General features: G+C 63.4%; 80 protein-coding genes, 2 tRNA genes, 2 pseudogenes and 1 other annotated feature. Of the genes and pseudogenes, 44 read left to right on the top strand and 40 right to left on the bottom strand.

Annotation, left to right across the window (positions count from 1 at the left end; translation table 11 throughout):
• Window positions 1-547: 547 nt before the first annotated feature.
• From E4O92_RS03735 to E4O92_RS03725, 3 genes are all read left to right on the top strand, one after another.
• On the top strand, window positions 548-874 hold the full coding sequence (locus E4O92_RS03735; RefSeq protein WP_135188408.1) for a hypothetical protein: 327 nt from the start codon (window positions 548-550) through the stop codon (window positions 872-874).
• Between the two features lie 127 nt (window positions 875-1,001).
• On the top strand, window positions 1,002-1,397 hold the full coding sequence (locus tag E4O92_RS03730; protein WP_135188407.1) for a VanZ family protein: 396 nt from the start codon (window positions 1,002-1,004) through the stop codon (window positions 1,395-1,397).
• A 159-nt stretch (window positions 1,398-1,556) separates the two neighbouring features.
• Entirely contained in the window at window positions 1,557-2,273 is a 717-nt protein-coding gene (locus tag E4O92_RS03725) for a hypothetical protein (protein ID WP_135188406.1), read from the top strand.
• An 85-nt stretch (window positions 2,274-2,358) separates the two neighbouring features.
• On the opposite strand, the gene galE is transcribed toward E4O92_RS03725, so the two are convergent.
• The 6 genes from galE to galT all read right to left on the bottom strand — a co-directional run bounded on the left by galE (window position 2,359) and on the right by galT (window position 11,199).
• Window positions 2,359-3,354 carry a UDP-glucose 4-epimerase GalE gene (gene galE / locus E4O92_RS03720; RefSeq protein WP_135188405.1) on the bottom strand — a complete coding sequence of 332 codons (996 nt, stop codon included), beginning with the start codon at window positions 3,352-3,354 and terminating at the stop codon, window positions 2,359-2,361.
• Window positions 3,355-3,357: 3 nt separating this feature from the next.
• Window positions 3,358-5,976: an FAD-dependent oxidoreductase gene (locus tag E4O92_RS03715; protein WP_135188404.1), complete on the bottom strand. Its 2,619-nt coding sequence runs from the start codon at window positions 5,974-5,976 to the stop codon at window positions 3,358-3,360.
• 97 nt (window positions 5,977-6,073) lie between these two features.
• Window positions 6,074-7,879 (bottom strand): glycoside hydrolase family 2 protein, encoded by a 1,806-nt coding sequence (locus tag E4O92_RS03710; protein WP_135188403.1) that lies wholly within the window; start codon window positions 7,877-7,879, stop codon window positions 6,074-6,076.
• Window positions 7,866-8,966 (bottom strand): galactokinase, encoded by a 1,101-nt coding sequence (gene galK / locus E4O92_RS03705; RefSeq protein ID WP_135188402.1) that lies wholly within the window; start codon window positions 8,964-8,966, stop codon window positions 7,866-7,868. Before galK ends, E4O92_RS03710 begins: the two co-directional genes overlap by 14 nt.
• Window positions 8,963-10,081: a M24 family metallopeptidase gene (locus E4O92_RS03700; protein WP_135188401.1), complete on the bottom strand. Its 1,119-nt coding sequence runs from the start codon at window positions 10,079-10,081 to the stop codon at window positions 8,963-8,965. Before E4O92_RS03700 ends, galK begins: the two co-directional genes overlap by 4 nt.
• Entirely contained in the window at window positions 10,078-11,199 is a 1,122-nt protein-coding gene (gene galT, locus E4O92_RS03695; protein ID WP_229483002.1) for a galactose-1-phosphate uridylyltransferase, read from the bottom strand. Before galT ends, E4O92_RS03700 begins: the two co-directional genes overlap by 4 nt.
• A 429-nt stretch (window positions 11,200-11,628) precedes the next feature.
• Here galT and E4O92_RS03690 point away from each other — a divergent pair, with 429 nt between their 5' ends.
• Window positions 11,629-12,486, top strand: a complete 858-nt coding sequence (locus E4O92_RS03690) for a pirin family protein (RefSeq protein WP_135188400.1) — start codon at window positions 11,629-11,631, stop codon at window positions 12,484-12,486.
• Between the two features lie 3 nt (window positions 12,487-12,489).
• Here E4O92_RS03690 and E4O92_RS03685 read toward each other — a convergent pair whose 3' ends face one another.
• A complete protein-coding gene (locus tag E4O92_RS03685; protein ID WP_135188399.1) occupies window positions 12,490-12,861 on the bottom strand; it encodes a hypothetical protein in 372 nt (123 codons plus the stop codon).
• A 264-nt stretch (window positions 12,862-13,125) separates the two neighbouring features.
• On the opposite strand from E4O92_RS03685, the gene E4O92_RS03680 reads away from it, so the two are divergent.
• From E4O92_RS03680 to E4O92_RS03635, 10 genes are all read left to right on the top strand, one after another.
• Entirely contained in the window at window positions 13,126-14,148 is a 1,023-nt protein-coding gene (locus E4O92_RS03680) for an asparaginase (protein WP_135188398.1), read from the top strand.
• A gap of 302 nt (window positions 14,149-14,450) precedes the next feature.
• Window positions 14,451-14,900 carry a MarR family winged helix-turn-helix transcriptional regulator gene (locus tag E4O92_RS03675; protein WP_135188397.1) on the top strand — a complete coding sequence of 150 codons (450 nt, stop codon included), beginning with the start codon at window positions 14,451-14,453 and terminating at the stop codon, window positions 14,898-14,900.
• A 44-nt stretch (window positions 14,901-14,944) separates the two neighbouring features.
• Window positions 14,945-16,447: an MDR family MFS transporter gene (locus E4O92_RS03670; protein ID WP_135188412.1), complete on the top strand. Its 1,503-nt coding sequence runs from the start codon at window positions 14,945-14,947 to the stop codon at window positions 16,445-16,447.
• A 20-nt stretch (window positions 16,448-16,467) separates the two neighbouring features.
• Window positions 16,468-17,916, top strand: a complete 1,449-nt coding sequence (locus E4O92_RS03665) for an efflux transporter outer membrane subunit (protein WP_135188396.1) — start codon at window positions 16,468-16,470, stop codon at window positions 17,914-17,916.
• Between the two features lie 15 nt (window positions 17,917-17,931).
• On the top strand, window positions 17,932-19,086 hold the full coding sequence (locus E4O92_RS03660) for an HlyD family secretion protein (protein WP_135188395.1): 1,155 nt from the start codon (window positions 17,932-17,934) through the stop codon (window positions 19,084-19,086).
• 14 nt (window positions 19,087-19,100) lie between these two features.
• Window positions 19,101-19,472, top strand: a complete 372-nt coding sequence (locus tag E4O92_RS03655) for a hypothetical protein (RefSeq protein WP_135188394.1) — start codon at window positions 19,101-19,103, stop codon at window positions 19,470-19,472.
• Window positions 19,473-19,935: 463 nt separating this feature from the next.
• Window positions 19,936-22,458 (top strand): bifunctional diguanylate cyclase/phosphodiesterase, encoded by a 2,523-nt coding sequence (locus tag E4O92_RS03650; RefSeq protein ID WP_135188393.1) that lies wholly within the window; start codon window positions 19,936-19,938, stop codon window positions 22,456-22,458.
• A gap of 24 nt (window positions 22,459-22,482) precedes the next feature.
• Complete coding sequence (locus tag E4O92_RS03645) at window positions 22,483-23,895, top strand: aminotransferase class I/II-fold pyridoxal phosphate-dependent enzyme (protein ID WP_135188392.1); 1,413 nt, start codon at window positions 22,483-22,485, stop codon at window positions 23,893-23,895.
• Complete coding sequence (locus E4O92_RS03640; RefSeq protein ID WP_135188391.1) at window positions 23,882-27,712, top strand: AMP-binding protein; 3,831 nt, start codon at window positions 23,882-23,884, stop codon at window positions 27,710-27,712. The genes E4O92_RS03645 and E4O92_RS03640 overlap by 14 nt, the downstream gene beginning before the upstream one ends.
• Complete coding sequence (locus E4O92_RS03635) at window positions 27,709-28,284, top strand: hypothetical protein (protein ID WP_135188390.1); 576 nt, start codon at window positions 27,709-27,711, stop codon at window positions 28,282-28,284. Before E4O92_RS03640 ends, E4O92_RS03635 begins: the two co-directional genes overlap by 4 nt.
• 67 nt (window positions 28,285-28,351) lie before the next feature.
• On the opposite strand, the gene E4O92_RS03630 is transcribed toward E4O92_RS03635, so the two are convergent.
• The 3 genes from E4O92_RS03630 to E4O92_RS03620 all read right to left on the bottom strand — a co-directional run bounded on the left by E4O92_RS03630 (window position 28,352) and on the right by E4O92_RS03620 (window position 30,763).
• Entirely contained in the window at window positions 28,352-29,281 is a 930-nt protein-coding gene (locus E4O92_RS03630) for a 2-hydroxyacid dehydrogenase (RefSeq protein WP_206076804.1), read from the bottom strand.
• Entirely contained in the window at window positions 29,271-29,981 is a 711-nt protein-coding gene (locus E4O92_RS03625) for a fumarylacetoacetate hydrolase family protein (protein ID WP_135188388.1), read from the bottom strand. Before E4O92_RS03625 ends, E4O92_RS03630 begins: the two co-directional genes overlap by 11 nt.
• 65 nt (window positions 29,982-30,046) lie before the next feature.
• Entirely contained in the window at window positions 30,047-30,763 is a 717-nt protein-coding gene (locus tag E4O92_RS03620; RefSeq protein WP_135188387.1) for a hypothetical protein, read from the bottom strand.
• An 85-nt stretch (window positions 30,764-30,848) separates the two neighbouring features.
• Between E4O92_RS03620 and E4O92_RS03615 the strand changes: the two genes are divergently transcribed.
• Both E4O92_RS03615 and E4O92_RS03610 read left to right on the top strand, forming a co-directional pair.
• Window positions 30,849-31,451, top strand: coding sequence for a DUF4337 domain-containing protein (locus E4O92_RS03615; protein ID WP_135188386.1), 603 nt, complete (start codon window positions 30,849-30,851; stop codon window positions 31,449-31,451).
• Window positions 31,452-31,457: 6 nt separating this feature from the next.
• Complete coding sequence (locus E4O92_RS03610) at window positions 31,458-32,222, top strand: transporter (protein ID WP_135188385.1); 765 nt, start codon at window positions 31,458-31,460, stop codon at window positions 32,220-32,222.
• A gap of 208 nt (window positions 32,223-32,430) precedes the next feature.
• Here E4O92_RS03610 and E4O92_RS03605 read toward each other — a convergent pair whose 3' ends face one another.
• Entirely contained in the window at window positions 32,431-34,152 is a 1,722-nt protein-coding gene (locus E4O92_RS03605) for a sensor domain-containing diguanylate cyclase (RefSeq protein ID WP_135188384.1), read from the bottom strand.
• A gap of 107 nt (window positions 34,153-34,259) precedes the next feature.
• Entirely contained in the window at window positions 34,260-34,691 is a 432-nt protein-coding gene (locus tag E4O92_RS03600) for an EamA family transporter (protein ID WP_135188383.1), read from the bottom strand.
• A gap of 110 nt (window positions 34,692-34,801) precedes the next feature.
• Here E4O92_RS03600 and E4O92_RS03595 point away from each other — a divergent pair, with 110 nt between their 5' ends.
• Window positions 34,802-35,506, top strand: coding sequence for a glutathione S-transferase N-terminal domain-containing protein (locus E4O92_RS03595; RefSeq protein WP_135188382.1), 705 nt, complete (start codon window positions 34,802-34,804; stop codon window positions 35,504-35,506).
• Window positions 35,507-35,658: 152 nt separating this feature from the next.
• Here E4O92_RS03595 and yjfF read toward each other — a convergent pair whose 3' ends face one another.
• The 4 genes from yjfF to E4O92_RS03575 are packed head-to-tail and all read right to left on the bottom strand — an operon-like array spanning window position 35,659 to window position 40,205.
• Window positions 35,659-36,639 carry a galactofuranose ABC transporter, permease protein YjfF gene (gene yjfF, locus E4O92_RS03590; protein ID WP_135188381.1) on the bottom strand — a complete coding sequence of 327 codons (981 nt, stop codon included), beginning with the start codon at window positions 36,637-36,639 and terminating at the stop codon, window positions 35,659-35,661.
• Window positions 36,636-37,709, bottom strand: a complete 1,074-nt coding sequence (locus E4O92_RS03585) for an ABC transporter permease (protein WP_135188380.1) — start codon at window positions 37,707-37,709, stop codon at window positions 36,636-36,638. The genes yjfF and E4O92_RS03585 overlap by 4 nt, the downstream gene beginning before the upstream one ends.
• Window positions 37,706-39,235 carry a sugar ABC transporter ATP-binding protein gene (locus E4O92_RS03580; RefSeq protein WP_135188379.1) on the bottom strand — a complete coding sequence of 510 codons (1,530 nt, stop codon included), beginning with the start codon at window positions 39,233-39,235 and terminating at the stop codon, window positions 37,706-37,708. The genes E4O92_RS03585 and E4O92_RS03580 overlap by 4 nt, the downstream gene beginning before the upstream one ends.
• Before the next feature lie 7 nt (window positions 39,236-39,242).
• Complete coding sequence (locus tag E4O92_RS03575) at window positions 39,243-40,205, bottom strand: ABC transporter substrate-binding protein (protein WP_135188378.1); 963 nt, start codon at window positions 40,203-40,205, stop codon at window positions 39,243-39,245.
• Window positions 40,206-40,502: 297 nt separating this feature from the next.
• On the opposite strand from E4O92_RS03575, the gene E4O92_RS03570 reads away from it, so the two are divergent.
• Entirely contained in the window at window positions 40,503-41,996 is a 1,494-nt protein-coding gene (locus E4O92_RS03570) for a tetratricopeptide repeat protein (protein WP_135188377.1), read from the top strand.
• Window positions 41,997-42,450: 454 nt separating this feature from the next.
• On the opposite strand, the gene E4O92_RS03565 is transcribed toward E4O92_RS03570, so the two are convergent.
• From E4O92_RS03565 to E4O92_RS03535, 7 genes are all read right to left on the bottom strand, one after another.
• Window positions 42,451-43,995 carry an alpha-N-arabinofuranosidase gene (locus E4O92_RS03565; RefSeq protein WP_135188376.1) on the bottom strand — a complete coding sequence of 515 codons (1,545 nt, stop codon included), beginning with the start codon at window positions 43,993-43,995 and terminating at the stop codon, window positions 42,451-42,453.
• Window positions 43,996-44,015: 20 nt separating this feature from the next.
• Window positions 44,016-45,938, bottom strand: coding sequence for a glycoside hydrolase family 97 protein (locus tag E4O92_RS03560; protein WP_135188375.1), 1,923 nt, complete (start codon window positions 45,936-45,938; stop codon window positions 44,016-44,018).
• Between the two features lie 101 nt (window positions 45,939-46,039).
• Window positions 46,040-46,807, bottom strand: a complete 768-nt coding sequence (locus tag E4O92_RS03555; RefSeq protein ID WP_135188374.1) for an SDR family NAD(P)-dependent oxidoreductase — start codon at window positions 46,805-46,807, stop codon at window positions 46,040-46,042.
• 39 nt (window positions 46,808-46,846) lie between these two features.
• Complete coding sequence (gene araD1 / locus E4O92_RS03550) at window positions 46,847-47,839, bottom strand: AraD1 family protein (RefSeq protein WP_135188373.1); 993 nt, start codon at window positions 47,837-47,839, stop codon at window positions 46,847-46,849.
• Window positions 47,840-47,960: 121 nt separating this feature from the next.
• A complete protein-coding gene (locus E4O92_RS03545; protein WP_135188372.1) occupies window positions 47,961-49,703 on the bottom strand; it encodes an IlvD/Edd family dehydratase in 1,743 nt (580 codons plus the stop codon).
• Window positions 49,704-50,002: 299 nt separating this feature from the next.
• Window positions 50,003-50,881 carry an SMP-30/gluconolactonase/LRE family protein gene (locus tag E4O92_RS03540; protein WP_135188371.1) on the bottom strand — a complete coding sequence of 293 codons (879 nt, stop codon included), beginning with the start codon at window positions 50,879-50,881 and terminating at the stop codon, window positions 50,003-50,005.
• A gap of 4 nt (window positions 50,882-50,885) precedes the next feature.
• The gene (locus tag E4O92_RS03535; RefSeq protein WP_135188370.1) at window positions 50,886-51,935 is read right to left on the bottom strand and encodes an aldose epimerase family protein; all 1,050 of its coding nucleotides are present in this window, start codon (window positions 51,933-51,935) and stop codon (window positions 50,886-50,888) included.
• 369 nt (window positions 51,936-52,304) lie between these two features.
• On the opposite strand from E4O92_RS03535, the gene E4O92_RS03530 reads away from it, so the two are divergent.
• From E4O92_RS03530 to E4O92_RS03520, 3 genes are all read left to right on the top strand, one after another.
• Entirely contained in the window at window positions 52,305-53,960 is a 1,656-nt protein-coding gene (locus E4O92_RS03530) for a methyl-accepting chemotaxis protein (protein ID WP_135188369.1), read from the top strand.
• A 187-nt stretch (window positions 53,961-54,147) separates the two neighbouring features.
• A complete protein-coding gene (locus E4O92_RS03525; protein WP_135188368.1) occupies window positions 54,148-57,123 on the top strand; it encodes a glycoside hydrolase family 2 protein in 2,976 nt (991 codons plus the stop codon).
• 171 nt (window positions 57,124-57,294) lie between these two features.
• Window positions 57,295-58,194: a polysaccharide deacetylase family protein gene (locus E4O92_RS03520; RefSeq protein WP_135188367.1), complete on the top strand. Its 900-nt coding sequence runs from the start codon at window positions 57,295-57,297 to the stop codon at window positions 58,192-58,194.
• 160 nt (window positions 58,195-58,354) lie between these two features.
• On the opposite strand, the gene E4O92_RS03515 is transcribed toward E4O92_RS03520, so the two are convergent.
• Window positions 58,355-59,911, bottom strand: coding sequence for a glycoside hydrolase family 28 protein (locus E4O92_RS03515; protein ID WP_229483000.1), 1,557 nt, complete (start codon window positions 59,909-59,911; stop codon window positions 58,355-58,357).
• A 174-nt stretch (window positions 59,912-60,085) separates the two neighbouring features.
• Here E4O92_RS03515 and E4O92_RS03510 point away from each other — a divergent pair.
• The 3 genes from E4O92_RS03510 (at window position 60,086) to E4O92_RS24705 (ending at window position 62,177) form a co-directional block, all read left to right on the top strand.
• Window positions 60,086-60,176 (top strand) — tRNA-Ser (locus E4O92_RS03510).
• Window positions 60,177-60,278: 102 nt separating this feature from the next.
• Window positions 60,279-61,937 carry a site-specific integrase gene (locus tag E4O92_RS03505; RefSeq protein ID WP_135188366.1) on the top strand — a complete coding sequence of 553 codons (1,659 nt, stop codon included), beginning with the start codon at window positions 60,279-60,281 and terminating at the stop codon, window positions 61,935-61,937.
• A gap of 90 nt (window positions 61,938-62,027) precedes the next feature.
• Window positions 62,028-62,177 (top strand): hypothetical protein, encoded by a 150-nt coding sequence (locus E4O92_RS24705; RefSeq protein ID WP_167759682.1) that lies wholly within the window; start codon window positions 62,028-62,030, stop codon window positions 62,175-62,177.
• A gap of 75 nt (window positions 62,178-62,252) precedes the next feature.
• Here the strand turns inward: E4O92_RS24705 and E4O92_RS03500 are convergent, their stop codons facing one another.
• From E4O92_RS03500 to E4O92_RS03480, 5 genes are all read right to left on the bottom strand, one after another.
• The gene (locus E4O92_RS03500; protein WP_135188365.1) at window positions 62,253-62,780 is read right to left on the bottom strand and encodes an RIP homotypic interaction motif-containing protein; all 528 of its coding nucleotides are present in this window, start codon (window positions 62,778-62,780) and stop codon (window positions 62,253-62,255) included.
• 1,169 nt (window positions 62,781-63,949) lie between these two features.
• Window positions 63,950-64,768 (bottom strand): winged helix-turn-helix transcriptional regulator, encoded by an 819-nt coding sequence (locus E4O92_RS03495; RefSeq protein WP_135188364.1) that lies wholly within the window; start codon window positions 64,766-64,768, stop codon window positions 63,950-63,952.
• Between the two features lie 244 nt (window positions 64,769-65,012).
• Window positions 65,013-65,357 (bottom strand): hypothetical protein, encoded by a 345-nt coding sequence (locus tag E4O92_RS03490; protein ID WP_135188363.1) that lies wholly within the window; start codon window positions 65,355-65,357, stop codon window positions 65,013-65,015.
• Window positions 65,358-65,377: 20 nt separating this feature from the next.
• On the bottom strand, window positions 65,378-65,689 hold the full coding sequence (locus E4O92_RS03485) for a helix-turn-helix domain-containing protein (RefSeq protein ID WP_135188362.1): 312 nt from the start codon (window positions 65,687-65,689) through the stop codon (window positions 65,378-65,380).
• Window positions 65,690-66,016: 327 nt separating this feature from the next.
• Window positions 66,017-66,634 (bottom strand): recombinase family protein, encoded by a 618-nt coding sequence (locus tag E4O92_RS03480; protein ID WP_135188361.1) that lies wholly within the window; start codon window positions 66,632-66,634, stop codon window positions 66,017-66,019.
• 263 nt (window positions 66,635-66,897) lie between these two features.
• On the opposite strand from E4O92_RS03480, the gene E4O92_RS03475 reads away from it, so the two are divergent.
• Window positions 66,898-67,140, top strand: a complete 243-nt coding sequence (locus E4O92_RS03475) for a hypothetical protein (protein WP_135188360.1) — start codon at window positions 66,898-66,900, stop codon at window positions 67,138-67,140.
• A 265-nt stretch (window positions 67,141-67,405) separates the two neighbouring features.
• On the opposite strand, the gene E4O92_RS03470 is transcribed toward E4O92_RS03475, so the two are convergent.
• From E4O92_RS03470 to E4O92_RS03460, 3 genes are read right to left on the bottom strand one after another with little or no spacing between them, the layout of a single operon-like run.
• Window positions 67,406-67,861, bottom strand: a complete 456-nt coding sequence (locus E4O92_RS03470) for a hypothetical protein (protein ID WP_135188359.1) — start codon at window positions 67,859-67,861, stop codon at window positions 67,406-67,408.
• Window positions 67,858-68,358, bottom strand: a complete 501-nt coding sequence (locus E4O92_RS03465) for a BPSL0067 family protein (RefSeq protein ID WP_135188358.1) — start codon at window positions 68,356-68,358, stop codon at window positions 67,858-67,860. Before E4O92_RS03465 ends, E4O92_RS03470 begins: the two co-directional genes overlap by 4 nt.
• Before the next feature lie 12 nt (window positions 68,359-68,370).
• Window positions 68,371-68,868 (bottom strand): Hcp family type VI secretion system effector, encoded by a 498-nt coding sequence (locus tag E4O92_RS03460; protein ID WP_135188357.1) that lies wholly within the window; start codon window positions 68,866-68,868, stop codon window positions 68,371-68,373.
• Window positions 68,869-69,084: 216 nt separating this feature from the next.
• Between E4O92_RS03460 and E4O92_RS03455 the strand changes: the two genes are divergently transcribed.
• The 4 genes from E4O92_RS03455 (at window position 69,085) to E4O92_RS03440 (ending at window position 72,370) form a co-directional block, all read left to right on the top strand.
• On the top strand, window positions 69,085-69,855 hold the full coding sequence (locus E4O92_RS03455) for a hypothetical protein (protein ID WP_135188356.1): 771 nt from the start codon (window positions 69,085-69,087) through the stop codon (window positions 69,853-69,855).
• A gap of 138 nt (window positions 69,856-69,993) precedes the next feature.
• Window positions 69,994-70,563, top strand: coding sequence for a PAAR domain-containing protein (locus tag E4O92_RS03450; RefSeq protein ID WP_135188355.1), 570 nt, complete (start codon window positions 69,994-69,996; stop codon window positions 70,561-70,563).
• A gap of 68 nt (window positions 70,564-70,631) precedes the next feature.
• Window positions 70,632-71,702 carry a DUF2515 family protein gene (locus tag E4O92_RS03445; RefSeq protein WP_135188354.1) on the top strand — a complete coding sequence of 357 codons (1,071 nt, stop codon included), beginning with the start codon at window positions 70,632-70,634 and terminating at the stop codon, window positions 71,700-71,702.
• Complete coding sequence (locus tag E4O92_RS03440) at window positions 71,699-72,370, top strand: hypothetical protein (RefSeq protein ID WP_135188353.1); 672 nt, start codon at window positions 71,699-71,701, stop codon at window positions 72,368-72,370. The genes E4O92_RS03445 and E4O92_RS03440 overlap by 4 nt, the downstream gene beginning before the upstream one ends.
• 459 nt (window positions 72,371-72,829) lie before the next feature.
• Here the strand turns inward: E4O92_RS03440 and tssK are convergent, their stop codons facing one another.
• On the bottom strand, window positions 72,830-74,164 hold the full coding sequence (tssK, locus tag E4O92_RS03435; protein WP_135188352.1) for a type VI secretion system baseplate subunit TssK: 1,335 nt from the start codon (window positions 74,162-74,164) through the stop codon (window positions 72,830-72,832).
• Window positions 74,165-74,361: 197 nt separating this feature from the next.
• On the opposite strand from tssK, the gene tssE reads away from it, so the two are divergent.
• Genes tssE through tssG form a run of 3 tightly spaced genes read left to right on the top strand, consistent with a single transcriptional unit; the run spans window position 74,362 to window position 77,782 of the window.
• The gene (tssE, locus tag E4O92_RS03430; RefSeq protein WP_135188351.1) at window positions 74,362-74,835 is read left to right on the top strand and encodes a type VI secretion system baseplate subunit TssE; all 474 of its coding nucleotides are present in this window, start codon (window positions 74,362-74,364) and stop codon (window positions 74,833-74,835) included.
• 11 nt (window positions 74,836-74,846) lie between these two features.
• Complete coding sequence (gene tssF / locus E4O92_RS03425; RefSeq protein WP_135188350.1) at window positions 74,847-76,685, top strand: type VI secretion system baseplate subunit TssF; 1,839 nt, start codon at window positions 74,847-74,849, stop codon at window positions 76,683-76,685.
• Window positions 76,649-77,782 (top strand): type VI secretion system baseplate subunit TssG, encoded by a 1,134-nt coding sequence (gene tssG / locus E4O92_RS03420; RefSeq protein ID WP_135188349.1) that lies wholly within the window; start codon window positions 76,649-76,651, stop codon window positions 77,780-77,782. Before tssF ends, tssG begins: the two co-directional genes overlap by 37 nt.
• On the opposite strand, the gene E4O92_RS03415 is transcribed toward tssG, so the two are convergent.
• Entirely contained in the window at window positions 77,772-78,725 is a 954-nt protein-coding gene (locus E4O92_RS03415; protein WP_135188348.1) for an AcrVA2 family anti-CRISPR protein, read from the bottom strand. The two genes, tssG and E4O92_RS03415, sit on opposite strands and share 11 nt — an antisense overlap.
• A gap of 312 nt (window positions 78,726-79,037) precedes the next feature.
• Between E4O92_RS03415 and E4O92_RS03410 the strand changes: the two genes are divergently transcribed.
• The 5 genes and pseudogenes from E4O92_RS03410 (at window position 79,038) to E4O92_RS03390 (ending at window position 86,236) form a co-directional block, all read left to right on the top strand.
• Window positions 79,038-81,662 carry a type VI secretion system Vgr family protein gene (locus E4O92_RS03410; RefSeq protein WP_135188347.1) on the top strand — a complete coding sequence of 875 codons (2,625 nt, stop codon included), beginning with the start codon at window positions 79,038-79,040 and terminating at the stop codon, window positions 81,660-81,662.
• Entirely contained in the window at window positions 81,659-83,476 is a 1,818-nt protein-coding gene (locus E4O92_RS03405) for an esterase/lipase family protein (RefSeq protein WP_135188346.1), read from the top strand. The genes E4O92_RS03410 and E4O92_RS03405 overlap by 4 nt, the downstream gene beginning before the upstream one ends.
• A gap of 102 nt (window positions 83,477-83,578) precedes the next feature.
• A complete protein-coding gene (locus E4O92_RS24700) occupies window positions 83,579-84,616 on the top strand; it encodes a T6SS immunity protein Tli4 family protein (protein ID WP_167759681.1) in 1,038 nt (345 codons plus the stop codon).
• The gene (locus tag E4O92_RS03395) at window positions 84,613-84,870 is read left to right on the top strand and encodes a PAAR domain-containing protein (protein ID WP_135188345.1); all 258 of its coding nucleotides are present in this window, start codon (window positions 84,613-84,615) and stop codon (window positions 84,868-84,870) included. Before E4O92_RS24700 ends, E4O92_RS03395 begins: the two co-directional genes overlap by 4 nt.
• Before the next feature lie 143 nt (window positions 84,871-85,013).
• Window positions 85,014-86,236 (top strand): annotated as a pseudogene (locus tag E4O92_RS03390) (IS3 family transposase).
• Window positions 85,292-85,408 (top strand) — a sequence feature (AL1L pseudoknot). Its footprint overlaps the pseudogene before it by 117 nt.
• A gap of 594 nt (window positions 86,237-86,830) precedes the next feature.
• On the opposite strand, the gene acs reads toward E4O92_RS03390, so the two are convergent.
• Window positions 86,831-88,831, bottom strand: coding sequence for an acetate--CoA ligase (gene acs, locus E4O92_RS03385; RefSeq protein ID WP_135188344.1), 2,001 nt, complete (start codon window positions 88,829-88,831; stop codon window positions 86,831-86,833).
• A gap of 198 nt (window positions 88,832-89,029) precedes the next feature.
• Between acs and E4O92_RS03380 the strand changes: the two genes are divergently transcribed.
• From E4O92_RS03380 to E4O92_RS03360, 5 genes are all read left to right on the top strand, one after another.
• Entirely contained in the window at window positions 89,030-89,641 is a 612-nt protein-coding gene (locus tag E4O92_RS03380) for a TIGR00645 family protein (RefSeq protein ID WP_135188343.1), read from the top strand.
• Between the two features lie 21 nt (window positions 89,642-89,662).
• A complete protein-coding gene (locus tag E4O92_RS03375; RefSeq protein WP_135188342.1) occupies window positions 89,663-91,195 on the top strand; it encodes a fumarate hydratase in 1,533 nt (510 codons plus the stop codon).
• Window positions 91,196-91,279: 84 nt separating this feature from the next.
• A complete protein-coding gene (murI, locus tag E4O92_RS03370; RefSeq protein WP_135188341.1) occupies window positions 91,280-92,113 on the top strand; it encodes a glutamate racemase in 834 nt (277 codons plus the stop codon).
• Between the two features lie 111 nt (window positions 92,114-92,224).
• Window positions 92,225-92,300, top strand: a tRNA-His gene (locus tag E4O92_RS03365).
• A 309-nt stretch (window positions 92,301-92,609) separates the two neighbouring features.
• A complete protein-coding gene (locus E4O92_RS03360; protein WP_135188340.1) occupies window positions 92,610-92,933 on the top strand; it encodes a Rap1a/Tai family immunity protein in 324 nt (107 codons plus the stop codon).
• Window positions 92,934-93,149: 216 nt separating this feature from the next.
• On the opposite strand, the gene E4O92_RS03355 is transcribed toward E4O92_RS03360, so the two are convergent.
• Window positions 93,150-93,533 (bottom strand): CCDC90 family protein, encoded by a 384-nt coding sequence (locus tag E4O92_RS03355; RefSeq protein WP_135188339.1) that lies wholly within the window; start codon window positions 93,531-93,533, stop codon window positions 93,150-93,152.
• A 276-nt stretch (window positions 93,534-93,809) separates the two neighbouring features.
• On the opposite strand from E4O92_RS03355, the gene E4O92_RS03350 reads away from it, so the two are divergent.
• Both E4O92_RS03350 and E4O92_RS03345 read left to right on the top strand, forming a co-directional pair.
• On the top strand, window positions 93,810-94,214 hold the full coding sequence (locus E4O92_RS03350) for a YXWGXW repeat-containing protein (protein WP_135188338.1): 405 nt from the start codon (window positions 93,810-93,812) through the stop codon (window positions 94,212-94,214).
• A 120-nt stretch (window positions 94,215-94,334) separates the two neighbouring features.
• Window positions 94,335-94,709, top strand: a complete 375-nt coding sequence (locus E4O92_RS03345) for a YXWGXW repeat-containing protein (RefSeq protein WP_135188337.1) — start codon at window positions 94,335-94,337, stop codon at window positions 94,707-94,709.
• Window positions 94,710-94,762: 53 nt separating this feature from the next.
• Here the strand turns inward: E4O92_RS03345 and E4O92_RS03340 are convergent, their stop codons facing one another.
• From E4O92_RS03340 to E4O92_RS24695, 4 genes and pseudogenes are all read right to left on the bottom strand, one after another.
• Window positions 94,763-96,004, bottom strand: a complete 1,242-nt coding sequence (locus tag E4O92_RS03340) for an alpha-hydroxy acid oxidase (RefSeq protein ID WP_135188336.1) — start codon at window positions 96,002-96,004, stop codon at window positions 94,763-94,765.
• Between the two features lie 11 nt (window positions 96,005-96,015).
• On the bottom strand, window positions 96,016-97,650 hold the full coding sequence (locus E4O92_RS03335; protein ID WP_229482998.1) for a GMC family oxidoreductase: 1,635 nt from the start codon (window positions 97,648-97,650) through the stop codon (window positions 96,016-96,018).
• Window positions 97,647-98,243, bottom strand: coding sequence for a gluconate 2-dehydrogenase subunit 3 family protein (locus E4O92_RS03330; protein WP_135188335.1), 597 nt, complete (start codon window positions 98,241-98,243; stop codon window positions 97,647-97,649). Before E4O92_RS03330 ends, E4O92_RS03335 begins: the two co-directional genes overlap by 4 nt.
• Before the next feature lie 12 nt (window positions 98,244-98,255).
• Window positions 98,256-98,695 (bottom strand): annotated as a pseudogene (locus tag E4O92_RS24695) (hypothetical protein); the annotation flags it as partial.

Here is a 98,695-nt window from a genome sequence, read left to right as displayed (position 1 = left end):
GCTTTACGCGCAACGAAAAAGGCCGTGGCGCGTCAACCTATTTAAGGACGAGACACCATGTCTATGGGTTTTCGTAGCGTGGGCGTTCCACGCACATGGAAACTGTTCGGATGTGGCCGGCCATCGCTGAACGCGTGGGCGGGAGGACCCGCCCACCGTACCGGTGACAGTACCTTTTTTCGCCCACGCGATGACCGGCCCCATCCATAAACGTTCCGCCGCCAAGTGCGGCGCGCTTGAGCAGTGTCATATCTGGGTCATATTGGCGGCCTATACTGGACCCATCTGCGATACACGTAACCGATATGCGTGATCCCAGACAGGTGTGTTGCACGTGTGCAGCACACCGTACCGAATTTCCGCGTCTCTTGGCCCGATCTTGGGTTCGCCCGCCTCTCAATGGCGGGCATTTTTTTCTTCCAGGCTATTTGTAATTCGGCGTGGAAAACTCGACAAATAAATCGCTCTGCTGAACTTGAAGGTAGCGGGGTTTTCGCTATTATTAAATGCATGCCTTGCATCACAGGCTACACAAGGAGTTGGTCCAATGAGTGTACATGTCCCTGAAGCAATGCCGAACAATCAGCAACACCCGCACGCTGCCCCCTCCCGTCGGCAACACGGTCCCGACGACCGCCTGATCCTCTCCGAACTGAACCCGGAAGCAGTCGTGGACCGCCTCGACGGCGACGATGCGCCGCTCAACCTGCTCACGTTCGGCGACGTGCGCGAGGTTTGTCCCAAATGCCAGCAGAACCAGCTCAAGCTGGTGCTGCGCCAGGCCACGGTTCGCATCGCGCATCTGTTCTGCGCCGACTGCGAGAGCTGTTTCGACGCCCATTACGCCAACGGCAGGCCCGCGCTCACGATTTGAGCCGCGCAGTTGAGTGGCGCAGTTGGGTCCGCATTTGGATCGATCCTGCGCAAGGATGGCCGCCGCACGGGCACTCGCGCGCATGCCGGACATGGTATCGTGGGGACTTTGGATTGCCTAGTTTGCCATGTCCAACGTCCTGTACCTGCTCGTGCTCGATCCCCGGTTGCGCAAGCTGCGCCTTGCCTTGGCGATCTTGCTGTTCTTGACGATCGTCATCACCGGCAACATTCCCGGCGCGCGCTCGGAAATCGGCCACTACGCGCCGGGCACCGTGTTGCACTTTCTCTCGTACTCCGGGCTGGCCCTGTTGTGGTACACCGGCAGCACCGGCAGCGCCATGGCCAGGTCGCTCAAGGCCGTGCTGGCCATCGCCGCCATGGGCGCTTGCGATGAGTTCATTCAAAGCTTCTTCCCTTACCGCGGCGCCGACATCCGCGACTGGATGGTCGATTGCATAGCTGCAGTCACCACCTGCGGCCTGCTGTCGGCCTTCTTGCCCAAACCGATGCCGGCGCGCTGATCGCCTGCGCCAGGCCCGCATTGATCTGCCCAGCCATTTGACGTGGGTCAGGTCCAACCCGAGTCAGCTGGAACGTCGACCTCGTTCGCTCCTCTTACCGAAGTGGCATGCGGCATCGTCACGCACACCCACTGAGAAGTCCAACAGAAGGAGTTGATCATGATGCAAAAAAAACAGAGCGTGGTCTTGGCGGGCCTGCTGGCACTGGCGTTCGGTATGTCCGCGTGTAGTGCCATGCATGGCGGTGAATCCGGTGAGACCAGCGGCAGCATGCCGAGCCCGGCCACCGGCACTTCCGGTGCCGCGGGCGCTACTGGCGCCGCAGGCGGCACTTCCGAACAGGGCACCTCGGGTACGTCAGGCATGTCGGGCGCTTCCGGCACGTCGGGTACGTCCGGCGCCCAGGGCACTTCCGGCTATGAGCAGGGCGCTCCCGGCGCCGCGGGCACTTCCGGCGCCGCCGGCAGCACCGGTACTTCCGGTTATGAGCAGGGCGCCCCTGGCCAGCCTGGGGCCGCAGGCATGCCATCGCAGGGGACGTCCGGTGCGACGGGCGCCACCTCGGCGGGCGTGAACCCGAACGCGACCGTCACGCTGATTGAAGTCATGCCGGGCGGCGAAACTGCCGGCGGCGCAATGGGCGGCGGCGGTGCGGCCGGCGCGACGGGCGCCAGCGGCGTGTCTGGCGCCAGCGGCGCAACGGGCGCCGGCGGCACGGCCGGCACGATGGGCGCCGCGGGGGGCACCGAGACGCGCATCTATCGCATCACCCTTCACATGGACGACGGCAGCACCCGCGTGGTCACCATGAACAGCACTCCGGATTTCCGAGCCGGCGACCGCGTCAACCTGAGCGGCGCTACCATCGCGCACTAGACTGCCGCACCAGACCCCGCATTGTTGCGCCGGACCTGTTCCGGCGCGGCCTGATTGACGGCGGCTGCGCCCGCACCCGCGCCATTCAGGGAACGGGCATCGCGCCGAAGAACCGCTGTTCCCAGCGCCAGGCGTGTTCGACGATGGTGTCCAGTTCCGGATATGCCGGCCGCCAGCCAAGCTCGGCCTTGGCTAGCGCCGCATCGGCGACCAGCCGCGGCGGGTCGCCCTCGCGGCGCGGACCGAAGTTGTGCCGGATCGCGCGCCCGGTGACCCGTTGCGCGGCCGCGATCACCTCGAGGTTCGAGTACCCTGCCCCGTTGCCGAGGTTGTAGCGCCGGCTGGGCCCGCTATCAAGCAGCGCGCGCAGCGCCAGCAGGTGCGCGACGGCCAAGTCCGACACGTGGATATAGTCGCGGATGCAGGTGCCGTCCGGCGTCGGGTAGTCCTTGCCGTACACGGTCATCGCCGCGCGCCGCCCGCTGGCGGCCTGCAGCACCATCGGGATCAGGTGGGTTTCCGGCTCGTGGCACTCGCCCAGCTGCCCGTCCGGATCGGCGCCGGCCGCGTTGAAATAGCGCAGGCAGCATGAGTGCAGGCCATGGGCATGGTCGAAGTCCTCCAGTATCTGCTCGACCATCCACTTCGAGCGCCCATACGGATTGATCGGCGCCTTCGGGTGCGTTTCGTCGATCGGCACGTACTCGGGATTGCCAAAGATCGCCGCGCTCGACGAAAAGACGAAACGCTTGATTCCGTGCCTGACCATCGCCCGCAGCAACAGCACTGTGTTGCCGACATTGTTGTCGTAATAGCGTCCAGGGTGGGCCACCGATTCGCCCACCTGGATGTAGCCGGCGAAGTGCATCACCGCCTCGAACCGGAACAGCTGCAACAGCGCGTCCAGCATGCCCGGGTCGCCCAGCTCGCCGACCACCAGCTCCCCCGCGGGCACGGCCGCGCGCCGGCCGTTGGACAGGTTGTCCAACACCACCGGCACGTAGCCCGACTCGCCCAGCAGCTTGACCATGTGCGCGCCGATATAGCCCGCTCCGCCAACCACCAGGATGTGCGGATCCATGGGTCACTCCGAGCTCGCTTTCTGGGCCCGCGCCCGTTCGGCCAGCACCGTTTCCGCCGCCTTCTTGCCGGCCAGGAAGGCGTGATCCGAGTTGTAGTACTCCCACTCGCTGTAGCGCCCGGCCAGCACGATATCGTAGCGCGCCAGCCATTTGCGGATCAGTTGCACGTTGGCCGCTCGCGCATGGTCGTACACCACGTACGCGTACGGCATGTCGACCATGTTGGTGGTGATGATCGGATCATCCTCGCGCAGCATGGTGACCTTCTTGCAGTCCTCGATGCAGCGCTCGATCAGGGCCTGGCCGTCCAGGGGCAGCGGCTTGTACGGCGAATATGAAATCTCGCAGGTCAGCCCGAAGCCGCCGGGCGGATTGCAGTACGGGCTGGCATTGCCCTGCACGAAGATGCGGTGGAAGATCGTGTCTTCCGGGTAGTAGATCCAGTGCTTGTCGGTGATCTGCTCGCGCCCGACCCCGATGTTGACGCAGCGGATCGACAAGTGTTGCAACCTACGCGCGGCGGTGCGTACCTCCTCCGGCGCCTCGGCCCCGATCAGCTTGATCAGCTCGGGCAGCGGCATGGTCGAGACCAGGTGGTCGTAGCGGTACCGGCTGCCGTCAAGCAGCACCACCACGTGTTCGCGCGGCAGCAACTGGGCGGCCGTGGCGTTCAGTTCGACCCGGCCGGTAATATGCGGCAAGAACGCGTTCATCAACGCCTGGAAGCCGCCGCGCAGCGGATAGCCGAAGCGCGCATTCGGTCCCATCGGCTTGGCCACCGGCTCCAGCGCGCCCTCGATGATTTCCTCCAGGTTCGGTAGCGGCACCCGCCCGCCCAGCCACGAGGTTTCCATCTCGGACAGGGGCACGGTCCACAGCTTGCGGTTGTAGGGAATCGCGAAATGTTGCGCGATGCCCCTGCCCCACACCTTGTAGATGAACTCCTCGAAGTTCTGCACCTCGCACTTGCGCGGTGCCACCGCCCCGGCATTGGCCACGTCGGCGGTGCCGTCGGCGCAGCAATCCTCCACCGGCTTGACCGCGCACCCGCGCTCGGCACTGGCAGCGGCAGCCTCGGCAGCAGAGCGCGCTTCGATCGCGCCCATGATGCATTCGGTGATCACCTTCGGCGGCAGGCCGTACAACGCCCCCTGGAACGGGTAGCGCGTGTAGACGTTCTTGCTGTAGACCCAGGCCTCGCGGTTCTGCCAGTGCATGTTCTCGCCCAGCAGCATGTCGTACAGCTTGAGCACATACGGGTCGTTGGAGAACATGATGTGCCCGGCATAATCGAAGGTGAAGCCATGGTCCTCGACCGAGCGGCACCAGCCGCCCACCGCCGGGTTCTTCTCCAGCAGCACCGTGCCCTCGCCCAGGTGGTAGGCCGCCGACAGCCCGGTCGGGCCGGCGCCGATGACCACGGTGCGCACCTGCTGCGCGCCACCCTGCGCGGGACGCAGCGGATTGACCTTCGCATCGGCCACGCCCGCCGGCGCCTGGCCGCCGCTGAAAGCCACGCGCCGCCGGCGCAGCGGCACCTTGTCGATCAGCTCGCGCATGCACTCCACCGTCTGGTCCCACGAAGTCGCGGCGACGATCTCGCGCATCTTCACCGCCATCGCCGCGCGCTCGTCAGGCCGGAGCGCCAGCGCGGCCTCGCAGGCGGCGATGAACCGCGGCGCGTCCTCGGCGATCGCGACCACGTGGCCATACGGGCGCGCCACGTCATTGATCGGGGTGCTGACGATCGGCAGCTCCGCCGCCATGTATTCCAGCACCTTGGTCGGGCTGATGAAGCGGGTCGCCTCGTTCAGCGCGAACGGCAGCAGGCACACGTCCCACCCGGCCAAAAAATCGGGCAGTGCCTGGTAAGGCTGCTGCCCGAGATAGTGGATGTTCGGCCGCTGCGGCAGCTCGCCGCGGCCGATCTTGATGATAGGGCCGACCAGCACGACCTGCCACTCTGGATGCGCGTCGGCCACGGCGGCCACCAGCGCGGTGTCGAAGCGCTCGTCGATCACACCATAAAAGCCCAGGCGCGGGTGCGCTATCGCCTCCTGCGCCGGGTGGCTGCGGCTGCGATCGAGCGCGGCGGCGAAGTGCGCCACATCGACGCTGCTCGGGAAGCAGTGCGCGTTCGGATGGCGGTTGCGCTTGGCCTCGTACAGGCTCGGGCCGCCGGTGAACACCAGGTCGGCCAGGTTCAGCAATGCGGTCTCGCGCTGCAGCAGCTGGCGCGGCGGGTTCTTGAACGCCGCCAGCTCGTCCATGCAATCGTAGACCACCAGGCTCGGCTCGAGCCCCTGCAGCAGCGGCAGCGCCATCGGCGTGTAGAACCAGGCGATCACCGGCTCGCCGGGCGCCAGCAGGCGGGCCAGCAGCGGCTGCACCAGCGGGATCTGGTCGTCATGAAAGCCGCCCGCCGCCACCGGGGTGTGCGCCCTGCACACCGTGACATTCGGCGCCGGATGGGATTGTTCCATGAACGGTTCGCCCGCATCGTGCTCGGGCTCCTCGACAAACAGGATCGGGTAGTGCTGCGCCAGGCGCGACAGCAGGTGCTGCGGCCGCTGGAAGACGAAATCCCAGCGCAGGTGAGAAAATACCACGACAGTAGGCATGATGACTCCTTTCGCGCCCGCGTTATCAGCGGGCGGTCGATTGATCGGAGAGTGTCTGTGTTGGAAGGCCTGCCACCTGCGCGCGCGGTGCGCGCCGTCAGGTGGGGCAAGGCCCCTGTTCCTCCTTGTTTCTCTCGGATCTGACATTGCGGGTCGCGGCGCTGATCTCCTCCAGGGGCAGCTTGGGCGTGCGGTCCGCGTTGAGCAAGCCGTTCGCCTCCTGGAAGGTGTCGGCGAACTGCGTGTAGCAAAAGCCGCTGAACATGAAGGTTTCGTTCACCACCTTCAGCAGGCTGCGGTACAGCGCGAGGAAGCTCTCGGCCGTCTGGGCACGCGAATAGCCCCAGGTATGCGCGTCGGGATGCGGCGGCTGGCTCGGATCGTAGGCGATGCCGCCGAACTCGGTCAGCACGATCGGCTGGCCGCGGTGCGGAAAGCCATCCAGCGTCAGGATCCGTCCGCCCGGGCGCCGCTGGTCGAACAGCGTGCGCACCGGATCGTTGACCTCGTAACGCGCTTTCAATTTTTCGGGATCACAGTCGTAGTCGTGGATGCCCAGGATGTCGGTGGCCGACGCCTCCCAGCCATCGTTGCCGATCACCGGACGCGTCGCGTCGAGCGTGCGCGTCAGGTGGTACAGCGCCTCGACCGCGTTGCGGTGGGCCTGGATCAGGGTCAGGTTCGGCACGCCCCACGATTCGTTAAACGGGACCAGCACCACGATGCACGGGTGGCTGTAGTCGCGCGCCAGCGCCTCGGTCCACTCGCGCACGATGCGCGTGATCGCGCGCGGCGAAAAGCGGTACGGCGACGGCATCTCTTCCCACACCAACAGGCCCAGGTGGTCGGCCCAGTACATGTAGCGCGGGTCCTCGATCTTCTGGTGCTTGCGCACGCCGTTAAAGCCCATCGCCTTGGCCAGTTCGACGTCGCGCTTGAGGTGCTCGTCCGACGGCGCCGTCATGAACGACTCCGGCCAGTAGCCCTGGTCGAGCACCAGGCGCAGCGGGTACGGCCGGCCGTTGAGCATGATGCGGTCGCGGTTGATCGAAATCGAGCGCAGCGCGGTGTACGAGCGCACCCGGTCGACCACCCGGTCGCCGTAGTGCAGCGTCACCTCGGCATCGAGCAGCGTCGGCCGCTCCGGGCTCCACAAGAGCGCGTTGCGCGAGTCGTCGATGCCCGGGTCCGACAGCGCGATCTTGCGGTTGGCCTCGCCCGCCAGCACCTTGTAGTGGTCGTCCGCCAGCAGCTGCTCGCCGTGCCAGATCTTGACCTCGACGAACATGTCCTCCTTGACGTCGCCGGCGGCGAACACCTCGCAGCCGATCTCGAACGTCTCGAAAATCGGGGTCCAGCGCAGCGACTGGATGAAGGTGCGCGGCACCTGCTCGACCCACACGGTCTGCCAGATGCCGGTGGTGCGCGGATACCAGATCGAATGCGGCTCGAGCAGCCAGTCCTGCTTGCCACGCGGCTTGGCCAGGTCGAACGGGTCGTCCTCGACGAACACGGTCAGGGTCTGCCGGCCGTCGGGCCGCAGCGCATGGCTGATGTCGGCCGCGAACGGCGTGTGCCCGCCCTCGTGCTCGGCCACCAGATGGCCGTTGACCCAGACCCGCGCCGCATAGTCGACCGCGCCGAAGTGCAGGATCGTGCGGCCGCCATCCGGCGGCAGCTGGAAGTCGCGCTCGTACCAGCAGTAGCGGTGAAAACCGGTGTCGCCGACGCCCGAGAGCGTCGTCTCGGGCGCGAACGGCACGTTGATTTCATGGGTCCAGCCGGTCACGCCATGCGGCATCCTGCATTCCAGGTTGTCGTCGAAACGGAAGCGCCATTTGCCGTTCAGGTTCAGCCAACGGTCGCGCACCAGCTGTGGGCGGGGATACTCAAACTGGCTCATTGTTTTCCTTTCTCTCGGTCGGCACCGGGATCAAGACCCGGCCCTGTCGTCCATTCCTGTTGTATTTCGACAGCGCGGCCTGGGCCGCATCACGCGCCGCGTCGGCGCGGCACAGCGCCACGCAGGCGCCGCCGAAGCCGGCTCCGGTCAGGCGCGCGCCGTGGACCCCGGGCTGGGCGCGCAGCAGCGCGACCAGTTCATCCAGCTCCGGGATCGACACCTCGTAGTCGTCGCGCAGGCTCTCGTGCGATGCATTCATCAACTCGCCAAAGCGTGCCGCGTCCACGCCGCCGGCCGCTTCCAGCACGCGCAGGTCCTCGCGCACCACGTGGCGCGCGCGCCGGCGCAAAGGCTCGGGCAACTGTTCGACCACCGTGGGGTCCGTCACGTCGCGCAGGGCCTGCACGCCCAGCTTCCTGGCCGCCTCTTCGCACTCGGCGCGCCGCTCGTTGTACTTGCTGGCGGCCAGTTTGCGCGGCACGCCCGAGTCGGCCACGATCAGGGCCGCATCGGGCGGCAGCGGCACCAGCCGGTGCTCGAGCGTGCGCGCGTCCACGAACAGCATGTGCGCCCGGTCGGCCAGGCTCGCGGCCATCTGGTCCATGATCCCGCAGTTCACGCGGGCGTATTCGATCTCGGCGCGCTGCGCGAGCCGCGCCAGCTTGACGTCGTCCAGTTCAAACCCGAGCAGCATGCGCAGCGCGCGCAGGGTGGCCACCTCCAGCGCAGCCGAAGACGACAGGCCGGAGCCGACCGGCAGATCGGTCGAGCAGTACACGCGCAGCGCCGGCACCTGCACGCCCTCGCCTTCGACCAGCCGGATGCATCCCTCGATGTAGCTGGCAAAACCCGGCGGCGCGCTGCCGTCCTGCGCGAAGGTCACGCTCGCATCTAACGTGGCCGAATAAAAATGGTGGTGCTCATCAAAGCTGCGGCTCAACGCCACCGTGGTGCGCTGGGGCGTGGCGACCGGCAGCATGAAGCCGTCGTTGTAGTCGGTGTGTTCGCCCAGCAGGTTGACGCGGCCCGGCGCCGAGGCATTCACCTCGGGCGCGCCGCCGAAAAAGCTGTCCGTCGTTACGCTCATCTCGCCTCCAGCCACAACGGCCGCATGCGGCCTTGCACCTCGGTCGCCGGCCAGGCCGGGTCGCAAGTCAGGTTCTCCAGCCCGGACTGGCCGAGCAGGAAGGTGTCTTCGATCTTGATGCCCTCAAAACCCGGGTTGAACGCGAACGCCATGCCGGTTTCCAGCTCGGTCGCGCTGGCGTCGGTGGCCATAATCTCGCGCGCCCGGTAGCCGGTGATGCCGCCCTGGTGATGTTCGCGGATCGCCCCCTCGCGCCCGACGTGGCGGTAGGCCTGGGCCAGTGCGTGGTACGCCGCCGACAGCGAATTGCCCGGCTTGAGTGCGGCAAGGCCGGTGGCCTCGACCGCCATCAGGTCGGCCTGCTCCTGCCGCGGGGCCGGACCGAAACAGACGTAACGGGTCAGGTTCGCGTACAGCCCGTGGCGGCGCGCGCAGAACACCAGCATCGCGCGGCTGCCGATCGCCTCGCTGGTCGGCAGCGGATGGCGAAACAACGGCAGGCGCCGTTCGCCGGCGGCCAGCAAGAGCGCCGGCTCGATCCCGCGCCGCCACAGGGCGCGGGCGCCTTCGGCCGCCAGATCCAGTTCGCTCCAGTCGGGGCGCGCCTGGGATATCGCCTCGGTCATCGCCTGCGCCGCTGCCAGGCCGAGCGCGCGGTAGCGTTCCTGCTCGGGCGCGGAAAGTACCAGGCGGTGCAGGCGCAGCGCGGGCGGCAGCGGCGCTTCGCCCTCGCGCGGACGGTCCGACAGCACCGGGCGGTTGGCCGCGGCCTCGCGCACATAGTCGTCACCCAGCGCATCGCCCAGCGCGCCACCCTGCGCGCGCTGCTCCCACGGCGCCACGTGGAAGCTGAACCCGGGCGGCACCTCTTCCGCGCGCAGGCGCGCAGCCTCGATCTCGTCAGTCAGCACGCACGCCTCGGCGCGCGTGACCAAGAGCTCGGCCACCCCGGTCTCGAGCGCCAGCAGCACCGCGTTCGAGCCGCCGGCGGTGAGCCACGCGAACCAGTCCACCCCGCGCAGGCGGATCGCGCCGGCATCCTGCTGGTCCAGCGCGGCGCGCAGCAGCGCCAGCTTGTGCGCCACTTCGCGCACCGGCGCCACGGCCGCGCTCATGCGCCTTCCTCCAGCCGCACGGCGACCTGCTGCAGTTCGTAGGCCGTGGTTTCGGGCAGCACGTCCATCGCGAACATGCCGGCGCCCAGTTCGGTCCCGGCCAGGAACTTGAGCCGGTCGCGGGTGCGGTACGGCGGGAACAGCTCGGCGTGCAGCTGGGTTTCCGGATGCGCCCCGCCATCGGTGGGCGCCTGGTACCACGCCATCAGGTACGGGAACGGCCGGTCCCACAGGCCCTCGTACTTGAGCAGCACGGTCTTGAGCGCGCGCGCCAGAGCCTCGCGCTGGCGCGGAGTCAGGCTGGCGAAATCCTTGCAGGGGCTTGATGGCATTACCCACGTCTCGTAGGGATAGCGCGCGCAGGCCGGCACGAACGCGACCGCGTATTCGTCCTGGTACAGCACGCGCTTGCCGTCGGCGACCTCGTCGCGCGCCATGTCGACCAGCAGGCTCGAGCCATGCTGCAGGTAGTATTCGCGCTCCTGCGCCAGCATCTTGGCCGGCACCGAGGGCACGAACGGATAGGCATAGATCTGGCCGTGCGGATGGTGCAGCGTCACGCCGACCTCGGCGCCGCGGTTCTCGAACGGCAGCACGTAATGGATGTGGTGCCTGCCGCCGATGCGCGTGGTGCGGTCGCCCCACACCTGCAGCAACAACTCGATGCGCGACAGCGGCAAGGTGGCCAGCGCCGCCACCGGGTCCTGGGTGAACACCACCACTTCGCAATGGCCGTTGGCGGGCGCGGTCGGCACCGTCAGCCCCGTCGGCGGATCGTGCGAATCGAACGCGAGCGAAGGAAAGCGGTTGTCGAACACCGCGATCTCGTAGTCGCCGGCCGGCATCTCGGTCGGGTGCGCCGGATCGCTCGTCGGCGCCAGCGGGTTGTATTGCGGCGGCGGCTGGTAGGTGCGGTTCTGGCGGTAGGCCGCGTAGGTCACCCACTCGCCGCGCAGCGGATGCCAGCGCAGGTGCGGGTTGGCGTTCTGGGGTTCCTGGAACGGGCTGGGCGCGACGAGGCCGTCAGGAATGGGCTGATTACTGTAGAGAGTGAGGTGGCGTCCGTCCGGCTTGATCAGTTCTTTGATATGCATGGCATTGATGAAAATGTCGAGCATTACTGGGTGCGACGCACAGCTGCAACGGGTGCGATTCGCGGGCTAAGAAACCGATCCTATCATGCTCTTTTCGCCACTTTTTCTGGACAGAAGGATTGCATTTTCCACATATAAAGACATCGAAACCGTCCGGAATCAGGGTCTCCGCCCGCCCCGCCCCGCCCTCCTAGGGAAATAGCCGCGATCACGCCTTTCTGTCACTGGCGCCAACGCCTTGCGTAGGCCCAGACCTACAGGACGAATAGAAGGTTTTACGGGGACCACCGGGGTGTACTCCTACGGAGCGAGGCATGAAACGGGCCGCCGGGCACTATCGCAACAGCGATCCCGGCCGGGCAAACCGGGGGGCTCGCCGCGCGCGTCACACGGGCCCGCATTGCGGTATCGTTTTGTCCAATCACCTCAAGACCAATCGGAGAACAACCGGCCATGACAATCAGAACCATCAAGCGGCTGCACCAGGCGGTGCGCGAAGACATCGGCGACCTGATCACGCAGCGGCCGCTGCCCAATCCGATGCTCCCCCAGATCGATCCCTTCCTGTTCCTGAACCACCACGGCCCGCAGACCTATCCGCCGCACAACCAGGGACTGCCGTTCGGGCCGCATCCGCACCGCGGCTTCGAGACCGTCACCCTCATCCTGGCGGGCACGCTTGCCCACCGCGACAGCGCCGGTTTTGAGAACGTGATCGAGGCCGGGGGCGTGCAATGGATGACGGCCGGAAGCGGCATCGTGCATGCGGAAGTATCACCGGAACAATTCAAGCGCGACGGCGGCCCGCTCGAGATCCTGCAGATGTGGGTGAACCTGCCGCGGGTGCTGAAGATGACCCCGCCGCGCTACGCGGGCGTGCAGCGCGACCGGATCCCGGCCATCGAACTGAACGAAGGCAGCGGCACGCTGCATCTGATTGCGGGTGAGTGGAACGGCACGGCCGGGCCGATCCACTCGCTGACCGGCGTATTCATGAGCACCGTCGAGATGCGAGCTGGCGCCAGGCTACGGATCGGCAACCTGTCCGGGCGCGCGATCTTCCTGTATGTGGTGCGCGGCATGATCGACATCGACGGCGACAAGGCGGGCGCCATGCACCTGGCCGAACTGAACGAGGAAGGCGAAGAGCTGTACATGTCCGCCGAAATCGACTCCCTGATCGTGCTGGCGCACGCCGAACCGATCAACGAGCCGGTCGCGGCGTACGGCCCGTTCGTGATGAACAGCTGGGACGAAATCACGCAAGCGATCGAAGACTACCGCGCCGGCCGCTTCGGCGCGGTGGCATAGGTCTTATTTGGCCGCCATGGACACCGTGACGTCGGTGGCGAACGGGATCTCGTTAAACCGCAGCATCATCGCGTTGTCGCGGGTGGCGAAGGTGTTCGGTGCAATCGGCACGATCTCGGCATTGTCGTCGCCGATCGTGGCATACAGCTTGCGATGCTTGGCTTTGACCTTCAGCACGCGGCCATCGTCCAGGCCATAAACGCCCTGCACGCCATCGAACTCGAACGGGCGCAGCTTGTAGGCAGAGGTCGAGGCCACGACCGGCACGCTGGTGATTGCATCGTTGACGGCATTCTGGTTATCGGCGGGCGCAGCGAACGCGAAGGCGGGTACGGCGGCAGCGACGAGCAGGGCGAGTGTGAGTTTGTTGCGCATGATATTCAATCCTTATGGTGGAGTATGAGAACGAATCGGTCTGATCCCGATCCTCGTTTTTCACGTTCACCGGAACTTCGACGTCAGGCGAACGAGGCCAGTGTATCGATCTTGAACGGCGCGTAAACGGCGTTTGGAATGAAATGCAAAAAGGGTGGGATGAGTGGCGCATTTCAGGCGACAGATGGAACGCGTACCAAGACATATGCATCGGGCGCATGTGCATTAGAGTACGAGAATAGAGAAGGCGAGCGAGGCTGCCATATGCATCCCATTGAACTTGTCGTGACCACCCGCGGCTACCCTCACAAAGGTCAGGTGATCGAGAACGTGCATATGGGTTCGGTAGCCGTGGTGGACACTGCCGGCCGCCTGCTGTGGTCGGCCGGCGACCCCGGCTACATGACCTTTACCCGCTCCGCACTCAAGCCATTCCAGGCCCTGCCCTTCCTGCTGTCCGATGGCCCCGCGCGGCTTGGCCTGTCGCGCGAAGAACTGGCGTTGCTGTGCGCCAGCCATTCCGGCGAAGCCAGGCACGTGCACATCGTGCGCGGCATCCTTGCCAAGATCGGTGTGGACCAGGACGCGCTCGAATGCGGCTGCGCGGTGCCGCTCTACTTCGACGCGCTGGGCCAAACGCCGCCGCCCGGGAAGCGCTGGACGCCGCTGCACCACAACTGCTCCGGCAAACACAGCGGCTTTCTGGCCTGGTGCCGCCTGCATGATCAACCCACCGCCGGCTACGTCGACCCGGATCACCCGCTGCAGCAGGCGGTGCGGGCCACGCTCGCCGAAAGCGTACAACTGCCGCAGGACCGGCTACCGATCGGCATCGACGGCTGCTCTGCGCCGAACTACGCGCTGCCGCTGGCGCGCCTCGCGCACCTGTATGCGCGCCTGGCGCAAGGCGCGCGCGACCAGCGCCTGGGCGGCGCATTGGAGATGCTGTTCGACGCGATGACCGCGCGGCCCGATCTGGTATCGGGCCAGGCGCGCAGCGACCTGTTCCTGATGACGGCCGGCGGCGGCGACTGGGTGACCAAGATCGGCGCGGACGCGGTGCAGGCGATCGGCGTGCGCTCGGCAGGCATCGGCATCGCGATCAAGATCGCGGATGGCGCCAGCCGCGCGCTGCACACCGCTACCTACAGCGTGCTCGACCAGCTCGGGCTGCTCGACGCGACTGCGCGCGCGCAGCTGGAGCGCTACCGCCAGCCGCCGATCACCAACGCACGCGGCGTGGTGGCGGGCGACATCCGGCCGCTGTTCACCCTGCGGCGCGCGTAAGCCGACCGCAAGCCGAACGGCGGGCGCCATGATGACGCCCGTAGGGTGCGCACCCGTGCACACGCGGCCATTTGCGCTGTGTTATCGATCGAACCGAGTCCGCAACCGATGACGGGCTCAGAGGGAGTAAGCGCTAACACAATTCAAACGTCCGCGTGCGCACAGGTGCGCACCCTACGTTGGCTCCGAAACGCGCTTAGGGTGCGCACCCTACGTGAAGTAGTGAATCCGCTGAGCCCGCCTTTACCTTTTCCGTTGCACCAGTTAAACTACATAGCCATCTATCGATTCGCTGACTAATCATGTCCCAGCTACCTGATTCGACCCCGGAAGAACGCTTCGCCGCCGCCCTGCATGCGACCGCGCGCAGTTGGCGCCTCGCGCTCGACGCGCGGCTCAAGGACCTTGGCGTGGGCCAGTCCGGCTGGCTGACCATCGCCATGATCGCCAAGTCCAAAGTCGACCTGTCGCAGCGCGCGCTGGCCGACCTGCTCGCTGTCGAAGGCCCGTCGGTGGTGGCGATGGTCGACCGCCTGGAGCAAGCTGGCCTGGTCACCCGCGCCCCCGACCCGGGCGACCGGCGCGTCAAGCTGGTGCTCCTGACCGATGCCGGACGCGCCCTGTACGCCAAGGTGCGCACCCAGGCCGACGCGTTTCGCGCCTCGGTGCTGGCCGGCGTCGATCCGGACGAGCTGGCGGCCGCCACCAGGCTGCTCGAGGCGCTGCGCGAACGCATCGAGGAACCGCTGTGACCGCTGCAGTCTCGGCGCCCGACTCGGCGCCACTCAACCGCCGCATGATCACCCTGTCGATCATGCTGGCCACCGTCATCCAGGCGCTGGACGGCACCATCGCCAACGTCGCGCTGCCGCACATGCAGGGCAGCCTGTCGGCGTCAGGCGACCAGATCACCTGGGTGCTGACCTCCTTCATCGTCGCCGCGGCAATCGCCACGCCCCTGAACGGCTGGCTGGTGGACCGCTTTGGCCTGAAGAACGTGTTCCTCGCCTCGGTGGCCGGCTTCACCGTCGCCTCGGTGCTGTGCGGGATCTCGGCCACGCTGGCCGAAATCGTCATCGCACGCATGCTGCAGGGCGTGTTCGGCGCGGCGCTGGTGCCGCTGTCGCAGGCGGTCCTGCTCGACATTAACCCGCGCGAGAAGCACGGCTCGGCCATGGCGGTGTGGGGCATGGGCGTGATGATCGGCCCCATCCTCGGCCCTTCGCTGGGCGGCTGGCTGACCGACAGCTACAACTGGCGCTGGGTGTTCTTCATCAACGTGCCGGTCGGCGCGCTCGCGTTCTACGGCATCCTGCGCTACATCCGCCCCACCGCGGCGGCACGCCGGGTCAGGTTCGACACCTTCGGCTTCGTCACCCTGTCGATCGCCATCGGCGCGCTGCAGATGCTGCTCGACCGCGGCGAACAGAACGACTGGTTCGGCTCCACCGAAACCTGGGTCGAGGCGATCCTGCTGGCGCTGTCCCTGGCCTACTTCATCGCGCACACCATCACCCGCGCGCCGGGCACGTCGTTCGTCGACTTTCGCCTCTTGAAGAATTCGAACTACGTCACCGGACTGCTCCTGATCTTCATCGTCGGCATGGTGCTGTTCGCCACCCGCGCGCTGATGCCCACCATGCTGCAAGGCCTGATGGGCTACCCGGCGCTGCTGGCGGGCCTGGTGACCGCACCGTCCGGACTAGGCACGATGCTGGCGATGCTCGTCGTCGGCCGGCTGACCGGGCGCGTCGACTTTCGCATCCTGCTCGGTGCGGGCTTTGCGATCACCGCCTTCTCGCTGTGGCAGATGACCCGGTACACGCTGGTGCTCGCGCCCGATAACATCGTCTGGCCGGGCGTGGTCCAGGGGATCGGCCTGGGCCTGGTGTTCGTGCCGCTGTCGGCCGCCACCTTTGCCACGCTCTCGCCCCAGATGCGCGCCGAAGGCACGGCGCTGTACAGCCTGGTGCGCAACATCGGCAGCTCGATCGGCATCGCGCTGGTGCAGACGCTCCTGACCCGCAACACCCAGACCGCGCACGCCGCGCTCGGCGAGCACGTCGACCTTGCCAACCCTGCGCTCGCCGCGGCCTCAGGCGGGTATGACCTGGCCAGCAGCGCCGGCGCCGCCATGCTCAACGCCGAGATCACGCGCCAGGCGTCGATGATCGCCTACGTCGACGACTTCTGGCTGATGATGATCCTGACCGCCGCCGTGATCCCGATGCTGGCGCTGATCCGCCCGCCCAAGCGCGGCGCGCCGAGCGCCACACCGGAAGCCGCGCACGCCGATTAACCATGAAAGCCTGAACCACGTTGCGACTCTTTTCCCCTGCTCTTGCGGCCGCGCTGACGGCCGGCGCCTTGCTGGCATTGGCCGGCTGCGCCCACGTACCGGCTGACACCGCCATCCCCGCCACGCCCGACTTCGCCCGCGTCCAGCACGCAGCCTCCATCAAGCTCGCGCGCGACGCGTGGCCCGTGCGCGAATGGTGGCGCGAATACCGCGATCCCCAGCTCGACAATCTGGTCGCGCGCGCCCTGAACGACGCCCCTACTTTGGCGGTGGCCCGCGCACGCCTTGCCGCGGCACGTGCCGCGGTTGCCGGCGAGCGAGCCGCCGCGGGCGTACAGACCGGCCTGACGGCGGGCCTGAACCGCGAACGCTATTCCTCCAACGGCCTGTTCCCGCCGCCGATCGGCGGGGCCTGGTTCAACGACACCTCGGTGCAGGTCGGCGCCGCCTACGAATTCGATTGGTGGGGCCGGCACCGGGCACAGGTGGCGTCCGCGCTGGGCGAAGAAAACGCGCGCCAGGCCGAGGCAAGCCAGGCCGAACAGCTTCTCACCGCCGCCGTCGCGCAGAGCTACTTCCGCCTGCAGATGCTGTGGGCACGCCAGGACAACGCGGACCAGCTGGCCCTTGAACAGCGCCAGCTGGTCGAGGACCGCACTGCGCGCATCAAGCACGGGCTGGCCACCATCGACGAACGCCGCAGCGCCGAGCTGGAACTGGCGACGCTGCTCGAGCAAGCCAGCCGCTACCAGACCCAGGCCGCGCGCGAACGCGAAACCCTGCGCGCGCTGATCGGAGCCGACAGCGAAGCGCTGGAAAACCTGCAACGCCGTGTGCCGCTGTCGGCGCCCGGCAGCCTGCCGCAGCAACTGGGAATCGAACTGCTGGCGCGCCGGCCCGACCTGCAGGCCGCGCGCTGGCGCGTCGAGTCCGCACTCGGCCGGGTCAAGGCCAGCGAAGCAGCGTTCTACCCGAGCCTGAACCTGTCCGCCGCGATCGGCCTGGACTCGGTCTCGCTTGAGAAGCTGCTGCGCTACGGCAGCCGCACGCTCCTGGCTGGCGCCGCGCTCGACCTGCCGCTGTTCGACAGCGGCCGGCTCGAAGCGGGCCTCGCAGCCGACCGCGCCCGGCGCGACGAGATCATCGCCGACTACAACCAGTCGGTCGTGGGCGCCGTGCGCGAGGTGGCCGAGGAAGGCGCCACCCTGCAGGGCATCGACCAGCAGCAGAAAACCCACCTTGGCGCGGTGCTGGCCGCGGCGCAGCTCGAGGACCATGCCAAGGCCCGCTTCAGCCAGGGCCTGCTCGATCGCGCAGCCCTGATCCAGGCGCGCATCGGCGTGCTGCACCAGCACGATGTCAGCCTTCAAATCATCGATGCCAAGCTGCAGACCCAGGTCGCGCTGGTCAAGGCGCTCGGCGGCGGCTACCGCGCCGCGCCAACGCAGGCCGTATCCGCACAACATTAAATCCAGTTCGCCCACATGACTACCGAAATCACTGCACCCAACCAGACCAAGCGCCGCGCCCTGATGCTCGGGATTACCGGATCGTTCGTCGCGGCCGGCCTGGCCTTTGGCGCCTACCACCTGCTGGTGCTGTCCAAGCACGTCGAGACCGACAATGCCTACGTCGGCGGCAACCTGGTGACCGTGACGTCGCAGGTGAACGGCAGCGTGATCGCGATCGGCGCCGACGAAACGCAGATGGTGCAAGCCGGCGCCGAAGTCGTCCGCCTCGATCCGTCCGACGCCGAAGTGGCGCTGGCCCAGGCCGAAGCGCGCCTGGGCACGGTGGTGCGCCAGGAACGCGGCCGCTACACCAGCGTCGGCCAGCTCGACGCCGCTGTCGCCCAGCGCAAGGTGGCACTCAAGGCCGCACAGGAAGACCTGGCGCGCCGCACGCCGCTGGCGGCAAGCCAGATCGTCTCGGGCGAGGACCTGGCGCATGCGAAAAGCGCAGTCGACGAAGCGCGCGCCGCGCTCGACGTCGCGCTCGGGCAGCTCGCGACCGCACGGGCCGAGGTATCCGGCGTGGACCCGGGCGAGCACCCCAACGTACAGGCGGCCAAAGCCGATTACCTCGCCGCCTGGCTGGCCGCGCGCCGCACCGCGGTGCTGGCGCCGGTCTCCGGCTACGTCGCCAAACGCAGCGTGCAGGTCGGCAGCCGCATCGCGCCGGGCACTGCGCTGCTGTCCATCGTCCCGCTCGACCAGCTGTGGGTCGACGCCAATTTCAAGGAATCGGAACTGCGCGACATCCGCGTCGGCCAGCCGGCCACCATCGAGGCCGACATCTACGGCAGCAAGGTGCGCTACCACGGCAAGGTGGTCGGCCTGTCGGCCGGCACCGGCAGCGCGTTCTCGCTGCTGCCCGCGCAGAACGCGACCGGCAACTGGATCAAGGTGGTGCAGCGGGTGCCGGTGCGCATTGCGCTCGACCCGAAGGAACTGGCGGCACACCCGCTGCGCGTCGGGCTGTCGGCCACGGTGGCCGTGGACATCACGCACAAGGAAGGCAGCGCGCCCGGCCTGCCCGCCGCGCCCGCCCCGGCTTTGGCGACCGCCGTGCTGGCCCAGCCGCTGCAACAGGCGCGCTCTGCAACCGAGGCGATCGTCAGGAAGAATTTGGCCAACTAAGACAGCCGGCAGCGATGAATGACGTGCTCTTTCCCCGCTACGCCGCCGCGATCGGCGCGGCGGACCTGGCGCGGATCGCCACCCCGGCGCAGATTCCGGACGCGTTCACGCTCACCGGCGAAGGACGCCTGCGCGCCTGCTACATCCCGTTCGAATCGGTCAACACTGGCGCGCGCGTCGTCATCGTCGGCATCACGCCCGGCTTCAATCAATGGAAGAACGCGATTAAGGAGGCGCAGCGCCAACTATCCAGCGGCGCCGATCCCTTCCTGGGCCGCAAGGACAAGGCGGCCCTCTCCTCCAAGACCGACAGCGGCCGGATTGATGCCGCGCGCGTTGCCCTGCTGGCGCAGATGGCGGCGCTGGTGGGCGGCCAGGTGCGCTGACCCTGCCGACGTTGGCGTCCCGCCAGCGTTGACCGCGTGCGCACAGGTGCGCACCCTACGGCTGCCGACGTTGGCGTCCCGCCAGCGTTGAGCGCGTGCGCACAGGTGCGCACCCTACGGACTTCGGCATGCCACCGTAGGGTGCGCACCTGTGCGCACGCGGTACGCCCGCATCCCGCCGGCGCCGGCCGCCACCTCTTCTGGATCGCGATTACGGCCTCCTCAACCTGCATTCGCAACGATCGAAACCTGTGTCTGGCAAGGCGCCGCCACCCCCTCTTTTGTTACAGCCTGCATCGCCAAAAGTTACCTTCCCACTATGACTTCCCAGAACTGTTGTATGCATGCTAAATTCTATGGCGACCGACATTCCGGAATGTTACCATCCAGAAAATCGTCTTTCTGAACACAAAAATCAATCCTTCATCTCGCAGCGGGTTTTTTCCCCGCCTGGAGCAACATTATGGCTAAGCCGCTGGGAGTCCTTGGGTCCGGATGGGTCGATCGTTACATCGGCGCCATCCAATGGTTCATTCCACTGGACGCCCAACATGACACCGCCCAGTTGACCCGCGCGCAAAACGTCGTCAACGCGGTGGTCATGGCGGCCCTGTCCGGCCCGCTCTACGCGCTAGCCTACTTCCAGCTCGGCTTTCACAGCGCGGCCTACGAAATCCTGGCCTGCTGCACCTTCATGTTCATCGCGCCATTCCTGCTGCGCGCGACGGGCAGCATCGTGCTCGCGCGCGAAGTATTTCTCTGCGCGGTTTTCTTCAACTTCACCTGGCTCACGTACTACCTGGGGGGCGTCAACGCGCCCACTGTCGGCTGGCTGATCACCGCGCCGGTGGTCGCGATGTTCCTGGGCGGCGTGGGCACCGCCCTGTTCTGGCTGGCGATGAGCTGCGCCGCGGTCGGCGTGATCTACGGCCTGCACGTGGCCGGCGTGCCGGCGCCGCCGCATCCGGTCAAGGACATGCAGCTGTTGTACCTGCTGTGCGATATCGGCCTGTACGTGGTGGTGGTCGTGTTCGTGCTGCTGTTCGAGCTGACCAAGACCCAGGGCTTCATCAAGCTCGAACAGGCGCTCAAGATCATCAACGAGCTGGCGATCCGCGACGAGCTCACCGGCAGCCATAACCGCCGCCACCTGATCAAGCTGATCGAAAACGAAAAGGAGCGCACCGCGCGCCTGGGCAGCCTGTTCTGCCTGTGCCTGCTCGACATCGACTACTTCAAGCGCATCAACGATACCTACGGCCACTCGGCCGGCGACACCGTCCTGCGCGAGTTCGCGGCCACGGTGCAGCGCCAGATCCGCGAAAGCGACTCCTTCGGACGCTACGGCGGCGAGGAATTCCTCCTGATGCTGCCGGAAACCTCGATCGACGAAGCCAGGGCGCTGGCCGAGCGGGTGCGCACGCAGATATCCAAGCTCGCCTTTTCCAGCCTGCCCGACCTATCCGTCACGGTCTCGATCGGCATCGCGGAATTTCGCACCAACGAGTCGATCGCGCAGACCGTCGGGCGCGCCGACGAGGCGCTGTACCTGGCCAAGTCGAACGGCCGCGACCAGGTGGTGTGCTACGGCCAGCAGGACATGCCGGGACTGCCCGACCCCAGGCCGATCTCCTCGCTGCCGCCGGCCCTGATCGACGCCGCCGGCTGCGACACCCTGACCGGCCTGCTCAACCGCCGCATGCTGCGCGACCGCCTGCGCCACGCGATCGAGCGCGCGGTCCGCAACCGCAACATGGTCGGCCTGATGCTGCTGAACGTGAACAAGTTCAAGGAAGTCAACGACGCCTTCGGCTACGAGGGCGGCGACGCGGTGCTGGTCCATGTCGGCGCCACCACCCGCGCCGCGCTGCGCGACTGCGACACCATCGCGCGCTGGAGCGGCGACGAGTTCGTGGTGCTGCTCGAGGACCTGAGCCACGAGTCCGACGCGGTGCAGGTGGCCGAAAAGATTCTCGACTGCTTCCGCCTGCCGTTCACGGTGCAGGACCGCGCCTGCTTCGTCACCCTCTCGATCGGCATCGCGGTGTACCCGAACGGCGGCGCCGACGAGGACACCCTGCTTAGCCATGCCGACATCGCCATGACCCGCGCCAAGTCGTGGGGCGAGAACATGATCCAGGTGTACGCATCCGAACCGCAGTCGGCGCCGAACGAACGGCTCGACCTGAAGAACGGGCTGCGCGAAGCGCTCGGCGGCAGCCAGCTGTTCCTCGAATACCAGCCGCAGGTCGACCTGGCCAGCGGCGCCATCGTCGGCGTCGAAGCGCTGCTGCGCTGGCAGCATCCGGATCTGGGCCGGATCGAACCTGGCCGCTTCATCCCGCTGGCCGAGGAGACCGGCATGATCGTCGCGATCGGCGGCTGGGTGCTGCGCACCGCCTGCGCCCAGCAGCGTGCCTGGGTCGCGGCCGGCCTGCCGGCGCTGAAGGTCGCGGTCAACCTGTCGGCGCGCCAGCTCAAGGACCCTTGCCTGGTGGCCAGCGTGCTGGGGACCATCGCCGACACCGGGATCGACCCGCACTGCCTCGACCTGGAGGTCACCGAAAGCATCCTGATCGAGGACCCGGCCGCTCACCTGGCGACCATGACCAGCCTGCGCGCGCTCGGCGTGAAGATTTCGATCGACGATTTCGGCACCGGCTATTCGAGCCTGAACTACCTGTGCGAACTGCCCGCCGACGTGCTCAAGATCGACGGTTCGTTCGTGCGCCGCCTGGCCCAGCATGCCAGCGGCTCGCGTTCGCACGTACTGGTCGAATCGGTGATCGACATGGCACATCGCCTGAACCTGCGGGTGATCGCGGAGGCGGTGGAGACCGCGGACCAGGTGCAGGAGCTGCGCACCATGGGTTGCGACGAGGCGCAAGGCTTTTATTTCAACCGTCCGCTGCATGCGGACCGGATCGCGGCGCTGCTCGAACAGCAGCAGGCGCGCATCAAGGCGCAAGGCCCTCTGGCCGCGTGAGAGCAGAGAGAAAAAGGACCCATCATGATCAGTCAAGCCCAGGATCCAGTCGAACGCGATGAGTCGGCCGACGCGCAGCAAGAGTGGGAGCGCGAGATCGACGCCATGCTCGACGCAGGCGCCCTGGACGGCAATGCCGCCCAGTTTGCCCAGCCGCGCGGGGCCGACCTGATGCGCCGCATCGACGCGCTCGAAAGCTGGCACGCGGCGCGCAGCAGCCACGGCGTGTGGCAGTACTCGCGCGCGCTGGACGGCGCGCCGCACCCGATCGCCAGCATCCGCGACGAAGCCGGAGCGGCCGCGCGCGGCGTCAATTTCGCCTCGCAGGACTACCTGTCGCTGGCCTCGCACCCGGCGATCCTGGAGGCGGCCGAACGCGCCCTGCACGACGCCGGCCCGCACAGCGCCGGCTCGGCCGTCCTGCTCGGCAATACTGAATATTCGCTGCGCCTCGAGCGCGCGCTGGCAAGCCTGCTGGCTACCTCCCACATCACGCTGTTCCCCACCGGCTGGGGCGCGGCGTTCGGCGCCATTACCGCGCTGGTGCAGCCGGGCGACCACATCGTGATCGACCAGTTTGCCCACGCCTCTCTGCGCCAGGGCGCAAGCGCCAGCCGCGCCAACGTGGTGGTCAACCGCCATCTCGACGTCGCCCACGTGCGTGAACTGCTGGGCGCGATCCGATCGCGCGACAGCGACAACGGTATTCTGGTGGTGACCGAAGGCCTGTTCTCGATGGATTCGGACAGCCCCGACCTGCCCGCGCTGCAGGTGCTGTGCCACGAATACGGCGCGACCCTGCTGGTGGACGTCGCGCACGACCTGGGCGCGCTCGGTCCCGGCGGCAGCGGCGCGATCGGCAACCAGGGCATGCTCGGCAAGATCGACATCGTGATGGGCGCGTTTTCCAAGACTTTCTCGTCCAACGGGGGCTTCGTGGCCACCGCCAGCCGCTCGGTCAAGCGCCACCTGCAGCTGTTCGCCGGCCCGCACATGTTTTCCAATGCGCTCTCGCCGGTGCAGGCTGCGGTTATCCTCGAATGCATCGGTATCATACAATCGAACGAAGGCGACGACCTGCGCGCCGACCTGCTGCGCAATGTGACGCTGATGCGTGAGCTGCTGGCCGGGCAAGGGCTGCACTGCATGGGCGAACCGTCGGCCATCGTGCCGGTCCTGATCGGCGACGAACAGGTCTCGCGCCTGGTCGGCAAGCTGCTGTTCCGCCAGTCGGTGTTCGTCAACCAGGTCGAGTTTCCCGGCGTGCCGCTCGGCGCTTCGCGCCTGCGGCTGCAGCTGATGGCGAACCACAACAGCCAGCAGGTCAAGCGCGGGGCCCAGGTCATCGGCGAAGCGGTGGCGCGCGCGCAAGACGCGCTGGCCGCCGCACAGGCCCGCCATCCAACCCGAAAGGCACAACAGTTTGGAACACGATAATAACGAAAAGCTCCAGCACACAGCATCCCTGACCGAGCGGCTGCGCGACCATGCGCGCCGCACGCCGCAGCGCCTGGCCTACACCTTTTTGCGCGACGATGGCAGGATCGACGAGATCACTTACGGAGAACTGGAATGGCGCGCCGCCGGCCTTGCCTCCACCCTGGCCAAGCGCGCCCCGGCCGGAAGCCGCGCGCTGCTGCTCTACCCTGCCGGCCTTGAATTCATCACCGTCTACCTGGCGTGCCTGTTGGCCGGCCTGATCGCGGTACCCGCCACCATCCCGCACAAGACCCGCGCCTCGCGCCGCCTCAAGGCGCTGTTGGATGACGCCGATCCCGCCCTGATCCTGACCCGCAGCGACTGCGAGGCGGCGATCATGGCCAGCCTGTCGCTGGTCGATGCCGCCAACCGCGCATGCCTGGCGACGGACACCCTGGAGCTTTTCGAAGCCGCCGCGCCGCTTCCCACCGTCCAATTGGGGGCGACGGCCTTCCTGCAGTACACCTCCGGCTCGACTTCGCTGCCCAAGGGCGTCGAGATCACGCACCTGAACATCGCCTCCAACGTCGAGGCGATCCGCCACGGATTCGGCTTCACTCCCGACACCGTGATGGTCAGCTGGCTGCCGCTGTTTCACGACATGGGCCTGATCGGCAGCGTGGTCACGCCGCTGTACGTGGGCTTTCACTGCGTGCTGATGTCGCCCGCCGCCTTCCTGAAGAATCCGCGCATGTGGCTGGAGGCGATCTCGCACTACCGCGGCACCTGCGCCGGCGCGCCCAACTTCGGCTGGGACTACTGCGCCAAGAAAATCGACGAACAACACAAGGAAGGGCTGGACCTGTCCAGCCTCACGGTCGCCTACAACGGCTCCGAGCCGATCCGCGCCGCCACCCTGCGTGAATTTATAAACGCGTTCGCCCGCTGCGGCATGCGCTCGACCAGCCTGTTCCCCTGCTACGGCATGGCTGAAACCACGCTGTTCGTCGCCGGCGGGCCGCGCGGGCGCGAGCCGCTGGTGCGCACCGTCAGCAAGTCGCTGCTCGAAGGGAACCGCATCCGCGACATCGACGCCGACGACCCGGACGCGCGCGCAATCGTCAGTTCCGGCCACGTCGCGCCCGGCTACCGGGTCGCGATCGTCGATCCCGACACCCGCCGCCAGGTCGCCAGCAACCGCGTGGGCGAAATCTGGGTCGCCGGCCCGAGCGTGGCGCGCGGCTACTGGCAACGCCCCGACGCCACAGAGGCTGCGTTCGGCGCGCGAATGGCCGGCTCGGATACCGGGCCGTTCTTGCGCACCGGCGACCTGGGCTTCCTGCATGACGGCGAACTGTTCATCACCGGGCGCCTCAAGGACCTGGTCATCATCAACGGACGCAACGTCTACCCGCAGGACATCGAGGAAGTGATCGAGGAAGCGATCGACTTCATCGAACCGAACATGTGCGCCGCGTTCCCGGTCGAGATCAACGGCCAGGAACGGCTGGCGATCGTCGCCGAGGCCAACCGCAGCCTGGTACGCGCCGCCCAGCAGGCCGGCGCCAGCAAGGAAGACAAGCTGCGCGCCAAGGACGACTACCTGGCCAGGATCGAACAGACAGCGCAGCACATCTGCAAGATGATCGCGCAGCAGTTCGACGTCTCGGTGTCGTCGATCGTGTTCGTCAAGCCGGGCACCTTCCCGCGCACGACCAGCGGCAAGGTGCAGCGTTCGCGCTGCAAGGAACTGGCGCTGCAGGGCCAGCTCGACCTGGTCTACGTCATGCCCGGCAGTATCTTCGACCGCCGCGGTGCGCGCGACGCGCTGCCAAGCCAGCCGCCTGCGCTGCCGCCGGTCCCGAGCGCGCCGGCCGCGGTGCCCGAGCCCGAACCGGCGCTCGCCGCATCTGAAAACAGCCAGGCCACCGCCGATGCGATGATCGCCTGGTTCCGCGATTACGCGCAGCGCCGCATCAACTCGCGCGTCATGGACGAGCGCCGCACGGTGCCGCCCTACGTGGTGCTGGACCTGGGCAACCATGGCTTCTTCGGGCTGCAAGCGCCGCGCCAATACGGCGGCGCGGCGCTGGCCACGGTCGACCTGATGCGCGTGCTCGAACAACTGGCCGCGGTGGACCTGACGGTGGCGACCCTGGTCGGCGTGCACAACGGCCTGGGCCTGCGCCCGGTGCTGCAATTTGCCGCGCCCGCCGCGCGCGAACGCCTGCTGCCAATGCTGGCCGCGGGCCGCCAGCTCGCCGCGTTCGCGCTGACCGAGCCAGCCGCCGGCTCCAACCCGGCGGCGATGCGTGCGCGTGCCGTCAAGACCAGCGGCGGCTGGCGCGTCACCGCCGAAAAGCAGTGGATCGGGCTGGGCTCCTGGGCCGGCGTGACCACCCTGTTCGCCAAGGCGACAGACGAAAACGGCGGATCGCTCGGCACCATTGCGCTGCTGGTCCCGGAAGACACGCGTGGCCTGGTCCAGGGACCGGAAGCGCTGACCATGGGCATGCGCGGCATGGTGCAGAACACGGTGCTGATGAACGACGCCTTCGTGCCGGACAGCGCGGTGCTGGGAAGGGTGGGCGATGGCATGGACGTCGCGCGCGACGCCATGCTGTTCAGCCGCCTGGGCATCGGCGCCATGTGCGTCGGAGCCATGAAGCGCTGCGCCCAGCTAATGGCGCGCTATGCGTCGCGGCGCGAGATCGGCACCGGGCTGCTGCTTGAAAACCCGGTCACGATCGCCCGCCTCGAACGCGTGAACGCCGGCATCCACGCCTGCGAAGCGCTGGTCTACGCGATCGCCGAACAGATCGACGCCGGCGCCGCGGTGCCGCCCGATGCCTACCTCGCCTGCAAGACCGCGACCACCGAGCTGCTGGGGCAGGCCGCGGACGACCTGGTGCAACTGCTCGGCGGACGCGGCTACATCGAATCGAACATCGCCCCGCAGATCCTGCGCGATGCGCGCGTGCTGCGCATCCTCGAAGGCCCGACCGAAACCCTGTACGCGCACCTGGGCGCGATGCTCGCCCAGCCAGACAGCGCCGCCGCCGGCTTCATCGGCGGCACGCTCGAGCACCCGGAACTGGCCGCCCAGCTGGTCCTGACCGCCAGCACGAACCGGGTCGCCACGCTCACCGGCAAGCGCATGTTCGAAACCCAGGCCGCGATGACCCAGTGGCTCGACTACCGGCACGGCGAGCTGGCGGCGACGGCATTCCTGCTGGCCGCTGCGGAACGCCGCGCACGCGCCATGCCTGGCCTCGAAGGCGCCGCCCTCGCCTGCGCCTGGGCGCGCCGGCGCTACGACGCCCTGTCGCAGGCGATCACGGCCGAACTGGCAGCCCGCACTCCGTACAGCGCCAGCGCTGCCGTGCTGCGACAGGTAAACGGCTACCTGGATGCGATCGGCGACGTTGAACAGGCGCTGCCCGGCGAGGGTGTTGAGCTCGATGCCGCACTGCGCCAGGAGCAGCGCGCGCAGGAAGCAGGCGCAAGCCTGCCCGATGCAGCGCAGCCGGCGGTGCAGGCGCGACCCGCCGGCCGCGAAGAGGCCCCGGCGCCGCTGCGCGACCTGGTCCAGTCCTGCATACAGAAATGGCTGCGCAGCGAAGGGCGTTTGGCCGATACCGCACTCGATGCCGATACCCCGTTCACCTCGATCGGCATTGATTCGCTGGCCAGCGCCTCGATTGCGGTCGACCTTGAACAGCAGACCGGCGCGACGATTGCGCCGGAACTGCTGTTCGAGTACCAGACCGTGAACTCGCTCGCGAGCTACCTGGCCGCCCGCCTGCCGCAAGACGTGGAAGGACAACCTGCATGATCCTCACCTGGTTCGACCGCATACTCCCGGCGCAGCTCCCGGACGGTGCCGAACGGCGCGCCGCGCGCCACCTGGCGCTGCTGGCCACGATCACGGCCGTCAGCGCGCCGCTCCTGATGGTGATGTATCACCTGCTCGGGTTCGACGCGGCCGGCCTGGTGGTCCTCTGTGGCGGCGCGGTGATGGCCCTCACGCCGATGCTGCTGCGCGCCGGCGCCCCGCTGGCGCTCGCGCGCGACGTGTTCATCGGCGCGCTGTTCCTGCTCAAGATATGGCTCGCGCTGCACCTCGGCGGCCTGGGCAGCTCGACCGTTCCATGGTTCGTGCTGTGCCCGATGGTGGCGGTGCTGATCGGTGGCGCCCGGCCTGGGCTGACGTGGAGCGCGCTGGTGCTGGCCGTGCTGGTTGGACTGTTCTTCGCCGGCCGCGCCGGCGCCGTCGAAACCTTCCCGGTGGCCGATCGACAGGTGCTCGATTTCATCGGGCACGCCGGTCTCGTCATTCTCGCGACCATCATCGTGCTGTGCATGATGACGCGCGACGAGGTGTCGCCGGCGGGACGCAAGCACTGACCGAATTCGGCCTCACGGGCGGTGCCCCCGTAGGGTGCGCACCTGTGCGCACCCTACGCCGTACGATCTACTCGAAGACCACAGGTGTCAACGCCCGCCCTTCACGGAAGAACGTGCGCAGGTTGTCGAGCGTGAGCTGCGCCATCGCGTGCCGCGTTTCATGCGTGGCGCTGCCGATGTGCGGGGTGAGCAGCACATTCTCCAGCGCGAACAGCCGCTCGTCGATCGCCGGCTCATTGTCGTACACATCGAGCGCCGCGCCAGCAATCGTCTTGCCCTGCAGCGCCTCGATCAGCGCCGCCTCGTCCACCAGCGAACCACGCGCCACGTTCACCAGGTAGCCCTGCGGCCCCAGCGCCGCCAGCACCCGCGCGTCGATCATGCGCGCGGTGCCGTTCCCGCCCGGCGCGGACACGATCAGAATGTCCGAATCGGCCGCCAGCGCCAGCAGGTCCGGCTCGTGGCGCCACGCCAGCCGCTGGTCGGTGCGGCCGTGGTAGGCCAGCGTGACACCGAACGGCTCGAGCCGGCGTGCGATCTCCTTGCCGATCCGGCCCAGTCCCACGATGCCGACCCGCTTGCCGGCGAGGCTGACCGCGAGCGGGAACGGGGCCTGCCGCCAGAGCCCTTCACGCACGAAGCGATCCGCGCGCGGCAGGTCGCGCAGCAGCGAGAGCAGCATTCCGACGCACAGCTCGGCGACCGCCGCGTTGAGCACGTCCGGCGTGTTGGTCACGACGATGCCGCGCCGCGCGGCCAGCTCGAGCGGAATCTGGTCGTAGCCAACGCCAAAGGTCGAGATGATCCGCAGCCCGGGCAGGCGCTCGACCACTTCGGCCGGCACGCGCTGGTTGCTGCGCGTGATGATGCCGACGATGGCATCGGCCAGCGCCGGTGCGTTCGCAAGCGCGTCCAGGCTGTGGCAATGGAAGTCTGCGTCGATCTCCGCCTGGACCTGCGGCGGAAAGGCGCCGATCTGCAGCAGCTCAGGACGCATCGCCGCTCGCCGGTCCGACCGTGTAGGTAAATTCGGCGACGCCGTCGACCACCCCATGCAGGCGGTCGCCCGGCTTCAGCGCTCCGACGCCGGCGGGGGTGCCGGAGAAGATCAGGTCGCCCGGCGCCAGCTCCACGAAGCGCGACAGATAGCTGATGACATCGGACACACTCCAGATCATCTCGTCCAGGTTGCCGTCCTGCCGCACCTCGCCATTCACTTCCAGCCAGATGCGCTTGCCGGAAGGATGGCCCACTTCGCTCACCGGGTGCAGCTCGCTGCACGGGCCGGCGGCGTCGAAGCCCTTGGCCATGTCCCACGGCCGGCCCATGTCCTTGGCGACCGCCTGCAGGTCGCGTTTGGTCAGGTCGACGCCGACCCCGTAACCCCAGACGCAATCGAGCGCCTTTTCCGGCGCAATGGACGCGCCGCCCGCGCCCAGCGCCACCACCAACTCGACCTCGTGGTGCAGGTCGTGTGTCGCGCTCGGGTACGGCAACCTGCCTGCGGCGGTCACCACCGCGTCGGCCGGTTTGGTGAAGAAGAACGGAGGTTCGCGGTTCGGGTCCTTGCCCATCTCGCGGGCATGGGCCGCGTAGTTGCGGCCGACGCAGAACACGCGCCGGATCGGGAAGCGTGCGGAGGAACCGGCCACCGGCAGCGATGGCACGGCGGGCGGGGGAATGACGAACTCGGTCATGCTGATCCTTCCTAAAACAGGTTGCAGAAAGTCGGCATGCAGCCTATCACATCCGGTGAAAACTATCAGAAGCTCCAGTTGGCGATGATCAGCGCGCCGTACAGCAGCGCACCGGCGATGAACGGCACCACCCGTACCGCATTCGCGCTGGGAAGCTCACGGCGCAGCACGTCGATGATGGTCCCTCCCGCGATCACGGCGAGCATCGCATATTGCATGCCCAACGACAGCACGCCCTTGACCGCGAAGGCGCAGCCGATCAGCGGTGCGGCCGCCAACCCGAACCGCCAGCGCCAATGGTGCGTGTGCGCGCCGAGGTGGGACAGGAGCAGGTCATTGAACAACAGGTGCAGCGCCAGCGCCGCGACGTACAGCAGCAGGCCGCCCTCGCCCGACTGCGCCACTTCCATCAGGCCGACCCCGGCCAGGAAGTTATAGACGATGAAGGTCATCGCCAGCCCGCCATAAACATAGTCGATGCCGGCCCGCTCTTCCAGCCACATCTGCAGCAGGTAATGCGCGAGCAGCGCGCACAGCAGCAGGATGAACAGCGTCTCGAGCGGCTCCGGCCCGACCGGAATGAGCTGATGGATCTTGGGTGCACCGTACTTGGCCAGCTCGTACAGCAGGTACAGGAACACGTAGGCCAGGCCGGCCCCGCCGGCGAAGCTGCCCAGCGGGACCACGTAGCGTTTCGGCAGGCGCTCAAGTAGCGGCGCCAGCAAGTGTGCAAAGGCAAGCACGAGGCTGCCGAGAAATGCTCGTACAGATGGAGGGGGCATGTTCGGTCCTTTCATGGCCTGCGCCGAAGCACCCGGCGCCCAAATCGATTAGACTCGGGCCGTCGCCGATTGCTGGGGAAGTGGCATGGAGCTCGATCCTCTCGAGACGATCGATCAAGCGAACGAAGCTGCGCGCGAACAGGAATCGTCGCGCCTGAACATGCTTGTCGCGGTCACGGTCGCGCTGATCTCGACCTTTGGCGTGATATGCAAGCTCAGGGACAACAGCACGGTGCTGGACATGCAGCAGGCACAGGCCAGCAAGATCGACCACTGGGCTTTCTATCAAGCGCGCAACATCCGCCAGGAGGTGGCCAACGCATCGCTGTTGCAACTGCGCCTGGCCGCCGCCACCGCACCGGCCGCCGCGCAGGCTGGGTACCGCAACGCGATTGTCGCTTACGAAGCCCTGCTGGCCGACCAGCAAAAAAAGAAGGAAGAACTGCGCACGCAGGCGGAACAGGATCAGCAGGCGTATGAGGTCGCCAGCCTGCGCAATGACCAGTTCGATCTGTCGGAGGGTTTTCTGGCAATCACGATCGCGCTGCTGGCCGTCACCTCGCTGACCCACCAGCGCTGGTTGTACGTGCTGGCAATGGTGCCGGCCTGCCTCGGCGTGCTGATGGGCCTTGCGGGACTGTTTTCCTGGCCGCTCCACCCGAGCTGGCTCACCCGGCTGCTATCCTGAATGGCGATGGGCATCCTGTCTCGTAGCACCCTCGCGCTGCTGCTGGTGGCCTGCAACAGCGCCGCCCGCGCTGGCGACAATGAGAGCGTAACACCTTATCGTCCCACAGTTTCGACGCCGGCGCAGCTGCCCCGGCCGGGCCAGCTTGAATTCGAGTTCGGCGTCCTTGGCGCAAACAATCCGGACGGGCGCCGCAACACCCTGCCTTACACCTTCAAGCTGGCGTTTGACCAGGACTGGGGCGTGCTGCTGGAAGGAGACGCCTACGTCGCCGGGCCTACGGGCGATGGCCGCGAGCGTAGCTTTGGCGATACGGGACTTGTTCTCAAGCGCGCGTTCATCGTCGACAACGCCACCGCGTATGGGCTCGAACTTACCGCAAGGCTGCCAACCGCGCGCGATGCGCTCGGCAGCGGCAAGACCGACTGGACCATCAACACCATCTGGAGCCAGGACCTCGGCGCGCTGCACGTCGACCTGAACCTGAACGGGACCCGCCTCGGCCGCCCGCCCTCTGGCGCATCGTGGCTGCTGATGGGCGCCTCGGCCGCGTTCTCGCGCAAGATCGACAAAGCCTGGGGGGCGACCTGGGAGTTGTCGGGCACGCGCAATCGGGGATCGCCATCGAGCGCACAATTACTGGCGGCCGTCACCTATGCGCCCGACAGGAACCTGGTGATCGACGCGGGGTTTGCCCGCGGTCTGACGCCTGGCTCGCCGCGTTGGTCATTCTTTACCGGATTTGTGGTGCCGCTGGCCAGGTACTGGTAGCGCCTGGCAGCAGGTCGTGCGGCAGGCCGTAGGGTGCGCACCCGTGCGCACGCGGTTCGCGAACGAAGCGCAGTGGATCGGCAGCCGCGAGCCAGCATACGGTGACCGCGTGCGCACAGGTGCGCACCCTACGACGTGCTAGTAGCGCCTGCCAGAAGGTCGTTTCGAAGTCCTCGCCGGCCGCGCGCCCCCTACGACGTGCAATCTTTCATGCGCTATCGACCACCAACCGGTTCTTACCCGCGCGCTTCGCCGCATACATCGCGTGATCGGCGCGCGAGAGCAGCGCGTCCAGATCGCGCGCATTCCCAGGCTGGTGCACAGCCACGCCGATGCTGGCGCCAACCACAACCGTCGCGGTCTTCAACACGTACGGCTCGCGCAGGACCGGCAGCAGCCGGTGCGCTTTTTCTTCCGCGTCCGCGCGGTCCGCCAGCAGCTCGAGGATCGCCACGAATTCGTCGCCGGCCAGGCGTGCCACCATATCGGTCTTGCGCACCGCCTGCGCAATGCGCGCGCCGAACTGGCGCAGCAGCTCGTCGCCTTCTTCGTGTCCGTAAGTGTCGTTGACCGTTTTGAAGCCATCCATGTCGAGGAATATCACCGCGCACGGCTTGCCAAGGCGGTCCGCGCGCCGCATCGCCTCCGGCAGCGCCTGCATCAGCGCGCGCCGGTTGGGCAGGCCGGTCAGGCCGTCGTGCATCAACAGTTTGCGCAATTCGGCGGTGCGCTCGGCCACCGTGCTTTCCAGCTGTTCGTTCATCGCCTCCAGCGCACGCCGCTGCTCGTCTTCCCTTTGCACCAGGTCGCGCAGCGCGTGCGACAGCACCTGGGCTTCGTGGAAGCCGTCAACCAGCGGAATCTCCTTGCCGCGCACGCCCGCCCCGTCCTGCACCGCGGTTTCGATCGCGCCGCTCAGCATCAAAATCGGACCGGTCAGGTAACGCCGCACCAGCAACGCGCCGATGGCGGCCAGCGCGATCCCTAGCAGCACGCTCGCCACCAGCATCCAGCGCCCGAGCGCGTGCGGGCCCGCCATGGCCACCTCCTCCGGCTGGCGTACCAGTACCGACCAGCGCAAGGCCGGGCTTTCGCCGTCGAGCCCGGTCTGGGTGTAGCCGGTCAGGTAGACCTTCCCGTCGGGCCAGGTTTCCCTGGTGGATCCGGTTTCGCCGCGCTGCGCGCGCGACAGGCTTTCGGTCGCCAGCTTCTTTTCCAGCATCGGCTCCGGTCCCAGCACCACGACGCCGTCGTCGCGCACCACCAGCAGCTCAGCCCCGTATTCGCGCAGCGCCGGCACGAGCAGGTTGCGCGCGCGGCGCCGCGCCCAGTCCCAGGAGAGGTGCACGGTCAGTACGCCACGCACTATGCCGTTCTCGTCCTTGATGGGACCGGCCACGTCGACGAAGCGCAACGGCTCGGGCGACGACGACTTGAGCAGGTTACCCAGCAATACGGCCGGATGGTAATCGCTGGTGTGCAGGCCCTTCATCCCCTGGCTGAACCATGGGCGCATGCTCACGTCCACTTGTTCAAGCAGGCCGTCGGTGGCGGCGAACACCTTGCCGTCCGGTCCGGCGATGCCGATCCAGGCGTAATCCGGAAACGAATTCTGCAGGCTCTTGAGCACGGGGCGCACATCCTCCGGCCGGCGCGCCTGGCGCACCTGATCCAGTTCGCTCATCAGGCGCACCTCGCCGATGGTGCGCGCAATGACGCGGTTGAGCGAATCGCGCATTTGCCACGACAGCTGCAGCAGTTGCAGGCGCGCCTGCGTTTCCGCGGAGTTCAGATTGAAATGCTCGACCAGGAAGAACTGCAGCAACACAGTCAGGCCGACTGCGGCGCAAATGCCTGATTTGACGAGCGTGGCCAGGCCAAATGACTGGCTCGACACCCGCGGCTCGATCGGGGCCGTTTCATGTCTCATGAAGGACTGTTCAGGACGCTGGAGCAAAGAGTTGAGCTTGCAACAATCTTGCTTAATTGAAAACCAGCGTAGCACAACCAGACTGCCCTGTCAGCCCTCCGATTTTCTTACAACAGGATGATCACGATCGAGCCGGCGACGATCAGGGCGCCTCCCAGCGCCACCTGCCAGGTCAGCGGTTCGCCCAGCGCCAGCACCGCCAGCACGATCGCGAAGGCGACGCTCAGCTTGTCGATCGGCGCGACCTTGCTGACCGGGCCGAGCTGCAGCGCGCGGTAGTAGCACAGCCACGACAGACCGGTCGCAATGCCCGACAGTATCAAGAACACCCAGCTGCGGATCGAAATGCCGCCCGGGCGCTGCCATTCCGAGCGCAGCGAAACGATTCCGACCGTCACCAGCAGAATCACGACAGTGCGGATCAGGGTGGCCATGTTTGAATTCAGGCCGGTGACGCCCAGCTTGCCGAACAGCGCGGTCAGCGCCGCGAAAAATGCCGAGCCCAGCGCGAACCAGACCCAGCTTGCGATGATGTTCATGTTTCCTCCCTCGCCAAGTATCGCACGGTCGCGTCTCTCATCCGCGGCGGCAGGCTTGCAAGCTTCGTCATACAATCGTCGTTTTACCCTTAACGAATGAGCACCGCATCATGAGCGACCTGCAATCTTTCCCGATCACCGAAAAATGGCCGGCGCAGCATCCGGACCGACTCCAGCTCTATTCGCTGCCCACGCCCAATGGCGTCAAGGCGTCGATCATGCTGGAGGAAACCGGCCTGCCCTATGAGGTGCACCGCGTCTCGTTCGACACCCACGACCAGACGTCGCCCGCGTTCCTGTCGCTGAACCCGAACAACAAGATTCCGGCCATCATCGACCCGAACGGGCCGGACGGTAAGCCCATGCCACTGTTCGAGTCGGGTGCGATCCTGCTCTATCTCGCGGACAAGACCGGCAAGTTCATGCCGGCCGACCCGGCCCAGCGTTACCAGGTGATCCAGTGGCTGATGTTCCAGATGGGCGGCGTTGGCCCGATGTTCGGGCAAGTCGGCTTCTTCCACAAATTCGCCGGCAAGGACTACGAGGACAAGCGCCCGCTCGAGCGCTATGTGAATGAGAGCCGCCGCCTGCTTGGCGTGCTGGAAAAGCAGCTGGGGCAGCACGCTTGGATTGCGGGCGATGAGTACACGATCGCCGACATCGCCACCTTCCCGTGGGTGAACAACCTGATCGGCTTCTACGGCGCTGGCGAGCTGGTCGGCATCGACAACTTCCCGAACGTCAAGCGCGCGCTCGACGCCTTCCTGCAGCGGCCCGCCGTCGCCAGGGGCCTCAAGATTCCGCCTGCGCCTTGAGGCCCCGTCGCCGCGGTCATCGCATGCTGACTTGCGGCGGCCATTCCTGAACGCGACGTTCACGAACCGCGTGCGCACAGGTGCGCACCCTACGGCGAGGCGCGCTTTGAGGAACCAGTTCGGATTGGGTGCTGTCCATTGGTCACGCGCGATCACGTTTTGGTTTTACCGATCGACATCACCCGCTGGACCACGCAAAACACGAACAGCAAGGCGCCGATCACGATCTTGGTCCACCACGAGCTGAGCGTGCCGTCGAACGCGATCAGCGTCTGGATCGTCCCCAGCACCAGCACGCCCGACAGCGCGCCCGCCACATAGCCGTAGCCACCGGTGAGCAGCGTACCGCCGATTACCACCGCGGCAATCGCGTCAAGCTCGGTGCCCTGCGCATGCAGCCCATAACCCGACAGCATGTAGAACGAGAACAGCACACCGGCCAGCGCGGCGCAAAAACCTGACAACGCATAGACCAGGATCTTGGTGCGCCCGACCCGCAATCCCATCATCTCGGCTGACTGCTCGTTGCCGCCGACCGCGTACACCGCGCGACCAAATGAACTGAAGTGCGCCACCCACACCGCCAGCGCCAGCATCGCCAGTGCGATCAGCGCGCCCGGCGAAACGAAACCGCCGAGGAACGGCAGCTGCGTCTGCGACATCGCGACAAAGAACGGATCTTCGATGGTGATCGAGTCGATGCTGACCAGGTAGCACAGCCCGCGTGCCAGGAACATGCCAGCCAGCGTGACGATGAACGGCTGCAGCTTGAAGAAGTGGATCACCGCGCCCATCCCCGCGCCGAACGCGGCGCCCAGCAACAGCACCAGCGCGATCACCGCCACCGGTGGCCAATGCGCCTTCTGCAGCAGCCACGCGCAGATCATCGTGGTCAGCGCCAGCACCGAACCGACCGACAGGTCGATGCCGCCCGAAAGGATCACAAAGCTCATGCCGACTGCGATCACCAGCAGGAACGCATTGTCGATCAGGAGGTTGAGCATCACCTGCAACGACAGCAATCCCGGATAGGCGGCCCCGCCCAGCCCCAGCATCGTCACCAGCAGGAAGACGGTGACCAGCGACGTGAACCACGGCGCGTTCGCAAAAGCGCGCATGCGTGCCGCCGTCATGCCGCCCTCCGCTGCCACAGGTGCTTGAACTGCGCCGACTGCGAAATCGAGACGAGGAAGACGACGACCGCTTTGACCACCATGTTGACCTCGGGCGGGACGCCCAGCGAATAAATCGTGTACGTGAGCGTCTGGATGATCAGCGCGCCAATCATGCTGCCAACAAGGCTGAACTTGCCCCCGGCGAGCGAGGTGCCGCCCAGCGTCACCGCCAGGATCGCATCCAGTTCCAGCAGCAGACCGGCATTGTTCGCGTCGGCGCTCTTGATGTTGGAGGTGACGATCAGTCCCGCCAGCCCCGCGCAGGCGGCGCAGAACACGTAGACGAAAAAGATCAGCGTGGCCGTGCGCAGGCCCGCCAGGCGCGCCGCCACCGGATTGATGCCGACCGCCTGGATGAACAGGCCCAGCGCGGTCTTTTTCATCAAGAGCGCGGTAATGATGAACACCGCCGCCACCAGGAACAGCGCGACCGGCAGGCCAAGCATATAGCCGCCGCCGAGGAAGAAGAACGGCTTGTAGTAGACAGTGACGATCTGGCCGTCGGTGAACAGCTGCGCCAGGCCACGGCCGGCGACCATCAGGATCAGCGTGGCGACGATCGGCTGCAGCTTGAAGCCGGCCACCAGCAGGCCGTTCCATGCGCCACACAGCAGCGCGGCCCCGAGCGCGGCGGCCAGCGCCAGCGGCATCGGCGTCTGGCTCACGTATTCGGGCACACCGTCATTGACGACCATGGTGCCGCCGATGAGCATCGCGGCCACGGTGCCGGACAGCGCCACCACGGCGCCGACCGAAATGTCGATGCCGCGCGTGGCGATCACCAGCGTCATGCCAAGCGCCGCCAGCATCAGCGGCGCGGCGCGGTTGACGATGTTGATCAGGCTGCCGTACAGGTGGCCGTCCTTGATCTCAAGGTGAAAGAAGCCGGGGATCGCGAAGAAGTCGATCAGCAGCAGGACCGCCAGGGCCGCGGCCGGGCGAAACAACGGATGACGCAGAAAAACCAGACGCTCCTTCGCGGCGGCAGGCTCCAGTGCCGTTCTGGCATCGTGGGCGTGGACACTCATTGAACGCCCTCCCCTGCGATCACATGCAGCACCGAGGTTTCATCCAGCTCGCCGCGGCGGTATTCGCCGCAGGCCTTCCGGTCGCGCATGACCACAATGCGATCGGAAACGCGCAGCACTTCGGGCAGTTCGGACGAGATGAACAGGATCGACATGCCCTTGCGGCACAGTGAGGTTACGTAATCCATGATTTCCTGCTTGGCGCGCACGTCGATGCCGCGCGTCGGCTCGTCCAGGATCATCAGCTTCGGGTCGGTCGCGAGCCAGCGCGCGAGCAGGACCTTTTGCTGATTGCCGCCGGAGAGCGTGCCGATGGGCGTCTCGATGCTGGCCGTTCTAACGCCGAGCCACTTCACGTAATCGTCGGCGAGCTGCTGCTGCCGCTTGAACGGAATCGCGCGCAGCACGCCCTGGCGCGCCTGCAAGGCGAGGATCAGGTTCTCGCGCACGGAAAGCGAGAGGATCGCGCCCTCATGCTTGCGGTCCTCCGAACAAAAGCCGATGCCCTGCGCGATCGCGTCAACCGGCGTGGCGAACGTGCGTTCGCGACCGCCGATCTCGATGCTGCCGCTGTCGGCCTTGTCGGCGCCGAACAGCAGGCGCGCGGTTTCGGTGCGGCCGGAGCCGAGCAGGCCCGCCAGGCCCAGCACTTCGCCACGCTTGACGGTCAGGTCGACCGGCTGCAGCACGCCCTTGCGCGCCAGCGCGCGCGTGCGCAGCACGGCTGCGTCTCCTGCATTGCTTGCCGCCACTGCCTCGTCCGCGGAGTCCAACGGCCGCGCCTCGGTCGGCGCACCGACCATCTTGTTGACCAGTGCCAGTCGCGACAACTCGCTGCAGGCGTACTCGCCTTCGCGCTCGCCGTTGCGCATCACAGTGATGCGGTCCGAGATCGCGTAGGTCTGGTCGAGGAAATGGGTGACGAACAGGATCGCCATGCCTTGATCGCGCAGCGAGCGCAGCACGGAAAACAGCAGCTGCACCTCTGCCTCGTCCAGGCTCGAAGTCGGTTCGTCGAGAATCAGCACGCGCGACTCGATGTTCAGTGCGCGCGCAATCGCAACCATCTGCTGGATCGCGAGCGGATAATTCGAAAGCGGCGCGGCGACATCGATGTCGACCTGCAGCCGCGCCAGCAGCTTTGCCGCCTGCTGGCGCATGCCGCGCCAGTCGATCATGCGAAGGCGGCGCGGATAGCGGCCGATGAAGATGTTCTCCGCCACCGACAGATTGGGGCACAGGTTCACTTCCTGGTACACGGTGCTGATGCCGAGACTCTGCGCGTCCTGTGTGGAGCGCGGCTCGATCCGCTTGCCGGCCAGGGTGATGGTGCCGCCGTCGGGCTGGTAGACGCCGGTGAGGACCTTGATCAGCGTGGACTTGCCCGCGCCGTTCTGCCCCATCAGCGTGTGGACTTCACCGGGGTACAGACGCAGGCCCGCGTCAAGCAACGCCTTCACACCCGGGAACTGCTTGTGGATGCCGGCCATTTCCAGGACCGGCACCACCTTTGCACAATCGGGCATGTTCGGCTCAGTACTTCCGGTTCGGGAATTCCTTGGCCGCTACCTCGGCGGGGAACACGCCTTCCTCGACGGTGATGCGCTTCGGTACCGGCTTGCCGGCCACGACATCCTGCGCGAGCTGCATCAACTGGGGGCCGAGCAGCGGGCTGCACTCGACGGTCACGTTGAGCTTACCCTGCATCATGGCTTCGAACGCGCCCTTCACGCCATCGATCGACACGACGATGATGTCCTTGCCCGGCTTAAGGCCAGCTTCCTCGATCGCCTGGATGGCGCCGATCGCCATGTCGTCGTTATGGGCGTACAGCACGTTGATGTTCTTGCCCTCGGACTTGAGGAAGGCTTCCATCACCTCCTTGCCCTTGGCGCGAGTGAAGTCGCCGGTCTGCGAACGGATGATCTTGAGCTTGGGATTACCGGCGATGACTTCCTGGAAGCCGTTCTTGCGGTCGATCGCCGGCGCCGAGCCGACGGTGCCCTGCAGCTCGACGATATTGAATTGTTTGGCCGGATTCTTCTTTGCGTAATCCAGCAGCCAGCGGGCGGCGCGGCGGCCTTCTTCCACGAAGTCCGAGCCGATAAAGCTCACGTACAGCGACTTGTCCGCCACATTGACGGCGCGGTCGGTCAGGATCACGGGAATCCTGGCGGCCTTGGCTTCGCGCAGGACGGTGTCCCAACCCGATTCCACGACCGGCGAGAAAGCGATCACGTCGACATGCTGGGCGATGAAGGAGCGGATCGCCTTGACCTGGTTTTCCTGGCGCTGCTGGGCGTCGGCGAACTTGAGGGTGATGCCGGCCTTCTTGGCGGCGTCCTTGATCGACGCGGTGTTCGCGGTGCGCCATTCGCTTTCGGCGCCGACCTGCGAAAAGCCCATGACAAGAGGCTTGGCGGCAAATGCCGGGATGGCGGCTGCGAAACTAGCGACTGCGACTGCGCCCAGGAGGGTCCTGCGGGTGAGGATCATCACGTGTCTCCGGTATTGTTCTTGCCCAATACTAGACCAGAGCCACATACTCATCCAATCAATTTTTTGCTCGTTTTGATACGACTTTTGACATGTTTACGCGCGCCCGAACATGTCGTGCAAGTGGGTTCCCACCTAACGCGATCCTGCAACCGGAGCGCAAATCGTAACCGGCGGCCGGGCAAACCGATCAAGCGGTTGATTATTTTTCGCAAACGGGAACCTGATACCGCGCGCTGGGTAACACTTGTTGAAGAAGGACTTTCACAAAACCAGCGGACCCCAGAGGAAAAAGGAATGATTACATCGAAGGGCAGCCCCAGGCGATGCCAGGCTCATCTCACGTTGCCGCTTCTGCTCGTGGCCCTGATTCAAACCGCCGCGGCGCAAACCACTGCGCCAACCGAGCCGTCGGCCACAGTGGTTGTGAATGGCGTACGCAGTGTCTCGGGCCAGGCGAACAATGTCGTCGCGGCCAAGAGCAAGGTCATGTCCCGCAACCGCGCCTCGTCATGTAATTACATGTCCGAACATAAGGCGGCAGAGGACGACGTGGCCCTGAACTACATGAGCGATTTCGGCATGGAAGGCAGCTGGTCGAACGATGCGGAGCACTTTTCCGACCTGAGCCCTGCTGGCGACGTGTCCAACGCGCCCATCTCGTCTTCACTCGACGGCATGAACGATACCGGCGCCGATAGCTTGTCCACGCCATCGGTGGGCTGCGGCCCAGGCGATCGCCGCTTTGCCGCAGGCCGCAACCGAATCGAGAGCAAGGACACGACGCTCGCCCTCGGTTTCGAGGCGTTCGACAACAAGAACTATCCCAAGGCGTTCGAGCTTTTCGCCACTGCTTATAACAAGATTGGCTACGAAGAGGCGAGCCTGATGCTCGCGAAGATGCACCTGTATGGCCTGGGCACGCCCAAGGATTCGAACCAGGCGATCAAGTGGCTACGGCAAGTGACCGACGCACGCTTTGACCCGATGCGCGACCGGATGAAGTTCGATCCGAAGGACCCGCACATGATGAACGAACGGGTCGAGGCGACCTTCATGCTGGCCCGGATGTATGAACGCGGCATCGGCACGGAGAAGAACCCATCCGAGGCGAAGAAGTGGTATGCGAAGGCCGCCGAATTTGGATTCGTGCCGGCCTTGAACATACTTGGCCAGGCCTGGCTGTCGGGCTATGGCGGCGACAAGAACATCTCCAAGGCGATCGCCTACTTCAAGGAAGCCACCGAGGCCGGCTACGTGCCGTCCGCGTACAACCTCGGCAAGATGTACTACACGGGAGACGATGGCGTGCCGCACGACCTGAAGCTGGCCGGCGCCTACTTTAACGTCGCGGCCAAAGCCGGCCATCCGGGCGCGCTGTTCGCAGCTGGCCGCATGTACGACCTTGGCGAAGGTGTGGCGGCCGACCCGAGCAAAGCCGTGGTCTACTACAAGGAAGCGGCGGTCAAGGGTAACCGCGACGCCGAGTTCGCGCTGGGCACCTTCTTCTACAACGGCGAGGTGGTCGCCAAGGACCTGGAGACCGCGCGCAAGCTGTTCGACGCGGCGGCCAAGCAGGGCCAGGTGGACGCCATGTTCAATCTGGGCGCCATGATAAGCAATGGCGAAGGCGGTCCGAAGGACATGGCGCTGGCCTACGTCTGGTTCAGCCTGGCCAAACAAGCGGGCCACCAGTCGGCCGACCAGGTGCTCAGGGCCGTGACGCCGCGCTTGAGCGCCGGGGAACGCGCCAAGGCCGACGCGATCCTGAAGCCGGAACGCAAATCGTAGTCGAACGGGGCGCCGGTCGAACCACTGGCGCAGCGCGGATCTGGCCATTTCCGCGTGCCGAAGGCAGTGAAATGCGAGGAACCGCGAGGCTATCGAAGTTCGTAGGGGGCGCGGGGCCGCCGAGGACCTGTGCGCACGCGGTCATCATTTGCGGGCTTGCGGCTTCTGTGCGTACCCGCTGCGTTCGCGAACCGCGTGCGCACTGGTGCGCACCCTACGATCCATCATCTTGCGTCGCGGCCTGGGTTCCCTACCTGAGCAGTTCGTAGGGGGCGCGGGGCCGCCGAGGACCTGTGCGCACGCGGTCACCATTTGCGGGCTTGCGGCTTCTGTGCGTACCCGCTGCGTTCGCGAACCGCGTGCGCACTGGTGCGCACCCTACGATCCATCATCTTGCGCGGCCTGGGTTCCCTACCTGAGCAGCCGCAGCCCGTACAGTCCCCCGCTTCACGTCTTAACCCGCGACCGAAACGACCACGACCGCCTTGGCCGGCACCCTGACAGTCAACTTGCCATCCGCCGCCCTGGCGCTGAACGGCGCCGGCTTGACGGCCTGGGTTTGCTGGAAGGTGTTGTGTGCGTCCATTGCATCTGCGGTCAGCACCTGGCCTTGAACCGATGACACGTTCTGGCCGGTGACATTAAGCGTCACGTCGGTCGCCTGGCGCGGGTTGGTGTTCACCAGCGCCACGTACAGCTTGCCATCCTTGCCGCGCGCGGCGGAAGCGCTGATGCCGGGGATGCTGCTCGAGCCGAACGTGTACGGCGTGTCGTTGGCGACGTTCACCGGCAGCGAAGTCGCGTCCTGGAACGGCACGTACATCTTGTAGGCGTGGTAGGTGGGCGTGAGCAGCATCTTGTCCTTGTCGGTGATGATCATCGCCTGCAGCACGTTGACCATCTGCCCGATGTTCGTCATGCGCACGCGCTCGGCATGGCCATGGAAGATGTTGAAGTTCATCGCCGCCACCACCGCGTCGCGCAGGGTGTTCTGCTGGAACAGGAAGCCGGCGTTGGTGCCCTTTTCGACGTCGTACCAGGTGCCCCACTCGTCGACGTAAAAGCCGATCTTCTTGTCCGGATCGTTCTTGTCGAGGATCGCGACGTTATCCTGGATGAACTTCTCCATCCGCAGGGTGCGCTCGAGCGTGGACATCCACTGCGATTCGTCGAAGCCGGTCGCCGCACCTTTCACTTTCCAGTTACCGGTCGGGAGAGTGTAGTAGTGGAAGCTGATCCCGTCGGTGCGGCCCTTGAGCTCGCGCGACAGGACATCGGTCCAGCGGGTGTCGTGGTCATTGCCGCCGCTGGCGATGATCTTCGGCCGCACTTCGCGCGGCGCCTTCATGAAGGTGTTGTACTGCTTGTACAGGTCTGCGTAGTATTCCGGCTTCATGTTGCCGCCGCAGCCCCAGGCCTCGTTACCGACCGCGAAATAGGCGACCTTGAACGGCTTGGGATGGCCGTTCTTGCGGCGCATCTCGGCCAGGGTCGACTTGCTGTCCGAGGTCATGTACTCGATCCACTCGCTCGTCTCCTGCGCGCTGCCGGTGCCCAGGTTGCCGTTCACGTAGGCGTCCGCGCCGAGCATCTCGACCAGGTCGAAGAACTCGTGCGTGCCGACCGCGTTGCTCTCCTCGACGCCGCCCCAGTTGGTGTTGACCTTCACCGGGCGCTTGTTGCGCGGGCCGATGCCGTCCTTCCAGTGGTATTCATCCGCGAAGCAGCCCCCCGGCCAGCGCACCAGCGGCACGTGCAGGTCCTTGAGCGCGCCGACCACGTCGTTGCGCCAGCCGCGGGTATTCGGGATCTTCGACGCCGGCCCCACCCACAGGCCACCGTAGATGCCGCTGCCCAGGTGCTCGGCAAACTGGCCGTACACGTTCTTGTTGATGACGGCGCCCGGCTTGTTGGCCTCGACCGTCACGCTCACCTGCGCAAAGGCGGGCAGGGCCGCAAGGACGGAAAGCAGCAGCATGCCGCGTTTGAATACCTTCATGTGGGTCTCCCGGTTTTTATTTATTTGAATACGGCGACAAAGCCGCCGTGCGCCTTGATGCTGATATCCCGCTTGCCGCCTTCGATGGTGGATTGCGTGAATTCGCGTTCGCCGCCGCCGTCGGTGACCAGGGTCCCTGCCCTGCTGCCCAGGAAGGACAAGTCCAGGTGCAGCAGCAAATCAGTATCGTCCGCATTCAGGCCCGCGACGTACCACGCGTCGCCCGCGCGGCGCGCGATGATCACGTAGCGGCCCGGGTAGCCGTCGACGAACTTGACCTCGTCCCAGCTGCGCGGCAGGTCCTGCAGCAGCGTTTTGACGTAGGCGGGCGCGGTGGCCATGCCCTCGGGCGTTTCGGCGTAGTGCTGGATCCCGGACAGGAACAGCACCGACTCGGCCAGCTCAAAGCCGTTGCGGGTCGTGCGGCGAATCTTGGGAATATCGCCGAAGACCATCGGCGTGAAGTCCATCGGGTCGAACAGGTTGCGCGTAAAGGGCACCATCGCGGCGTGGCGCGCGACCGCGTCCTGGTCTTGCTGGGTGAAGGTCGTGAATTCGAGGCCGCGCACGGCTTCGGCGGTCATCAGGTTCGGCCACGTGCGCGCCCAGCCACGCGGCAGGGTCGCGCCGTGGAAGTTGACCAAGAGGCCAGCCGCTGCGGCGTCACGCAGGATGTCGACGTAATACGCGATCATCGATTGGCCGTCGCCGCCGAAGAAGTCGACCTTGACGCCCTTGACGCCCATCTGGCGCAGCCGCGTGAACTCCTGCACCCGCATCTCATGCGTCAGCAGCCGGCTCTTGGGCGACATGGTCGTCTGGTTCCAGTCGCCTGACGAGTTATACCAGGCCAGGATGCCCACACCTTTGGAGGCAGCGTATGCCGTCAGCTCGGCCAGCTTGTCGTAGCCGATCTTGCGGTCCCAGTCGGCGTCGACCAGGGTGTAGTTCCACTTCATGTCGGCGGCGTAGTCGACGAACTTCTTCTGCACGTCGAAGACGGTGGCGTCGTCCTTGAGCAGCGCCCAGCTCCATGATGCATGCCCGGGGCGCACCAGCGCCGGATCGAACGCGACGGCGGGCATGGCGAGATCGGTGCCGATGGTCGATTCCATCAGGGCCGGCAGCGAGCCCAGCGCAATCACGCGCCACGGCGAGACCAGATCGCCATCGGTTTCGGCCAGGCGGGCGCCGCCGGTGAACACTTCCGCCGCCATCGGCTGGCCGATGCGGTACTTCCCGCCCGGCGATTCAGCCTGCAGGCGCGATGCATGGAAGCTGCCATCCAGGTTCGCTTCAGTCAGCGCGACCCAGGTGTCGCCGGTTCGGAACAAGGCCGGGAACACCCAGCCAGCCGTCAGCGGCGAAGGCGTGCCGACGGGGATCTCGCGCTGGTAGTGCTCCTCGTAGGCCGGGTTGGTGTTCTTGTAGCCGGTCTGCGCGATCTGCATCGGCTGCAGCCAGGCCTTTGCCGACTTGTCGAAGGCGAAGCTGGTCGACTCGGCGATAAACTTTTTGTGAGGAAGGCTTGCATCGCGAACGATGTAACGGAACGCGACCCCGTCGTTCGAAACGCGGAACGCGACCTGCATGAACTGCCGGGTCGCGCTCTGCACCGTGTAGACCTGCTCGTGCGCGGTGTAGCTGATGTGGCGTTTTTTGCCTGCCGCGAGGTCGTAGCTGTCCTGGATGATTTTCACCGGCGAGGCCGCGCCCAGCGCCAGCTTGTGCGCGAAGTCGGCGCCGTCCAGCTCCAGGCCAAGGTCGGACGGCAGGATGACCGGTTTGCCGTCGCGGTAGACCGAATACTGCAGCGTGTGCGCCGGCGTGACGCGCACTTCGACGCTGATGTGGCGATCAGGGCTGGTGAGCCTTGGCGCCGCCAGCGCGTCCGCTGCAAGGCTGGCCGACAGCGCCAGCATGGTGAGTTTCAGTTTGGTCATGTTGGGAGTGTCACGACTTTTGGCGCACGCTCACTTAAAACAGGCTGAAACGACGCCCTGGTGGTTAATCCGGTGCCGCCCCGGTACCGCTCAAACTCAGTTCAAACCCAGCCGGCGTCGACGATGAAGTCCTGGCCGGTGCACATCTTGCTGTCGTCGGCGGCGAGGAACAGGACCATGGACGCTATATCGTCCGGCATCAGCTTGCCGGGCAGGCACTGCGACCTTGCGATCTGCGCTTCGCCTTCAGCGTCGAGCCACAGGTCGATCTGGCGCTGGGTCATCACCCAGCCCGGCGTCACGGTGTTGACGCGTATCCCGTGCTTGCCGACGTCGCGCGCCAGGCCGCGCGTGAGCCCGACCACCGCTGCCTTGGTGGTGGTGTAGACCGGATAGCCGCCATTCATCGCATGGAACGAAATCGAACTGAAGTTGATGATCGAACCGCCGCCTTTCTTCTTCATGCCCGGCAGGACCGACTGGCAGGTGAAGAACATCGGGCGCTGGTTGATTGCGATGCGCTGGTCCCAGTAGTCGAGCGTCACGTCCTCGATCGTGTGGCGCTGGTCGTTGCCCGCGTTGTTGACCAGGACATCGAAGTCGCCCAGCTGCTGCGCCAGTTCGGCCATCGTGCGCTGCAGAGAGGGGATGTCTGTGATGTCGCAGTAGCGGAACACGGGCGTGTGCGGGGCGGTGCCTCTCAGGCGTTCGCACAGGCTCTCGCTGGCCTCGCGTGCGATGTCGACGAATGCGACGATCGCTCCCTGCCGCGCGAACGCGGCGACGATCGCTTCGCCGATGCCGCTGCCGCCGCCCGTTACAAAGACCCGCTTGCCCTGCAGGCTCCCATAGCTGGCCAACTGTGTCATGTTTTATCCCTTTTTCTTGTTTTGGAAATGCCCGGCCAGTCAAAGTGGCTTGACGTGGGCGAACCTGGTCTCGGACACCGCCAGCGTGTTGCGCAGGGCTGGGCCGAAGATCGGCGACTCAACTTCAAAGGTCTCGCCTGCACTAACCTGCACGCCGTCCGCGAAGCTCAGCGTGGCGGTGCCGAAGAAGTGGATGTGGACATCGCCCGGGCGCTTGAACAGGCCGTATTTGAAATGGTGGTATTCGAGGTTTGCGATCGAGTGCGACATGTTCTGCTCGCCGCTGACAAAAGCCTTCTCCCAGCGCACCTGGCCCTGCGCATCGAGGATGCGCGAGACGCCTTCCACGTGCGGCGGCAGCTCGCCCACGCGCAGCGCCGGGCCGACGCCGCAGTTGCGCAGCTTGGAGTGGGCGAGGTACAGGTAGTTCTGGCGCTCGGTCACGTGGTCCGAGAACTCGTTACCGATCGCGAAGCCCAGGCGGTATGGCTGGCCGTCGTCGCCGATCAAATACAGGCCGGCGATCTCGGGCTCCTCGCCGCCGTCGAGCGCAAAGTCGGGCATCTCAAGCGCCTGGCCGCTGGTGCGCACGATCGAACCGTCGCCCTTGTAGAACCACTCCGGCTGCACGCCCGGCTTGCCCGGCTCGGGCTTGCCGCCTTCCACGCCGAGGCGGAACATCTTCATGCTGTCCGACAGCGATTCGACGTCGCCACCGATCTTCTTGTGCATCGCGTCGCGCGTGTCGGCGCTGCCCAGGTGCGTGAGGCCGGTGCCGGTCACGTAGCAGTGGGCGGGATCGGGATGGTCGAGCGGGGACAGGATGCGGCCAGCGCTGGCCGCCACGTCGAACGCCTCGACCGCGACGCCGGTGCTTTCACTGGCCAGGTCAGCGAGCTTGACGCCTTTGGCGATCGCTGCCTTGGCCAGCTCCAGCGTCGAGCTGTAGCCTTCAATGATGCGGATGGTGTTGCCTTCGAGGGCGCCGACGCGGCGGTCACCGGATTCGGTTTTGAATTGTATGAGCAGCATGAGTGTCTCCCAACAATCGTCGTCCCCGCGCAGGCGGGGACCCATAGGCAGCGTGAAATGACGCTCAGCATGGGTTCCCGCCTGCGCGGGAACGACGTGCTTTCTTTAGTACGCCGATGATTCAGTGCGAATGCTTGGGCACTTCGGAACCGCGACAGCCAACCAGGAAGCCGAAGTCGCATCCTTCGTCGGCCTGCAGCACATGGTCCAGATACAGCCCTTTGTATCCGGTTTTGTCGAGCGGCTTCTGGTTGCGCGCGCGCTCGGCCAGGCGCTGCGCGATCTCATCAATGGTCAGCTCGATATCGAGCGAACCTGCGCGGCAATCGAGCGCGATCCAGTCGCCGTCTTTTACGATCCCAAGCGGCCCACCGGCCATCGCTTCCGGCGCCACGTGCAGCACCACCGTGCCGTATGCCGTGCCGCTCATGCGAGCGTCCGAAATGCGCACCATGTCGGTGATTCCCTGGGCCAGCAGCTTGGGCGGCAGGCCCATGTTACCGACTTCGGCCATGCCCGGGTATCCCTTGGGGCCGCAGTTCTTCATCACGAGGATCGAGTCGGCGTCGACATCGAGGTCAGGATCGACGATGCGCTCTTTGTAGTGGTCGAAGTCCTCGAACACAACCGCGCGGCCGCGGTGCTTCATCAAATGCGGCGATGCGGCCGACGGCTTGAGCACGGCGCCGCGCGGCGCAAGGTTCCCGCGCAGGATGCAGATACCGCCGTCGTCGATCAGTGGCTTATCCAGCTTGCGGATCACTTCGTCGTTGTAGATCGGCGCGTCTTCGCAGTTCTGCCACAGCGTCTTGCCGTTGACGGTCAGCGCGTCCTTGTGCGGCAGCAGGCTGCCATCGCCCAGGCGGCGGATCACACCCGGCAGGCCGCCGGCGTAGTAGAACTCTTCCATCAGGTAGCGGCCGGACGGCAGCAGGTCGACGATGGTCGGGGTGCCCTTGCCGATCCTGGTCCAGTCTTCCAGCTCGAGCGGCACGCCGACGCGGCCGGCGATGGCCTTCAGGTGGATCACGGCGTTGGTCGAGCCGCCGATGGCGGCGTTCACGCGGATCGCGTTTTCGAAGTTCTCGCGCTTGAGGATCTTCGACAGGCGCAGGTCCTCGTGCACCATCTCGACAATGCGAATGCCCGACAGGTGCGCCAGTACGTAGCGGCGTGCGTCCACCGCCGGAATAGCGGCGTTGTGCGGCAGCGAGGTGCCGAGCGATTCGGCCATGCAGGCCATGGTCGAGGCGGTTCCCATCGTGTTGCAGGTGCCGGCCGAGCGCGAGTGCCCGGCTTCGGCGGACAGGAAATCGTGCATCGTGATCTGGCCTGCCTTGGCCTGCTCGTGCAACTGCCAGACGGCGGTGCCGGAGCCGATGTCCTTGCCATTCAGTTTACCGTTGAGCATGGGGCCGCCCGTGACCACGATGGTCGGCAGGTCCACGCTCGCCGCGCCCATCAAGAGCGCCGGGGTCGTCTTGTCGCAGCCGACCAGCAGAACCACGCCATCCATTGGGTTGCCGCGAATGGATTCTTCGACGTCCATGCTGGCCAAGTTACGGGTGAGCATGGCGGTCGGGCGCAGGTTCGATTCGCCGTTTGAGAACACGGGGAATTCAACCGGGAAGCCGCCCGCTTCCAAAATGCCGCGCTTGACGTGTTCGGCCAGTTTGCGGAAGTGGGCGTTGCAGGGGGTGAGTTCGGACCAGGTATTGCAGATGCCGATGATCGGCTTGCCCTGGAATTCGTGGTCGGGGATGCCTTGGTTCTTCATCCAGCTTCGGTACATGAAGCCGTTCTTGTCCTGGGTGCCAAACCACGCGGCCGAGCGCAGCGGGGTTTTCTTCTTTGTCTCGGACATGCCTTCCTCCTCGTTATTCTGGGAGGAATACTAAATTGCGGGGAGATATGTTTCCAATCAATTTTTTGACGAATTTGATATCGAAAAATGTATTGATTGGTTGTGTGAATGCGGGGTTGCGCGCGATGACGACTGCCCATCCTTTAGCCGATTCGCGCGCAGACGTCGTAGGGTGCGCACCAGTGCGCACGCGGTTCGCGAAGGCAGCATAGTGGAGCAGTAGCCGCAAGCCGGCATGCGCTGACCGCGTGCGCACAGGTCCTCGGCGGCCCCGCGCCCCCTACGCCTCCCTTAAATGGTCAGGCGATCTTGAAGCGCGACTCCGGCAGGCCGCGCACGTCGAGCGTGAGCTGGAACAGGCCGCCCGCTTGCGGGGTCGCGGCAAGTTGGGTATCGGTCATCCACTGGCGCGCGCTGGTGGCATACAGCACGTCCAGCCGCTCGCCGCCGAACGCCACGCAGCTCGGCTGCGGCACCGGCACGTCGACCACGCGGTCGACCCGACCATCCGGCGCAAACCGGATCACCTGCCCTGCTCCCCAGCGCGCGCTCCACAGGCAGCCTTCGGCGTCGATCGCCGCGCCATCCGGCTCGCCCGGCGCCGCCTCGCGCGGCACGAATACGCGCTGGCCTTTGACCTCGCCGGTCTCGGGGTGGTAATCGCAGCAGTGGATCGTGAAAGTGGCAGAATCGGCGTAGTACATGGTGCGCCCGTCGGGCGAAAAGCAGATGCTGTTGGCGATGGCCACGCCGCCCAGCGGCAGTTTGTCGAGCGTCAGGTCGTGGTTCAGGCGGTAGTAGCTGCCGGCCGGCGCCTTGGGGCTGTCGTCCTGGTTGAAGGTGCCGAATACGAAGCGGCCCTGGCGGTCGCAGCGGCCGTCGTTCAGGCGCGTGTTCAGGCCTGCTTCGACTTCGCAGATGCGGGTCACTTCACCACTTGAGAAGTCGAAGAAGGCAAGTCCCGACGCCAGGCCAAGCAGCAGGCGGTCGTCGCTGTCGGTCAGCGCGAAGGAGCACAGGCGTTCGGGCATTGTCCAACTGCGCGTCTGGCCGGTTGCGGGAGTGTGGGCATGCAGTACCGAGTTCTGGATGTCGGTCCACAGCACGCGGCCGGTGCGCTCGCACCAGAGCACGCATTCGCCCAGCTCGTTCTGGCCGTCGACAAGCAGTTGCATCATCTTCTTATTTCTCCACTGAGAAGCGGTATCGGGATTCGGTCTGGTAGACCTGACCCGGCCGCAGGATGGTGTTGGGGAACGCCGGATGGTTCGGCGAGTCGGGAAAGTGCTGCGGCTCCGCGCAGAAGCCGCTGCGGTAAATGTAGGTCCTGCCCTTGCCGGTCAGGGTGCCGTCGAGGAAGTTGCCGCTGTAGAACTGCACGCCTGGCTCCTGGGTGAACAGTTCGAGCACCCGGCCCGAGCCGGGGTGCCGCGCATGCAAAGCGCGGGTCATCGCGCCCTGCGCCGGCTTGGTGAGCACGTAACAGTGGTCATAACCGCTGCCGTGGCGCAGTTGCGTATCCGGGTAGCCGATGCGCTCGCCAATGGCGTGCGGGGTGCGAAAGTCGAACGGCGTGCCGGCCACCAACCCGGTGCCGCCCAGGGGAATCGACTCGGCGTCGATCGGGATGAAGGCGTCGGCGTCGATCGTCAGTTCATGGTCGAGGATGTCGCCGTCGCCCGCCAGGTTGAAGTAGCTGTGCTGGGTCAGGTTGATCGGCGTCGGCTGGGAGGTAGTGGCGGACAGGCGCATCACCAGCTCGTTGTCGTCCGTGAGGCTGTAGACGACCGTCGCATCCAGGTTGCCGGGGTAGCCCTGGTCGCCGTCCGGGCTGCGGTGGGTGAGCGTGAGGGCGTTGGCGGCCGCGCTGGCCTGCCACAACACCTTGTCAAAGCCCCTGGTCCCTCCATGCAGGTGGTTTTGGCCGTCGTTGATCGTCAGCTGGTAGGTCTTGCCGCCCTCAGTGAAGCGGCCGCGCGCAATGCGGTTGCCGTAGCGCCCGATGGTGGCGCCGAAGTATGGGCTTTCGGTACGGTAGGCCTCCAGCGTGTCAAAACCGTGGACCACGTCAGCCAGTACGCCATTGCGGTCGGGCACGTGGAGTTCGGTAATGATGCCGCCGAAATTGGTGATCTTCACCACCATGCCGTTGGCATTGGTGAGCGTGAATAGTTGTACTTGCTCGCCGCCGGGAAGCCTTCCGAACGGCGCCTGCGTGATACCGGGTTGCACTGGTTGGGTCCTTAGAGAGTCGCGAGACAGACCGGCATGCTGGTGCTGCAATCGGCAGCATGGATGAAGCCGTCATGCCCGGGTCTGTAAATGCCGTGATCGTAGCACGTCCGGAAAACAGGCTCGCACGGCCTGAGCCGGGCTTGTCATGTCATCCGCGGCAGTCATGGTAGGAGTGCGGCCGTGATCAAGACAATCACTTTTTCAACAAATGCGATTTCGATTTTTGTATCGATCGCACGCCAGCTTCGGCTCTCGACGGCTTTGTTATCGCCGAGTAAATATAAAATCGTTTGATCTACATCAATTAACTTTAACTATGTTTCCTTGTAACATCACGCCTGTAATTTTTATTGATGTAAGGAAATTATGAAAATCACAAATATGCGGATAGGCACGCGACTGACGGCCAATTCCAGTCTGATGATCTTGTTGATGATGGCGTGCATCGTCATCGGCATTGTCATGCTGGGTCGCGTCAACAGCGCGACCACCGCCATCGTCAATGACGCCGTGCCCAAAACGCTTCGGGCCACGCAATCGATGGACGACGTCAACGGCATCGCCATCGCCCTGCGTAACATGATGTTGAACAGTAACGCTGAGGACCGCCAAAAGCAGCGCACCGAACTGATGGCAGCGCGCAGCAGGCTGGACACCAAGCTGGACTATTTGAAGAAAAATCTCTATCTGCCCAAGGGCAAGGAAATCCTGGGCCGGGTGCTGGAAGCGAACCAACGCTACCAAGCGGGCGCGGACCGCCTGCTGGCCCTGATCGAGTCGGGCAGCGAGCAGGATCAGAAGGATTATCTGAACCAGGATTTGCGTCCCGTGTTCAAAAATTATGGGACCGTCATGGAGGAGCTGACCGCTTTCCAGCTCACGCGCATGGACAATTACAAAACCGATGCCGCCTCCACCTACAGCTTCAGCCTGACCCTGATGCTGGTGCTGGGCGCGGCCGCGGTGGCGCTGGCAGTGGGCATCGGCTGGTGGCTGGTCCGCTCGATCACGGTGCCGCTACAGCGCGCGGTCACGGTGGCCAACACTGTGGCGGCAGGCGATTTGAGCAGCCATATCGAAGTCGATAGCACCGACGAAACGGGCCAGCTGCTGCAAGCCCTGAAGAATATGAACGACAGCCTGGTCAAGATCGTCGGCGAAGTGCGCGGCGGCACCGAAGCCATCGGCGGCGCCTCGTCCGAGATCGCGGCGGGCAACCTGGACCTGTCGGCCCGCACCGAGCAGCAGGCCAGCGCGCTGGAAGAAACGGCGTCATCGATGGAAGAACTGACGACGACCGTGAAGCAGAACGCCGACAACGCCAAGCAAGCCAACCAGCTGGCCGCCACTGCGGCGGCCGTGGCCGGCAAGGGCGGCGCGGTGGTGGCGCAGGTGGTGGAAACCATGGGCTCCATCAACGCTTCGTCGAAGAAGATCGCGGACATCATCGGCGTGATCGACGGCATCGCCTTCCAGACCAATATCCTGGCCCTGAACGCGGCCGTGGAAGCAGCCCGCGCGGGCGAACAGGGCCGCGGCTTTGCCGTGGTGGCGAGCGAAGTGCGCAACCTGGCCCAGCGCTCGGCCACGGCGGCCAAGGAGATCAAGGATTTGATCACCGATTCGGTCGGCAAGGTCGATGCGGGCAGCAAGCTGGTGGCCACAGCGGGAACCACCATGGATGAGATGATGGACAGCATCCAGCGCGTCAGCGACATCATGAACGAGATCAGCGCCGCCACGTCGGAACAGGCGGCCGGCATCGAGCAGGTCAACCGCGCCGTGTCGGAAATGGATAACGTCACGCAGCAGAACGCGGCGCTGGTGGAGCAGGCGGCAGCGGCGGCGCAAGCCATGCAGGAACAGTCCGAGCAGCTGTCGCGCGCGGTCAGCGTGTTCCGCCTGGCCGGCCACCAGGCGGCCCCGGCGCAGCGCGCGAGCCCTGCCCACGACCGCCATCTCCTCGCTTCCCAACCGCAAACTGCTGCTGCCAACGCCAAGCCGCTTCTGGAAGCGGCATAGCGGCGGCTCGACGCCCTGCCTGTGCAATACGAGGGGCGCTGTAGTGCATGGGCTCGTCCTTGGTGGACGAGTCCATGTCACATCAATCATTCTCTTGATTAATGAGTCAGAAGAGTTGACATGCGAAAATCACGGACATAGCATCCGTTGGTAGCGCTACCAACTCCCTTTCACTTTTGGGTTCGCCATGAAGATTCGAATTCCCGTGTCAAGCCTGGTTCCGGCCACGCTTGCAGTCCTGATTTCATCGTGCTTTGTAACCGGAGCCCAGGCTGCAAGGTCCGTTTACAACTTCAACTCCGACTGGCGCCTGGCGGTGGCAGACCCGACTGATGCATCGCAGGCTGCATTTGACGACAGCAGCTGGAAAAAGATCACCTTGCCAAGGGCATGGAATGAAGACGACGCGTTCGCCAAGGACATCGTCGATCATTCGACCGGCATCGCCTGGTACCGGAAGCATTTCACCCTGCCTGCCGCAAGCCGCGGGCAAAAAGTCTTCATCGAATTCGAGGGAGCGCGGCAGGCTGCGGAGGTCTATGTCAACGGCAAGCGCGTCGGCCTGCACGAGAACGGCATTACCGCATTCGGCTTCGACATCACCGATGTGGTGGTGCCAGGTGAGAACGTGATCGCGGTACGCACCGACAACCGCTGGGATTATCGCGAGCAGGCGACGGGCCAAAAATACCAATGGGCCGACAGGAATTTCAACGCCAACTATGGTGGCTTGCCCAAGAATGTGCGCCTGCATTTGGTGGACAAGCTTTACCAGACCCTGCCGCTGTTCTCAACGCTGGGCACCACCGGCGTGTACGTCTATGCGCGCGACTTCGATATTCGCGGGCGCAGCGCCACGATTTCGGCGGAATCGGAGGTACGAAACGAATATTCCGAAACCCGCGCCTTTACCTATGAAGTCCAGATCCGCGACCGCGATGGCAAAGAAGTCGCCCGCTTCACCTCCCCTGCCCAGTCGGTGGCGCCGGGTGCGACCGGCGTGGTAAAGGCCAGCGCAAAGGTCAAGAACCTCAATTTCTGGAGCTGGGGCTACGGCTATTTGTATGACGTGGTCACGACCCTGAAGGTCGATGGCAAGCCGGTCGACAGCGTCACCACCCGCACCGGCTTTCGCAAGACCGAATTCGCCAACGGCATGGTCAAGCTGAACGACCGCGTGATCCAGATGAAAGGCTATGCCCAGCGCACGTCGAACGAATGGCCATCGATCGGCCTGTCGGTGCCGCCCTGGATGAGCGACTACAGCAATGGCCTGGCGCTGGCCAGCAATGCCAACCTGGTGCGCTGGATGCACGTGACGCCGTGGAAGCAGGACATCGAATCATTCGACCGCCTGGGAATGATGCAGGCCATGCCGGCCGGCGATTCGGAGGCCGACGTGACGGGCCGCCGCTGGGAACAGCGAATCAGCGTCATGCGCGATGCGGTCATTTATAACCGCAACAACCCCAGCATCATTTTCTATGAAAGCGGGAACCGCGGCGTGAGCGAAGAGCACATGCGCGAAATGAAGGCGCTGCGCGACCAGTACGATCCGTACGGCGGGCGCGCGTCCGGCAGCCGCGAAATGCTCAGCGCAAAGCTCCAGCAAGTGGCCGAATATGGCGGCGAAATGCTGTACATTAACAAGAGCGCGCGCATCCCGATGTGGGCCATGGAATATTCGCGCGACGAGGGTGCACGCAAATTCTGGGATAACCTGACCCCGCCCTTCCACAAAGATGGCGACGGTCCGCTGCACAAAGGCCAGGATGCCAGCCCATATAACCGCAACCAGGATTCGCACGCGATCGAGAACGTCAAGCGCTGGTACGACTATTGGCGCGAGCGGCCGGGCACGGGCACCCGTGTGAGCTCTGGCGGCGTCAACATCATTTTCTCGGACAGTAACACCCACCATCGCGGCGCCGAAAATTACCGCCGCAGCGGCGAAGTCGACGCAATGCGCATTCCCAAGGACGGCTATTTCGCCCACCAGGTAATGTGGGACGGCTGGGTGGATGTGGAAAAACCGCGGGCGCACATCATCGGCCATTGGAACTATGCGCCCGGAACGGTCAAGCCGGTCACCGTGGTGTCGAGTGCCGAAAAGGTCGAGCTTTACCTGAACGGCAAACTGCTCGGCCAGGGACGGCAAAGCGAACGCTTCCTGTTCACGTTCGACGATGTCGCCTGGCAGCCGGGCGAACTGAAAGCGATTGGCTACGACGCCAAGGGCAAGCGCGTGTGCGAAACCACGCTGGCAACCGCCGGCGCACCCGCTGCGCTGCGCCTGAAGGCGATCACGTCGCCGGTCGGACTGCATGCGGACGGTGCCGACATGGCGCTGGTGGAAGTGGAAGTGGTAGACGCGCAAGGCCGCCGCAACCCGGTCGCACTCGACATGGTGCATTTCGACCTGCAGGGGCCGGCCGAATGGCGCGGCGGTATTGCGCAAGGTCCCGACAATTATGTGCTGGCGCGCTCGCTGCCGGTGGAAGGCGGAATTAACCGGGTTATGGTGCGCAGCGCCACCCAGCCCGGAAAAATCGTAGTGCGCGCCACGGCCGATGGATTGAAGAGCGCCGAATTGACGCTCGAGTCCAAGCCGGTACAGGTCGAAGGCGGCCTTTCGGCTCAATTGCCCGATGCCGGCCTGCCGCTGCATCTGGATCGTGGCCCAACGCCGTCGACGCCGTCGTTCAAGGTATCGCGCGTCGCGGTGCCGGTCGCAGGCGCCGAAGCGTCGAGCAATACTGAAAATGCCGGCAAATCGTTCGACGACGATGAGACCACATTCTGGGCCAGCAAATCGGACGATCGGCATCCGGCGATCACCTATCGCCTGGCACAGCCTGCGACGTTGACGGAGGTGGTGTTAAAACTGTCCGGCTGGCGCGAGCGCAGCTACCCGATCAAGGTTTCGGTCGATGGCGAGCAAGTCTTCAGCGGCATGACGCCCAAGAGCCTGGGATATGTCACCCTGCCCCTGAAGCCGCGCAAAGGCAGCACGGTTCGCATTGAGCTCGATGGTGTGGCCGACGAGCGCAATGCGATCAAACTGACGGAAGTGGCCAACCAGGCGATCGCAGACACCGGCGCGAACCAGACACCGAAAGGCGTGCTCTCGATCGTGGAGGCCGAATTCTACAAGGCACCGTAGAAAAGTCGCGCGCAGCAACCCCTACGAATTGATCCGCGGCGGATCCCGTAGGGTGTGCAGCTTTGCTGCGCACGCGGATTGGGGGCACCGTTAGCGGTTCAGCCAACAGGCCCCGTGAACGTGACACGACGCTGTTTCTGATCAAAACGAAAAAGGGAAAAGGTGAGAGGTATGAAAAGCATCTGGATTGGCATTCTTACCCTCGCCGCCGCCCATTGCGCCTGCGCGGCCGACCGTTTTGACATCGCGATTACCGTGGACGACCTTCCTGTCCACGGTACGCTTGCGCAGGGGATGACACGGCTAGGCATCGCCGAAGCGCACATCGCCACATTTAAGGCGCATCATGTCCCTGAAGCTTTCGGTTTTGTGAATGCCCGAGGCATCGAAAGAGAACCTGGCAGCGAAGCCGTGCTTGATGCCTGGCGCAAGGCAGGCTACCCGCTTGGCAACCATACCTACAGCCATTTAAACCTCGACAAAGCCCCAACGCTCGAAGCGTGGGAGGCCGACGTCATTGCCGGAGAACCGGCAGTCAGCACACGGATGCAAGGCGCAGATTGGCGCTACCTGCGTTTTCCCAACCTCTCAGGCGGTTCCGACAAATCGCGCCACGATGGCGCGCGCGCCTTTCTTGAAGCGCGCGGCTACCGCATCGCCGACGTGAGCGTCAGCTTCGACGATTTTGCCTACACAGATGCATACAGGCGATGCGTCGAAAAAGGAGACACGCAGACGATCGCCGCCATGAAGGCGCAATACCTGAAAGGCGTGGACGACAATATCGCGCGCATGAAGGCAGTGTCGCAGCGCGTATATGGCCGAGTCATTCCGCAGGTGCTTCTTACCCATATCGGCGGCTGGAGCGCGATCATGCTGCCGGAAGTGATGGCGAAGCTCGATGCCGCCGGTGCACACTACGTGACCCTGGCCCAGGCCCAGTCAGATCCGGCTTATGCTGAGACCGATGGCGGCACCGTCATGAGCCGTGCAGCGGCAAAAAAGGGAATCAATATTTCGGATATCCCGGCGGCGCAACCGAAAAACAATATAAACCTGCTCTGCCGCTAGAATCACACGGCGCTCAAACATCGTAGGGTGCGCACCTGTGCGCACGCGGTCACCATATGCGGGCTTGCGGCTGATGTGCGAACCTGCTGCGTTTGCGAACCGCGTGCGCACAGATCCTCGCCGGCCGCGCTGCCCCAATGATCCATCACCCCATGAATTATCAAGCCTCATTGACGAACCCCTGCACGTTCTCAGTAAAGACCGGAGTGCCGCGCTCGGTTTTAACCTTGATGTCCCGCAGCGAGACATTCTTGACCGCCATCTCCGCCTCGGCCTTGATGTAGCAGATAAACTTCGCATCACCGACGGTCACATTGCTCACATGTAGCCCCTCGATCGGGGTCAGCCGGCGTTCGTAAGTGGGTACGAGAGTGCGCCACTGGTAAAGAACGTCTGTTTCAACGCTCAACACACCGCCTGCGATCTGCGTTGCGCTGACGTTGGACAGGTGAATATTGCGAACGAAGCCGCCGCGCCGTTCATTGGTCTTCACGTACAGGATATTGTTGATGCTGCTGCGCGCCGTCGAACCAGCATGATCGAAGTGGCAGTTATCGACGAACACGTTTTCCACGCCACCGGACAGCTCGCTACCGATGGCCATCAACTGGTGGCCATTCTTGATGCGGCAGTTGCGCATCACGATGTTCCGACTCGGCACCCCGATTCGCCAAGCGTCCCGATCGCGTCCCGATTTCACCGAAACCGCGTCATCCCCCTGGTCGAACACGCACTCTTCGATCAGCACGTTCTGGCTCATTTCAGGGTCCACGCCATCATTGTTATGTCCATGCGCCTTGATCTTGACCCGCCGGATTACGACATCGCGGCACAGATAAGGATGCAATACCCAGAACGGACTGTCGATGATGCTGATGTCCTCGACCAGCACATTGCGGCATCGGTTGAACTGGATGAATTGCGGACGCAGGTTTGCGTCCCCCGTGGTCATCTGGCGCTCGGATACAGGCACGTCCTTCGCCGCCATGTGGTACAGCGCCACCAGCGCATCCATGTGCGCCTTCGGCCGGGCATACCAGATTCGCCACACGTCAAGCTTGGCGCGCAGAGTGCCCTGCCCGGTTATCGCGACGTTCTCGCACTCGAATGCGTACACGAGCGGCGAATAGTTGTAGCACTCAAGGCCTTCCCAAGTGGTCATGACGGCGGGGAGATAATCTCCCGGCCGCTCAGAAAACAGCAGCGTCGCGCCCTTTTCAAGGTGCAGATTCACATTGCTCTTGAGGTGGACTTTACCGGTAAGCCACTCCCCTTCCGGCACCACCACAACGCCCGATCCGGCAGCGTTGGCCGCAGCGATCGCGTGGGCGATAGCGGCACTGGTCTTTTGCTGATCGTTCGGGACCGCGCCGAAATCAGTAATAACAAACCTCGGACTGGCGGCGAAATCCGGAAGCGAAATGCTCGGCATATCGAACGGCGCATCCACCCGCACCTGCTTTTGCGAAGACAGCCGCGGAAGATGCTGACAGCCCGCCAGCAACGGCACTGCGAAACCTGCGAACAAAACCGTCCGCCGGGATACGGAATGGGAAGTCAAATTCATCTCCAAAGTTAGCAGCCGGTCGAGCTGGCACTCTTCGGGATGATATGGCAAGTTTCGCGACGGCGGAGGTGTTACCTCGGCATCGATCAGGCGATTGATTGATGCGAATGCCTCGGCGATACGAGGATTGCTTCGGGAGTGGTTGTACAAAATTTCAACAAAAGATCCTTCGCCGAAGCAACCTTGCAACAAAATTGTGCATCCGATCACTTGAGCGAAGTGGGACGAGATGTCCAGGGGCCAGCACTCGCTACGCGAAGGCCTTGTGCAGTCGAGAAAGCTTGCTATAATAGGCGGCTTCGCGAACGCGAAGAACCACATACAGGAGAGATGGATGAGTGGTTTAAGTCGCACGCCTGGAAAGCGTGTATAGGTTCATAGCCTATCGGGGGTTCGAATCCCCCTCTCTCCGCCAAGAATACTAAGCCCTTGATTTCATTAGAAATAGTATGGAACAAGGCTTTCCGCTGGTACACTTCCCCCCGTGGGTGTTACACATGTACCAGTTCGGAACCCAATGTCAGACCATCTCAAGAAACGCGAAGGCATCTACTACTTTCGCCGTCGCGTCCCCAAAGACTTAATTTCCCATTACAACGGCAAGCGCGAAATCAATTGCAGCTTGGGCGTAAAGGATCGCCCTACAGCGGAAAGGCTCGCCCGGAAGAAAGATGTCGAGCTTGACGACGAGTGGCAACGTCTGCGGGCAACCCGAAAGCATGACGTCGAGCGGGCCACCGAGCCGCCTCAGCGCGTCCCCGAGCCATCCAAGAACTGGTATGACTGGCAGTCCCGCGAGCACATGGAGGCCGAGGAGGAAGCCATCGAGCAGGCGTTCCTTGATACTGTCGCGTGGGAGGATGCCGAGGAAGCAGCGGACGAGCTAACGAAAGACCCGGATCACCTACGCCGGGTGTTCGGCATCATTCTGCGTAAGAGGGCCGAGGCAGGCGCGGACCCGATTGATGCGGCCATTCGGGCGGCAGCTTCACCACAGGTGACCGCTGCGCCGGTCGCGGTCACGGCACCGGCTCCGACATTGGTTAACGCCGCCACCTCCACTTTGGAGCCGAACGGAGTCGCATCGGTTTCCACCGAGAGCACAGACACTCCCAGCCTTGGCTACGTGGTGGAGCACTTCCTAGACAACTACGACCAGACTGTCCCCATGTTTAAGAAACATCGGGCCGCGCTTACCTTGCTCCTTGAATCGGTAGGCGATGTCCCGGTGTCTCAAATTCGTAAGCGGCAGATTGACGCCTACTTCGACATGCTGTGCCGCCTGCCGCCGCGCTGGTCCGATGAAGTGCGACGCACAGGGACCCCAGCCCAGGAACTCGCTAAACAGGAGCACCCGGAAACCTTGTCGCCCAAGACCTTTGAATACTCGTACATGGCGTCCGTCAGGCCGTTTCTGGCTGATGCGAAACGACTGTTCGGTGACGTGGGCTTTCCCCTGAACCTAACGGTCGAAGGGATCAAGTACAAGGGGACACAAACGGAAGGCGCTCGCAAACAACGGGCGTTCCGAAAGGACGAACTCAAACGCCTGTTTGAGGGCAGCGAGTACGCGGCATTCGCGGCTGACACTGAGACGGCGGCTGAGTATTGGCTACCGCTCATCGGCCTCTACACGGGCGCACGGGTGAACGAAATTTGCCAGTTGAACCCGCAGTGCGACATTCGGCATGAAGAGGACATCTGGTTCTTAGACTTCACCGAGGAGTCCGAAGCGGATGAGCGGGTCGTCAAGAGCGTCAAGACCGCAGGATCGAGGCGTAAAGTCCCGATCCATTCGCAACTGCTTGAACTTGGTTTCCTGTCATACGTGGAACGGGTCAAGAAAGCTGGGGCAGCGATCCTCTTCCCCAAATGGATACCGACACAAGGCAAGGCCAGCCCGGCTGCTGGTGACTGGTTCCGTGACTTCTTGAAAGAGACTGGACTGCGAGACGAGACACCCGGCAAAACCTTGGTTGGCATGCACGCCTTCCGTCATACGCTGTTGAACTACGGCCTCAACCATAACGTCGCAAACGTCGATGTCATCACAGGACACGCGGGAGATACCAGCCGGGTCGTCCGTGGATACCAAGGGGAAATGGCGGTTGCGAGCAAGAAGGCGATCATCGAGCAGATCAGGTTCGATGTCGCGCCACCTAGACCCATCGTATAATCCCAACCCGGCTATGGAGTGACGGAGCGCCCGAGGAACCGCACGTAAGCGCACAGTACCTATCCGTCATCATCGCCACTTGAGGAATCCATGAACATCGACTCCATGAACTTCATCCCTGAACCGCTGCGGCAACAGATCGAGGCAGCGGCCAAGGCATCACCGGACATGAACATCCCGAACAACGATGATCCGGTTGACGATCCCGCCATTGAGGATGACGGGACCTCCGATCAGTGAGTTAGGCGCCGCGCTGGTTGAGTATGGCCTGAACGTGATCGATGTGGCGCATTACAGGACGCTCGGATAGCAGAATCATTTTGACACCAAACCAGCAGCGCCACCCGCAAGACCGCCTACAATCGAAACGACAAGTGGGTGCGCAAGCAACGCGGCCAGACGGTTTTTCACCTCTGTCTTGTCTTCGGCTGGCGCAGGTGCCTGTTCAACTTGCGCCAGTAACTGCGTCAGCGCGTGTTGGATGTTCACGACGTTGTGGTCGCCAACCTGCACACCAGTCGACTGATGGATGTTTACTGTTGTGTGTTTCGCTACATGAGGTTGAGGTGGGATAGCTGTTGATTTCCTCAGCTTGAGTTGATAGGAAGCCGGGATGTGCGGCGGCATCCCTGAACTGAAGTCGGCAGAAGTAACAAGGTATCGTTCAACCGTTCCGTTTGGAAGTATGCGCAGAACGTGGTCCTGCTCGGCTACAAGTAGTTGGACGTCGAACACTCTCACCGAGTCGGGGTCACTTGAGAACCCACACTTGTGTGGCCCACTCCTTGAGCCATCCGTGCGTTCAATAATCATCTCGTCATTAAGCAAGTCATCAAAGCCCATCAAAGCTCCCGTTATTCAGAGTTAAGAGTTTGCCCCAACAGCAGCGGATTGGCCGGATGTAAATTAATCAATCACTGCGCGGCCTGTTTGCATCTTCCCACGAACTCATCCATTACGCAAGTAATTGATTTTATTGATCATTTTTGATTAAGAGGCCGCGGGAATTGTTCCAGGCAAAGTTAAGTCACACCCACGAAGCCCACCGCAATAGCTCCATGAAGTCCGGGTTCCTCGCGGCCAGCCCATGCACCAACTCGGGCGGGACCGCGTTCAAGTCCTCGCACTGGAAGGGCAGCGTGGGTGGCTGAGTACCGAACGGGGCCGCGCCGAGGTAAGGACTAGCCGGGAGCGGTCGGAGTGCTTCTCCGTTCGTCCCTGGCCCCTGAACAACCGCTACCGGGCAGGACACCGCGAGCCGTCCTGTTGGGTACTGGCGGGCCGTCCAGCAACCTATCGTGAACTCCTCGAACTCCCCTCGTTGCTCGCGCCGGCCGCGCTCGAACCGGTCCATCATGCCCTCGAAACTCTGTGTCGTCGGATGCGCGATCCGCTGCCGCTGTCGGCCACCGAGGATCGGCCTACGATTCATTCGGCAGTCGAAGCACTCCCCGGCTCGAACATGACGGCGCGTGCTACCGCAGGACCGACAACCGCTGCCCTCGAACCACGACTTGCCTTGAATGAAGGCATCCCACCGTGCTGGATCACTCACGCGCTGTCGGAGACTTGCTGAGTACGCAGGGCTGGTCAAGCACATTCTCCGCTGCTCCTTCGTTAGTCGCTTCCCTCGTGGTTGCTGTTGCATCAATGCGAACCGCTCATCACAGTGCGGCCCGGTCTTCTGTCCCTTCAACGGCATGGACTGGCCCTGCCTTGTTCATAATGGGACCATGCACATGGACCCGCCTGAGCACAGACCGGCTTGGGCATAGATCGGATTGTGTTCATACCAAGTTCTCCTCAATCGAAATTAGGGGGGGTGTTCCCAAAGAAAGACTCCTTTTCTGGCACTACCCGCCATAAATTAGAAGCTATGGCTTGACCGTCATCGGGTACTGTTCCGTAAGACGGGTAACAAGTCACTTTTTTATTAGATACGTAGTATCTATGGGGAAGTTGGCGAAAATGGTGCGCACCGAGTACGCACCCCGGTACGCACTAGCCGCCTGTCAGAGAGCGGCCAGGTACTTCCGAACCGTGCTTTCGGACATCCCAACACGGCGAGCGAGTTCACGATTGGCGATGGCAGGCTCCGCTGCTCGAATGGCCCTCGCGGTTTCCTTCCAGTCCTTGCCCGCGTCCTTGCTGTCGAGTCGTGCATTCGCTCGGGTCGCTTCTGCCTTGACGGCTGCAAGTTCTGCTTCCAGTGCCTCCATTCGCTGCTGCAAGCGCCGCTGCCCCCGGACGATCTGCGAGCCGCTGAACAGGAGACAAGCTAGGCCGCTGTACGTGGCGCTCTGGAGTGCTGCCTTGTGGGTCTGTGAGAGCATGTGTCCCTCCTTTAAGTCCTTGAGTACGGGGTGATCCTTCTTAGCGACGAGCGTTCGGCCCATCCTTCTGCCGTGCGTCTGCTCCGCCACGCGCTTCGCCCACTCCGGGTCGTACCGACGCTCTGCGGCATGTGCTTTCAGAAGCGACTGAACTGCTGGCTTGGTCCCTTCATGTACGCTCTGGAAGATGCTGTTCACGATCTGTTCGTGATCTTGCTGATTCGCCCGGTATGACTTGTGACCCTTCGCCTTGAGTTCACGGAAGAACGCCCGCTTTTCCATTTCGTGCTTGGCAAAGAACTGCTGGGGCGTCATACCGCCTGCCGGGTTCCGGGCTAGGTACTCGCGGATGGCCTCCCGCATCGTGTGAGCGAAACTTTCAATTGAAATCTCACCGCGCCTAACCATGCTCGCTCGTGCCGCCACTGCTCGGGCGCGCTCTGCGTGTTCTACTGCGGCTGCGTCAATGCTGTCCCGCAGGTTGTCATTCGATTTCATTCTGTGCTCCAGATGCGACAAAGCCCGCGCTTGGCGGGCCTCTTTGGTTGGTGGATTGTGCTGCTGGAGTTGGGCGACTGTCCGTAATGCGGACGAGGATTTCGCCCCCCCGCCCCCGGCGCGGCTGGGCGCGGCTGCGCTTGCGCGGGGATCGGGATGCAACCGGATTACAGGCCCGGTACGCCTCGATTCGGCTGGCGTTGGTGCTCGGGCTGGGCCGGGTGCCGGGCCGCCTGTAGGGCTTCTAGGACCGCTTGGCGGGTGCGCTGCTTTTGGTACTGCGCCTGCTGCTCCTCTCGGCCATCCGTACCGCCGTGATGAGCTTGGAATCGACCACCGAGAGCATGCCCTTCGTGGACTTCATGTAATCGCCCCCGTACCAGTACCCCGCCATCGAGTCGAATACTTCGTCATCTGTCCACGGCGACGGGATAACCGGATCACGCTGGCCGGTGGCGTGACTCAACCATGACCGCAGTTGCTGGTACTCGATTACGTACACGCTGCGCTCGGCCTTGGACAGTCGGCCCCACACCTCCTGGTACTCGCGGATCATGTAGCCCATAGCCTGCTGTAGCCGATCCTGCACGGCTTCCGGTTCGCTTGGCTTCACTTGCCCTGCTCCGAGTCCCGGATGCGTGTGATAGTCGCTCGGCTAGTGCTGTACCGGGTTGCCACTTTGGACACCGGGACTCCGAGGGCCAGCAGTTCGCGGATTTCTTCGTGGTGCTCCTCGGCCACCGCCAACGGACGGCCAGCCGACTGCCGCTCGGCCCATGTCGGTAGGCTTCCCGTCAAGACTTGAACTGCCCTGCGGTAAGCCGTGACATAGTTGCCGCAGGCGTTCAAGAACCACTCGCGCTCGGCGTCGTTCAACTCAAGTGGATGCATGGGACGTGCTACGGCCTGTTCGTGTTTCATTGCTACTCCTTGTGATTTGCTGGGAATGTTGAACCCACCCGAGCGGGCAGGGACACGACTGTGTGTCTTTTACGGGGACCGTAATTGATCTGCGTGTGTCTTACAGGAAGACGAAATACGACTGCGTGTGTGTCGTATGGGGTACCGAAATTGAATTTCCCAACAAAACAAGGACTTATCGCAGCAGCAGGAAAGCCCTGGACACCTGCCGTTGCAGCAGATGGCTGGCTCGATTTATCAGCCCTTGGAGCCGCCCTGGCATCTGGGGACGACCCCGCGTTCAGGCCGCCGCGCTAGTCGCGCCACGGCCCCGCCATCGCGCTCGCGCTACGCGGCTGCCTTGCCCACCAACTTGAGGATCGTCGGCGCGGACACGCCGTACTCCTTGGCTAGACCTCTTCCAGTCGCGCCGTTCGCTATCTTGTCCCGTATCTCTTGCTGCACCGCCTCCAGCGTCATGTCGTGCTTCTCAGCGTGCTTGAGCAGCGCGTCTTTACGGCCCAGCGCCTTGCCCTGTTCCTTGGCCCGAGCCAGCCCAGCGTGCGTGCGCTCGACCAGTTGGTCCCGCTCGAACTGTGCGAAGGCGGCGAACATGCGGCGCACCAGATCACCGGCTGCGCTCGTTACCTCCATCACCGGCAGGTCCAACACCACAACCCGGATGCCCTTATCGTTCAGCATCTCGACAGTACGGTCGATGTCAGCGGCGTTACGGCCTAGCCGGTCCAGCTTGGCGACGACTAGCATGTCGCCTTCCTCCAGCTTCTCGACCACCTTAGCGAAGACGGGCCGCTCCATTGCCGGGACGGTGCCGCTAATTGTTTCGGTATGGATGCGCTTCGGTTCCACCACGTAGCCTGCCTGCTTGGCAAGCAGGACTTGATTGTCTGTTGTCTGGTCGGAGGTTGAAACACGGGCGTAAAGATGAATGCGGGGCTGTTGCATAATTCTCAATGTAAAACAAAGGTGTCAAACATTGTATCTGTAAAACAATGAGTTAACAAGGACTTGTTTTACGCCTTGCCAGACTGTTTCCGGTTGTCAATCAAACGGACGATTGTTTTACACTAAATGGGGGATTTAGCGAAAAGCTATGACATTACTTAAATCCATTTACTCTTCCGATGGACGGCTTTAGTATTCGAGTTGTGCCGGGATCGGGCAACTCGGCAAAGTGGTTATCTCTGCCCGTCTAAAAGGAGACTGTCATGTTGTTAGCCATAGATGAAGCTATCCGCTCGATTGAGCGCGCTACGGAGTCGGAATACCTCGGCCAATTCGATGATCCAGAGGACGGAGAATGTATCGGCCTGACGTTCCAGCACGGCGATAACATCACGTCGATCATCCTCAAGCGTTGGCGGCTGCGTCAAATAGGCCGCAACGACGCCCGAGACATCATCGAAAGAACGCGGGCCAGCCTCCATCGCGGACCCCGTTCTATCCACTGACCGGGGGGCCACGGGGGCCGCTGGGCGCGCAAAACCACGCAGTGGTCCCCGCAAAAATCTCCATCAAAATTAGGTCGGGGAGTATTCCGCGGTACTGGTCAACTGTGACCGCCTGGACTGCTGCCTGTGCTTCGCTGCGCAGGGCCGGGAGCAGCACAGACGACCCGCGACGATCTGCCGCGCCTCGGCCAAATACAGTTGACCGCAGATCACGCACGCTGCATTCACCCATCGCGTGCTGCCGGTCCGTGTCGCCATAAACGGCTCAATCTCTAATTAGCTCGAATGGCTTACAGATCGCGGTAGCAGTCCACATACTTTTGCCGGGGCCACGCGGCTTAACTTCGCGGACTTGTAGGGTGCATTGTCCCGTCGTTCGGGGCAGCTTCATGGACCATTCGATACCGCCTTGCACGTGCTGATACCACTCGTGCCCATCGTGGAACCTTCCCTTGATGCGCTTCGTACCGCCGTACAGACAGACGAGCCGTGTTTGCCATTCGTTGCTGAAGGCGTAGTGCTCGTCATACCCCTCCTCAGCACCTTCGTCATCGGTCATGAAACCACCGGCGAGTTCGATGTCCGCGTCCTGTGTCATTACCGCGCTGGTTAGAGAGGCGGCGGGCTTATCCTTACCCGGATAGACCTGCGGGCACTTATAGACTTCGGCATGGGCCGCAGCACAGGACAATGCGAGGATCGCAACGACAAGGCTTCTCATGACACGAGCACAACACAGAACTGGTTGGCGTTATCGCAAGGCTCAATCTGCCAGCCAGTGCGCCTCTTGATTTCCTGCATTTGTTCCCATGAGTATGCCCTGACCGGACGGGGACCGGGTGTATGTTTCTTCGCGCTGTTGTACTGGTCGAACATGATGATCTGGCTCGGCTTCCCGGTCACCACACTGTACCCTTCGCCCCGGACAAACAAGGCCGCGTGGTAGGTGTGGGTACTCGGGAACAACCCGGTGTCGTACTCAAAATAGAAGTTCGCGATCACCGTACCGGGTTTAAGAGTCCTCGCAACCTCCACCACATTGGGGCCAGGGCGCCACCGGGTGGTGTGGCCGACATTGGTCAATTCCTGCGGGAGTCGGGCGCACTCACCGTTCGCGATGAACGTCTTCGTGCCGTCTTGCTGATCCTTGGCCCTCTGCTCGTCCCACTTCTTCAACAGTGCCTCGAAGTTGCCGGGGTAGATAACCGGGTGCGGCATCGTAGCCTCCCGTTAAGCGTGAACCTTGTTAGCGGCTGAGTCCCAGCCCCCTGCGGTACTCCCGCCAGCCCCGCCGCCGATCAATTGCTTCGTGTACGTGAGTTTGATCTTAGACGACGCCAAGTGAACCTTTTCGTTGATGAGGCCGCCGCCATCACCGCTATTCGGGCGGACGCTGGAAAGCATCACGTTCTCAAGTTCAATCTCGTAGTATTTAACCCGCACGCCATCGCCGTCTGCCCGGTAGAACTCGAACTTGGCCTTGGGGATAGTCTTGCCCATTGCACAAGTCTGGAACAGGATCGGGGAAGCGATGTCTGCCAGCTTGTCAAAGCTGACCTCGTGGACCTCGGCTTTGCCACTGGTATGGCCCCCGGCTGTCGACACAGATACGGCCCTCGGCTGGGTTACGCCCCAATCCACATTCTTGACCTCGATCCACGCCTTATGCTTGTCGTCGGTCGAATCGCCTTTGATGTCGCCAAGTTGCAGGTATGCGTCGAGAGCCATTGCCGTCTCCGAATAGTGAGTGGTCGAACAATCATGTTGCCGAGTTGGTTAGTTGCAGGGTTTGACCTAAATCAAGTTCCCCTCGGAAAGCCATACTGGAACTGCCTTATCAATTTGACTAGCAGTTCTGTGTGGTTGAACCGCTCCTTTGATTCCGTTCAAGATGTGCTAGGATGCCTGTATAACAACAATGAGCCGCGTATCAGCGGGGACGGGATGCCAAAGTTCGAGGCCACTGGGACGACTGGCGAAACAACAAAACGTGATCGGGAGCGCCCCAGCGACGCACCGACAGCAGTCCAGGCACGCCAGCCAGCCAAGGACGACGCCGTGTTTTTCAGCACCGTTTTTGAACTCGGGCCGCAGCCTACCGAGGACCAACTTAGAATCGCCCGCGAACAGGGAATCGACCTTCCCGCTAACGCTACTCCCGACGAAATCAGCGACCTAATCAGCCTCACAACATCCAGAGACATACCAGCGTCGCCAGAGTTGCTGGCTATTGCAAGACAGTACAAACTGAAGGTCACCCGGTACTCAGGCAAGAAGCTGTTATTCCAGCGCATCTTCGATAAGGTTTCGCAACCCGGCGACGAGGACGAACTAGCCGCGTGGTTCGCGTACAGGGTCTATCGTGGGCTGGTTCGCGGGACGCCGGACTCACCAGTGAAGGGGCCGGACGATCCACTCATCAAGAACGTGGGTCGGCAGCTTGCCAGTAACCCGGCCGTCATCGCTTCGATACGCCGCTACCGTGCAACTGATCTTGTCTGGTTCGGTCGGTGGACCGCCCCGGACGGGACCACACACGAAGGCGGGAGCAACAAAACGGTGGCCTACCTGACCACTGCTATGTATTTGCAACCGTTCGCATTGAGCGAGAAAGAACGGGCCGCCCCGGCGAGCACTGAACGGGACAGGCAGCACCGTACCTCAACGATTCTCTTGGCGGCTAAAGGATGGCTATCACGCTGGCGCAGTAAGTAGCATTCTGCGGATAGCCTCTTTCAATGTGCCAACGTCGCGCACTCGACCTTGATTTTCCTCAAGGCTACCGGACTCATCCCTAGCTAAAGTTGTTTGATAAGTAAGTAGTGACTTATTAATCGACAAGAGAGGGTTGCCATGATAGAGAGATTCCACATCACGGTCGGCGCGAAGACTTCGGCTGGCGGCGAGGTCATTTCTGCTGCCGACTCATGCAGGTACATCAATGATGCATTGGTCGCCTACGAGCGCGATCAGGTACGGTGTCCAAAGTGCAACTCCATCGGCTACATCCAGCCAGACGGACCGCGCCTGTCCGACACGTTCAACGGCAAAGAGGTGGCGCTAGGTGATGACCTTTGCATCTGCAAGTGCAACCCGCCGCCCCGCCTAATCGCCAATCAGGACTTCTCCTGTCAGACCATCGACGCCGACTGGCACGCCGAACAAGCGAGTGCTGCTGCCGAGACAGTGGCGGAACTGAACACGGCCGGAAACAGCGCGACAGTTCCCCCCGATACCGCCCCGCTTGTGCTGCTGGACCTCAAGACGCAGGAACCCTACAGAAACCGACCGTACCGGCTTCAACTCAAGGACAAGGTTATCGAGGGTACGACTGACCAGAACGGGACCACAAGGCCGCTCACACCCTCGGAACGCGCCGCCGTAGTTGAGTGGCACATCATTGGCGAGACAACCTCTACCTGATTCCTGGCCCCGCCTGTCCGCAGTTCTGAACCGGGCTGCGGACGCCCCGCGTCCTTGAGGAGCGCCCCATGTCCAGCATCTACGTCCCCGGCAAGCCCAATCCTTATTTCCCAAAGCACAAGTTCTACGGCGTCAAAGTGTACGGGAGCTACCAACGGATCGAGGATTGCAAGGTGCATCACTACGTTGGCCCGGCTGCGACAGTTGAGAAAGGCATCGCCGCATACGTCCTGAGTCCTGAGCACTTGTGGGCGACCTTTCAAGTGGAGGCGGAGGACTTGATACGAGTGAACGGTTCATTGGAAAAACACGAAGAGGAACGGAACAAGCTCATCAACGCTGCCTATGCCAAGCTGTGGCTGGCCGACAATCGTTTCCAATGGGCCGGGCTTGCTGCGTTCGCGTCCAAACAGGTCGGATGCACCATCCTCCACGCAAACGAGACGATGACAAAGAACCGCCGCGAGCGCGATTTCTTGGAACTGTCTGCTCCTGCTCCGTTTCCTGGGGCGGGGGCGGCCGTCGTGCAATCGGGGACCGAGTTCGGCGCGGCTCACATGCATGAAAAGCTCGGGTTCGGAAACAAACATCTATTCCTCGACATCTATCCGCTGCATCGTTTCTTCATGGAACGGGGCTGGAAGGAGTTCAACGCCCACCTAGAAAAGCGGCAGAACAATAAGTACCCGGCGTACTGGAACGTGGACAGGCCAGTCCTCCCATTCGCGACACCGTTCCGTGAAATCCGCGAAGGGTTCGGCCTTATTGAAGCGGGCAATTTATCGAAAAGCGTTGAACGGCTCGCGCAGCATGAACAGGTGAACATCCTCCAAAAGATCATGTACAACGACGATTTCACACGACGACTGCTTGAGCTTAACCAGTACGCCGTAGTGACCGGCATCCCGACTGGCGACGCTGAGATGATCGAGCTAACCCTATCGGCTCAGTGTAAGGCTAAGGACGGGTTCACGTGGCCTTTCTCGAAAGACAAGTACGCCAAGATTTGGGATGTCGATCAGCGAATGAGGTTCGTGCTTCGGGCGGCTGAACAGTTCAATAAGCATTTGAACGGCCCACAGCGGCCCCTCATCGAGGAATCCATCCGTGCAATAGCCGCTGGCGGGGGCGTGGCGTGAAGGCATGGTATCGCCGTTTGGTCGTGCTGGCTGGTGTTATCGGTCTCGGTGCATGGTGGCATTACCGGACGCCCTTACCGACAGTCCTTTCGTTCGGCCTCGGCGACACCTTCGAGAAGGTCGCCAAGAACTCAAGCTACCCGGTCATGGAGCGGTCCAACCGGCCAGCTGATGATCCCGGAGAAAACAAGTTCGGCGCGACTTGGGTCACGGAGCCAGCCGTTATCATTCATTTCACCGACCCGAAACACGGCTTCACCCTACCGCCGACGAAGTTCGCCGCCTTGACTTACTCCGATAACAAAGCCGTCTCACTTGCCACCTCGCCCATGCTGGACAAGTTGCCGTTTGATGACGTCGTGGCTGTGCTGGAGAACTTACAGAACCAGTTCAAAGCGGGCGGCTGGGAGCCGTGGGAGGTCGATGGAAGTACGTGGTTCGACTTGACGCCCGAAGGCAAGAAGCGGCTGTATGCGCGAATGTTCGAGCCGGGGTACATGCAGACGGCAATTCTGCGCGTCCCGAAGAAATACGGCATGACCTTCCGGCTCAAATGCGCCGAGGGCTGCTGGACTCGTGAATCGCCGTACAAGTTCCTCATCGACGTTGGAGTTGGTGTGGATACCGAAGGATGGGAGCCGGGCCGAGAACCTTTCCCTGAACCCTGACAGCGACTGGCCCCGCTGCATTCCGTGCTGCTGGAGATGCTCATCCCTGGCCCGCCAAAAGTTGCCCCAAGTCGTCGTCTAAACTGTTACACTTGTGCCTGTCGCGGGGCATGTGTACCAGCACGAAAACCGCATGAATACTAGGGGTGCGAGAGAATCCCCCTCTCTCCGCCAAGTCTTAAGTACCTGATTTTGCTGGCAAATCCTCCCATGGACGGAGGATTTTTTTTGGCCTGTGTACTATAAAACTCAGGTTGTACTATTCAAATCAGGCTTACCGCAACGGTTGGACCCATTTCAAATGCAGCTACATGACCGTGGCCGCGTTATCAACCTCTCACCGCGTGCAGGGAACCCGCGAAATGACCAACCCGGTCGCCGCCGCGGCCGGGAGCCGGTCTGCAAATTCATCAAGTGCGAACGGACTGCAAGGACCCTGACTACCAGCCGCTAACCACGTCAGGACAAAATCCCAATCAACTCGATCTTCAAACCGGGAATCCCATCCGGGGCATAGATCGCCAGTTCACCGGCTTTGAACGCGTTCTCGTGCAGTGGACCTTTTGCAGCCAACAAAAAATAGTAGGTGTTCGGCCGAACTGGCACCGCTGATGGGACCTGTGGCATGTGGGACAACGGAATGCCGGGCAGCGCTGACCCGACGATTTTCTCAAGGTCGTTGGGCGCACCGATCTTCAGCCGAACCGGCACCGCCGCCACCAACTCGAGCGCCGGGACGTCTGCGTTGACGGCCAAGCACAGCTGGGTGTCTTTGGTCACTTTGGCGGGATCGAGCGTGGCCCGGTAGAACGCGCGCCGCGTCTTGTCGGCATCGAGAGGGATCAGGAAGTACTTTGCCGCGATCACGGTATCGACCAGGTCGCGCACAAGCGCATCCAGCTTGCCGAACACCTCACCCAGCGCGTCGTGCCGGTAGGCTGGCAGGTCGCCGGTCTTGTACCTGTCAGAAAAGGTCATGAGGCCGCCGGCGACACCAAGCAGCTGTCCGTAGAGTGCTTCGGGGTGATGTCCCGGGGACCGCGCCGTGTGCATCAACAGCGCATTAGCCGTGCTCACGATATTGAGCATCCACCACGATGATATGTCGCCGGTCGAGACCTCGTACAGGTCAGAGCTCGTCTTGCGGTGCATGCGCTGCAGGGCTTCGATCTTCGCCGTCAGCGCGCTGATCAATCCTTCCAGCATCCGCCCCAGCGACGGCACGGCGCCGATCGCCACGATGGGCGGAATGAAGGTCGGATCGATCTCGAACCCACCTTGGAGCGCGCGGCGGATGCGCACGACCGGGAGGCTGGCATGAACGTCGCGCACCCCTGGATGGGACACCAACCGCGCCTGTTTCTTCAGGAATGGCACGTCGATGGGCACCGCTTCGCTAAACAGGTCCAGCGTCTCCGCTTCGCTTCGCACGTATCGTCCGTCCTGGTCCGCGTTGCCGCCATGTGGTTTGACGGCGGCAAGCGCCGCGTGAAAGGTGAAGGTCTGCGCCTCGGCCGATAAGCCGGACAGATCGACAGCATCAGGCAGCAAGTCTGCGCCCGGCGCCTCGTAGATTTCGCCGTCGGGGAAGATCAAGGCCATCGTCTCCGCGCCAAGGCGATTGTGCGCGAGACCGTCCAGATTCCACTGCACCGATCGGACGCCCCACAAATGCGGCTGCAGCGCCGCGATCATGCGCTGCAGCCGCGTCTCGTGGTAGATATCTTGGCGCTGGAAATGCTGTGGCCCCAGTGTCAGGCCCTCGGACCATAAAATCTTTGATGCTACGCTCATCGTTCGCCTCCGCCGTCAGGTTGCGCTGCACAGATTCTCAGAAGCATGACTTTCCGTTCGCCCACATCGTTTGATCTTGCTCAGATCAGCTCGTTGTTTCGGCAGGTGAGATGCGCATTGCGGATGCGCAAGATTGCTAACGTTCAAGGCAGGATAATGACGGTTACGGCCACTGCCGCCTGCCCAAGGATCGAGACATGCAAGGTTTCTCCCCCGGACTGTTTGACCGCCTGGATAGCGATGACGAGCAATCTCAAGCAAAGGGGCGCGATGCACGTTCGCGCGCGCTTGAAGTGGCCAAGCGGAGCATCATGCGCGACCTCGAAGCCCTGTTAAACACCCGCTCCGCATTGTTGCCGTCAGTCCTAGACGGCTGCCCGACCGTGTCCGGCTCCCTCTTGAACTACGGCCTGATTGACTTTGCCGGCATGTGCATGACCAGCGACACCGACCAGCAGCAGATATGCCGTGCCGTGCGGCTGGCGATCGAGCGGCACGAGCCTCGGCTGCACAAGGTGGCCGTGACTCTGCGGCCCAAGAAGGGGGCTATCAACTGCGTCGAATTCGAGATCACGGCGCAGCTGAAGAGTGGTCGCTATATCGAAGCAATGTCATTCAATGCCATCTTCCGGCCTTCGCTTCAGCGGTATTCCGTCGAAGGCGCCAACTAGAAGCACTCCCCATGGACGAATTGTTTGCGAAATACGAGCATGAGCTTGTGACCCTCCGGTCGCTGTGCCGGGAGTATGCCCAGCGCTATCCGAAGGTCGCCGCGAAGCTGCAGATGGGCGGCGAAGCGTGCGATGATCCACATGTCGAGCGCCTGATCCAGGCGGTGGCGTTGCTTGCCGCACGGGTGTCAAAGCGCCTCGACGACTCATATCCGGAGTTTACCGAGGCGCTGCTCAACCTTCTCTTTCCGCACTATCTGAAGCCCTTCCCGTCGTGTGCGGTGATCAGGTTCCACGACGCGCCAGCCACCGGGAATCAGGTCGAAGTCCCTCGCGGAACAGTTCTCGAAACCGTCCCGGTACGAAATATCCCCTGCACGTTCAAGACAGTCTACGACATCAAGCCCTCCCCGGTCATGCTGGCCGATGCTCGCTTCGACGCGATGATCCAAGCTCCGATCGCGACGCGCCTCCCGGATGGCGTCACGTCCTCGATCACGATGGTCTTCGAGTTATCGGAGCCCGGCGCGCCCATATCCACGGATCCGGGCGCCATGTTGCGGCTGTATGCCGACAGCGATTCGTCGTTCTGCGCAACGCTGCGCGATGTCGTCTTCATGCACGCTGCGGGTGCATACCTACAAATCGAGGATGACGGGCCGTGGCAGCGCTTGCCGGCCTTTCCAATTAAACCGGTCGGCTTCACCGACGACGAGGCGCTCATTCCGTTTAGCGCGCGTTCGCACACGGCGTATCGCGTCCTTGCCGAGTATTTCGCATTCCCCGAAAAGTTCAACTTCATCGATATCGATGTGCCCGCCTTGCTGGCGCGCGCGCCTGCCGGCTCGCCCCGCATTACGCTCCACCTGGCCATCAGCGACCTGCGCCCCGATTCCGACAAAGCCCGACTGCTGGCGAACCTGTCAGCCCACACCTTACTCACGGGCTGCACCCCGGCAGTAAACCTCTTCAGCCAGCCGGGCGTGCCGATCACCTACAATCAGCTGTCCGCCGACTACGCGCTGCTCGCCCACGGGAGCTTTCCGCAGGCATTCGAGGTGTACTCGGTCGACAAGGTACACATGGTCCGGCAGCGAGGCAAGGGCACGACCATCACCAAGTTCCGTCCGTTCTACTCGCTGCGCCATGGTGAGGACGACGGCGCGGAGAAAGGACACTACTGGCTAATGCGTCATGACGAGACCCTGGCCGTCTGCAGCCCCGGCCACGAGAAATCAATTTCGCTTGTGAACGCCGACTGCGAGCCACTGGAGATCGAGCGGAACGTCTTGTCGGTCGAGCTCACATGCACAAATCGCGACCTGCCATGCTCGATCAAGCTTGGTGCGTCCGAAGGCGACCTGTTCGTCCCCGGTTCCGAACGCGGCGAGATCATCCGATTCCTGCGCAGGCCGACCCGGCCCGCACGGCTGGTGAACGGCCCGGACTCACACTGGCGCCTGATCTCCCACCTGGCACTCAACCATCACTCAATCGTGCAGGAAGGGGCCATGGGGCTACGCGAGATGCTGGCACTTTACGATCTCGCCCAGACGCCAGTCTCGCGCAGGCAGATCGGTGGCATCATCGCTATCGACCAGAGCGAAACCACTGCCTGGATGCGGCACAAGCGCGGCTCCTCGCTCGTGCACGGCATGGAGGTACGCCTCACGCTTGACGAGGACGCCTACGTGGGCGCAGGCCTGCACCTGTTCGTGCAGGTTCTCGACCAGTTCCTGGGCATGTACGTTCACCTGAACAGCTTTATCGAACTCGTCATCCTGTCGCACCAGAGCGGAAAGGAACTGTTCCGATGCCGGCCACGAAGCGGAACCATGAACCTGGTGTGATGGCGCTGCTGCTCAACGAGCCGCACCGGTTCGAGTTCGCGCAACTGCTAAACGTCCTGTTGCGCGCGCTGCGTCGCCAAGGCACGCCGTACGACAAGGCGTTCGGCGATGTACTGCGATTTCGGAACAACTTGTCTCTGGCCTTCCCGCCCAGCGAAGTGCAGGCGCTTGAAGTTGAGACGAATGCGCCCCCAGCCAACCACGGTCCGCCCCGCGCTGTCGCCGCTGGCGCGCTAAGGAAGATTCGCATCACGCCCTCTTTCGTTGGCCTGCTCGGCGCCAGTGGCACTTTGCCGCTGCATGACACCGAGCGGGTTGCGGCACGTCGCTCACTAGATGGCGACACCAGCCAGCACGAACTTATCGATGTCTTGTCTAACCGAATGATCGGCTTGTTCTACGAGGCATGGGGAAAATACCGTGTCGAACACGGCATCGACGTCCGCGGACATGATCGCCTGCTGCCTATGTTGATGGCGTTGGCAGGCATGAAGTCGCACGGTGCGCACCGGTGGCAGCGTGCGTGCGTGAATGATGAGACTACTGGATACTACGCTGCCCTGCTTCGGACACGCCCTGTCTCAGCTGGAACGATCGAGCGAGTCCTGGCCGAGCACTTCGATCTGCCCGTCCGCCTGGAGCAGTTTGTCGGCTGTTGGGACGCGATTCCGGAGAAGCGGCGCAGCACGCTTGGCACCAAACCGGTGCTCGGTTTCGGAGCTGCGCTCGGCGTCCGCCTCTGGCGAACTGACCTGCGCATCCGGCTGCACATCGGCCCGCTCGACGAGGAACAGGTTCAGGACTTCCTGCCGGGGGGGCGCGCGCTACTGGCCTTAAAGGAAATGGTATGTCTGTTCGCCGTGCCGGCGCTGCGGTACGAGATTCGCTTGCTTCTGGCTCCTCCCTGCGTCAAGAGGATGACGCTTACAACAAGAATGGGGCAACCGAGACGGTTGGGCTGGGACACCTTCCTGACCGGGACACCCGGTGTGGCCAGCCGGCCGGAAATTGGGTTGATGCTCCGCCTGCCCGCGCCGTCAGGCCGCCCTGCCCGGCCAAATCCGGTAGCGGCGGCCACGGACCTGGTTAGCCCGTAACCGGCACAGTCGCGTGCGCCCGATACGGTTTGGGCGCAGGGGCCTCGCCATTGAACCTTTCCGCGTTGATCAGGACCGGAGCCACGAAAATGAGTTTACGTTCCTGCCGTCCCGGTCCGACAGGCTGCATTCGGAAGTGCCCCCTACGCCAATGTGGCGCCACGCCCGCGCCGGATCCGTGGTTCACTTCGGCCGATGCCAAGGCCTCGGGGCCGACAAGGATGCCGTTGTACAGAGACGCAGCACGCTGCAGGAGCCGGACACGCTTGCGCTCCCCTAGTCCGGCAACGCGCCGCATCGCCTCATCGTAGTCATGGCGTTCAATGATGCGCGCCTGTTTGAGCGCCATGTACAAGAACACCTTGACCACGTAGCCGACGGCTGTGTGCATAGGCTGGCGGTAATCGTCCTCCGGCTGGCCGCCAACTACATCGAGCACCCTGTCCAGCCAACTGCCTACGGTCGTGTTCCCCCGATCGGTTTCGCCAAGCAGCGTCACGTAACCGCCGTAGCGATCCTGCCGCTTGCTGATAAAGATGAGTTCCAGCGTCCACGACGTTGGCCCTGTCGCGCAACGATCCGACTGCGGCGTGTAGAAGCAAAAAACGCCGTCAAAGAAACGGTCGGGAGCGGTCGAATTCGGCACCTTCAGGTACCGCATCGCAGTGTCGCCGAAACGTAGGTATTGGGCCGCATACGGCGGCCCTACCATGCTCATCGGCAGAGAGAGGTCAATATCCGAATTGGTCAGCCTGATCTCCCAACAGGTGGCATTTGGCTCGGCCCATCGTGTCCAGATAGCCGTGTGCCCCAGCGCCCTGGCCCACGCATCGGTCGCGCCCTGGTGCCGGAACTGTATTGGGTACGGCCGTCCACAAAGCGGGCCAACAGAGCTCAATTCCAGTGCTTCGCCTACATCGATGATGTTATCGGTGCGCGCCATTTGACGAGACGCTGCGGCTCGCGTATCGCACGCTGTCGGGGCACTTCGGTGGCCTCGGTGTCTCCGCTGTTTGTGCATCGCAGTCGCCCCTTCTTGTTATGAACAAGAAATTCCAGAGGAAAACTGTAAAGCTGACGGAGCCAAGTGGATTGATATTGCTCAAACTCGGCTGATCAAAACCAGCGCTTCCAGTTGCTCGAAAGTTAGTTGATTGTCGTCAAGGCTACGACCGACTCTGCAGGTTAATGTGGCTGCTGCACAACTTTTCACTTTTGCGCTACGGCTACGGCAGCCGGCCAGTGGAGGTCAGAGATGGGTGGAAGCGAAGTGATCGGGGCCGGTGCGGCGCTGTCGGCGTTTAGTGGCGATTCCCAGCACAATCGGCTGCTCCGCATGGAGTTCCCGTTAGAGGACGGACCACAAACCGCGATTTTGCTCCCGAACACGTTCCACGCGCGAGAAGAGGTTTCCCGCAGCTTTCGCTTCGAGGTCGAGGTGCTGTCGGACGATGCCCGAATTCCCCTCAAGTTGCTAATGGGGAAAATGGCCACGATCTCGCTCCTGCGGGAAGACGGATCGCCCCGGTACTTCAACGGCTACATTACCGAATTTCGTTTCCTACGCACAGACGGCGGCTTTGCCTTCTACCACATGGTGCTCGAGCCCTGGCTCGCGTTCACGCGGCTACGCAAAGACAACGTCTCGTTCCACGGCAAGAGCGTTCGCGAGATCACCGAAGCAACCCTCAAGCACTACCGTCAGGCTGACTGGCACATGCACATCTACGAGGAAGACCCACGGCTGACCGTCGCTAACCAGCACAACGAGACCGACTTCAACCATCTGCACCGGCGCTGGGAAGCACTTGGCTTGCACTATTGGTACGAGCACCGCTTCGACGGTCACACTTTGATGTTGTCGGATAAGACCTTCCTGGCCGAGCCGATCGACACCACCGGTCACGGCGAGCCGGACGTGATTCCGTTCCGCGATAAGGGTGGTTCGATGGAGGACGACGGCATCCGCGAATGGACGGCCGTGCGGCGCCTGGGCTCCGGGAAGACGACACTTGCGAGCTTTGACTACAAAAACCCGGTGGTCCAGCGTGCCGCCTTCAAATCTGCCAACGAACAGGGCGACCTCTTGCCATACGAGGTCTACGAGAACACCGGCTCCTACGGCTTCCGGACGCGCAGCGACGGCGAGAAGCTCGCGCAACAGCGCATGGTCGAGCAGGACAAGGACACGCAGTACTTTGAGGCGGCGGGCAATGACCGCACCGTGCAGCCGGGGCGTACCTTCAAACTGGGCGGGCACTTCAGCGCGGAGCCACGGTCCGTGGAATACGATCCGGAACCGCGCCGCAGCATCGGCGACCGCAGCTATCTGATCCTTGTGGTCGAACATGACGCCTGCAACAACTATCAAGCAGGTTCGGGCGCCTCCTCACACTACGAAAATCATCTTACCTGTGTCCGCAAGGACATCCGCTGGCGCCCGGGCCCCAACTACAGCAGCGAGCCGTGCACCTACCCCGGCATCCAGACCGCGATCGTGGTGGGACCTGCCGGCGCCGATATCCACACTGATGGGCTCGGGCGGGTAAAGGTGCAGTTCCATTGGGACCGGCTGGGCAAGTACGACGAAAACAGCTCGCCGTGGATCCGAGTGATGGCGCCGGCGGCCGGGAGCGAGTTCGGCCAAATCCGCCTGCCCCGTGTCGGCGAGGAAGTGGCGATCGCGTACCCGGACGGGAACATCGACCATCCGGTGATCATTGGGTCGCTCTACAACAGCAGCCATATGCCGCCATGGAACCTGCCGGCACAAGCTGCCCTCGCCGGCCTGCGCAGTCGAGAACTTGCGGGTGTGGGACGCGGGAATCACCTAGTGCTCGATGACACGCAGGGCAAGATCCAGACGCAACTGAAGAGCGATCACCAGTGCAGCCAGCTGTCGCTCGGGCACATCACGCGCATCGAGGATGCTGCCGGCCGCAAGGACGGGCGCGGAGAGGGCTGGGAACTGGCCACCAACGCGTGGGGCGTGGCGCGCGCCGGTCAAGGCATGCTGATCACGACAGAGGCGCGGCCGAACGCCTCGTCCCACATCAAGGACATGGGCGAGACCGTGCAGCGGCTCGCTTCGGCTGCGGAGATCCAAGAGCAACTCGCGTCAATGGCCCAACACTCCAGCGCCCAGGAAGCTGGCCAGCAAGCGGAGGCCGCAGATGACGTGAAGAATCAAACGGCAGCTGTCCGCGGCGCGGCGAAAGGTGGATTCCCTGAGCTCACTGAACCCCATCTTGTTTTGGCCAGTCCGGCTGGAATTGAGCTGACAACCGCGCAAACGACCCACATCGCTAGCGAGCGACACACCGCGATCACGAGCGGAAAGAGTCTGTCGATTGCAAGCATCGACGGCATATTTGCCAGCGTCGGGAAGACCTTCAGGCTATTCGTGCATAAGGCTGGGATGAAATTGATAGCGGCAGCAGGCAAGGTAACGGTGCAGGCCCAGAGCGAAAACGTCGAGGTGATCGCCAACAAGGTTCTCGAACTGCTCAGCGAATCGGATTGGGTGAATATCCGTGGCAAGAAGGGCGTCCGGCTACACGGCGTCAACAACATGGTCGAAATCGGTGAGCAGGTGCAGTTTTTCACGGCTGCTCCTGTTTTGTTTCATGGCAACTTGGAAACGCTGCCCGCGAAGAGCGTTTCCCAAGCGTTCAACGAACGATCATCCAATTACCACTTTGATCAAGAGGTCAACTTCCTCAACGTCGATAACACGCCGGCCAAGAACATTGCATATGAACTGGTGCGGGATGACGGTACCCTTTTCGACGGCAAAACCACAGGAACCGGCAGCACTGGATTACAAAAATCAGCGGGCTTCGAGTCCTACACCATTCGTTATAAGGGTGAGCTGCCATGAGCAATCAGTCGAGCTTGAATGAACGGGGCAACCACCATGGCCACTTTGGTCAAGGCGTCGGCGGATGGGCGGAGTACACGGTACACATGACCGATGTCGGCGACACCAAACGGCACGATCTGAAGCTACCTCCTGGCAAGGTAATCCCAGTGATATTCCTGCCAGGCGTAATGGGTAGCAACCTGCGCATGAGTAAAAAGCGGCAGGAGGAATTGAAACGGGATGACAACCGTGCATGGCGCCCGGATGATCTCATGACCGTCTCGGGGAAGATGGACGTGGTAGGCGGAAATGGCATGGGCAACTGGTTCAAAAATGCCACGCCAAGGCAGCGACAGCTCGTTTTTGATCCCAACGAGACGGAAGTGGAATACTACCACTATACCAAGAGCAATGATCGCTTCGACCCGGAGGGCAAGGAAACCTTGGCGGCGGATGTACGCCACCGAAACGTCCCTGACAGTCTTGGCGCTATTCCGCCGTTACTGGGCCGTCCTGCCCCCTTTGGTGGAAAGCAGACGCCGGCGCAAATAGCGCGTTGGCGCGGTTGGAGCGAAGTGCTTTTTGACGGCGCTTATGGCGAGATGCTGAAAACCGCCGAAGCCTACCTCAATAATATAATGCCCAGCCCTTATGAGCACGATAGCATCAACCCGCTTTGGAACGCTATTTGCGTGGATCCAAGCAAATTTGGTGCGACAACGGGCACTGCGATTTCAGAAAGCGATCTCAAAAAGATCTCTGCTTGTTGGTATCCAGTCCATGCAATGGGCTACAACTTCTTGAAAAGCAATGGCGATTCGGCAGTCGAAATTGCAAAGCGCATCCGGGGATTGGTCAAGGGTTACCAAGATCGCGGATTCAAGTGCGATGAAGTGATAATTGTAACCCATAGCATGGGCGGCCTCGTCGCTCGTGCGCTACTGCATTGTGATTATGGCAACCTACTTAACGACAAAACCGTTAAGGTACTCGGTATATACCATAATGTAATGCCTACGATGGGGGCCGGAAGCGCATATAAGAGGATGCGCTTTGGTTTTCGGGAGAAAGCCGGGATCTTGGCGGAAACTGAGGCCAAGATTCTCGGGATCAATGGCAAACACGCCACTGCGATTCTCGCCAATACCCCTGCCCCGTTAGAGTTGCTGCCCGGTGCTGCATACGGAAAAGATTGGCTGAAGGTGATAGACGAGTCAGGCAAAACGCTGTGGAGCTGGCCCGGCAATAATGAAAGCGCGCTCGATAGCATTTATCTGAAATCCGATGACGCTTGGTGGCGTCTGGTTAACCCAAATTGGGTTAATCCTGCTAAGGTGAAAGAAAAAAACGGAGGTGGCCTACAAAAAGTTCGCTCCCGGTTAAAGGCTGCTGCTGCATTTCTTCAATCTATTGAAAATACCTACCATCCCGACAACTGCTATGCGAGCTTCTGCGCCTCTCGTGAGCGCCTCACGTACGGCGAAGTTGTCTTCAAATCGCAAGACTTCTTATGGCAGCCCGTTGCGGACACCGGTCGCAAGCCACTGCCGCCTCCCGAAACTTGGAAACCGTTGGCTGACGATGCGAAAGGCAAGCTTACAGTTCAGGCAGGAGAACGCAAATTATTCCTGCTTTTACAGCCCCCCAGCGCGGCTGGCGATGAGACGGTTCCTTCGGAGCGTTCTGCTCGGCTAATCAAAGGCACGCTCTTTGTGCATGGGCAAACAAAAGGTCATAGCTACGAACATCAGGCGAGCTATTCAGATCCGCAAGTGCTGGCATCGATGCTGTATTCGATTGTTCAAATCGCCAAAACGGCGAAGTGGGAGTGAAGTATGAGCATGTTATCGAGGCACGCCGGGTATTTCGCCGTGTCGCTCACGTTAGCCTTATTGCAAGCCTGCTCGCCCAGTTATTCGTATAAGGAGAAAGCCGTGCCTGAACCCATACAACTCAGTCCCCGCCTACGCGAGCTTTTTTCAAAAACTAAGCTGGTCTGCTTTGGCCGCTATGCACTTGAAGTGCCACAGGAAGCTCAACTTATATGGGGAAGCGCATCATTCCCATCTAAAATCGAAGTATTTTCCGGAAGCCTGAATGCGAGCAAACTTCGCGTTGAAAATGATATTGCTAATTTAAAACTTAAAAGCAAAACCGCTGAGATTACTTATAGCCAGGAAGGGCCGATCGCGAACAGTTGGCAAATCCGATATTATGAAAATCAATACGATAAATCCGAAGGATTGCATTTTTTCGACACATATATCAACAAAGGCGATCTGACATTTATTCTTGGTGGTGCTGTCGAGGACGGTGAGACCGAAGACGTTGCAGCATCCAGAGAAGCGTTACGAGCCAAAAGTTTGCGCCTGCGAGCACCGGACGAAATTCCTGCTGAGCCAGGATATTGCATAGAGCACGGTTTTTTTGACAGTATGCTATACAACGACCAGGAAATGGTCAATGTGGGAATATTCTTGCCGAGCCTTCCGGATGTAAGTCTTTCGGTGAGTTCCAATAAGGATGCCTATGCCGATTATTCTCCCGATGAATTTGAACAAACTGAAAGACATGAGCTTTCCCTTCTAGCCCGCATTCAGCAGGCGAAAGACGATCAAGGTATTCACTACCCCAGCCGTACAGTTCTGCGGGAAGGGAAGCGCGACGTTCAGCACTGGCACGGTGAGGAATCGCTGATCAAACGTAAGGATGGCACCCACGATTTCGAATGGGCGCTGGTTGGGAAGCCGAAGGACGTCGCGAATCCGTCTGAATTCGGCGTACAGATGTACACGAAAGTTGAACATAACACCGTCGGCGCCGCAAAGGCCGCGTCGCTCAGCGACGACGAAGCGGTGGCGCTGTGGGACAAGGTTCTGTCGGGGCTTAAGTTCCGCGTTAAAGTACCTGGCGCTCCTCAGGGGTCCTACTACTTCCCGAAGCCAAGTCAACAAGGTGGAGGTACTAAATGAAACACCAAGGCAGAGGCGTCATTCGCTTGAACGACAAGACCGATCACGGAGGCGAGGTCATCAGTGCCTCCTCAGGCACGGTCGTATTGGGTAAGCTCGCAGCGCTAAAGGATGACATGACCCATTGCCCAGCCTGTAAAGGAAATTTTGCGATCAAACCGGACGGCGCCGGCGCAAAGCATGAAGGAAGGCCATACGCGTACGAAGGCGACATAACGGAGTGTGGAGCCAAGCTAATTAGCTCGGTTACGTGATCAGAAAGGCCTCGAGGACTTAGACCAAAAGCTGCAAAGGGACCGAAACTTTCTAACCAAACCCGACTAGCTTGCATGTGAGAAGCGGAATGATGAACCGCCCCGGGTTTTGTAGAGGCTCCATTGTTTGAGAGAATGGAGTCATGAAGAAGCAACCCAAGTATTCCCCCGAAGTCATCGAGCGCGCCGTGCGCATGGTCAGCGAAGCTGCCAGCGAGTACAGCTCGCAGTGGGCGGCAATCGAATCGATCGCAGCCAAGATCGGCTGCACGCCTGAAACCTTGCGGCGTTGGGTGCGCCAGCAAGAGCGCGACACCGGCCAGCGCCCAGGGCCGACAACTGCAGAAGATGAGCGCATCAAGGCGCTGGAGCGCGAAGTGCGCGAGCTGCGCAAGGCAAACGAGATCTTGCGTCTGGCGAGTGCTTTTTTCGCCCAGGCGGAGCTCGACCGCCGCTTCAAGCCGTGAGGAAGTTCGTCGACCAGTACCGCCATGCCTACGGTGTCGAGCCGATCTGCAAGGTGATGCAGGTCGCGCCGTCGGGCTACTGGCGTCACGCGGCACAGCAGCGCAACCCGGCGATGCGATGTGCTCGTGCCCAGCGCGACGACGTGCTGAGCGTCGAGATCGACCGGGTCTGGCAAGCGAACTTGCAGGTCTACGGGGCTGACAAGGTTTGGCGTCAGTTGCGGCGCGAGGGAACCGATGTGGCTCGCTGCACGGTAGAGCTCTTGATGCGCAAAGCCGGGTTGCGTGGCGTAATACGCGGCAAGGTCGTGCGCACTACCGTCGCCGATACCGCGGCGCCGTGCCCACTCGACCGGGTCAATCGCCAATTCAAGGCGCAGCGGCCGAACCAGCTGTGGGTATCGGATTTTACGTACGTCTCGACATGGCAGGGCTTCGTGTACGTGGCCTTCGTCATCGACGTCTTCGCCCGACGCATCGTCGGATGGAGGGTGAGTAGTTCGATGCGAACCGATTTCGTGCTCGATGCCCTGGAGCAGGCGCTGTACGCTCGCCAGCCGGAACGCAACGCGTTGGTCCATCACAGCGACCGCGGGTCGCAATACGTATCGATAAAGTAAAGCGAGCGCCTGGCAGAAGCCGGCATTGAGCCGTCTGTGGGCAGCAAGGGAGATAGCTACGACAATGCCTTGGCCGAGACCATCAATGGGCTCTACAAGGCTGAGTTGATCCACCGCCGCGCTCCCTGGAAGACACGCGAAGCCGTCGAACTGGCCACGCTGGAATGGGTGTCCTGGTTTAACCACCACCGCCTGCTCGAACCACTCGGCTATATACCGCCGGCCGAAGCTGAGGCAAACTATTACAAGCAACAGAGCAGTCAAGCCATCCTGGCCTGACTCACACTAACCGGCCTCCACGGAAGCCGGGGCGGTTCATGATGAGGATACTTAAGAGTTGGGCCACATCTCGAGGCCGTGTTTGGGTTGCGGTTGTGCTACGACGATGAACGCCGTTGCCGAGCACAACCGCTGGGGACAATTGCGGGGGACATTTGGGGGGATTGCGCGGGACAGTGGGGATACGGTCATAGGGAGCCGTTCCCGTCCGTACCCCTAAAATCTCCTCAGCCGTAGGTTCATAGCCTATCGGGGGTTCGAATCCCCCTCTCTCCGCCAAGAACACTAAGCCCCTGATTTCAGGGGCTTTTTTCATTTGTTCCGGCCGCTTTTTCTCAGACAGCCTCATCAGCTAGGCATGATGTTGGGCCGCTTCGCCGGCAGTGCCCGCTCCGGCCGAAATGACACGGCCGGCGATCTCTGCTGCCAAAGAAACGCGGCATGCGGCGCCGGTCAAAGCCACTGACTGGGAAGAGTTTTAAGCTGCGCCGGCGCGCGCAAAATCCACCGCCCCTGCGAAACGCACACTTACCGGGCGCCTAAACAAAAGCCGCCCGAGGGCGGCCTTGGTTCGTTACAACACACTCCTGCAAATCAGGACGTTTCCCGCAGCTGTTCGAGGATGGCGGGGTTTTCCAGCGTCGAGATGTCCTGGGTGATCTGCTCGCCCTTGGCCAGCACGCGCAGCAGGCGGCGCATGATCTTGCCGGAGCGGGTCTTGGGCAGGTTGTCGCCGAAGCGGATTTCCTTCGGCTTGGCGATCGGGCCAATCTCCTTGCCAACCCAGGTTCGCAGCTCGGCCGCCAGTTTCTTGGCTTCTTCGCCGGTCGGGCGGGCGCGCTTGAGCACGACGAAGGCGCAGATCGCTTCGCCGGTGGTGTCGTCCGGCTTGCCGACCACTGCCGCCTCCGCCACCATTTCGTGCGCCACCAGCGCCGATTCGATCTCCATCGTGCCCATGCGGTGGCCCGACACGTTGAGCACGTCGTCGATGCGGCCGGTGATGGTGAAGTAGCCGGTGTCCTTGTTGCGGATCGCGCCGTCGCCGGCCAGGTAGTAGCGGCCGCCCAGTTCATCCGGGAAGTAGGCGGTCTTGAAGCGTTCCGGATTGCCCCAGATGGTGCGCAGCATCGACGGCCATGGGCGCTTGACGACGAGAATGCCGCCGTTGCCGTTTGGTACGTCCTGGCCCGCTTCGTCGACGATCGCGGCCATGATGCCCGGCAGCGGCAAGGTGCACGAGCCCGGCACCAGCGGGGTGGCGCCCGGCAGCGGGGTGATCATGTGGCCGCCGGTTTCGGTCTGCCAGAAGGTGTCCACGATCGGGCATTTCTCGCGGCCGATATTGCGGTAGTACCACATCCAGGCTTCCGGGTTGATCGGCTCGCCAACCGAACCGAGCAGGCGCAGGCTGGACAGGTCGTAATTCTTCGGATGCACGTTCTCGTCCGCGTTGGCGGCCTTGATCAGCGAGCGGATCGCGGTCGGCGCCGTGTAGAAGATCGAGACCTTGTGCTTGTCGATGGTCTGCCAGAAGCGGCCGGCATTGGGGTAGGTCGGCACACCCTCGAACACGATCTGGGTGGCGCCGACCGCCAGCGGACCGTAGGCGATGTAGGTGTGGCCGGTGACCCAGCCGATGTCGGCTGTGCACCAGAACAGGTCCTGCGGCTTGATGTCGAAGGTCCACTTCATCGTTTGCGCGGCCCACAGCAGGAAGCCGCCGGTCGCGTGCTGCACGCCTTTGGGGGTGCCGGTCGAACCCGAGGTGTAGAGGATGAACAGCGGATGCTCGGCGTCGACCCATTCCGGCTCGCATTGCCCCGGCTGGTTGTCGACCAGGTCGTGCAGCCAGATGTCGCGTCCTTCGTAGAAGGCGATGTTGCCGCCGGTGCGGCGGTAGACAATCACGTCGCGCACGCTGTCGCAGCCGCCCAGCCCGAGCGCCTCGTCGACGATCGCCTTGAGGGGCAGCGGCTTGCCGCCGCGCATTTGCTCGTCGGCCGTGATCACCGCCACCGCGCCGGCATCGTTGATGCGTTCCTGCAGCGACTTTGCCGAGAAGCCGCCGAACACCACCGAGTGGGTGGCGCCGATGCGCGCGCAGGCTTGCATCGCCGCCACGCCTTCGACCGACATCGACATGTAGATGACGACCCGGTCCCCTTTCTTGATCCCGCGCGACTTCAGGCCGTTGGCGAACTTGCAGACGCGTTCGTGCAGCTCGCGGTAGGTCACGCGCGTGACCGCGCCGTCGTCGGCCTCGAAGATGAGGGCGGTCTTGTCGCCATTGCCATTATTGATGTGGCGGTCCAGGCAGTTGTAGGAGGCGTTCAACTGGCCATCCTGGAACCACTTGTAGAACGGGGCGTTCGATTCGTCCAGCACCGAGGTGAACGGCTTGTGCCAGTCGAGGTTCTCACGCGCCAGGCGCGCCCAGAAACCCTCGTAGTCGCGCTCGGCTTCTTCGCACAAGGCTTTGTATGCATCCATTCCGGAGACGTTCGCTTGCGCAGCGAACGCCGGCGGCGGCAGGAACACGCGGTTCTCTTGCAAGCCATTCTGTTGCTGCGGTTGGGTCTCGGTCTCGGCCATGCTAGTCTCCATTGGTAGTAGTTTTGCCACAAAGCGTAGGGGCGCACGCTTACTGAGCCCTTACAAGCTCCCCGGCGCGCCGTGCTGAGTGTGATTTTACCAACCCTTGGCCTGTCCATGCAGGCGATGAACAGGTGCGCGCGAGCGGTGTAAAATGACGGACTCTACATCATCCAGAATTTATGGAGCCTGCCATCGATGCCTGACCCGCTAAGCCGTCCCGAGTCCGTACAAATCTCCCCGCTGAACCGCCTCATTTTCGCCAGCCGCTGGCTGCAGATGCCACTTTACCTCGGCCTGATCCTGGCCCAGTGCGTCTACGTTTTCCATTTCTGGGTCGAGCTGAAAGACCTGATCGGCGCCGCGCTCGGCAGCGGCGCATCGCTGCAGCACATCCTGGACGCGGTCACCGTACCCAATACCGCCCGCCCCGATAAACTGAACGAGGCGACCATCATGCTGGTCGTGCTCGGCCTGATCGACGTGGTGATGATCTCGAACCTGTTGATCATGGTGATCGTCGGCGGTTACGAGACCTTCGTTTCGCGCATGAATCTCGATCGCCACCCGGACCAGCCCGAGTGGCTGTCGCACGTGAACGCATCCGTGCTCAAGACCAAGTTGGCAATGGCGATCATCGGCATCTCGTCGATCCATTTGCTCAAGACCTTCATCAATGCCGCCGCATACGATGCCCAGGTGCTGATCGCGCAAACCGTGATCCATGTCGTGTTCCTGCTCTCGGCGATGGCAATCGCCTATACCGATCGCATCATGCACATCACCCAGAGCCAGTCCAAGCATCACTAATCCCAAACAGCGAGAATCCAAATGACAGTCATCAAGCAGGAAGACCTGATCGAATCCGTCGCCGCAGCGCTGCAGTACATCAGCTACTACCACCCGGCCGACTATATCGCGCATCTGGCGCGCGCCTATGAGCTGGAACAGAGCCCGGCCGCCAAGGACGCGATCGCGCAGATCCTGACCAACTCGCGCATGTGCGCCGAAGGCAAGCGCCCGATCTGCCAGGACACCGGCATCGTCAACGTCTTCCTGAAGGTGGGCATGGGCGTGCGCTTCGAAGGCTTTACCGGTTCGCTGACCGACGCGGTCAACGAGGGCGTGCGCCGTGCATACAACTTCGCCGACAACAAGCTGCGCGCCTCGATCGTGGCCGACCCGCAGTTCGAACGCAAGAACACCAAGGACAACACGCCGGCCGTGGTCCACATGGAGATCGTCGAGGGCGACACGGTCGATGTTAAGGTCGCGGCCAAGGGCGGCGGCTCGGAGAACAAGACCAAGTTCGTCATGCTCAACCCTTCCGACTCGCTGGTCGACTGGGTGCTCAAGACCGTGCCGCTGATGGGCGCCGGCTGGTGCCCGCCCGGCATGCTGGGCATCGGTATCGGCGGCTCGGCCGAGAAGGCGATGCTGATGGCGAAAGAGTCGCTGATGGAAGACATCGACATGTACGAACTCAAGCAGCGCGGCCCGCGCAACAAGCTTGAGGAACTGCGTATCGAGCTGTGCGACAAGATCAACGCGCTGGGCATCGGCGCGCAAGGCCTGGGCGGCCTGACCACGGTGCTGGACGTGAAGATCAACATGTATCCGACCCACGCCGCATCCAAGCCGGTCGCGATGATCCCGAACTGCGCCGCGACCCGCCACGCACACTTCGTGCTGGACGGCTCGGGCCCGGCCTACATCGAACCGCCCGCGCTGTCCACCTGGCCGGACGTGCACTGGACCCCGGACACGGAAAAGTCCAAGCGCGTCGACCTGAACACGCTGACCAAAGAGGAAGTCGCCTCGTGGCAGCCGGGCCAGACCCTCTTGCTCAACGGCAAGATGCTGACCGGCCGCGACGCCGCGCACAAGCGCATCGCCGACATGCTGGCCAAGGGCGAGCAGCTGCCGGTGGACTTTACCAACCGAGTAATCTACTACGTCGGCCCGGTCGATCCGGTGCGTGACGAAGTGGTCGGCCCGGCGGGCCCGACGACCGCGACCCGCATGGACAAGTTCACCGACATGATGCTCGAGAAGACCGGCCTGATCGCGATGATCGGCAAGGCCGAACGCGGCCCGGCGGCGATCGAGTCGATCAAAAACCACAAGTCGGCCTACCTGATGGCGGTGGGCGGCTCGGCTTACCTGGTGTCGAAGGCGATCAAGTCGGCCAAGGTGGTCGGCTTCGAGGACCTGGGCATGGAAGCGATCTACGAGTTCGAGGTCCAGGACATGCCGGTGACGGTGGCGGTCGATTCGTCCGGCACCTCGGTGCACCAGACCGGGCCGAAGGAGTGGGCTGCGAAGATCGAGTCGCTCAAGGGCATCCCGGTCAACGCGCTCTGATAACCAACCACTTGTTGTTCGCAGGGTGCGCACGCGGAGGTTCGCGTGCGCACCGAGCGGCCTGATCCGCGCTACCATTTCATCATGACCACCCTCCCCTCGCCCAACGACTCCCCGATCGGCATTTTTGATTCGGGCGTGGGCGGCCTATCGGTGCTGCGCCACATCCGCACGCAGCTGCCGCACGAACACCTGATGTACTTCGCCGATTCCGGATTTGCCCCGTACGGCGACAAGTCCGAGCAAGCCGTCGCCGAACGCGTGCTGGCGGTGGCCGCCTTCCTGGTCGAAAAAGGCGCCAAGGCGCTGGTCGTGGCCTGCAATACCGCGACGGTCGCGGCGATCAGGCTGCTGCGCGAGCGCCATCCGGACATGCCGATCGTGGGCGTCGAGCCGGGCCTGAAGCCGGGCGCGGCCGCCACCCGCAACGGGATCGTTGGCGTGCTCGCGACTGAAGGCACGCTCGCCGGCGAAAAATTCCTGCTGCTGCGCGACCAAATCGTGGCCGACACCGGAACGCGCTTCCTGCTGCAGCCGTGCGTGGGGCTGGCGGACCAGATCGAGCTGGGCGAACTCGATACCGAAGCGACGGCGGCCATGCTGGCGCGCTACATCGAGCCGCTGTTGAAGGAAGGGGCCGATACGCTGGTGCTGGGCTGCACGCACTATCCGCTGGTGCTGACGTCGATCGAGCGCGTCGTGGGCTGTTGTACGCAGCGCGCGGTGACCATCATCGATACCGGCGAAGCGGTGGCGCGCCAGCTGGCGCGGCTGCTTAAGGCCGACGGCACGCTGCGCACGGCGACGGACGCGCCGGCCAGCCTGACCGGTTTTACCAGCGCCAGCGCGATGGCCTTGTCGGCTGCGTTTTCGAGCCTGCTCGGGCTCGAACCGCCGGTGCACGAGGCTGCCAACTAGGCGGCCTTGGCGCGGCACGGCTTGTTCGCGCATTTAAATTTGCCAGTCGGCGAAGGACTTTGTATAATCTCGTTCTGTCTCAGCAACGATGAGACGCAAGCAAGACCAGTGGTGGCTGTAGCTCAGTTGGTAGAGTCCAGGATTGTGATTCCTGTTGTCGTGGGTTCGAGCCCCATCAGCCACCCCAAGAATTCCGCAGTAAAAGCAAAGGGTTACGCGCTTTATCGCCGTAACCCTTTTTGATTTTTGGAGGATGAATTCCAAATTTTGGAAGATCATTCGCTACTTAGTAGCGCGCGGCTTTTTTGTTGCCTCAACAATCGAGTACGAGTCGGTCAACTGGGCCATCAATCAACCGAAGAGCACAACCGGGTCGACTGGCGCCGGCGGCAGTACGGTCGGTACGTGGGATCTTGCCTCCAATCGGGTGGCGTGATGCGCGCCGCGTTGCTCGCACTTGCGCTGGCCACTGCATATGCGGCCGGTGCACAGCGGCATGACAAGTTTTGGTATCAGCACCTGTCGGGCGACGACTTCGTGGCTGCGCTGGACGAATCCGCCGCTGACAAATGGCATCAAAACCCTGAGGCTGCGGCCCCGCCGACGTTTTGCTGAAGGCTATCAGGCCGGTGTTGTAGATGCGACGCAGGGAAAGTCGTGGTGTGCTCCGCCGCGCATGAAGCCCGACGAGGTGGACGATCGCATTTGGCAAAAGCTGGTATCCCGGCGGGGCACGATGTCGGGCAGCGCCGTCGGCGTACTGCTCGAACTATACGCAGCGCGCTTTCCCTGCCCTGCTTCTGCTCTAGGGAAAACGTGAGGACGCCCTCTTGCTCCAGTCGGTCGAGTTCCTGCCGGAACAACTTGATTTCATCGGCGCGTTTCTGTGCTTCCGCTTTGGCTCTCTTAATATCAGGCACTCGGTGCCTTTTATTTTTCTCCTGGCCATTCTGATTCAACAGCCTGAGCTGCAGTGCCCAGCAACGTCGATCAAGAGCTTGGCGGCGAAGCAGCGCGACCAAGAGGGATTAGCCGACTACTTCTTAGGTGTAGGAGCGCCTGCGGGGGTAGCAATGGCCGCGCCTGGGATGGTGATGATGATGGGCGCGGGCTGTACCGCGGGTTTTACTGATGGCTTTTCTGAAGGGTTGTTAAGGTAGGACAGCAAGCCAACTGTCATGCCGACGATCGCTATTGCCAAGCCAATGCCCCACTTGATCAGGTCTGATGCACTTTTGTGCATTTCAGCCCGCAACCCGGCCATCTCAGAGCGCATCTCGGAGCGCAACTCAGCCATCTCAGCGCGCATCTCAGCAAAGCCTGTTTTGATGCTGGTGTCGAAGTTTGCCAGGCGTGCATCGACCCTCGCTTCAGAGGCAGCAAGCTTTGCGTCAACTTCCTGTCGAGTAAGATCAGTCATTGCCTTATCATTGGAGCGGAACTCGCTGTTGTCAAGACAAACCGAACGGCAATAGTTCATGGATTCGGCCGCGTTGGAGCGGCAGCCGCGTGCCTGCATGCCGTGACCGCGTGCGCAGCAAAGCTGCACACCCTACGTCTTTTTCCCCGCTAATCCGTGAAGACCTTATTTTCACAGTGTTTCAGCTTGTAAGCAGATAAATCCAAAGCGTCAGTGCAAGGCGGCCCAGGACTATAGTGGGCTGGAGCCACATTGGGTTCGCCGAGGAGAATTGTCATGAGACGTATTATCTGCTGCGCCGTGGCGCTGGTGGTTGGGGCCGGCGCCATGATTCCATTCCCTGCCGTTGCGCAGGTGTTCGTCGGCGCCGGACCGCCCCCGCCGCGGTTCGAAGTCGTGCCACCGCCCCGCCCCGATGCCATCTGGGTGCCCGGCTACTGGGACTGGAACGGGTACAACTATGTCTGGGTCGGCGGTTACTGGGTGGCCCAACAGCCAGGATATGTGTACGTGCCGCCCGTATGGACTCAGGAGCGAAATGGATGGCGCTTCAATCACGGCGGATGGGAACGCCATGAAGGAGAACGGCACGAAGGAGAACGGCACGAAGGGGAACGGCACGAGTTCGCTGGACGGCCCGAACATGGCCACGACGGCGAACGGCACGGCGGAAGACCTTAGCAAAAAAGCCGTTACCAGGTTGTCACTACTTGTATCGAATGTAAGCGGATGCATCCGTGCGCCAGTTCTGCCTTGGAAATGGGTATATTGGATTACGCCAATTTACCAAGGAGAAGAACCATGAAGCGAATTCTTTGCACCGCAGCCGCCCTCGTCCTGAGCGCCGCTGCCTTCGCTCCGACCCAAGTACTTGCGCGCGAAACGGTGGTTGTCGTGAGGCAGGCGCCGCCGCCGCCCAGGAATGAAGTCGTGCCCGCCGCACGGCACGGATACGAGTGGGCGCCCGGCTACTGGAGCTGGAATGGCCGCCGCTACGTCTGGACGAAGGGCCATTGGGAACGCGTGCGCCATGGCTACTCCTATCATCGGCCGGAATGGATCCAGGTGAACGGCGGCTGGCGCTTGAACCAGGGCGGTTGGGCGCGCGGTGACCGCGACCGTGACGGTGTGCCGAACGGCATGGATCGCAGGCCGAACGATCCGCGCCGGTACTAATCTAGTCAAGGCGGGGGAGCGGACGACGCCCCCACTCGTCCGCCAGAGTGCTCCTACGTGGGGTACGCGCCGGTGGCGCCGCCCCCATCTCCCCGAGACCGACCGCCGTATGCCGACGGCTGCGCAAAAGGATGATGCCCAGGCGCGGCCAGCGGCGGTTGGGCGGTCACCACGTCTTCCGGCATTTCGCAGACGTCCTGCAGGCCCGCCAGGGCCATGCAGTCGCTCAGTTCGTCGCGCAGCAGGGTGAGTGCGCACAGCACGCCATCCTTGCCCTGCGCCGCCAGCCCGTACAGCCAGGCGCGGCCCGAGAGGCAGGCGTGGGCGCCGTAGCCCATCGCCTTGACGATGTCGCTGCCGGTGCGGATGCCGCCGTCGAAGAAGACTTCGATCCGGTGCCGCACTGCGTCGGCGATCTCGGGCAGTACCGAGATCGATGACGGCGCGCCGTCGAGCTGGCGCCCGCCGTGATTGGAGACGATGATCGCGTCGGCGCCCAGGTCGACTGCGAGCCTGGCGTCGTCCACGTGCATGATCCCCTTGAGGATCAGCTTGCGGTCCCAGATCCTGCGCACCCATTTGACGGTCTCGGTGTCGAACGACGGGTCGAACTGCGCTTCGATCCATTGGGTCAGCGCCTTCAGGTGCTTGGCCTGCTTGACCTCCCCTTGCAGGTTGCCGAAGGTGCGGCGGCGGCTCTTGGCCATGCTCAGCAGCCAGCGCGGGTGCGACAGGATGTCCATCGAGTTGTGCAGCGTCAGGCGCGGCGGCACCGCCAGGCCGTTCTTGGCGTCGGCCCAGCGCTTGCCCTGCACATGCAGGTCGAGCGTGAGCACCAGCGCGCTGCAGCCCGCGTCGTGCGCGCGCCGCACCAGGCTTTCGTTGACCTTGTGCTCCTTCATCAGGTACAGCTGGAACCAGAACGGGCGGTCGGTGGCCTCGGCCACGTCTTCGATCGAGCAGATCGACATCGTCGACAGGCAATACGGCACCCCGAATTGTTCCGCCGCCTTGGCGGCCTCGACCTCGCCATTGGCCCAGGTCAGGCCCGCCAGTCCGGTCGGCCCGATGGCAAGCGGAATCTCGGCGCTGTCGCCGACCATCTGCACCTTCATGTTCCGGTGCGAGACGTCGCGCATGTCGTGCTGGCGCAGCGCCAGCGCGCACAGGTCGTGCTCGTTGCGCTGCAGGGTCAGTTCGCGTCCGGAGCCGCCGTGCACGTAGTCGAAGATCACGTGCGGCAGGCGCCGCCTGGCCATCGCTTCCAGGTCATACACGCTGGTGATCGGATTCATCGCTAGCCTCCTCACAGTTCGCCGCGCGCCGCGAGCTGCTTGATGCGCTCGCCCGTGCGGCAGGCCAATGCCTGGATCGTGAGCGATGGATTGACGCCACCGCAGGTCGGGAACAGCGAGCCGTCGCAGATCCACAGGTTGGGGATGTCCCAGCTGCGCCCGTCGGCGTCGACCACGCTGGCGGCCGGGTCGCTGCCCATGCGGCAGGTGCCCATCAGGTGGCTGGTGTCTTTGCTGGTCCACAGGTCGTAGCCGCCGGCCGCTTCCAGCACCGCGCTCATCGAGCCCACGGCGTGGCGCTGCAGGCGGCGGTCGTTGTCCGAATACGAGAATACGACGCGCGGGATCGGCAGGCCGTACTGGTCGAGCTCTTCGACCACCTCGACCCGGTTGTCAAGCCGCGGCTCGGTTTCGGCGACGGCGACGAAACCGGCCATGTGGTTGTACTTGACCATTTCGTCGCGCAGGCGCGCGCCCCAGAAACGGCGCTCGGTGACGATGATCTGCGCCCACGCGCGCGGCAGCGGCCCCTGGCTCATGAAGGCATAGGCGCCGCTGCAGTCCTTGCCGTCGTCGTTGTAGTTCCAGTGCTCGGTCACCGCCATGTTGGGCGGCGCCTTGTACCAGCGGATCGCCTCTTCAAACGTGGCCCAGACGCCGGGCCCGGCGTGGGTGGTCAGGTGGGTGCCGACCAGCCCGGAGCTGTTGGCCAGGCCATGCGGGTAGCGCGGGCAGGCCGAGTTGAGCAGCAGGCGCGGGGTCTCGATGGCGTAGCCGGCGACCACCACATGACGCGCGCGCTGGAAATGCCAGCCGCCTTCGCGGTGGTACTCAACGCCGCTGGCCCTGCCCTCGCGGTCGACTTCGATGCGGCCGACCATGGCCAGGTCGCGCACTTCGGCGCCGGCCGCGAGCGCGCGCGGAATCCACGTGATCAGGGCGCTTTGCTTGGCGTTGGTGGAGCAGCCGAAGTTGCAAAAGCCGCGATAGACGCAGGGCGGCGAGCGCCCGCCGGGCGCGGACAGCGTGGCCAGCGGGGTGGCGGCCCAGCCGATGCCCAGCGCCTCGGCGCCGCGCACCAGGACCAGGGCCGCGGCGTTGAGCTCGTGCTCGCGATACGGGTAGCGTTCACGCGGCGGCCCCCACGGATAGCGCACCGGACCGGCGATGCGCAGGGCCAGTTCGGCCTCGCGGTAGTAGGGCGCGATGTCGTCGTAGGTGAGCGGCCAGTCGAAGCCGTAGCCGAGCCGGCTGCGGCAGGCGAACCACTCGGGCCGGAAGCGCAGCGAGATCATCGAGAAGTGGACGGTGGAGCCGCCCACGCCGCGCCCGCTGTTGTTGCCGCCGAGTGCGATCGGGTCGCTGCCGCCGGTGATGCGTTCGTCGAGCCAGTACAGTTTTTGCTGCTCTTCTTCGTCCGAGGCGAAGTCTTCGAGCGGGCGCCAGAACGGGCCGGCGTCGAACACAACCACCGAAAAGCCGCCCTCGGCCAGCTTGCAGGCCAGCGTGGCGCCGCCCGCGCCGGCGCCGACGATGGCGAAGTCGACCGGGTCATCGAGCGGGTACTGGCGCATCGGCACCCAGCCACCGGGCTGGAACACGTCCGGCGCGCGGCCGTCCCTGGCGCGGACCGTCTCGTGGTTCACGGCCGCTCCTTCGCTTCCCAGGGGTCGCGGGTGTCGAAGCCGAGCCGCACGTAACCGCGCGGGCTGGCCGGGCCGCCGAAGCCGACCTCGCTCCAGGCCTGGGGATGCGAGTAGTACACCGCGGCTACCCGCTTGACCAGCACGTGGATGAAGAAGTGGGCGGCGTCCATGCCGCGCCACAGGTCGGGGTCGGCGCCGCCCTGCTCGAGCGCGCGCAGCAGTGCGTCGGCGCTTCTACCGTCCAGCTGCGCAAAGCCGGTCTCGTAGCGCAGGCGCGCTTCCTGCTCGATGGCGGCCAGGCCCTGCCGCCAGGCATCGCGCACGGGCGGCGTGCCGGCATAGCGGAAGCCTTCCTGCTGGCCCGCGAACAGCCCGGCGTCGATCCACGGGGTGACCGGCACCGGCAGCGCGCGCTCGGGCTGCGGCAGGATGCGCGCGACCAGCGCGTCCAGCACGCGCCACTCATCCTCGGTGAAGAAGCGGCGCGGCGGCACGTCGTCCAGGCGGCGCCGCAGCACGGCGCGCGTGGTGTCGTCGAAGGAAACGCTGTTCCACTTGCCCAGCACGTGGTAGCCGGCGTAGCGCTGGTCCATGCGTCGCTCCCGTTACCGGGCCTGGCTCCGTGCCAGGGAAAGGGCCGCGCGGCCGGCCAGGGACAGGGCGAGAAAGCTGGGCGGGGCCGGCAACGGCGGGCCGTTCAGCACGTTCTGGCGCCAGTTGCGCCAGCCGCCCATCTGGCGCGCGACGCCGCTGGCGTGGAAGGCGACTCCGGCAATGCCCAGCAGCCCGGTCAGCCCCAGCCAGGTGTCCGCCAGGCGGTCGCGCGCGCCGGCGGCTGCACGCAGCAGGAACCCGGCCGCGACCGGCGGCAGCGTGACCGGCAGCCACATCGCGGGACGGTGGTAGGCGCCGCGGAAATGCAGCAGGCCGGCTTCGAGCGTGGTGCCGGCGATGCCGATGCCGGCGAGCGCGGCCAGCAGGCGCCCGGGCGGGTGCCCCAGCAGGCGCTGGCGTCCGGCGGCGAGGCCGAACAGCCCGGACACTG

This window comes from Massilia horti (assembly GCF_004614195.1).
Lineage (GTDB): Bacteria > Pseudomonadota > Gammaproteobacteria > Burkholderiales > Burkholderiaceae_D > Telluria > Telluria horti.
This window is presented reverse-complemented; position numbering and strand designations above follow the sequence as displayed.

Excerpts from the sequence above, each read along its gene's own strand:
- E4O92_RS03480 (WP_135188361.1), bottom strand. The coding sequence starts at position 66,634 with ATGCAACAGCCCCGCATTCATCTTTACGCCCGTGTTTCAACCTCCGAC.
- E4O92_RS03570 (WP_135188377.1), top strand. The coding sequence starts at position 40,503 with ATGATTACATCGAAGGGCAGCCCCAGGCGATGCCAGGCTCATCTCACG.
- E4O92_RS03660 (WP_135188395.1), top strand. The coding sequence starts at position 17,932 with ATGACTACCGAAATCACTGCACCCAACCAGACCAAGCGCCGCGCCCTG.
- E4O92_RS03345 (WP_135188337.1), top strand. The coding sequence starts at position 94,335 with ATGAAGCGAATTCTTTGCACCGCAGCCGCCCTCGTCCTGAGCGCCGCT.
- murI (WP_135188341.1), top strand. The coding sequence starts at position 91,280 with ATGACCACCCTCCCCTCGCCCAACGACTCCCCGATCGGCATTTTTGAT.
- E4O92_RS03675 (WP_135188397.1), top strand. The coding sequence starts at position 14,451 with ATGTCCCAGCTACCTGATTCGACCCCGGAAGAACGCTTCGCCGCCGCC.
- E4O92_RS03645 (WP_135188392.1), top strand. The coding sequence starts at position 22,483 with ATGATCAGTCAAGCCCAGGATCCAGTCGAACGCGATGAGTCGGCCGAC.
- E4O92_RS03350 (WP_135188338.1), top strand. The coding sequence starts at position 93,810 with ATGAGACGTATTATCTGCTGCGCCGTGGCGCTGGTGGTTGGGGCCGGC.
- araD1 (WP_135188373.1), bottom strand. The coding sequence starts at position 47,839 with ATGCTGCTCATACAATTCAAAACCGAATCCGGTGACCGCCGCGTCGGC.
- E4O92_RS03555 (WP_135188374.1), bottom strand. The coding sequence starts at position 46,807 with ATGACACAGTTGGCCAGCTATGGGAGCCTGCAGGGCAAGCGGGTCTTT.
- E4O92_RS03460 (WP_135188357.1), bottom strand. The coding sequence starts at position 68,868 with ATGGCTCTCGACGCATACCTGCAACTTGGCGACATCAAAGGCGATTCG.
- E4O92_RS03625 (WP_135188388.1), bottom strand. The coding sequence starts at position 29,981 with ATGACCGAGTTCGTCATTCCCCCGCCCGCCGTGCCATCGCTGCCGGTG.
- E4O92_RS03475 (WP_135188360.1), top strand. The coding sequence starts at position 66,898 with ATGTTGTTAGCCATAGATGAAGCTATCCGCTCGATTGAGCGCGCTACG.
- E4O92_RS03610 (WP_135188385.1), top strand. The coding sequence starts at position 31,458 with ATGGGCATCCTGTCTCGTAGCACCCTCGCGCTGCTGCTGGTGGCCTGC.
- galE (WP_135188405.1), bottom strand. The coding sequence starts at position 3,354 with ATGGATCCGCACATCCTGGTGGTTGGCGGAGCGGGCTATATCGGCGCG.
- E4O92_RS03375 (WP_135188342.1), top strand. The coding sequence starts at position 89,663 with ATGACAGTCATCAAGCAGGAAGACCTGATCGAATCCGTCGCCGCAGCG.
- E4O92_RS03470 (WP_135188359.1), bottom strand. The coding sequence starts at position 67,861 with ATGAGAAGCCTTGTCGTTGCGATCCTCGCATTGTCCTGTGCTGCGGCC.
- E4O92_RS03395 (WP_135188345.1), top strand. The coding sequence starts at position 84,613 with ATGAAACACCAAGGCAGAGGCGTCATTCGCTTGAACGACAAGACCGAT.
- E4O92_RS03520 (WP_135188367.1), top strand. The coding sequence starts at position 57,295 with ATGAAAAGCATCTGGATTGGCATTCTTACCCTCGCCGCCGCCCATTGC.
- tssG (WP_135188349.1), top strand. The coding sequence starts at position 76,649 with ATGCCGGCCACGAAGCGGAACCATGAACCTGGTGTGATGGCGCTGCTG.
- E4O92_RS03360 (WP_135188340.1), top strand. The coding sequence starts at position 92,610 with ATGACAAGTTTTGGTATCAGCACCTGTCGGGCGACGACTTCGTGGCTG.
- tssK (WP_135188352.1), bottom strand. The coding sequence starts at position 74,164 with ATGAGCGTAGCATCAAAGATTTTATGGTCCGAGGGCCTGACACTGGGG.
- E4O92_RS03405 (WP_135188346.1), top strand. The coding sequence starts at position 81,659 with ATGAGCAATCAGTCGAGCTTGAATGAACGGGGCAACCACCATGGCCAC.
- E4O92_RS03600 (WP_135188383.1), bottom strand. The coding sequence starts at position 34,691 with ATGAACATCATCGCAAGCTGGGTCTGGTTCGCGCTGGGCTCGGCATTT.
- E4O92_RS03725 (WP_135188406.1), top strand. The coding sequence starts at position 1,557 with ATGATGCAAAAAAAACAGAGCGTGGTCTTGGCGGGCCTGCTGGCACTG.
- E4O92_RS03715 (WP_135188404.1), bottom strand. The coding sequence starts at position 5,976 with ATGCCTACTGTCGTGGTATTTTCTCACCTGCGCTGGGATTTCGTCTTC.
- E4O92_RS03330 (WP_135188335.1), bottom strand. The coding sequence starts at position 98,243 with ATGGACCAGCGCTACGCCGGCTACCACGTGCTGGGCAAGTGGAACAGC.
- E4O92_RS03410 (WP_135188347.1), top strand. The coding sequence starts at position 79,038 with ATGGGTGGAAGCGAAGTGATCGGGGCCGGTGCGGCGCTGTCGGCGTTT.
- E4O92_RS03505 (WP_135188366.1), top strand. The coding sequence starts at position 60,279 with ATGTCAGACCATCTCAAGAAACGCGAAGGCATCTACTACTTTCGCCGT.
- E4O92_RS03500 (WP_135188365.1), bottom strand. The coding sequence starts at position 62,780 with ATGGGCTTTGATGACTTGCTTAATGACGAGATGATTATTGAACGCACG.
- E4O92_RS03605 (WP_135188384.1), bottom strand. The coding sequence starts at position 34,152 with ATGAGACATGAAACGGCCCCGATCGAGCCGCGGGTGTCGAGCCAGTCA.
- E4O92_RS03445 (WP_135188354.1), top strand. The coding sequence starts at position 70,632 with ATGTCCAGCATCTACGTCCCCGGCAAGCCCAATCCTTATTTCCCAAAG.
- E4O92_RS03545 (WP_135188372.1), bottom strand. The coding sequence starts at position 49,703 with ATGTCCGAGACAAAGAAGAAAACCCCGCTGCGCTCGGCCGCGTGGTTT.
- galT (WP_229483002.1), bottom strand. The coding sequence starts at position 11,199 with ATGCTCGACATTTTCATCAATGCCATGCATATCAAAGAACTGATCAAG.
- E4O92_RS03485 (WP_135188362.1), bottom strand. The coding sequence starts at position 65,689 with ATGAAACACGAACAGGCCGTAGCACGTCCCATGCATCCACTTGAGTTG.
- E4O92_RS03585 (WP_135188380.1), bottom strand. The coding sequence starts at position 37,709 with ATGAGTGTCCACGCCCACGATGCCAGAACGGCACTGGAGCCTGCCGCC.
- E4O92_RS03630 (WP_206076804.1), bottom strand. The coding sequence starts at position 29,281 with ATGCGTCCTGAGCTGCTGCAGATCGGCGCCTTTCCGCCGCAGGTCCAG.
- E4O92_RS03615 (WP_135188386.1), top strand. The coding sequence starts at position 30,849 with ATGGAGCTCGATCCTCTCGAGACGATCGATCAAGCGAACGAAGCTGCG.
- E4O92_RS03565 (WP_135188376.1), bottom strand. The coding sequence starts at position 43,995 with ATGAAGGTATTCAAACGCGGCATGCTGCTGCTTTCCGTCCTTGCGGCC.
- E4O92_RS03380 (WP_135188343.1), top strand. The coding sequence starts at position 89,030 with ATGCCTGACCCGCTAAGCCGTCCCGAGTCCGTACAAATCTCCCCGCTG.
- E4O92_RS03530 (WP_135188369.1), top strand. The coding sequence starts at position 52,305 with ATGAAAATCACAAATATGCGGATAGGCACGCGACTGACGGCCAATTCC.
- E4O92_RS03560 (WP_135188375.1), bottom strand. The coding sequence starts at position 45,938 with ATGACCAAACTGAAACTCACCATGCTGGCGCTGTCGGCCAGCCTTGCA.
- E4O92_RS03710 (WP_135188403.1), bottom strand. The coding sequence starts at position 7,879 with ATGAGCCAGTTTGAGTATCCCCGCCCACAGCTGGTGCGCGACCGTTGG.
- E4O92_RS03415 (WP_135188348.1), bottom strand. The coding sequence starts at position 78,725 with ATGGCGCGCACCGATAACATCATCGATGTAGGCGAAGCACTGGAATTG.
- galK (WP_135188402.1), bottom strand. The coding sequence starts at position 8,966 with ATGAGCGTAACGACGGACAGCTTTTTCGGCGGCGCGCCCGAGGTGAAT.
- E4O92_RS03700 (WP_135188401.1), bottom strand. The coding sequence starts at position 10,081 with ATGAGCGCGGCCGTGGCGCCGGTGCGCGAAGTGGCGCACAAGCTGGCG.
- E4O92_RS03670 (WP_135188412.1), top strand. The coding sequence starts at position 14,945 with ATGATCACCCTGTCGATCATGCTGGCCACCGTCATCCAGGCGCTGGAC.
- E4O92_RS03575 (WP_135188378.1), bottom strand. The coding sequence starts at position 40,205 with ATGATCCTCACCCGCAGGACCCTCCTGGGCGCAGTCGCAGTCGCTAGT.
- E4O92_RS03595 (WP_135188382.1), top strand. The coding sequence starts at position 34,802 with ATGAGCGACCTGCAATCTTTCCCGATCACCGAAAAATGGCCGGCGCAG.
- E4O92_RS03680 (WP_135188398.1), top strand. The coding sequence starts at position 13,126 with ATGCATCCCATTGAACTTGTCGTGACCACCCGCGGCTACCCTCACAAA.
- E4O92_RS03650 (WP_135188393.1), top strand. The coding sequence starts at position 19,936 with ATGGCTAAGCCGCTGGGAGTCCTTGGGTCCGGATGGGTCGATCGTTAC.
- E4O92_RS03620 (WP_135188387.1), bottom strand. The coding sequence starts at position 30,763 with ATGCCCCCTCCATCTGTACGAGCATTTCTCGGCAGCCTCGTGCTTGCC.
- E4O92_RS03685 (WP_135188399.1), bottom strand. The coding sequence starts at position 12,861 with ATGCGCAACAAACTCACACTCGCCCTGCTCGTCGCTGCCGCCGTACCC.
- E4O92_RS24705 (WP_167759682.1), top strand. The coding sequence starts at position 62,028 with ATGAACATCGACTCCATGAACTTCATCCCTGAACCGCTGCGGCAACAG.
- E4O92_RS03455 (WP_135188356.1), top strand. The coding sequence starts at position 69,085 with ATGCCAAAGTTCGAGGCCACTGGGACGACTGGCGAAACAACAAAACGT.
- E4O92_RS03635 (WP_135188390.1), top strand. The coding sequence starts at position 27,709 with ATGATCCTCACCTGGTTCGACCGCATACTCCCGGCGCAGCTCCCGGAC.
- tssE (WP_135188351.1), top strand. The coding sequence starts at position 74,362 with ATGCAAGGTTTCTCCCCCGGACTGTTTGACCGCCTGGATAGCGATGAC.
- E4O92_RS03525 (WP_135188368.1), top strand. The coding sequence starts at position 54,148 with ATGAAGATTCGAATTCCCGTGTCAAGCCTGGTTCCGGCCACGCTTGCA.
- E4O92_RS03735 (WP_135188408.1), top strand. The coding sequence starts at position 548 with ATGAGTGTACATGTCCCTGAAGCAATGCCGAACAATCAGCAACACCCG.
- E4O92_RS03690 (WP_135188400.1), top strand. The coding sequence starts at position 11,629 with ATGACAATCAGAACCATCAAGCGGCTGCACCAGGCGGTGCGCGAAGAC.
- E4O92_RS03655 (WP_135188394.1), top strand. The coding sequence starts at position 19,101 with ATGAATGACGTGCTCTTTCCCCGCTACGCCGCCGCGATCGGCGCGGCG.
- acs (WP_135188344.1), bottom strand. The coding sequence starts at position 88,831 with ATGGCCGAGACCGAGACCCAACCGCAGCAACAGAATGGCTTGCAAGAG.
- E4O92_RS03340 (WP_135188336.1), bottom strand. The coding sequence starts at position 96,004 with ATGAATCCGATCACCAGCGTGTATGACCTGGAAGCGATGGCCAGGCGG.
- E4O92_RS03540 (WP_135188371.1), bottom strand. The coding sequence starts at position 50,881 with ATGATGCAACTGCTTGTCGACGGCCAGAACGAGCTGGGCGAATGCGTG.
- yjfF (WP_135188381.1), bottom strand. The coding sequence starts at position 36,639 with ATGACGGCGGCACGCATGCGCGCTTTTGCGAACGCGCCGTGGTTCACG.
- E4O92_RS03495 (WP_135188364.1), bottom strand. The coding sequence starts at position 64,768 with ATGAAATCGAATGACAACCTGCGGGACAGCATTGACGCAGCCGCAGTA.
- E4O92_RS03465 (WP_135188358.1), bottom strand. The coding sequence starts at position 68,358 with ATGCCGCACCCGGTTATCTACCCCGGCAACTTCGAGGCACTGTTGAAG.
- E4O92_RS03580 (WP_135188379.1), bottom strand. The coding sequence starts at position 39,235 with ATGCCCGATTGTGCAAAGGTGGTGCCGGTCCTGGAAATGGCCGGCATC.
- E4O92_RS03450 (WP_135188355.1), top strand. The coding sequence starts at position 69,994 with ATGATAGAGAGATTCCACATCACGGTCGGCGCGAAGACTTCGGCTGGC.
- tssF (WP_135188350.1), top strand. The coding sequence starts at position 74,847 with ATGGACGAATTGTTTGCGAAATACGAGCATGAGCTTGTGACCCTCCGG.
- E4O92_RS03355 (WP_135188339.1), bottom strand. The coding sequence starts at position 93,533 with ATGACTGATCTTACTCGACAGGAAGTTGACGCAAAGCTTGCTGCCTCT.
- E4O92_RS03730 (WP_135188407.1), top strand. The coding sequence starts at position 1,002 with ATGTCCAACGTCCTGTACCTGCTCGTGCTCGATCCCCGGTTGCGCAAG.